105 protein-coding genes, 2 tRNA genes, 1 pseudogene and 1 riboswitch (1 of these 109 running past the window's edge) are annotated in these 113,119 nt (G+C 69.6%); of the genes and pseudogenes, 53 read left to right on the top strand and 55 right to left on the bottom strand.

What is annotated here, in order from left to right; all coding sequences use genetic code 11:
- Positions 1-264: 264 nt before the first annotated feature.
- The 3 genes from ACFYWQ_RS24250 (at position 265) to ACFYWQ_RS24260 (ending at position 4,120) form a co-directional block, all read left to right on the top strand.
- Positions 265-1,377 (top strand): LacI family DNA-binding transcriptional regulator, encoded by a 1,113-nt coding sequence (locus ACFYWQ_RS24250; RefSeq protein WP_389518950.1) that lies wholly within the window; start codon positions 265-267, stop codon positions 1,375-1,377.
- Between the two features lie 582 nt (positions 1,378-1,959).
- Positions 1,960-3,042, top strand: a complete 1,083-nt coding sequence (locus ACFYWQ_RS24255; RefSeq protein WP_389518951.1) for a metallophosphoesterase — start codon at positions 1,960-1,962, stop codon at positions 3,040-3,042.
- A gap of 193 nt (positions 3,043-3,235) precedes the next feature.
- Complete coding sequence (locus ACFYWQ_RS24260) at positions 3,236-4,120, top strand: hypothetical protein (protein ID WP_389518952.1); 885 nt, start codon at positions 3,236-3,238, stop codon at positions 4,118-4,120.
- A gap of 212 nt (positions 4,121-4,332) precedes the next feature.
- Here the strand turns inward: ACFYWQ_RS24260 and thiC are convergent, their stop codons facing one another.
- The gene (gene thiC / locus ACFYWQ_RS24265; RefSeq protein WP_389518953.1) at positions 4,333-6,129 is read right to left on the bottom strand and encodes a phosphomethylpyrimidine synthase ThiC; all 1,797 of its coding nucleotides are present in this window, start codon (positions 6,127-6,129) and stop codon (positions 4,333-4,335) included.
- Positions 6,122-6,311, bottom strand: a riboswitch (TPP riboswitch). It overlaps the preceding gene by 8 nt.
- Positions 6,312-6,383: 72 nt before the next feature.
- Between thiC and ACFYWQ_RS24270 the strand changes: the two genes are divergently transcribed.
- Positions 6,384-8,153, top strand: coding sequence for a YibE/F family protein (locus tag ACFYWQ_RS24270; RefSeq protein ID WP_389518954.1), 1,770 nt, complete (start codon positions 6,384-6,386; stop codon positions 8,151-8,153).
- A gap of 115 nt (positions 8,154-8,268) precedes the next feature.
- On the opposite strand, the gene ACFYWQ_RS24275 is transcribed toward ACFYWQ_RS24270, so the two are convergent.
- From ACFYWQ_RS24275 to ACFYWQ_RS24290, 4 genes are all read right to left on the bottom strand, one after another.
- Positions 8,269-8,715, bottom strand: a complete 447-nt coding sequence (locus ACFYWQ_RS24275) for an SsgA family sporulation/cell division regulator (protein WP_389518955.1) — start codon at positions 8,713-8,715, stop codon at positions 8,269-8,271.
- Positions 8,716-8,813: 98 nt separating this feature from the next.
- Positions 8,814-9,677, bottom strand: coding sequence for an IclR family transcriptional regulator (locus ACFYWQ_RS24280; protein WP_389518956.1), 864 nt, complete (start codon positions 9,675-9,677; stop codon positions 8,814-8,816).
- Positions 9,678-9,874: 197 nt separating this feature from the next.
- The gene (locus ACFYWQ_RS24285) at positions 9,875-10,087 is read right to left on the bottom strand and encodes a DUF5326 family protein (protein ID WP_389518957.1); all 213 of its coding nucleotides are present in this window, start codon (positions 10,085-10,087) and stop codon (positions 9,875-9,877) included.
- Positions 10,088-10,272: 185 nt separating this feature from the next.
- On the bottom strand, positions 10,273-10,590 hold the full coding sequence (locus tag ACFYWQ_RS24290; RefSeq protein WP_389518958.1) for a cupin domain-containing protein: 318 nt from the start codon (positions 10,588-10,590) through the stop codon (positions 10,273-10,275).
- A 48-nt stretch (positions 10,591-10,638) separates the two neighbouring features.
- Here ACFYWQ_RS24290 and ACFYWQ_RS24295 point away from each other — a divergent pair, with 48 nt between their 5' ends.
- From ACFYWQ_RS24295 to ACFYWQ_RS24315, 5 genes are all read left to right on the top strand, one after another.
- Entirely contained in the window at positions 10,639-11,016 is a 378-nt protein-coding gene (locus ACFYWQ_RS24295; protein WP_389518959.1) for a phage holin family protein, read from the top strand.
- A gap of 6 nt (positions 11,017-11,022) precedes the next feature.
- The gene (locus ACFYWQ_RS24300; RefSeq protein ID WP_389518960.1) at positions 11,023-11,514 is read left to right on the top strand and encodes a low molecular weight protein-tyrosine-phosphatase; all 492 of its coding nucleotides are present in this window, start codon (positions 11,023-11,025) and stop codon (positions 11,512-11,514) included.
- The gene (locus tag ACFYWQ_RS24305; RefSeq protein WP_389518961.1) at positions 11,511-12,662 is read left to right on the top strand and encodes a cystathionine gamma-lyase; all 1,152 of its coding nucleotides are present in this window, start codon (positions 11,511-11,513) and stop codon (positions 12,660-12,662) included. Before ACFYWQ_RS24300 ends, ACFYWQ_RS24305 begins: the two co-directional genes overlap by 4 nt.
- Positions 12,663-12,890: 228 nt before the next feature.
- The gene (locus ACFYWQ_RS24310) at positions 12,891-13,796 is read left to right on the top strand and encodes a LysR family transcriptional regulator (RefSeq protein WP_389518962.1); all 906 of its coding nucleotides are present in this window, start codon (positions 12,891-12,893) and stop codon (positions 13,794-13,796) included.
- Positions 13,797-13,884: 88 nt separating this feature from the next.
- Entirely contained in the window at positions 13,885-14,367 is a 483-nt protein-coding gene (locus tag ACFYWQ_RS24315) for an NUDIX domain-containing protein (protein WP_389518963.1), read from the top strand.
- A 36-nt stretch (positions 14,368-14,403) separates the two neighbouring features.
- On the opposite strand, the gene ACFYWQ_RS24320 is transcribed toward ACFYWQ_RS24315, so the two are convergent.
- On the bottom strand, positions 14,404-15,906 hold the full coding sequence (locus ACFYWQ_RS24320; protein ID WP_389518964.1) for a globin domain-containing protein: 1,503 nt from the start codon (positions 15,904-15,906) through the stop codon (positions 14,404-14,406).
- A gap of 694 nt (positions 15,907-16,600) precedes the next feature.
- Here ACFYWQ_RS24320 and ACFYWQ_RS24325 point away from each other — a divergent pair.
- Complete coding sequence (locus ACFYWQ_RS24325) at positions 16,601-17,467, top strand: GNAT family N-acetyltransferase (protein WP_389518965.1); 867 nt, start codon at positions 16,601-16,603, stop codon at positions 17,465-17,467.
- A gap of 84 nt (positions 17,468-17,551) precedes the next feature.
- Here ACFYWQ_RS24325 and ACFYWQ_RS24330 read toward each other — a convergent pair whose 3' ends face one another.
- Together ACFYWQ_RS24330 and ACFYWQ_RS24335 are read right to left on the bottom strand one after the other, a co-directional pair.
- Positions 17,552-17,971, bottom strand: a complete 420-nt coding sequence (locus tag ACFYWQ_RS24330; RefSeq protein WP_389518966.1) for a heme-binding protein — start codon at positions 17,969-17,971, stop codon at positions 17,552-17,554.
- An 82-nt stretch (positions 17,972-18,053) separates the two neighbouring features.
- Entirely contained in the window at positions 18,054-19,262 is a 1,209-nt protein-coding gene (locus tag ACFYWQ_RS24335) for an MFS transporter (RefSeq protein WP_389518967.1), read from the bottom strand.
- 145 nt (positions 19,263-19,407) lie between these two features.
- On the opposite strand from ACFYWQ_RS24335, the gene ACFYWQ_RS24340 reads away from it, so the two are divergent.
- Both ACFYWQ_RS24340 and ACFYWQ_RS24345 read left to right on the top strand, forming a co-directional pair.
- Positions 19,408-19,872, top strand: coding sequence for a MarR family winged helix-turn-helix transcriptional regulator (locus tag ACFYWQ_RS24340; protein ID WP_389518968.1), 465 nt, complete (start codon positions 19,408-19,410; stop codon positions 19,870-19,872).
- 13 nt (positions 19,873-19,885) lie between these two features.
- Positions 19,886-20,338, top strand: a complete 453-nt coding sequence (locus ACFYWQ_RS24345; RefSeq protein ID WP_389518969.1) for a GNAT family N-acetyltransferase — start codon at positions 19,886-19,888, stop codon at positions 20,336-20,338.
- Between the two features lie 119 nt (positions 20,339-20,457).
- On the opposite strand, the gene ACFYWQ_RS24350 is transcribed toward ACFYWQ_RS24345, so the two are convergent.
- The 4 genes from ACFYWQ_RS24350 to ACFYWQ_RS24365 all read right to left on the bottom strand — a co-directional run bounded on the left by ACFYWQ_RS24350 (position 20,458) and on the right by ACFYWQ_RS24365 (position 23,162).
- On the bottom strand, positions 20,458-21,843 hold the full coding sequence (locus ACFYWQ_RS24350) for a serine hydrolase domain-containing protein (protein ID WP_389518970.1): 1,386 nt from the start codon (positions 21,841-21,843) through the stop codon (positions 20,458-20,460).
- A 187-nt stretch (positions 21,844-22,030) separates the two neighbouring features.
- Positions 22,031-22,426 (bottom strand): hypothetical protein, encoded by a 396-nt coding sequence (locus tag ACFYWQ_RS24355; protein ID WP_389518971.1) that lies wholly within the window; start codon positions 22,424-22,426, stop codon positions 22,031-22,033.
- A gap of 39 nt (positions 22,427-22,465) precedes the next feature.
- Complete coding sequence (locus ACFYWQ_RS24360; RefSeq protein ID WP_389519390.1) at positions 22,466-22,768, bottom strand: hypothetical protein; 303 nt, start codon at positions 22,766-22,768, stop codon at positions 22,466-22,468.
- A 58-nt stretch (positions 22,769-22,826) separates the two neighbouring features.
- Positions 22,827-23,162 carry a hypothetical protein gene (locus tag ACFYWQ_RS24365; RefSeq protein WP_389518972.1) on the bottom strand — a complete coding sequence of 112 codons (336 nt, stop codon included), beginning with the start codon at positions 23,160-23,162 and terminating at the stop codon, positions 22,827-22,829.
- 200 nt (positions 23,163-23,362) lie between these two features.
- On the opposite strand from ACFYWQ_RS24365, the gene ACFYWQ_RS24370 reads away from it, so the two are divergent.
- The 3 genes from ACFYWQ_RS24370 to ACFYWQ_RS24380 all read left to right on the top strand — a co-directional run bounded on the left by ACFYWQ_RS24370 (position 23,363) and on the right by ACFYWQ_RS24380 (position 25,735).
- Positions 23,363-24,613, top strand: a complete 1,251-nt coding sequence (locus ACFYWQ_RS24370) for a hypothetical protein (protein ID WP_389518973.1) — start codon at positions 23,363-23,365, stop codon at positions 24,611-24,613.
- A 325-nt stretch (positions 24,614-24,938) separates the two neighbouring features.
- Positions 24,939-25,337 carry a hypothetical protein gene (locus ACFYWQ_RS24375; RefSeq protein ID WP_055592324.1) on the top strand — a complete coding sequence of 133 codons (399 nt, stop codon included), beginning with the start codon at positions 24,939-24,941 and terminating at the stop codon, positions 25,335-25,337.
- A complete protein-coding gene (locus ACFYWQ_RS24380; RefSeq protein ID WP_389518974.1) occupies positions 25,337-25,735 on the top strand; it encodes a hypothetical protein in 399 nt (132 codons plus the stop codon). The genes ACFYWQ_RS24375 and ACFYWQ_RS24380 overlap by 1 nt, the downstream gene beginning before the upstream one ends.
- A 12-nt stretch (positions 25,736-25,747) precedes the next feature.
- On the opposite strand, the gene ACFYWQ_RS24385 is transcribed toward ACFYWQ_RS24380, so the two are convergent.
- The 6 genes and pseudogenes from ACFYWQ_RS24385 to dnaB form a co-directional block, all read right to left on the bottom strand.
- A complete protein-coding gene (locus tag ACFYWQ_RS24385; RefSeq protein ID WP_389518975.1) occupies positions 25,748-26,275 on the bottom strand; it encodes a LysR family transcriptional regulator in 528 nt (175 codons plus the stop codon).
- Positions 26,181-26,573 (bottom strand): annotated as a pseudogene (locus ACFYWQ_RS24390) (TniQ family protein); the annotation flags it as partial. The gene ACFYWQ_RS24385 and the pseudogene ACFYWQ_RS24390, both read right to left, overlap by 95 nt.
- Positions 26,570-27,688 (bottom strand): AAA family ATPase, encoded by a 1,119-nt coding sequence (locus ACFYWQ_RS24395; protein ID WP_389518976.1) that lies wholly within the window; start codon positions 27,686-27,688, stop codon positions 26,570-26,572. The gene ACFYWQ_RS24395 and the pseudogene ACFYWQ_RS24390, both read right to left, overlap by 4 nt.
- Positions 27,685-29,814, bottom strand: a complete 2,130-nt coding sequence (locus ACFYWQ_RS24400; protein WP_389518977.1) for a helix-turn-helix domain-containing protein — start codon at positions 29,812-29,814, stop codon at positions 27,685-27,687. The genes ACFYWQ_RS24395 and ACFYWQ_RS24400 overlap by 4 nt, the downstream gene beginning before the upstream one ends.
- Complete coding sequence (locus ACFYWQ_RS24405) at positions 29,811-30,530, bottom strand: TnsA-like heteromeric transposase endonuclease subunit (RefSeq protein WP_389518978.1); 720 nt, start codon at positions 30,528-30,530, stop codon at positions 29,811-29,813. Before ACFYWQ_RS24405 ends, ACFYWQ_RS24400 begins: the two co-directional genes overlap by 4 nt.
- A 201-nt stretch (positions 30,531-30,731) precedes the next feature.
- Positions 30,732-32,207, bottom strand: coding sequence for a replicative DNA helicase (gene dnaB / locus ACFYWQ_RS24410; RefSeq protein ID WP_389518979.1), 1,476 nt, complete (start codon positions 32,205-32,207; stop codon positions 30,732-30,734).
- Between the two features lie 470 nt (positions 32,208-32,677).
- Here dnaB and ACFYWQ_RS24415 point away from each other — a divergent pair, with 470 nt between their 5' ends.
- Positions 32,678-34,015, top strand: coding sequence for an MATE family efflux transporter (locus ACFYWQ_RS24415; protein WP_389518980.1), 1,338 nt, complete (start codon positions 32,678-32,680; stop codon positions 34,013-34,015).
- Positions 34,016-34,306: 291 nt separating this feature from the next.
- Here the strand turns inward: ACFYWQ_RS24415 and rplI are convergent, their stop codons facing one another.
- From rplI to rpsF, 4 genes are all read right to left on the bottom strand, one after another.
- On the bottom strand, positions 34,307-34,753 hold the full coding sequence (gene rplI, locus ACFYWQ_RS24420) for a 50S ribosomal protein L9 (protein WP_389518981.1): 447 nt from the start codon (positions 34,751-34,753) through the stop codon (positions 34,307-34,309).
- A gap of 18 nt (positions 34,754-34,771) precedes the next feature.
- Complete coding sequence (rpsR, locus tag ACFYWQ_RS24425) at positions 34,772-35,008, bottom strand: 30S ribosomal protein S18 (protein WP_003949403.1); 237 nt, start codon at positions 35,006-35,008, stop codon at positions 34,772-34,774.
- Positions 35,009-35,095: 87 nt separating this feature from the next.
- A complete protein-coding gene (locus ACFYWQ_RS24430; RefSeq protein ID WP_389518982.1) occupies positions 35,096-35,671 on the bottom strand; it encodes a single-stranded DNA-binding protein in 576 nt (191 codons plus the stop codon).
- 79 nt (positions 35,672-35,750) lie between these two features.
- Entirely contained in the window at positions 35,751-36,041 is a 291-nt protein-coding gene (gene rpsF, locus ACFYWQ_RS24435) for a 30S ribosomal protein S6 (protein WP_015034882.1), read from the bottom strand.
- 287 nt (positions 36,042-36,328) lie between these two features.
- Here rpsF and ACFYWQ_RS24440 point away from each other — a divergent pair, with 287 nt between their 5' ends.
- The 3 genes from ACFYWQ_RS24440 to ACFYWQ_RS24450 all read left to right on the top strand — a co-directional run bounded on the left by ACFYWQ_RS24440 (position 36,329) and on the right by ACFYWQ_RS24450 (position 39,125).
- Positions 36,329-36,640: a hypothetical protein gene (locus ACFYWQ_RS24440; RefSeq protein WP_389518983.1), complete on the top strand. Its 312-nt coding sequence runs from the start codon at positions 36,329-36,331 to the stop codon at positions 36,638-36,640.
- A 211-nt stretch (positions 36,641-36,851) separates the two neighbouring features.
- Positions 36,852-37,973, top strand: a complete 1,122-nt coding sequence (gene femX / locus ACFYWQ_RS24445) for a peptidoglycan bridge formation glycyltransferase FemX (RefSeq protein ID WP_389518984.1) — start codon at positions 36,852-36,854, stop codon at positions 37,971-37,973.
- A gap of 120 nt (positions 37,974-38,093) precedes the next feature.
- Positions 38,094-39,125 carry an alanine racemase gene (locus ACFYWQ_RS24450; RefSeq protein ID WP_389518985.1) on the top strand — a complete coding sequence of 344 codons (1,032 nt, stop codon included), beginning with the start codon at positions 38,094-38,096 and terminating at the stop codon, positions 39,123-39,125.
- A 78-nt stretch (positions 39,126-39,203) separates the two neighbouring features.
- Here ACFYWQ_RS24450 and ACFYWQ_RS24455 read toward each other — a convergent pair whose 3' ends face one another.
- Together ACFYWQ_RS24455 and ACFYWQ_RS24460 are read right to left on the bottom strand one after the other, a co-directional pair.
- Positions 39,204-40,703 carry a glycosyltransferase family 87 protein gene (locus ACFYWQ_RS24455; protein ID WP_389518986.1) on the bottom strand — a complete coding sequence of 500 codons (1,500 nt, stop codon included), beginning with the start codon at positions 40,701-40,703 and terminating at the stop codon, positions 39,204-39,206.
- Between the two features lie 131 nt (positions 40,704-40,834).
- A complete protein-coding gene (locus ACFYWQ_RS24460; RefSeq protein WP_389518987.1) occupies positions 40,835-43,486 on the bottom strand; it encodes a transglycosylase domain-containing protein in 2,652 nt (883 codons plus the stop codon).
- 384 nt (positions 43,487-43,870) lie between these two features.
- Between ACFYWQ_RS24460 and ACFYWQ_RS24465 the strand changes: the two genes are divergently transcribed.
- From ACFYWQ_RS24465 to ACFYWQ_RS24480, 4 genes are all read left to right on the top strand, one after another.
- Positions 43,871-44,554, top strand: a complete 684-nt coding sequence (locus ACFYWQ_RS24465; RefSeq protein ID WP_389518988.1) for a helix-turn-helix transcriptional regulator — start codon at positions 43,871-43,873, stop codon at positions 44,552-44,554.
- Between the two features lie 44 nt (positions 44,555-44,598).
- On the top strand, positions 44,599-45,681 hold the full coding sequence (locus ACFYWQ_RS24470) for an inositol-3-phosphate synthase (RefSeq protein ID WP_389518989.1): 1,083 nt from the start codon (positions 44,599-44,601) through the stop codon (positions 45,679-45,681).
- Between the two features lie 90 nt (positions 45,682-45,771).
- On the top strand, positions 45,772-47,034 hold the full coding sequence (locus ACFYWQ_RS24475) for an MFS transporter (RefSeq protein WP_389518990.1): 1,263 nt from the start codon (positions 45,772-45,774) through the stop codon (positions 47,032-47,034).
- A 122-nt stretch (positions 47,035-47,156) separates the two neighbouring features.
- The gene (locus ACFYWQ_RS24480) at positions 47,157-47,648 is read left to right on the top strand and encodes a hypothetical protein (protein ID WP_389518991.1); all 492 of its coding nucleotides are present in this window, start codon (positions 47,157-47,159) and stop codon (positions 47,646-47,648) included.
- 128 nt (positions 47,649-47,776) lie between these two features.
- Here the strand turns inward: ACFYWQ_RS24480 and ACFYWQ_RS24485 are convergent, their stop codons facing one another.
- Positions 47,777-49,243, bottom strand: a complete 1,467-nt coding sequence (locus tag ACFYWQ_RS24485; RefSeq protein WP_389518992.1) for a CCA tRNA nucleotidyltransferase — start codon at positions 49,241-49,243, stop codon at positions 47,777-47,779.
- 255 nt (positions 49,244-49,498) lie between these two features.
- Here ACFYWQ_RS24485 and ACFYWQ_RS24490 point away from each other — a divergent pair, with 255 nt between their 5' ends.
- The 7 genes from ACFYWQ_RS24490 to trxA all read left to right on the top strand — a co-directional run bounded on the left by ACFYWQ_RS24490 (position 49,499) and on the right by trxA (position 59,287).
- Positions 49,499-51,886: a DUF6049 family protein gene (locus tag ACFYWQ_RS24490; RefSeq protein WP_389518993.1), complete on the top strand. Its 2,388-nt coding sequence runs from the start codon at positions 49,499-49,501 to the stop codon at positions 51,884-51,886.
- A gap of 42 nt (positions 51,887-51,928) precedes the next feature.
- Complete coding sequence (murJ, locus tag ACFYWQ_RS24495) at positions 51,929-54,247, top strand: murein biosynthesis integral membrane protein MurJ (RefSeq protein ID WP_389518994.1); 2,319 nt, start codon at positions 51,929-51,931, stop codon at positions 54,245-54,247.
- Positions 54,248-54,385: 138 nt separating this feature from the next.
- Positions 54,386-56,071, top strand: a complete 1,686-nt coding sequence (locus tag ACFYWQ_RS24500) for a protein kinase family protein (RefSeq protein WP_389518995.1) — start codon at positions 54,386-54,388, stop codon at positions 56,069-56,071.
- A 19-nt stretch (positions 56,072-56,090) separates the two neighbouring features.
- On the top strand, positions 56,091-56,816 hold the full coding sequence (sigM, locus tag ACFYWQ_RS24505; protein ID WP_389518996.1) for an RNA polymerase sigma factor SigM: 726 nt from the start codon (positions 56,091-56,093) through the stop codon (positions 56,814-56,816).
- Positions 56,813-57,781: a hypothetical protein gene (locus ACFYWQ_RS24510; protein ID WP_389518997.1), complete on the top strand. Its 969-nt coding sequence runs from the start codon at positions 56,813-56,815 to the stop codon at positions 57,779-57,781. The genes sigM and ACFYWQ_RS24510 overlap by 4 nt, the downstream gene beginning before the upstream one ends.
- Positions 57,782-57,948: 167 nt before the next feature.
- Entirely contained in the window at positions 57,949-58,917 is a 969-nt protein-coding gene (trxB, locus tag ACFYWQ_RS24515) for a thioredoxin-disulfide reductase (protein ID WP_389518998.1), read from the top strand.
- Between the two features lie 40 nt (positions 58,918-58,957).
- Positions 58,958-59,287 (top strand): thioredoxin, encoded by a 330-nt coding sequence (trxA, locus tag ACFYWQ_RS24520; protein ID WP_389518999.1) that lies wholly within the window; start codon positions 58,958-58,960, stop codon positions 59,285-59,287.
- A gap of 167 nt (positions 59,288-59,454) precedes the next feature.
- Here the strand turns inward: trxA and ACFYWQ_RS24525 are convergent, their stop codons facing one another.
- From ACFYWQ_RS24525 to rpmH, 9 genes are all read right to left on the bottom strand, one after another.
- Complete coding sequence (locus tag ACFYWQ_RS24525; RefSeq protein ID WP_389519000.1) at positions 59,455-60,072, bottom strand: GNAT family N-acetyltransferase; 618 nt, start codon at positions 60,070-60,072, stop codon at positions 59,455-59,457.
- A 366-nt stretch (positions 60,073-60,438) separates the two neighbouring features.
- Positions 60,439-61,539, bottom strand: a complete 1,101-nt coding sequence (locus ACFYWQ_RS24530; RefSeq protein WP_389519001.1) for a ParB/RepB/Spo0J family partition protein — start codon at positions 61,537-61,539, stop codon at positions 60,439-60,441.
- The gene (locus ACFYWQ_RS24535; protein WP_389519392.1) at positions 61,536-62,606 is read right to left on the bottom strand and encodes a ParA family protein; all 1,071 of its coding nucleotides are present in this window, start codon (positions 62,604-62,606) and stop codon (positions 61,536-61,538) included. Before ACFYWQ_RS24535 ends, ACFYWQ_RS24530 begins: the two co-directional genes overlap by 4 nt.
- A 263-nt stretch (positions 62,607-62,869) precedes the next feature.
- Positions 62,870-63,586, bottom strand: a complete 717-nt coding sequence (rsmG, locus tag ACFYWQ_RS24540) for a 16S rRNA (guanine(527)-N(7))-methyltransferase RsmG (protein ID WP_389519002.1) — start codon at positions 63,584-63,586, stop codon at positions 62,870-62,872.
- 119 nt (positions 63,587-63,705) lie between these two features.
- Entirely contained in the window at positions 63,706-64,218 is a 513-nt protein-coding gene (locus tag ACFYWQ_RS24545) for a protein jag (protein ID WP_385063500.1), read from the bottom strand.
- Between the two features lie 15 nt (positions 64,219-64,233).
- Positions 64,234-65,514: a membrane protein insertase YidC gene (gene yidC / locus ACFYWQ_RS24550; RefSeq protein WP_389519003.1), complete on the bottom strand. Its 1,281-nt coding sequence runs from the start codon at positions 65,512-65,514 to the stop codon at positions 64,234-64,236.
- A 3-nt stretch (positions 65,515-65,517) separates the two neighbouring features.
- Entirely contained in the window at positions 65,518-65,871 is a 354-nt protein-coding gene (gene yidD / locus ACFYWQ_RS24555; RefSeq protein ID WP_389519004.1) for a membrane protein insertion efficiency factor YidD, read from the bottom strand.
- Positions 65,868-66,239, bottom strand: a complete 372-nt coding sequence (gene rnpA, locus ACFYWQ_RS24560) for a ribonuclease P protein component (RefSeq protein WP_389519005.1) — start codon at positions 66,237-66,239, stop codon at positions 65,868-65,870. The genes yidD and rnpA overlap by 4 nt, the downstream gene beginning before the upstream one ends.
- Positions 66,240-66,260: 21 nt before the next feature.
- Positions 66,261-66,398 carry a 50S ribosomal protein L34 gene (rpmH, locus tag ACFYWQ_RS24565; protein ID WP_003956500.1) on the bottom strand — a complete coding sequence of 46 codons (138 nt, stop codon included), beginning with the start codon at positions 66,396-66,398 and terminating at the stop codon, positions 66,261-66,263.
- A gap of 378 nt (positions 66,399-66,776) precedes the next feature.
- Between rpmH and dnaA the strand changes: the two genes are divergently transcribed.
- From dnaA to ACFYWQ_RS24610, 9 genes are all read left to right on the top strand, one after another.
- Complete coding sequence (dnaA, locus tag ACFYWQ_RS24570) at positions 66,777-68,711, top strand: chromosomal replication initiator protein DnaA (protein ID WP_389519006.1); 1,935 nt, start codon at positions 66,777-66,779, stop codon at positions 68,709-68,711.
- 1,117 nt (positions 68,712-69,828) lie between these two features.
- Positions 69,829-70,959 carry a DNA polymerase III subunit beta gene (gene dnaN / locus ACFYWQ_RS24575; RefSeq protein ID WP_389519007.1) on the top strand — a complete coding sequence of 377 codons (1,131 nt, stop codon included), beginning with the start codon at positions 69,829-69,831 and terminating at the stop codon, positions 70,957-70,959.
- A gap of 189 nt (positions 70,960-71,148) precedes the next feature.
- Positions 71,149-72,024: a phosphogluconate dehydrogenase (NAD(+)-dependent, decarboxylating) gene (gnd, locus tag ACFYWQ_RS24580; protein WP_389519008.1), complete on the top strand. Its 876-nt coding sequence runs from the start codon at positions 71,149-71,151 to the stop codon at positions 72,022-72,024.
- Between the two features lie 52 nt (positions 72,025-72,076).
- Entirely contained in the window at positions 72,077-73,198 is a 1,122-nt protein-coding gene (gene recF / locus ACFYWQ_RS24585; protein WP_389519009.1) for a DNA replication/repair protein RecF, read from the top strand.
- Positions 73,195-73,725 (top strand): DUF721 domain-containing protein, encoded by a 531-nt coding sequence (locus ACFYWQ_RS24590; protein ID WP_389519010.1) that lies wholly within the window; start codon positions 73,195-73,197, stop codon positions 73,723-73,725. Before recF ends, ACFYWQ_RS24590 begins: the two co-directional genes overlap by 4 nt.
- Positions 73,726-74,128: 403 nt before the next feature.
- Positions 74,129-76,213, top strand: coding sequence for a DNA topoisomerase (ATP-hydrolyzing) subunit B (gene gyrB / locus ACFYWQ_RS24595; RefSeq protein WP_389519011.1), 2,085 nt, complete (start codon positions 74,129-74,131; stop codon positions 76,211-76,213).
- A 42-nt stretch (positions 76,214-76,255) separates the two neighbouring features.
- Positions 76,256-78,865: a DNA gyrase subunit A gene (gyrA, locus tag ACFYWQ_RS24600; RefSeq protein WP_389519012.1), complete on the top strand. Its 2,610-nt coding sequence runs from the start codon at positions 76,256-76,258 to the stop codon at positions 78,863-78,865.
- An 18-nt stretch (positions 78,866-78,883) separates the two neighbouring features.
- Positions 78,884-79,696: a DUF3566 domain-containing protein gene (locus ACFYWQ_RS24605; RefSeq protein WP_389519013.1), complete on the top strand. Its 813-nt coding sequence runs from the start codon at positions 78,884-78,886 to the stop codon at positions 79,694-79,696.
- Between the two features lie 89 nt (positions 79,697-79,785).
- Positions 79,786-79,862, top strand: a tRNA-Ile gene (locus tag ACFYWQ_RS24610).
- Positions 79,863-79,965: 103 nt separating this feature from the next.
- Here ACFYWQ_RS24610 and ACFYWQ_RS24615 read toward each other — a convergent pair.
- The 13 genes from ACFYWQ_RS24615 to ACFYWQ_RS24675 all read right to left on the bottom strand — a co-directional run bounded on the left by ACFYWQ_RS24615 (position 79,966) and on the right by ACFYWQ_RS24675 (position 89,835).
- Entirely contained in the window at positions 79,966-81,123 is a 1,158-nt protein-coding gene (locus ACFYWQ_RS24615; RefSeq protein ID WP_389519014.1) for a tyrosine-type recombinase/integrase, read from the bottom strand.
- Positions 81,123-81,311, bottom strand: coding sequence for a helix-turn-helix domain-containing protein (locus ACFYWQ_RS24620; RefSeq protein ID WP_389519015.1), 189 nt, complete (start codon positions 81,309-81,311; stop codon positions 81,123-81,125). Before ACFYWQ_RS24620 ends, ACFYWQ_RS24615 begins: the two co-directional genes overlap by 1 nt.
- Positions 81,308-82,729, bottom strand: coding sequence for a replication initiator protein RepSA (gene repSA / locus ACFYWQ_RS24625; protein WP_389519016.1), 1,422 nt, complete (start codon positions 82,727-82,729; stop codon positions 81,308-81,310). Before repSA ends, ACFYWQ_RS24620 begins: the two co-directional genes overlap by 4 nt.
- The gene (locus tag ACFYWQ_RS24630) at positions 82,726-83,031 is read right to left on the bottom strand and encodes a SpdD protein (protein ID WP_389519017.1); all 306 of its coding nucleotides are present in this window, start codon (positions 83,029-83,031) and stop codon (positions 82,726-82,728) included. The genes repSA and ACFYWQ_RS24630 overlap by 4 nt, the downstream gene beginning before the upstream one ends.
- Positions 83,032-83,052: 21 nt before the next feature.
- A complete protein-coding gene (locus ACFYWQ_RS24635; protein WP_389519018.1) occupies positions 83,053-83,208 on the bottom strand; it encodes a hypothetical protein in 156 nt (51 codons plus the stop codon).
- Positions 83,209-83,223: 15 nt separating this feature from the next.
- Positions 83,224-83,403, bottom strand: coding sequence for a mobile element transfer protein (locus tag ACFYWQ_RS24640; RefSeq protein WP_389519019.1), 180 nt, complete (start codon positions 83,401-83,403; stop codon positions 83,224-83,226).
- A 15-nt stretch (positions 83,404-83,418) separates the two neighbouring features.
- The gene (locus ACFYWQ_RS24645; RefSeq protein WP_389519020.1) at positions 83,419-84,120 is read right to left on the bottom strand and encodes a DUF2637 domain-containing protein; all 702 of its coding nucleotides are present in this window, start codon (positions 84,118-84,120) and stop codon (positions 83,419-83,421) included.
- An 86-nt stretch (positions 84,121-84,206) separates the two neighbouring features.
- On the bottom strand, positions 84,207-85,574 hold the full coding sequence (locus tag ACFYWQ_RS24650) for an FtsK/SpoIIIE domain-containing protein (protein WP_389519021.1): 1,368 nt from the start codon (positions 85,572-85,574) through the stop codon (positions 84,207-84,209).
- A gap of 5 nt (positions 85,575-85,579) precedes the next feature.
- Positions 85,580-85,927, bottom strand: coding sequence for a hypothetical protein (locus tag ACFYWQ_RS24655; RefSeq protein ID WP_389519022.1), 348 nt, complete (start codon positions 85,925-85,927; stop codon positions 85,580-85,582).
- Positions 85,928-86,620: 693 nt separating this feature from the next.
- Complete coding sequence (locus tag ACFYWQ_RS24660; protein ID WP_389519023.1) at positions 86,621-87,463, bottom strand: integrase; 843 nt, start codon at positions 87,461-87,463, stop codon at positions 86,621-86,623.
- Positions 87,460-88,311: a sigma factor-like helix-turn-helix DNA-binding protein gene (locus ACFYWQ_RS24665; protein ID WP_389519024.1), complete on the bottom strand. Its 852-nt coding sequence runs from the start codon at positions 88,309-88,311 to the stop codon at positions 87,460-87,462. The genes ACFYWQ_RS24660 and ACFYWQ_RS24665 overlap by 4 nt, the downstream gene beginning before the upstream one ends.
- Before the next feature lie 175 nt (positions 88,312-88,486).
- Complete coding sequence (locus ACFYWQ_RS24670) at positions 88,487-88,888, bottom strand: ATP-binding protein (RefSeq protein WP_389519025.1); 402 nt, start codon at positions 88,886-88,888, stop codon at positions 88,487-88,489.
- Positions 88,889-88,983: 95 nt separating this feature from the next.
- Positions 88,984-89,835: a helix-turn-helix domain-containing protein gene (locus ACFYWQ_RS24675; protein ID WP_389519026.1), complete on the bottom strand. Its 852-nt coding sequence runs from the start codon at positions 89,833-89,835 to the stop codon at positions 88,984-88,986.
- Positions 89,836-90,258: 423 nt separating this feature from the next.
- Between ACFYWQ_RS24675 and ACFYWQ_RS24680 the strand changes: the two genes are divergently transcribed.
- Entirely contained in the window at positions 90,259-90,927 is a 669-nt protein-coding gene (locus tag ACFYWQ_RS24680; RefSeq protein ID WP_389519027.1) for an RNA polymerase sigma factor, read from the top strand.
- Between the two features lie 529 nt (positions 90,928-91,456).
- Positions 91,457-91,825: a hypothetical protein gene (locus ACFYWQ_RS24685; protein ID WP_389519028.1), complete on the top strand. Its 369-nt coding sequence runs from the start codon at positions 91,457-91,459 to the stop codon at positions 91,823-91,825.
- Positions 91,826-92,660: 835 nt separating this feature from the next.
- Here the strand turns inward: ACFYWQ_RS24685 and ACFYWQ_RS24690 are convergent.
- On the bottom strand, positions 92,661-96,866 hold the full coding sequence (locus tag ACFYWQ_RS24690; RefSeq protein WP_389519029.1) for a hypothetical protein: 4,206 nt from the start codon (positions 96,864-96,866) through the stop codon (positions 92,661-92,663).
- Positions 96,867-97,304: 438 nt separating this feature from the next.
- Positions 97,305-98,069, bottom strand: a complete 765-nt coding sequence (locus ACFYWQ_RS24695; RefSeq protein ID WP_389519030.1) for a glycosyltransferase family 2 protein — start codon at positions 98,067-98,069, stop codon at positions 97,305-97,307.
- 345 nt (positions 98,070-98,414) lie between these two features.
- Here ACFYWQ_RS24695 and ACFYWQ_RS24700 point away from each other — a divergent pair, with 345 nt between their 5' ends.
- Positions 98,415-99,230, top strand: coding sequence for a lipase family protein (locus tag ACFYWQ_RS24700; protein ID WP_389519031.1), 816 nt, complete (start codon positions 98,415-98,417; stop codon positions 99,228-99,230).
- 225 nt (positions 99,231-99,455) lie between these two features.
- Here ACFYWQ_RS24700 and ACFYWQ_RS24705 read toward each other — a convergent pair whose 3' ends face one another.
- A complete protein-coding gene (locus ACFYWQ_RS24705) occupies positions 99,456-99,929 on the bottom strand; it encodes a DUF6344 domain-containing protein (protein WP_389519032.1) in 474 nt (157 codons plus the stop codon).
- Positions 99,930-100,278: 349 nt separating this feature from the next.
- Here ACFYWQ_RS24705 and ACFYWQ_RS24710 point away from each other — a divergent pair, with 349 nt between their 5' ends.
- Positions 100,279-100,407 (top strand): DLW-39 family protein, encoded by a 129-nt coding sequence (locus tag ACFYWQ_RS24710; RefSeq protein ID WP_003999697.1) that lies wholly within the window; start codon positions 100,279-100,281, stop codon positions 100,405-100,407.
- Between the two features lie 258 nt (positions 100,408-100,665).
- On the top strand, positions 100,666-102,066 hold the full coding sequence (locus ACFYWQ_RS24715; protein WP_389519033.1) for a hypothetical protein: 1,401 nt from the start codon (positions 100,666-100,668) through the stop codon (positions 102,064-102,066).
- On the opposite strand, the gene ACFYWQ_RS24720 is transcribed toward ACFYWQ_RS24715, so the two are convergent.
- Positions 102,030-103,634 (bottom strand): serine/threonine-protein kinase, encoded by a 1,605-nt coding sequence (locus ACFYWQ_RS24720; RefSeq protein ID WP_389519034.1) that lies wholly within the window; start codon positions 103,632-103,634, stop codon positions 102,030-102,032. The two genes, ACFYWQ_RS24715 and ACFYWQ_RS24720, sit on opposite strands and share 37 nt — an antisense overlap.
- Before the next feature lie 239 nt (positions 103,635-103,873).
- Entirely contained in the window at positions 103,874-104,422 is a 549-nt protein-coding gene (locus ACFYWQ_RS24725; RefSeq protein WP_389519035.1) for a helix-turn-helix domain-containing protein, read from the bottom strand.
- A gap of 184 nt (positions 104,423-104,606) precedes the next feature.
- Between ACFYWQ_RS24725 and ACFYWQ_RS24730 the strand changes: the two genes are divergently transcribed.
- Positions 104,607-104,679: transfer RNA gene (locus tag ACFYWQ_RS24730), tRNA-Ala, on the top strand.
- Between the two features lie 293 nt (positions 104,680-104,972).
- Here the strand turns inward: ACFYWQ_RS24730 and ACFYWQ_RS24735 are convergent.
- Positions 104,973-105,677, bottom strand: a complete 705-nt coding sequence (locus ACFYWQ_RS24735; RefSeq protein WP_389519036.1) for a DUF5324 family protein — start codon at positions 105,675-105,677, stop codon at positions 104,973-104,975.
- A gap of 360 nt (positions 105,678-106,037) precedes the next feature.
- Between ACFYWQ_RS24735 and ACFYWQ_RS24740 the strand changes: the two genes are divergently transcribed.
- Together ACFYWQ_RS24740 and ACFYWQ_RS24745 are read left to right on the top strand one after the other, a co-directional pair.
- Positions 106,038-106,565, top strand: a complete 528-nt coding sequence (locus ACFYWQ_RS24740; protein WP_389519037.1) for a peptidylprolyl isomerase — start codon at positions 106,038-106,040, stop codon at positions 106,563-106,565.
- Between the two features lie 98 nt (positions 106,566-106,663).
- A complete protein-coding gene (locus tag ACFYWQ_RS24745) occupies positions 106,664-107,557 on the top strand; it encodes a rhomboid family intramembrane serine protease (protein WP_389519038.1) in 894 nt (297 codons plus the stop codon).
- 257 nt (positions 107,558-107,814) lie between these two features.
- On the opposite strand, the gene crgA is transcribed toward ACFYWQ_RS24745, so the two are convergent.
- Positions 107,815-108,069 carry a cell division protein CrgA gene (crgA, locus tag ACFYWQ_RS24750; RefSeq protein WP_389519039.1) on the bottom strand — a complete coding sequence of 85 codons (255 nt, stop codon included), beginning with the start codon at positions 108,067-108,069 and terminating at the stop codon, positions 107,815-107,817.
- A 140-nt stretch (positions 108,070-108,209) separates the two neighbouring features.
- On the opposite strand from crgA, the gene ACFYWQ_RS24755 reads away from it, so the two are divergent.
- From ACFYWQ_RS24755 to ACFYWQ_RS24780, 6 genes are all read left to right on the top strand, one after another.
- Positions 108,210-108,998, top strand: coding sequence for a DUF881 domain-containing protein (locus ACFYWQ_RS24755; RefSeq protein WP_389519040.1), 789 nt, complete (start codon positions 108,210-108,212; stop codon positions 108,996-108,998).
- 72 nt (positions 108,999-109,070) lie between these two features.
- Entirely contained in the window at positions 109,071-109,796 is a 726-nt protein-coding gene (locus tag ACFYWQ_RS24760) for a class E sortase (protein WP_389519041.1), read from the top strand.
- Between the two features lie 16 nt (positions 109,797-109,812).
- Positions 109,813-110,010: a hypothetical protein gene (locus ACFYWQ_RS24765; RefSeq protein ID WP_389519424.1), complete on the top strand. Its 198-nt coding sequence runs from the start codon at positions 109,813-109,815 to the stop codon at positions 110,008-110,010.
- Positions 110,007-110,645, top strand: a complete 639-nt coding sequence (locus ACFYWQ_RS24770; protein ID WP_389519042.1) for an aminodeoxychorismate/anthranilate synthase component II — start codon at positions 110,007-110,009, stop codon at positions 110,643-110,645. The genes ACFYWQ_RS24765 and ACFYWQ_RS24770 overlap by 4 nt, the downstream gene beginning before the upstream one ends.
- Entirely contained in the window at positions 110,564-111,640 is a 1,077-nt protein-coding gene (locus ACFYWQ_RS24775) for a class E sortase (protein ID WP_389519394.1), read from the top strand. Before ACFYWQ_RS24770 ends, ACFYWQ_RS24775 begins: the two co-directional genes overlap by 82 nt.
- A gap of 6 nt (positions 111,641-111,646) precedes the next feature.
- Positions 111,647-112,441: a class E sortase gene (locus ACFYWQ_RS24780; RefSeq protein ID WP_389519043.1), complete on the top strand. Its 795-nt coding sequence runs from the start codon at positions 111,647-111,649 to the stop codon at positions 112,439-112,441.
- Between the two features lie 110 nt (positions 112,442-112,551).
- On the opposite strand, the gene pknB is transcribed toward ACFYWQ_RS24780, so the two are convergent.
- Positions 112,552-113,119, bottom strand: the end of a protein-coding gene (pknB, locus tag ACFYWQ_RS24785) for a Stk1 family PASTA domain-containing Ser/Thr kinase (protein WP_389519044.1). 1,427 nt of this gene lie beyond the right edge of the window; 568 of the gene's 1,995 nt are visible here — the last part of the coding sequence; the start codon falls outside the window, past its right edge; its stop codon occupies positions 112,552-112,554.

Below are 113,119 nucleotides of genomic sequence, written 5' to 3' on the forward strand. Positions count from 1 at the left end.
ACGGGGGCGCGCCCTACATATATCTACGCGCCGGTAGCTCGCTCCGTGGCGCGCGTCCCTCGTGCAGGTGAGTTGAGACCTCTTCGAGACATCGGTGCGTTGGCAGGCTCATCCCTGCCCACACCCCACGTCCTGGCATAGGACCCTTGAAATGGCTTGCTTTCAAAGGCATTTGACCTCTAACGGCCATGCAGAAACGTGCCTGTCAACGCGTGCATATGCGTCCGCCCTACCCCACCGGATGAGCCCTACTATCGGCTCGCCATGACAGCAGCAGGGAAGCACCAGGTGAGCCGCGCGGAAACTTCACGCCGAGGCGGTCGGCCGGGCCGAGCGGGCATCAGGGACGTGGCCGCCGCCGCCGGAGTCTCCATCACGACCGTCTCCGATGCCCTCAACGGCAAGGGCAGGCTCCCCGACGCCACCCGACGCCATGTCCGTGAGGTCGCCGACCGACTGGGCTACCGGCCCTCGGCCGCGGCCCGAACCCTCCGTACCGGCAAATCCGGCCTCATCGGCCTGACCGTGACCACGTACGGGGATGAACCTTTCACCTTCACCGAGTTCGCGTACTTCGCCGAGATGGCGCGTGCCGCGACCTCCGCGGCCCTGGCCCGCGGCTACGCGCTCGTCATCCTGCCCGCGACCTCCCGCCACGACGTGTGGTCGAACGTCGCCCTGGACGGCACGGTCGTCATCGACCCGTCCGACCAGGATCCCGTGGTCAGCGAGCTGGTCCGGCAGGGTTTACCCGTCGTCTCCGACGGCCGGCCGGCCGGCGCTCTCCCGGTCACCGCCTGGGTCGACAACGACCACGAGGCCGCCGTCCTCGACATCCTCGACCACCTCGCCGACGCCGGCGCCCGCCGCATCGGCCTGCTCACCGGCACCACCACCGACACGTACACCCACCTGTCGACCAGCGCCTACCTGCACTGGTGCGAACGGGTCGGCCAGGACCCCGTCTACGAGGCCTACCCCGCCCACGACCCCTGCGCGGGCGCCGTCGCCGCCGACCGGCTGCTGGCCCGCCCCGACCGCCCCGACGCCGTCTACGGCCTGTTCGACCCCAACGGCACCGACCTGCTCGCCGCCGCCCGCCGCTACGGGCTGCGCGTCCCGGAGGACCTGCTGCTGGTGTGCTGCAGCGAGTCCACCGTGTACGCCAGCACCGAACCCCCCATCACCACGCTCTCCCTGAAACCGCGCCGCATCGGCACGGCCGTGGTGCAGCTCCTCATCGACGCCATCGAGGGCGTCGAAGCGGACCAGCCCGTCGAGCAGGTGATACCGACCGAACTGATCGTGCGTACCTCGTCCCAGCGACGCACCCAGCGGACGACGGTCAGTCCACCGCGGGCGCCCGAGGAGACGTAAGGACCGGCGGGCACGTCCCCCGCGGGGACGCCCCCGGGGCCGGCCGGGGCACGGGACGCGCGTCAAGACCCCGTGAGACCGGCGCCCGACCGGGAACGGCGTACGGGCCGGGAACGGCGTACGGGCCGGGAAGGGCGTACGAACCGGAAAGGCCTACGAGCCGGAAAGGCGTACGGCGGCCCGCCGCTGCGGGCGCCGGACGGCCCACGACATCGGCGACAGGAGGCCCGCGAGACCGCGGTAGCCGCCCCGGACACCGGCGACGGGAGCCAGGACACGAGCGACGACCGGGCGCGGATTCGGCCTCGGGGAGCCTTCGTACGTACCCTGGACTCCGATCGTGACGTCAGAGGTGCGTGGGGCGAGGGTGTGGGCACGGTGTGCGCCGGGTGCGCACCGACTGCCGAAGCCCGCCCCAATCGGGGCGAAAGCCGCGGTGAACTGGAGCCTTGCTCCGATTCACCACCCCTGGGTCATCACACGGCACGATCCGCATTCCTATGATGGGCCCACGGCACCGCGGGCCGTTGGGACCAGGCAGTCCGAGGCGGTGCAGATGCGGCGCGATGGTGGAGGGGTCTGATGACTCAGGGGGCCGGTCAGGGACCCGAGGTGGAGCGGACGGCGACGTTGCGCGACTTCCGGGTGCCCGCGTACGTCCACGAGACCGGTCCGTACGCCCACAGCACCCATCCCGGGAACGCCGCGCCGCCCCTCGAGGAGCCACTGGAACACCCCGAGGGCTACACGCCCACCCAGCGCGATCTGCCCGTCATCAACCGGGGCGACACCCTCCAGGTGACCGTGGACCCGGCGGCCGTCCAGGCCCCAGTGCCCGCGAACGGCCCCGGTCCGCTGTTCGTCGTCGGTGACGTGCACGGCTACCTCGACGAGCTGGTCGCCGCCCTGCGGGAGAAGGGCCTGATCGACGCGGCCGGCCACTGGTGCGCGGGCACCGCCCGGCTGTGGTTCCTCGGCGACTTCACCGACCGCGGTCCGGACGGCATCGGCGTCATCGACCTCGTGATGCGGCTGTCCGCCGAGGCCGCCGCGGCCGGCGGCTACTGCAAGGCCCTGATGGGCAACCACGAGCTCCTCCTCCTCGGCGCCAAGCGCTTCGGCGACACCCCGGTCAACTCCGGTGCGGGCACCGCCACCTTCCAGGCGGCCTGGCTGCTCAACGGCGGCCAGAAGTCCGACATGGACCGCCTCCAGGACCACCATCTGCAGTGGATGGCCCGCCTCGACGCCGTCGAGGAGGTCGACGGCCACCTGCTCGTCCACTCCGACACCACCGCGTATCTCGACTACGGCGACTCGATCGAGGCGGTCAACGACACCGTCCGCGAGACGCTCACCCGCAACGACGCGGACGAGGTGTGGGACCTGTTCCGCAAGTTCACCAAGCGCTTCTCCTTCCGCGACGAGGGCGGCGCCGACGCCGTCCGCTCCCTGCTGGATACGTACGGCGGCACCCGTATCGTTCACGGCCACAGCCCGATTCCGTACCTGACGGGCGAGGTCGGTTCCGAGGACGATGACGACGCGTCCGGCCCGGTCGTCGAAGGACCGCACGTCTACGCGGACGGACTGGCCATCGCGATGGACGGCGGCGTGACGATGGCCGGAAAGCTGCTGGTCCAGCAACTGCCGCTCACCGACTGACCGTTCACGCGCCCGCCGTCCCCCGCGTCGGACGCGCCCGGCGACCCCGCAGGCCAGGGGCCAATTTCCGCGAACCCCCTGTTACCCCGGGCCGTCGCCGCTCTACCATCGGCTTATCCGTAGCAGGCTCCCCTCCGTTTCTGCCCGACGGCTCGTTGGCATGCGAGCCCCAAGCCCTACGGAGCATCGGGGGATGCACATGAACAGCGTTCCGCAGCACCTGCACAGCGAGGACCGCCAGGAGTACGAGCGGGTCCTCGACGAGGCGCTGCGCTCCGCACCACACCACCCGGAACTGACCGCTGTCGGACAGCGGCTCAACGCCGAACAACTGCGCACCATGGCGCTCAACGCCACCGCTCTCATCACGGCGGCCGCTGCGACCGAGTACCAGCACTACGTGAAGGTCCGCGAGGAACTGCGGCGTCCGACGCCGTCCACCTCGTCCTCACCCACCCAGGAGTCCGGCCACGGCGAGCCGGACGTGGGCGGGATGGGGCTCGCCGCCACCATGGGCGACGCGGCCCAGGCCGCCGAGGCCGCCGGGGCGGGCGCCGTGGCCATCGCCGCCGTCCTCACCCCCGTCCTCGCCGGCACCGCCGCGGTGATCTTCCTGCTCGTCGGTTACATCCTCAAAATGCTCGACCCCGGACAGTCGTTCGCCCAGGCCATACTCACCACCGGTTGGGCCTTCGGAGCCATCGCCGCGGCCGCGATCCTCGTCGCCACCGTGGGACTCCTCCTCACCGCCCTGCGCAACCGGCCGACCCTGGAGGCCGGTCCGTACGCCGAACTGAGCGAGGAGGTGGCCCGCGCCCGGGAAGCCTGGCGAGAAGCCCTGCTGAAACGGGGCATAATGCCGTTCCTGCGCGAGGCCCTCGTCAACCCGGGCACGGCCGCCGCACTGCATAGCGACCCGGCCCCACAGGCACCCCCCGGCCGTCTGCCGAAGATCGGCTACGACCGTCCGGGCTTCAGCAGCCCGGACGACGGGCGCTCGACCGGCTCCCGTCCGAGCTACACCAGCCCGGACTACACCAGCCCGGACTTCGGAGGGCCCGAACACCAGCCGGAATAGGCCCACGGCTTGCGCCCCCCACCGAAGGGGACGCAAGCCGTACACCCGGCTGGGTACGGGCCAGCCCACCCGGCCCGCACCCTCACCTCAAGAAGCGTCTCGCGCCACCGGCACACCTACGGCCTCCGCCGGCACAGGCCGAGCCACGAGCCAAGCGGTGGGCCTGGCCGCAGGACAGCCTCGCACCGCCCCGGGCCACTGAGCCTTCGGTATCAGTCCGCGAGCGGCAGATAGACCCGGTTGCCCGCCGCCGCGAACTCCTGCGACTTCCGCGCCATCCCTTCCTCGATCTCCGCACGCGATCCCCCGTGTTCACGGCGGATGTCCTGGGAGATCTTCATCGAGCAGAACTTCGGCCCGCACATCGAGCAGAAGTGAGCGGTCTTAGCCGGTTCGGCCGGCAGGGTCTCGTCGTGGAACTCACGGGCCGTGTCCGGGTCGAGGGCAAGATTGAACTGGTCCTCCCAGCGGAACTCGAAGCGGGCGTCGGACAACGCGTCGTCCCACTCCTGCGCACCGGGGTGCCCCTTGGCGAGGTCGGCCGCATGGGCTGCGATCTTGTACGTGATGACGCCGGTCTTGACGTCGTCACGGTTGGGCAGGCCCAGGTGCTCCTTCGGCGTGACGTAACAGAGCATGGCCGTGCCCCACCAGGCGATCATCGCGGCACCGATACCGGAGGTGATGTGGTCGTACGCCGGCGCGACGTCCGTCGTCAGCGGGCCGAGCGTATAGAACGGAGCTTCATCACAGATCTCCTGCTGAAGGTCGATGTTCTCCTTGATCTTGTGCATCGGGACATGTCCCGGGCCCTCGATCATCGTCTGAACATGGAAACGCTTCGCGATCCGGTTGAGTTCCCCCAGGGTGCGCAGTTCCGCGAACTGCGCCTCGTCATTGGCGTCGGCGATCGAACCGGGCCTGAGGCCGTCTCCGAGCGAGTACGTGACGTCGTAGGCGGCGAGGATCTCGCAGAGCTCCTCGAAGTGCTCGTAGAGGAACGATTCCTTGTGGTGGGCCAGGCACCACGCCGCCATGATCGAGCCGCCACGCGAGACGATGCCGGTCTTGCGGTTCGCGGTCAGCGGGACGTACGGCAGACGGACGCCCGCGTGGACGGTCATGTAGTCCACGCCCTGCTCGGCCTGCTCGATGACGGTGTCCTTGTAGATCTCCCAGGTCAGTTCCTCGGCCTTGCCGTCGACCTTCTCCAGTGCCTGGTACAGCGGCACCGTGCCGATGGGAACAGGGGAGTTGCGCAGCACCCACTCACGGGTGGTGTGGATGTTGCGACCGGTGGACAGGTCCATGACCGTGTCCGCACCCCAGCGGGTCGCCCAGGTCATCTTCTCGACCTCCTCCTCGATGGAGGACGTCACCGCCGAGTTGCCGATGTTGGCGTTGACCTTCACCAGGAACCGCTTGCCGATGATCATCGGCTCGATCTCCGGGTGGTTGACGTTCGCGGGCAGGACCGCACGGCCCGCCGCGATCTCCTCGCGCACCACCTCGGGCGCCACGTTCTCCCGGAGGGCCACGTACTCCATCTCGGGTGTGATCTCGCCGCGGCGCGCATACGCGAGCTGGGTGACCGCCTTGCCGTCCCGGCTACGGCGCGGCAGTCGGGGTCGTCCGGGGAAGACCGCGTCCAGGTTCCGCAGGCCGCCGCGCGGCGAGGTGTGCTTGATGCCGTCGTCCTCGGGACGGACGGGGCGGCCCGCGTACTCCTCGGTGTCCCCGCGGGCGATGATCCAGTTCTCCCGCAGCGGCGACAGGCCCCTGCGGACGTCGGTCTCGACGAGCGGATCGGTGTACGGGCCGGACGTGTCGTACAGCGTGACCGACTGCCCGTTGGTGAGATGCACCTGACGGACCGGCACCCGCAGGTCGGGGCGCGCGCCCTCGACATACGCCTTGTGCCAGCCGATGGACTTCCCAGCCTCCCCATTGGCGGAGATCTCGGCAGAGATCTCCGTGGAGGCAGGCGTGCGTGCGTCCTTGATGGTCATGAGACCTACTCCCTACGCCGGCATTACCCGGTAACAGGTTCAGCGGTCGACGCAGCGGCTACCGTCTGCCGACGTTTCATGTGAAACATCACTTGGTTCCAGTGACGTTCCACGTGAAACATCGCGAAGACGGAGGTCAGCGCCCTCTCAGCCCGGTGCTCCGAGCTCCCGCGTGTGCAAAGGTTGCCCCCACGCTAGCGGCAATTCGGGCGCGGTGACCAGGGGGCCCCTGTCGTTCTTGCGATGATCGGTCGGTGACCACGACACACCACCCCCCGTACCCACCACCCGAACCGCATCGCGGACCGGGTGCCGGAAACGGTCCTGATTCCGGTCCGGGTCCAGGGCCACGTCCCGGGCCACGCCCTCACCCAGCTTCAGCTCCGGGTGCCGGTCACGGTCCTGGGACCGTTCCTGGCTCCGGGCCTGAGGCCAGTCCCTCTGCCCAGGGCGGGAGCGCCCCGGGGTCCGGGTACGGAGACGGCCGCCCCGGCTTCGGCGGCGGGCACGGACCGGTCGGTCCCCGCAACGGCGGACACGGACCGGGCAGCTCCCACCACGGCGGGCACGGCCATGGGCATGGGCCGGGTGGCGGACTCGGCGGTGGACACGGTGGCGGTCCGGGCGGCGGACATGGCCCCGGTCCTGGCGGCGGAGGGCACGGCCCGGGCTCCGGCGGAGGGCACGGGCACTCGCACAGCCACGGCCCGGCCGCCCCTGTCTCCCAGCATCTGCGCAAGGTCATCGCGGCCGTTCTCATCCCGTTCGCCGTGGCCGTGCTCGCCGGCCTGGTCGTGCTCTGGCCCGGCGGTGCTCCGCCGCACGAGCGCACCGGGGTGGGTTTCGACCGGCAGACGCAGCATGCGACGGTCACCAAGGTCGTGAGCGTCAGCTGCTCGTCGGTGAACGCCTCGGGCGCCACCGCGACCGGCGACACCTCGACGGCCGAGGGTTCCTCCGCGGAGCAGCAGGAGAACGGCACCTGCAAGCGGGCGACGATCCGGGTGGACACCGGCGACGACAAGGGCCGTACGTTCACGGAGATCGTGCAGCCTGACCAGTCACGGCAGTTGCACGAGGGCCAGAAGGTCGTGGTCGCCTACGAGCCCTCCGCGCCGAAGGACCTGCAGTACTCGGTCACCGACGTGAACCGCCGTGTCCCGTTGGCGGTGCTCGCCGCCATCTTCGCCGTCGCCGTCGTCCTCGTCGGGCGGCTGCGGGGCGTGATGGCACTGGTTGCACTGGCCATCAGTTTTTTGATCCTGAACTTCTTCATCCTGCCCGCGATCCTGCAGGGCTCGAACCCGCTGGTCGTGGCGGTCGTGGGGGCGAGCGCGATCATGCTGATCGCGCTCTACCTGTGTCACGGACTCTCGGCCCGCACCTCGGTCGCGGTGCTCGGGACACTCGTCTCGCTGCTGCTGATCGGTTTCCTGGGCTCGTGGTTCATCGACTGGGCCGCCCTGACCGGCAACACGGACGACAACACCGGCCTGATCCACGGGCTGTATCCGTCGATCGACATGAGCGGTCTGCTGCTCGCCGGCATCATCATCGGTTCGCTCGGTGTCCTGGACGATGTGACGGTCACCCAGACGTCGGCGGTCTGGGAACTGCACGAGGCCAACCCCTCGATGGGCTGGCGCGGGTTGTACCGGGCCGCCATCCGGATCGGCCGCGACCACATCGCGTCGGTGGTCAACACGCTCGTCCTCGCCTACGCCGGCGCCGCGCTGCCTCTGCTGCTGCTCTTCTCGATCGCCCAGAGCAGCGTCGACACGGTCGCCAACAGCGAACTGGTCGCCGAGGAGATCGTGCGCACCCTGGTGGGCTCGATCGGTCTGGTCGCGTCGGTGCCGGTGACCACGGCCCTCGCGGCCCTGGTGGTGTCGGCCGACCGTCCCGGGCCCGGGGCGGCCACCGAGGCGGCACCGGTCGTGGCGGCGGACTCGGCGGCGGCCGGTACGACGGGCGCCGCTCCGCAGCTCTCCCGGGGTGGCAGGGGGAGACGGCGCAAGCGCTGACACGACCAGCGGTCCGAGCCGGCAGCGGCGACCGGCTCGGACCACCGAGAAGAAGCGTTACTGCAATGACTCGGCCCCTGCTGAAGCGTTACGCCAGCGCTTCAGTGCGCACCGCTCAGCCGGCGCTCTGCTCCTCCGCCAGAATCCGGTCCAACGCCTCGTCCAGATGGGCGTCGAAATCGGCCAACGCGCCCTCCTGGCCCAGCGGCACCAGCTTGTCCGTGCGATCGAGGAAGGCTACGAGCGGAGCGGTCGAGGAACGGAAAATGGCCTGATCGCCACCGACCTGAAGCCGGATCAGGATTTCACTCAGGGAATCCGGGTCGACCGGAGAGACCCGTACGTCTCCCTCGCCGCACGGTCTGCCCACCCCGTCGATGAGCAGCTCCCGCCCGAACGCCCATGTCACCGGGGCATCACCGGGAAGGTGGAAAGTGAGCCGGACGGCGTAAGGATCACAGGTGGCGTAGCCCAGCTCCACAGGGATGCGGAACGAGAGCTCCTCCGAGACGAGAAAGCTCATCATGACCTCTGCCTGGACTGCTTGCACGGACTCTCGCATCGCCTTACCCCGTCGTGGCCGTCGGTTGGCTGGGATTGAACCCCTGACTGTCAGGGCATCTTGCTGAAAGTGCACGGCAGATCACAAGGAGTGAGTTTTCAGATACTGATAGAGATCGCAAGCGATCCCAGCATCCGTCCGACCTCGTCCTGCAGCTGCCGCGCCGCCGCCGACAGCCGGTCCGCCTGGTGGGCGGGCAGGGAGATCGCCATCGTGGCCGCGGTCGTGCCCACGGTGATCGGGATCGCGGCGCAGACCGTGCCCAGCGCGTACTCCTGCCGTTCGACGACCGTCTCCATCCGGCGCACACGGGCCAGCCGCCGCATCAGGACGTGCTCGTCGCGGACCGTGTACGGGGTGATGGACTGCACCGGGTAACGGTCCAGGTGGTCGCGGCGGGAGTCCTCGTCGAGCTGGGACAGCAGGCACTGGCCGATGGCGTGCGCATGCCCCGTCTCACGGAAGTCGGCCCATTCCTCGACCGCCGGGTTGCCCGGGGTGTCGGACACGCACATGACCTCGATCTCGCCGTCGCGGTACACGGCGTAGTACACCGGAACACCGATCGAATCGCGCCAGTGGGCGAGGGTGTCGACGACCGTGCTGCGACGTTTCTGCGCCGCCCCGCTGCTGCCCAGTCGCACGGCTGACTCCCCGAGGAAGAACAGCCCCTTGTCGCGGCGCAGATAGCCCTCGTGCACGAGGGTGCGCAGCAGGTGGTACGCCGTGGGGAGCGCGAGGCCGGTCTCGCGGGCCAGCTGCTTGGCCGGAGCGCCGCAGGCGTGCTCGGCGACGGTCTCCAGCAGGCGCATCGCGCGCTGCACGGAACCGATGAGCGTGACCGTGGGATGCGGCTGCTCGGGAACGCGGCCGTTCGGCGGACGCTGGTGCGGGGACGCGGTGGAGCACGGCCGGGTGGGGGTCGCGAACGGATTCGGCGATGCGGTGTCAACCGTGGCCAAGGGTCACTCCCGGAGCGCGAGAGGGCGGACCGTGCGGGAAACACGGGAGGGGGGATACGCCGCTCGCGGGGTCGTCCCCCGCGTCGGGCTCCGGACTTTAACCCTCCGCCACCGCTCGCGGACGGGGCGTGCGGGAAACTTCCCCCGGCCGAGGGAACCGGCGAGTCCCGTTACCGGTCACCCGTCTCCCGCACCGCTCACCAGTCGCCGCGCGAGCTGGAACTCGACGTGAACTTCCTGACGACGTAGATGAGTCCGCCGACCAGCGCCACGAAGACCAGCAGCTTGAAGAGCAGGCCGATCACGAAGCCGACGACACTCGCTATCAGGCCGCCGAACACGACCAGGGCGATGACCGGCACCGCCACCCACTTCACCCACCACGGCAGTCCCGCGAAGATCTCTTGCATCTCCCTCGTCCTCATTCTCGTCCGGGCCGGTGTCCGGCTCCTGTGACGGGCCGGATCCTTATCGATGTCCTGCCGTCGATGCTAGGTCCGAAGGGTGTGCCGGCGGGGGCCTCGCATCCCTTGTCCTCCCCTGACCGGTCCCCTAGGGAACCCCGGGCCGCGCATCGGCTCAAGGGGGGAGACGATCACCCCTCGGGGGGCGAGAACACGACCAGGACGCGCAGGTCCTCGCTGATGTGGTGGAACTTGTGGGCGACCCCGGCCGGCACGTACACGACGCTGCCCCGGGCGACCTGGGTGGTCTCCAGACCGACGGTCAGGGAGGCCCGGCCGCTGACGACGAAGTACACCTCGTCCTGGTGGTGCGGGTTCTGTGGATCGTGATCCCCGGCATCGAGCGCGTACAGCCCCACCGACATGTTCCGTTCCCGCAGGAACTGCAGGTAGGCGCCGTCGTTGGCGGCTCGCTCCGCCTCCAGTTCGTCCAGCCGGAATGCCTTCATCGCCCTCGCCCACGCTCGCAGCCGATCTCTTCTGCCACGATCAGACACATGAAGAATTTCGTAGTCAAGACGATCGCCAACGCGGGTGCCCTGGCAGTCGCCCTCTGGCTGCTCGACAAGATCACCCTGACCGGTGACAGCACCGGCAAGAAGATCGGCACCCTGATACTGGTGGCGCTGCTCTTCGGAGTCGTCAACTCCCTGGTCAAGCCGGTCGTGAAGGTACTCACCTTCCCGCTCTTCATCCTCACGCTCGGCCTGATCACGCTGGTCGTCAACGCGCTGATGCTGCTGCTCACCTCGTGGCTGGCGGAGCAGCTCGACCTGAGTTTCCACGTCGAGGGATTCTGGACCGCGGTCCTCGGCGGCCTGATCATCTCCATCGTCTCCTGGGCGCTCAATGTCGTCCTTCCCGACAAGGACTGAGCCGCGATGACCTACCGCGTCTGTTTCGTCTGCACCGGCAACATCTGCCGCTCCCCGATGGCCGAGTCGGTCTTCCGCGCGCGTGTGGCGGACGCCGGCCTCCACGAGGTGGTCGAGGTCGACAGCGCCGGTACGGGCCACTGGCACGAGGGGGAGGGCGCCGACCCGCGCGCCCTGTCCGTCCTGGAGGAGAACGGCTACGCCCTGGCCCACACGGCGCGGGTGTTCGAGCGCTCCTGGTTCGCCCGCCTCGACCTGGTGATCGCCCTGGACGCCGGCCACCTCAGGGACCTGCGCCGTCTCGCGCCGACCGACGAGGACGCCCGCAAGGTGCGCCTGCTGCGGGCTTACGACCCGGCCGCGGGCGACGATCTCGACGTCCCCGACCCCTACTACGGGAGCCGGGACGGCTTCGAGGAGTGCCTGGAGATGGTGGAGCGGGCGAGCGACGGCCTGCTCGCCTCGGTCCGCAAGGACGTGGAAGGTCGCGTGGCGTGAACGATTCCGCCGAGGACGGCGTCCGCGCCGCGGGCGAGGGCACCCGCGCGGTGCGGGCGGGCCTGCCCGAGCCGGTGAAGTACGAGCCGACCCTGCCAGGTCCCGTCTTCGCCGCCCATTTCCATCTGCCGGGTGAGCCCACGGGCCCGTACACCTACGGCCGTGACGAGAACCCGACCTGGACGCATCTGGAGCGCGCCATCGGCGAGCTCGAGGCACCGGGACGGGACGGCGTCGAGACGCTCGTGTTCGCCTCCGGCATGGCCGCGATCTCGTCGGTGCTGTTCTCCGTGCTGCGCGCCGGGGACGCCGTGGTGCTGCCGAGCGACGGGTACCAGGCGCTGCCCCTGGTCGGCGCCCAGCTGGAGGCGTACGGCATCGAGGTGCGCACCGCCCCGACCGGCGGCGACGCCCAGCTCGGCGTCCTCGACGGCGCCAGGCTCCTGTGGATCGAGTCGCCGTCGAACCCCGGGCTCGACGTGTGCGACATCCGGCGGCTCGTCGAGGCGGCACACGCGCGTGGCGCCCTGGTGGCCGTCGACAACACGCTCGCGACGCCGCTCGGGCAGCGTCCGCTGGAACTCGGCGCGGACTTCTCCGTGGCCAGCGGTACCAAGCAGCTGACCGGACACGGCGATGTCCTCCTCGGGTACGTCACCGGGCACGCCGGGGAGCCGATGACGGCCGTACGGCGCTGGCGCAAGATCGTCGGGGCGATTCCGGGGCCCATGGAGGCCTGGCTCGCGCACCGGTCGATCGCGACGCTGCAGTTGCGTGTGGACCGGCAGAACACCAGTGCCCTGGCCGTCGCCGAGGCGCTGCGGGGGCGGCCCGAGGTGACCGGGCTGCGGTATCCGGGGCTGGCCGGCGATCCGTCGCACCCGGTGGCGTCGCGGCAGATGCGGCGTCACGGGTGCGTGGTCTCCTTCACGCTGCCCACGCGCGCGCGTGCCGAGCGTTTTCTGGAGGCGCTGCGGCTGGTGGACGACGCCACGAGCTTCGGCGGCGTGCGGTCGACGGCCGAGCGGCGCGGGCGCTGGGGCGGGGACGCGGTACCGGAGGGCTTCATCCGGCTCTCGGTCGGCGCCGAGGATCCCGAGGACCTGGTGGCGGATGTGCTGCGAGCGCTGGAGGAGTCGGCGCGGTGAGGGGTGCACCGAGGCCGCGGCGGTGTCCCGCTACGTAGATCGGACGGTCCGAGCCTCCCCCCTCGTGGCTCGGACCGTCCACGGTTCTGCGCGCGAAGAACCGCGCGAACAAGGCTAATTGACTCTGTGTCAGTGTCCAATCACAGTAGCGACAGAGACCTATCGACTTATTTATAGTTGGGCCCTGCCTCAGGGCCGGACGACGGGCAAAGGAAGGGGACGCGTGCCATGGATCTGGCCTTGCTGCGCACCTTCGTGACCGTGCACCGGGCCGGCTCCTTCACCCGCGCCGCCGCCCTGCTGGGCCTGTCCCAGCCTGCCGTGACCTCCCAGATCCGCACACTGGAACGACAGCTGGGACGCCCCCTGTTCCTGCGGCAGGCCCGTGGCGTCACGCCGACGACCATCGGGGACGAACTCGCCCACAAGGCCGCCCCGCATCTCGACGCCCTGGTCGAGATCGCCGAGACCGGTCTCGACGACGAGTCCTCCGTGCGCACGCTCCATCTCGCCGGGCCTCCCGAGTTCACCGCGGAGCGAGCGCTTCCCGCGCTCACCGAGCTGACCGGCGACGACGGGCAGGGGTTCGAGCTGCGCGCCTCCTTCGGAACCGCCGAGGAGGTCCTGGAGGGGCTGGCCTCGGGACACCACGACCTCGCCATCGGCACACTCCGGCCGCGCGGTGCCCTCCTCACGGCCACCCCGCTGTGCGACGAGGAGCACGTCCTCGTCGCCGCTCCGGGCCGGGCCGAGGACATCGGCGCCCGGAACCCGCGCCGTACGGGCGCGTCCGCTCTGGAGAATCTCCCCGTGGTCGAGGTCCACGAGTCGCTGCCCTTCGTCTCCCGCTACTGGGCCTCCGTCTTCGACTCGCGCCCCGCCGCCTCGGGCACCGTCATCGTCCCCGACCTGCGCGCGGTCCTCGCGTGCGCCATCGCGGGCGCCGGCCTGGCAGTGCTGCCCCGCTACCTCTGCGCGGCAGCGCTGGGCCGGGGTGACGTCGTCGCGCTGCATGAGCCCGCGGTGCCGCCGCTGCGGACGTACGTCTTGGTGGTGCGGACCGGCACGCTGGCGATGCCGCACATCGCCCGGGCCCATGACTGGCTGCTCAGGGCGGCGGCCGACTGGTGCTGAGCGGGTGGGGCAGGAACCACACGATCCGAGCTCATCCGGTGACGTTTCGTGATGTTTCACGTGGAACCAGCCGGGCCACATTTCTCCCATGACCGTCCGACCCGTGGTCAAGCGCACCGCCCGTGCCGTTCTGCTGGACGGTGACGATTTGATCCTGATCAAGCGCACCAAGCCCGGTATCGATCCCTACTGGGTCACGCCCGGGGGCGGGGTCGAACCAGAGGACACAACCGTCGTCGACGCCCTGCACCGCGAGGTGTACGAGGAGCTCGGCGCCAAGATCACCGATGTGGTGCCCTGCTTCGTCGACACCGTCGAGCACATCGGCGCGGACGGGGGCGCGACCGGAGTGAAGGTCCAGCACTTCTTCGTCTGCCGTCTGGAATCCATGGACCCGGCCCTGCGGCACGGCCCCGAGATCGACGAGCCCCTCGGCGAGTACGAGATCGTGCGCGTGCCGTTCACCCGGGTCGGCATCGCCTCCGTGCATCTCGTTCCGCTGTCGCTGCGGCACTACCTCGACGGCAATATCGAGGGCGTACGCGCGATGCACGCGCCCGATCTGGGGTGACCGCGGCCGACCTGCGGTGACGCCTGGTCCGCCGGTTCACTGCCCGGCCGCGACGAGCTCCTCCACCGAGTCGTGCCGTATGCGGTCCACCGGGATGCCGACACCGCGCAGGGCGTCCACTCCCTTGCGGATCATGCCGGGCGGGCCGGAGACGTAGGCGTCGTACTCGGTCCAGGGGCCGAAGGTCCGTATGGCGGCGGGGAGCTGGAGCAGGCCGTTCCGGTCGATCACGGTGCGCACCTCCAGCCAGGGGTAGGACTGCTTGAGCCTGAGCATCGTGTTGATGTCGTAGAGGTCGTGATCGCTGCGGGCGCCGTAGAAGACCTCCACCGGGCGGCGGGCGCCGTGCTCGGCGACGTCCTCGACCAAGGCCTTGATGGGGGCTATGCCAGTGCCACCGCCCACACAGAGCAGTCCGCTGTCCCGGGTGTGGTCGACGGTCATCGAGCCGGCCGGCGGACCCAGCCGGACGACGTCCCCGGGCCGGGCGCGGTGGACCAGCGCGTTGGAGACCCAGCCCGCCGGAACCGCCTTCACATGGAACGTCAGCAGCCCGTCGGAGCGGGGCGCCGAGGCGAAGGAGTAGTGCCTCCAGATCCGTGGCCACCACGGTGTCTCCAGGCCCGCGTACTGCCCGGCACGGAAGGGATAGGGCTGGTCGGGTCGCAGGGTGAGGACGGCGACGTCCGGGGTTCTCAGGTCGTGGGAGACGACCTCCGCGTGCCACCAGGCCGGGGCGCGCAGCTCGTCGGCGGCCGCTGCGTCGATCATGACCTGGGAGATCGTCGTGTAGGCCCGCACCCAGGCCGCTTCCGTCTCCCCGTCCCAGACGGATCCTGCGTACTTGCTCAGTGCCCCGATGAGGCATTCGCCGACGGCCGGGTAGTGCTCGGGACGCGTTCCGTACTTGCGGTGGCCTCGGCCGAGGTTCTGCAGGTAGTTCACCAGGACCGGGGTGTTGTCGATGTGCTCGACGGCGGTGAGCAGGGCTGTGAGCAGCCGGTCTCGCTGGGCGTCCATGGCGGGCGGGAAGAGCGGGCGCAGATCGGGATGGCGGACGAAGAGCAACGCGTAGAAGTACGAGGTGACCTTGTCGGCGACGGGGGCCACCTCGTCCATGGTGCGGCGGATGAGGACGGCGTCCGGGGAGGCGTTCCCGGCGGGCGCGGACCGCTGGGTGGGGACGCGGGGTCCTTCGGTGGTCGCGGACGGGACGTGCCCTCGATGCTCGACGGCTTGCTCGGGCCGGACGCCGGCAAACGCCTCGGGCGGGGAAGGAGGTGCGGGTGAGCGGGAATCCGCCGGTCGAGGGTCTTGGACGGGTATGCGGGTGCCCGGCTCGGCAGGCACGCTCTGGAGTGCCTCGTCCGCCGACGCCGCCGTGCCCCTGCTCATGGGGCGGAGCCCGGCCAGACGGCGGCCCTCGGAGGGTGCCTGCTCGCTCTCGGCAGCCGACGCCGGCTGTCTGCGCGGCGTGAACCAGCCGTCCCCGCCGCCGGACGTGCCGTTGTCGGCCGACCTGGTGGTCGGAGCGTCCATGGTGTGCCTCGCCTCGAACATCTCTAGGTCGGTCTACGCACTTGCACGATCGAAAGGTGCCTGTTTCCCCCGCAGACGGCCAACTGTTCCGTTCCGTCCTGCGACCGAGATGGCCGCGGTCCACCCGTGTCCCAGCCGCGTACGGTCGTGAAGGCGAGTGCGGCATGGGCCGCAGTCTCCCCACCGCAGCATCCCACCCCGTACGGACCCCTCGCCCGCACAACCGAGATGGCGGGTCTTCGATCTCTCCGTCCCCTCGGGCTTTCTTGCCTCGTTCTCGGCTCGTACGGAAGGGGTGTAGCGCATCTCGCCCACACCTTCGGACACGAACCGGAGTCGACCATACCGGGCGCGGCCGCGCACACAAGTCCCCCCTTGCCTCCCTTCGAAGACAGCCGGGGAACGAACCGTCAATTCCCTCAATTACCGGGCACCACAGGCCTATTCATAGGCATTCCACAGATCTTTCCTCACGGGGGAAGTCGCGGTCGGGCCGATGCATGCCGCCGGTCGACCCCCTGCAAACGGTCACTCCACGAGCGAGTCCCTGTCCGAGATCTGTGGAGCGGCGTTTCACGTGAAACGCCTACTGGTCCGACGTCGCCGGGGAGCGGGTCACGACATGGCCAAAAGCACGGCTTCCACCGACGAAAGAGGTGGACGCCGAGGGCACCGGTCGGACAGCCTGACCTGCGTGTCGACACCTCTTCCCCCCTCTCTTCCCGTCCGCCGTCTGACGCACCGCGACCTCACCGCCTGCGCCGACTTGTCAGAGGACCGGGGGTGGCCGCGCGAGGAACACAAGTGGGGCCTCCTCCTCAGCGCCGGGAAGGGATACGGCGTCGACGACCCCGGCGGAGGCCTCCTCAGTGCCTGCGTCGTCACGGAGTACGGCCCGCACGGACGTCCTGCTCTCGGCGCCATCGGCATGGTGCTGGTCGCCGAGCGGTACGCCCGTCAGGGCGTCGGACGACGCCTGATGCGGCACGTCGTCTCCGAGATGGGCGCCACCCCGCTGACCCTACACGCCACCCCGAACGGCCGTCCGCTCTACGAGGAGCTGGGGTTCAAAGCCACCGGACGTGCCGAGATGGTGCTCGGGCACTTCACACCCGAGGGTCAGGAGCCCGGTGTCCTCACCCGTGCGGCCACGGCCGAGGACCTCACCACCATCCTCCGGCTCGACGAGGAGGTGTTCGGCGCCGACCGCACTCTCGTGATCGCGCGGCTGCCCGCCTTCGCCGACCAGATGCGGGTCGCCGAGGACAACGGCCGGATCATCGGCTACGCGGCCGCCTGGCCCAACATGGACACCCATGTGGTGGGACCGCTCATCGCGCGGGACACGAAGACGGCCAAGGCGCTCGTCACCTCGCTCGCCGCTCACACGGACCGGCCCCTGCGCACGGACATCGACGTGCGGCACACGGATCTGCTGGCCTGGCTGAAGGAGCGGGGTCTGCGGTCGGTCGCCTTCAACACCGTCATGACCTACGGGACCACGGAGTTGCCGGGTGACTGGAGTCGACGGTTCGCCCCGCTGACGGTGGCGGCCGGATAGCACCCCCGCGCACACGAAGAACGCCGGCTTCCCGTCGCGGTGGGAAGCCGGCGTTCTCCGTGTGCGCCGCGCGGAACAGGGCCGTCAGGCGAGGGCCTCCACGGCAGCGGCGGCAAAGCCGTGATCCTGCTCGGGTGCGCCGCCGCCGACCCCGATCGCGCCGACGAGTCGGCCGTCTCGGTGGACCGGTACGCCGCCGGCGATGAACAGCAGCGGCCGGTCGAGTGCGGTGGGCAGGGTGTGGAAGAGGCCACCGGGCTGCACGGCGTCGACGAGGTCGGCGGTCGCCGTGTCCAACTGGAGCGCCGTGTAGGCCTTGCGGGTGCTCGTTTCACCGGAGATCAGCACGGCGCGGTCGTCGCGGCGGAAGGCCAGCAGATGGCCGCCCGCGTCCAGGACGGTCACGCTGACGGTGGCCCCGGCGGCCTCGGCGGCGCGGCGGGCGGCCTCGACGAGGACCTCGGCGTCGCGGATGGTCAAGGGGGCGACGGTGGTGGTGCTCACGGAAAGGTTCTCCTTGCGGGGGTTTCCCGGGACGGGACGGACCGGGGGCGCGGCAGCGGCCTCGGCCCGCACGCCGGGCGGTTCAGTGATGGACGGCGGCCGGCCTCTCGGCGGGGGCGGAACCCGTGACGACGGCGCTCGGGGCGTCGTCACGGCGCTCCAGCGCGGCCGAGACGACGGCGAGGAGCAGGGCGGCCGTGGCGAGGGCGGCACCGACCCAGTTGGGGGCGGTGTAGCCCAGACCGGCGGTGATGACCAGGCCGCCCAGCCAGGCGGACAGGGCGTTGCCCAGGTTGAAGGCACCGATGTTGACCGCCGAGGCGAGTGTCGGAGCGCCGTGCGCCTGGTCGAGGACCCGCTTCTGCAGCGGCGGGACGGTCGCGAAGCCCAGGGCGCCGATCAGAGCGATCGTGACGGCCGCGAGGGCCTGATGATGGGCGGTGAGGGTGAAGAGGGCCAGGACGACCGCCAAGGCGCCCAGGGAGACGTACAGCAGAGGCATCAGGGCGCGGTCGGCGTACCTGCCGCCGACGAGGTTGCCGCCGACCATGCCGAGGCCGAAGAGGACCAGCAGCCAGGTGACGGAGCCGTCGGAAAAGCCGGCCACGTGGGTCATCATCGGCGCGATGTAGGTGATGGCCGCGAAGACCCCACCGAATCCCAGGACGGTCATCGCCATGGCGAGCAGGACCTGGGCGTTCTTGAACGCGGCCAGTTCGTGGCGCAGGTGCACACCCTCGGGCCGGGGCATCTCGGGGACCAGCCTGGCGATGCCGACGAGGCCGATCACGCCGAGGGCGGCGACGATGCCGAAGGTGACGCGCCAGCCGACGCTCTGCCCGACGAGGGTGCCCAGCGGGACGCCCACGACGTTGGCGACGGTGAGGCCGGTGAACATCATGGCGATGGCGCCGGCCTTCTTGTCCGGCGCGACCAGGTCGGCCGCGACGACGGAGCCGATGCCGAAGAAGGCGCCGTGCGCGAGCGAGGCGACCATGCGGCCGATCAGCATGACGGAGAAGGACGGGGCGACGGCGGACAGCAGGTTGCCGACGACGAACAGTCCCATGAGGACCATCAGCATCCGCTTGCGGGACATCTTGGTGCCAAGAACGGTCATCAGCGGGGCGCCGAACATGACACCGAGCGCGTAGCCGGTCACGAGGAAGCCCGCCGTGGGGATGGAGACCCCGAAGTCGCCCGCGACCTCGGGCAGCAAGCCCATGATCACGAACTCGGTGGTGCCGATGCCGAAGGCCCCGATCGCGAGGGCCAGGAGCGCGAGAGGCATGGTGGGGTACACCCTCCAGAAGGTTGCAGGTGCGCTTTGCGTGCGTCCACAATAGTTGCATGCGCTGGCTACATGCAATCGCCGACAATTGCGGAGGTGCTCTATCCTGGGAGTCAAGTCGCTCCGGGACGGAGGAAGAGGACCCATGACCGCGACGGACCCCGCCCTCACCGCCCTCGCCCAGGGCTGGTGCGCCCTCTCCCTGCTGCACGGGAGGATCGAGGCCCACATCGAACGCGCGCTGCAGGCCCGGCACGACCTGAGCGTGCGCGAGTACTCCCTGCTCGACGTGCTCAGCCGCCAGCACGACGGGGACGGCGGCCACCTCCAGATGAAGCAGGTCGCCGACGCGGTGGTCCTGAGCCAGAGCGCCACCACCCGGCTGGTCTCCCGGCTCGAGGACAGGGGGCTGCTCGAGCGCTATCTGTGCCCCACCGACCGCCGTGGCATCTACACCAATGTCACCGAGGCCGGTCTGAAGCTGCTCGGGGAGGCCCGCCCGACCAACGACGCGGCACTGCGTGAGGCCCTCGACGAAGCGGCGAAGACCCCGGAGCTGGCTCCGCTGGTACGGGTCGTGGAATCACTGAAGGCTCCCGCCGCCCTCTAGCCAAGGTTCAGCCATGGAAGATCTTGAGATACGCGCCGTGGTCGCCGACGACCTCCCCGCGATCGTCGGCATGCTCGCGGACGACCCGCTGGGTGCGCTGCGGGAGTCTCCGGACGACCTCGCGCCGTATCTGGTGGCTCTCGAACGGCTCAGCGCCGACCCGAACCAGCGGCTGGTCGTCGCCGTCCGCGACGGACGCGTCGTCGGCACCCTCCAGCTGACGATCGTGCCCGGCCTGTCCCGGCGCGGGGCGACCAGGTCGATCATCGAAGGCGTGCGCGTCCACGCCGACGAGCGGGGCAGCGGTCTCGGCACGCGTCTCATCGAATGGGCCATCGAGGAGTCCCGGCGCGCGCAATGCCAGTTGGTGCAGTTGACCTCCGACAACACGCGCACCGAGGCCCACCGCTTCTACGAGAGGCTGGGGTTCCAGGCCTCGCACGCGGGGTTCAAGCTTCAGCTCTGACAGACCTTCCCGTGGCGGTCCACGGCTCCGCAGGGAACGCGGCTCTGTTTCACGTGGAACAGAGCCGCGGATCCTCAGTCCCGAAGAGTCACGGAGCCGCAGAGCCCGCTCAGTGGCGGCTAGCCGATTCCCCGCCAGCCGTCCGGGTCCACGCCACCGGGCACATCGGTCCGGTCGTCGTAGGGCCGGCGCGTGAAGACGAAGGACCCGAGGTCCAGATGGTCCACCGTGCCGTCCGGGCGCCGCACGGCCCGAAGGGTCTCCCCGGCGAAGTACCCTTCCAGCCCCTTCCAGGTCCCCTCACCGTCCTGTCGGAACCGTGAACGCCGTCCCCCGCCCGTGAGCGGCCCCAGGGAGAGGAGTCCGTCGGCCGTGAGGCGCAGGGCGAAGGGCGTGGTACCCCAGTACCACTGGCCCGCCAGTTCGAGGACGGAAGGATCGACCTCCCGCAGCGGCCGCCAGGGCTCGGGAATCCTCGGCTCGGCCTCCGACACGATGCGTACGAGATCCGAGGCGACCGAGGACACCGCCGGGCCGGAGGTGCAGTTGGTGAGCACCACCGCTGCGACGTCGTCCGCCACGCTCAGCATGAGGCTCGCCAGGAATCCCGGCACCGATCCCGAGTGGCCGACGAGGAGCCGCCCGTCCTGGTTCTCGATCCGCAGCCCCAGCCCGTAGCCGCTGCCGTCCACTTGGTCCGTGAGCTCTGCCGGCGCCGCGGGCGTCCGCATCTCCCGAAGGCTCTCGGCACCCAGGACCCGGTCGTCCCCGCGGACGAGGAAAGCGGCGAAACGCGCCAGATCGCCGGTCGTCGACCAGAGTTGACCGGCCGCGGCCATCCGCCCGAAGTCCTCCAGCGGCTCGGGCAGCATCGCATCGGCCCACGGGTGCACCGCCCAGCCACCCGCATGCGGATGCTCGGGCCGAATGCCGGTACGGCTCAGGCCCAGGGGTTCGAGCACTTCCCGCCGCAGCACCTCGTGCCAGGGCGCTGTGCGGATCTGCTCGACGAGGGCGCCCAGCAGGCCGTAGCCGGGGTTGGAGTAGTGGAACCGGCGACCCGCCGGATGCAGGAGAGGCTGATCGACGAGGACATCGGCGAGTTCCGGACGCAGCGTGCCCGGCGTCCGCTCCCACCACGGCCCGGGCGTCTCGGCCGCCAGTCCCCCGGTGTGTGCGAGGAGTTGCGCGATGGTGGCCTCCCCCGCGCCGGTGCCCGGCAGGTGTTTCTCCAGCGGATCCTCGAGGTCGAGCGCTCCCTCGTCACGCAGCCGCAGCACGAGAACGGCCGTGAAGGTCTTGGTGATCGAACCGATCCGGTACTGCACGGTCTCGTCGGGTCCGTGTCCGTCGATCGAGGTCCGCGCCCCGTGCCAGACCGCCCGCCCGTCCCGGACGACGGCGGCGACGAGCGACGGTGTCCGCCCCTCGGCCTGGGCCACGGCGATGCGGTGCGCCAGCGCACGCCGGGTGCCGGGGAGCAGCTCCTCCTGAAATGTGGTCATGGCCCCAGTGCACCCGGACGGGACGCGGACGTCGAGTTCATTTCGTCCCCGGTGTAGGTTCTCACTTTCGGTGTCAGGCGCCGACGCTATGACCTGGACGTTCCCCTCCAGTCTCACGACGTGTCGGCAGGCGGCCGTCTCAGATCGGTGTCATTTCCTCAGACTGTCCAGCCGGCTGCGCCGGACCTCATGAACCTGCATCGGCGGCCGTCCGTTCCATCCACTCCCGCACCTTCACTGCTTGCTCGATGCGGTTGACGATGTCCTTCTTGGACGCCGTGTCCAAGGTCTCCGGGATCTTGTCGAAGGTGTCGGGAAGAACGTCGAGCAGACCCCAGATCTGTTCGCCGGTGTTGACGGTCAGCAGTTTCTGGCACCTCCACTGCAGCGGCATCTCGGGACGGTGCGTGAGCCGCTGCACGAGCGTCGGGAACAGGTAATGCGTCGCTTCTGCTGCGAGGTGCTCTCGTAGCCAGTCGACCGGGAGCCGCTGGCTGAAGCCATGCATGGCGGCCTCCTGGGCCAGGCACAGGAGCTGAGCGGTGTCGACGGCTCGGACGGTACGGGGAAGGGTCGGGGTCATGTCGCGATGATGCCAAGAAGCCAGTGCTGCGCCGAGAGGTCAGCTGGGCCGTGATGCGATCTGCTGACGGGCAGGGCCCCAGACGTCCTCAAACTCCTCGAAGGTGAGTTGTTCGGGGTCGTGGCCTTCCCATTCCAAGACGGGCAGCTCGGCGGTGATCCCGAATCTGCTGTCGTAATCACCGAGGCGGCCTGCGTCGCGGGCCCGCTGCCACTCGGCGAGGGAAGCAGCCGCGATCGGGATCAGCTCTGGCCCTTCGAGTTCGACCTGCCGGATCACCCAGCCTTCGGCGTCGACCTCGAAGTAGAACCAGGTGTCTTCCTCGTCCCAGTAGCAGCGCATCCAGGTGGTCACCGGGCCATGATGCCGGGCCAGATGCGCCGCCGTACTCCGCTCTACCTCATGACTGGGCGATGAATCCTGCCGATCGGTCGAGCTGGAAAGGAGAGCCGACCCGGGTTGGATCCCAGCCTTGATCCCGTGCCTCTCGAATGCTGGCAGCAACGTGAGCCGGACGAATGGGATCCGTCTCGACGCCCACCCAGTTGCTGGGATGGGCCTGACCGCTGGTGACGATCAACGTCGTGCCCGGCTCTCTGCCGCTGGCCGCCTCAACCGCATAGGTCATCGGTGACCAGCAGAGGCCCTGCATGTAGGAGGGCTTCCTGCGGATCCGCCAGCGGTACTCGATCCCGTCAACGGTTATGCGCCGGGAACCCTTCTTGTTCAGCGCCATCTTCGCCTCCTGCGCCGTTGGACTCTGATGTGTCGCCGCGGTCGCGAAAAGCAGGTTGCACGCGAACGTACCGAACGTTATCGCCGACAAGCACCTTCGGGACTACGGATGGGTTGATCAGCCCATAAGTTGGTGTCAGTGCCGAGCGACCCGGCGCATCGCACCCGCCCCGGGCGCACTCACCGCGATCGGAGAGCACCGTGAAGAACAGGGCATTGTGGCGTGTAGTTGACAACGAGAGTGGTAGCCAGTCCATCGTCAGCACGCCCTCCGAGGCGGTCGCGTTCGTCAACAGCCGGTTCGACACCGATGACGACGACGAGCCGTTCAGCATCACCGAGGTCGGTCCTCTCCTTCCGAAGCCGCTCGGGGTCATCACCGCATGGGCCGCCGAGAAGGACGGCGAGCGAACCGACGGGCGTACTGCCCCGATCACCATCAGGCCGGTTGTGACGGACAACGCCAGCGAGTGCGATGACGTCGTGCTCTGGGGCGACGTGTACGTCTCCTGGGACCACGACATGTACACCGTCGAGGAGCCGGACAGCTCCGAGTACAGCGAGGCTTACAGCGCAGCCGAGTTGAGTGCGATCCTCGACGAGTACGCCGACGACTATGAGTACGCGCCTGAAGGGCCTGAAGGGCCCGACAGCCACAGGTGGCCGAAACCGGAAGAGTTGATCACCTACGGCGCCCAGGAGTGTGCCAAGCGGTTCGGGCACCTCGACGACGACGCCCTGCTGTGGCTCGCTGCCACCCGCATCACGCTCGCCGTGTGGCGCAACACACCCGTCGAGAACTGGCATGCCGGGAAGAGTCCGCTCCACGACGGCACAATGATGCGGATCAACACGGCAACCACCCGACTCGTGCGCTCGATGCTGTCGTTCGACCATGTCGACTGGATCGGTCTCGGTCTCGCGATCGTCAACCCGTCCCGGGTTCTACCGACAGGGCAGTCCGTACTCGAGCTCGGGCTGGCCTGCCACAACCCTGACGACCCGGCGCACGAGGTTGATCCGCGAGAAGAACTCGCGGAGATGGCGCAGGTCGCAATCTCATGGGGGCGAAGGTACTGCCTTCACGAGAAGGAGTTCGGCCTGCGAACGCTGATCGAATCCTTCTGTGCGTCCGACAACGGCTGGTTCGGAGGACCGAGTTGGGGGCGCATCGTCGATCGGTTCCTTACGGCTGTCGACGACCGGGAGAATGCGCACTGGCACATATACCAGGACAAGCCTTTGTTCAACGAGTGGTTCACCAACCGGCCGGCCGACATTGCGGACACCACGGAATTTCGTCGGCTGCTCCTTGCCGGGCCCGACCTGCTTTCCGAGGAGGCCGCCGAATGGTGCGTGGATGGTGCCATCGGCTACGTCTGCCAGGACGACCACGCGAACGACTGCTGGCGGTGCGGTATCCCACTGGCAACGGAGTCCCCCAACGAGTGAATGTGTGCACCAGCATAGAAAAGCAGCAATCCACTGACCGCACTCTCTCCCGCCTACTCGGCGGCCTCCCCTGCTTGGGGAGCCAGTCGCGGCTCCACTGACTGGAGATGTGCGGGTGCTTCTGACGGATCTGTGGCAGCAACGATGGCCCGGCTGCCCGCCGGTCGGCCACAAGCTCCGTGAGCCCTACAGGAATGTCTGGGTCCGCTTCCACAGTCCGTCGGGTCTTTGACATCACTATCACCGGCCTGCCGGTTTCTTGATAACCACGGCTTCCACGACACGGAGGTCGAGCAGGTCGCCGGACCTCCGGGATCATGACGCCATGCAACTCCGATACTTCAATCAGACCGGATGGACCGCCATCTTCAATGGCACTGAGACCGAGATCGGTCGCATGGTGCGCGTGGAGGGATGGGATCCCGCAACCGGGACAGCCTTGGTGGTCGACCCGCAACGAGGGGCACTGCGCCAGGTCACGGACTACGTCGACTTCTCCCACTTGGAGCGGGCCGATCAGGTGGTCGCCGCGATACCCGGTGGGGGATGGCGGGCACACTGGACGGATGAAGGGCCGGGTGGATCACCTCTCACGGAGCAGGTGCTGGCCTGGTTGATCACTTCGCAGGGCCGGGCGACTGCCATCACAGTCGATGCTCAGGGGCATGTGGAGGACGCCGACAGCGCCGACGCCTTCATACCGCCGGGTGAGGAGCTTCAGTGATGGCGTCGATGCCGCAACAGGCGGGCCCGGCGTCCGAGGGTCGGGCTTCTGATGCCGACTGGGAGGCTCCCTACTACCGGGTTCGGGCCGCCGGCTTCCAGGTGCTCTTCCTCGTGGAACCGGACGAGGCGATCGAAGAGGTCTGCAACGTCGATGCCGAGGTTCATCTTGCCGACGGATCGCGCTGGAGTTCCACGATCTTCACTCTCGCCGAGGTGGATCGGCTCATGCGGAGCTGGGAGGCGAGCGGAGAGGCGGTCTCCGGGCAGTGCTTCTTCTGCGCGGACGGGCTGATCGTGCGGAATCCCGGCATCGGCAGCATGGTGCGCGTGATTGCCGGACTCGTGGCATCCGGCGAGTTCGACGGGGTGTTCCGACGCATTGCCGACCCGGAATGATCACGCCGCGTCTCAGGGCATCGTGTTGTCCTGCATCTTTCGAATGGCCTTGAGCACCTTCTTCCCCAGGGGAGTGAGCGTCATGGACCTACCTCGTTCCGCCCGGACCAGGAGTGGTCCACCGAGTTCTCGTTCGATCCGGTTGATCTGTGCGACGAGGGTGAACGTGTTGAGGCCGAGGCCGCTCGCTGCGGCACCGAGGCTGGGGTAGGGAGATGCAGCCGCGAATCGGCTCAACCGTTCGCTGGAGATAGGTGCCGCAGCCAGCCGAAATCGGGCGGGTTGGGCGGGTCGGCGGATTGCCGCAGAGTTCAGGCCGGGGGACGGACCGGCCGGAACGGGGCCGCTGCCGCGGCACCCTCCCGCAGTGCGGGCAGCAGTCCGCCAGCAACATGCGGTGCTGGGTGCAGGCGAAGGAGAAACCGAGCCTCCAGGACAATTGCCATCGCCCACCAGTGGCAAGAAGGCACTCCGGGCAGAAACGCGATCCCCCTCCGCGGCCCCAAAGGACGTGGCGTGACACGGCCCGGCCTCCGGCACTCATGTGGAGGGCCCGTCCGTCGTAGTGCGCCAGGGTCAGGGCAGCGACCGTCTCCGGGGACATCCCGGTGGCGTGCGCGACGGCGTTGGCCTGCTGCTCGTCGAGGACGATCGTCCAATCTGCCGGGATGCCCCGGAACTGGTTTCCGGCCCGGTGACGGACCGGGAAGCCGAGGTGCAGCAGGACATCACCGAGTGCGGTGTCCATCCGTCTGGCCATCGCCTCCAGCCATGAGTCCAGGGCCTCGCCAGGCAGTGGAGGCAGCCGGATCGGCAGGGTGCGGACCGGCGTTCTCATGCGGGTCGTCGCATCCGGGGCCGCGGGCGGCTGGTCAGCCGTTTCTTCTCCAGCGCGGCCTGAAGTTCGAGGCGGGCAGCCTCGGACGCCTCGTCGTTCTTCACCCGGTCCATGAGCTCCTGGTCGAGACGTTCGGCGCCGGTGCGGACCGCCCGCTGGCAGCTGCGGTTGATCAGCGTCATCAGCGAGCCGATGTGTCCGGTGCTGCGGGCGAAGAGGTAGTCCGACAGATCGTCCGCGAGCATGCCAGGGTGCTTGTCGGTGAGAACAACGCGCTGTTCGAGGGCCAGCAGCATCTGCCGCCATTCCCGACGGCCGGCCTCCGTATCGATGGTGAACGGCCGCAGCCCGAGGCGGGTGGTGCGGCGGCCGGTCTGGGCCAGAGCGGTGTCGCGCCCGTTCGATCCTTCACCGAACAGGCCCTTCTTCGCGAGCTCGACCCCCACCATCAGCAACGTCACCGGGAACTCGTTGGCGATCCACTTCAGGTGGTTGCTCACCTCGATGCCGCTCTTCTGTCCCCATTTCAAAAAGTGCAGATCGTCCAGAACCACCAGGCGGACATCACAGGACAGCACGCAGTCCAGCACACGCCGTCCGAACTGGGCGGTGGTCCCCCGCATCTGTCCGGGGTGGCCGAAGAACTCCAGCATGGCCCGGTTGAGATCCTTCATTCCGGTATTCCCGGTCAGCCCGACCCGGCAGACCGGGATCCGCTCGTGCCCCTGGCTCGTGAACGAGCCCGACTCCTCGATCTCCCGCTGGTGGAAGTCGCGGGCGAACGCCAGCACCGAGGTCGTCTTGCCCAGACCCGGGAACGCGTCGACGGCCACTGCCCCCTTGGCCTTGTCGCCGTCCTGCTCGTTGCTATCGACGATGTCCCACAGGTCTTCATGGAGCTCTGTCAGTTGCGGCGTCTTGACCGGGCCGATATTCGCGTGCCACTGCCGCCGCTGACGGTCGTAGTCCGCCCGCGCCTGTGTGGGCAGGGACTTCAGCTGTTTTCGAGTCAGCAGATCGGGCCGGCTGCGGCGAGGGCTCTCGGCGAACGCCTTGAAGTCCTCCTTCCGCGACAAGGCAAGACTGCCCGGCTGCGGAACGCTGCCGGCGTTCACACGTCCTCCAGGGCATCGGCGTAGAAGTCGCTCTCCCCGGCGAGGTCCTCCAGATCGACCTCGTCGTCATCCCCCATCTCCGTCACCACGTCGGGCTCCCGCAGTTCCGCGGTCTGCTCGTCCTGCCCCAGGGCCTTGCGTACGGACGGAAGCGAGACGACCGTCTCCGCCTCACTCTCCGGAAGTTCGATGGCGGCCTGCTCGCGCGAGAGCCGCAGGGCCATGCGCCGCTCGGCGATCGTGGTGCCCAGGCCGAGATTCCACCGCTCCAACAAGTCAGCGACGGCAAGCCGGTCGTCGGGAAAGCGATACTTCGAGGCAGCCAGTTGGCGGGCGAACGTCAACGCGTCCTCGCTCAGCGGCATCTCGGCCGACGGCGCGTGCTCCCAGACCAGCGTGCGCCAGGCCCGGGTAGCCGGATCTCGGAAGTAGATCCGGGTAATGTCGTCGGGGTCCACCTGGAAGGGCCAGCCGTTCTTGACCGGGCTGTCGTAGGGGCTGCGGACTCCCGGCTCGGGCAGGCCGGGGCCGCTGTAGCGGCGGCGGCCGATCTCGACCCCGTAGTGCTGGACCGTGCGCCACTTCGTCTGCAGGAACTCGAACGCGAGATCGCGATCCCGGGGAACCTCGATGTAGCCGGCGCGGGCCATGCCGTGCTCGAACATCGTCGCCGGGGACATCCTCAGACCCGGCAGGCCGGGATCGACCAGGCTGGAGTGTGGCCTGCAGTGATAGACCGCCGCGGTCCATTCCCGGATGATCGCCTCAAGCTCGTCAAGGAAGAAGAACGCGTCGTCCTCCGGGCGCTCGCCCCGCGAGTGGATGTCGGGTCCCTTGTAGCCGGGCAGCACCTGCAGCAGTCCCTCCCGCAGGGTCCGGAAATAACGCTCGACCGGCCCCTTGTCACGGCCCGTCCGCAGCCGGGCCGGCTGGATGGAGATGCCCATCCGTCGGCAGACGCTGGTCAGATGCTCCGAGACATAGACCTTGCCGTGGTCGACTACCAGCGTCTCGGGGACCAGAGGCGGCGAGGCCAGCCCCGGCCCGGTGGCGCTCTCGACATCGACCAGGACGGTGCGGGGGATGCCGTGCTCGGGCCAGACCGCGTGCCGCGGCCAGTCCTGCCCCGCCGGCCGCGGCCGAAACGACTGGAACAGCACCGCGCTGACATCCACCGCCTTCGTCGAGACCGGCGTGAGCCGGATCCCCGTGATGCAGCGGGAGTACCAGTCCATCCCGACACTCAACTCGGCCTGCACCCACTTCAGGGTCAGCGGGTCGAACGCGAAGACGTCCAAGCGGGTGGAGTCCATCAGCAGATACTCGCCCGGCCGCGTCGGCCGCAGCTTCCCGTACGGACCCTCCGGCCGACCAGCGATATCCCGGTTCCGCTTCGTACTCAGCCGGAACAACGGATGGCGTCGCTCCAACTCCTCCAACAGCCGAAACGCCGTCGCCCGACTCGGCTGCGGCACCACTCCCTCGCCGAACCGCGCGATCACCCGAGCCCGGGTCCGCTCGATCACCACCGTCCTCGATGGCCGCGACTGGTCAGCGTGCTCGACCATCACCTCCACCGCGGTCTCCACCCACCGTTCGTCGACCGCGACCTGCGACTTCCGGGTCGATCCCTGGCTCGGCGCGAGCCCCACTTCGCCCTGTTCCCGAAACGCGGTGACCCATCTCCTCACCGAACGCGAGGAGACCCCCAGCTCCGCAGCCTTCGCCGTGTACCTGGCTTCCAGCGATGTCGACGGTGCGTACTCATCACGGGGTTCGCCTTCACGCGCAAGTTCCGGACTCCCGGAGCGATACCCCGTCAGAAGTTCACGGACATGCTCAACCCGTTCCAGAATCTCCCGTCTCTCCGCCTCACCAAGCTGACCCAGCACCACGGAGGCGATCTCGCCCTCGTCGTCTGCCGATGGTCCCGGACCATCAGGATTGATGGCAGCCCGGTCGGAGAACAGCAACTCCTTGAGCGACAGCCGAAGGAGACGCCCTCGCCCGTCCTTCAAGACCACTTCGTTGCCCGCAGTGGTTGCGGCCATCTCCACCACTTCGACGGTCTCACCGTCGTAGCGGAAGGACGTACCGACTCCGACTCGGACTCCCGCCTTGCTCATGCCACCCTCCTCAACACGTGCGAAGGGCCGAGCGGTCGGTCGAGATCCGTGACGAAGGTCTGCGTCCAGAGCAGATGATGGACAGCGGATCGGACTTGGAGCTCCGGACTGCCTGGCAGGCAGCCCGGCACCTGCCCCAAGACGACCCCGTCGAGGTCCACGTCCTGGAGCTCCTCCAAGACTTCAGGGCTGAACAGCCAGTCCCTGCGGTAACCCGCCAAGAACCGGATGTTCTCCAGTTCCACGGCCGGAGGCTCGCTCCAGATCTCGTACTTCCATCCCCGCGACTCCACCGCCTGCCGGGTCCAGTCGAAGGTGAACTCCACCTCTGGCTTGGACAATCGGCTCAACGGCTTGACGTCGACAACCACCGGAACCTGCCCAGTGAGCAGGAGATAGTCCGGGATGTGACGGCGCACTTTCCCTTCCAGCACCGCCTTCAGCAGAAAGGGCTGAGCCACGATGCCACGTACGGACGGATCGAAGTCGGCGAAGAGCAAGCGGGACAGTTCCAGGCGGGATTCGTAGATCACGTGATCGCGCATCGTCGCCGACCAATAGGTCCCCGAGTAGTGCTTCTGGCCCTTGTACCAACGGAACGTCCGCCACGGACAAGCCGACCGCAGAAGATCAACAGGTGCCGTACCCCAATCCCGATCTTCGACAACAGCACCGCGTTGCCGCCGAACGCTCACCGTCGCGGCGATCTCCCCCACCGCACACCCCCAAGCCCACGAGCGATACCCCGTGGGCCCACGGTGTCAGCGAGCTTCCACCGGGGGCACCAGCATCAAAGCCCAATCACCCATACGAGTGAGCGACTTGACCTGCCAGTCTCAGATTCGTGTCAGATATGCCATCGGTTGGCCATCGCTCGTGAGATTTGGCCACGAAATCTGAGACCCTACACGGCTCGATCAGGTCTGCGCCATGTCCACGAAGCGCGAGTAGTGGCCCTGGAACGCCACGGTGATCGTGGCCGTCGGACCGTTACGGTGCTTGCCCACGATGATGTCCGCCTCGCCCGCGCGCGGCGACTCCTTCTCGTAGGCGTCCTCGCGGTGCAGCAGGATCACCATGTCGGCGTCCTGCTCGATGGAGCCGGACTCACGCAGGTCGGACACCATCGGCTTCTTGTCGGTGCGCTGCTCGGGGCCTCGGTTGAGCTGCGAGAGTGCGATCACGGGCACTTCCAGCTCCTTGGCCAGGAGCTTGAGGTTCCGGGACATGTCCGAGACCTCCTGCTGACGGCTCTCGGAGCGCTTGGCACCGCCGGCCTGCATCAGCTGCAGATAGTCGATGATCACGAGCTTGATGTCGTTGCGCTGCTTGAGCCGACGGCACTTCGCCCGGATCTCCATCATCGACAGGTTGGGGGAGTCGTCGATGTAGAGCGGCGCGGACGACACCTCGGGCATCCGGCGGGCCAGCCGGGTCCAGTCCTCGTCCGTCATGGTGCCGGAGCGCATGTGGTGCAGGGCGACGCGGGCCTCGGCGGACAGCAGACGCATCGCGATCTCGTTGCGGCCCATTTCGAGGGAGAAGATGACGCTCGGCAGGTTGTGCTTGATCGACGCGGCCCGGGCGAAGTCCAGGGCGAGCGTGGACTTACCCATGGCGGGACGGGCGGCGATGACGATCATCTGACCGGGGTGCAGGCCGTTGGTGAGGGAGTCGAGGTCCGTGAAACCCGTGGGAACACCGGTCATCTCACCGCTGCGTGAGCCGATCGCCTCGATCTCGTCGAGGGCGCCCTCCATGATGTCGCCGAGCGGAAGGTAGTCCTCGCTGGTGCGCTGTTCGGTGACGGCGTAGATCTCCGCCTGCGCCCGGTTGACGATCTCGTCGACGTCGTCGTCGCCCGCGTATCCCATCTGGGTGATGCGGGTCCCGGCCTCGACCAGGCGGCGCAGGACCGCGCGCTCGTGCACGATCTCCGCGTAGTACTCGGCGTTCGCCGCCGTCGGCACCGTCTGGACGAGGGTGTGCAGATACGATGCGCCGCCGACCTTGTTGATCTCGCCGCGTTTGGTGAGCTCGGCCGCGATGGTGATGGGGTCGGCCGGCTCGCCCTTCGCGTAGACGTCGAGGATCGCCTGGAAGATCGTTTCATGGGCCGGCTTGTAGAAGTCGTGGCCCTTGAGGATCTCGACGACGTCGGCGATGGCCTCCTTGGACAGGAGCATGCCGCCCAGAACGGACTGCTCGGCGTCGAGGTCCTGCGGGGGCACCCGCTCGAAGGCCGCGCCACCGTCCCATGCGCCGCTGTCCCGACCGCGGTCGTGCTGCTCGTCCCGGCCGCGGCCGCCGTCACCGCGCCGTCTGGCAGGGGGCAGACGATCACTGGGACCACTGTCGGCCCACGGATCGTCCAAGGGCTCGGAAATGCTCACCGAGCCACCTCCTCCCGTCCGCGGTGCGGACCTCGCCGTGCCTCTCATTCCTACGGCACGGCACTGACAACTGAGTGACCCAACTCCGGTTACTGCGAAGGGTTCTGCGGGTCGGATTTGCGAGTTTTCACAGCCGACGAGCGGAGCGGGCGCCGGACAACCGTAGGCCCGCGGGCACCGTCAGCCAATCTGGTTATCCACAGCCCCTGTGGATAACGACCCAGATGCTGTGGAGAACTTCGCCAAACCTGTGCACGACCCGGTGGACAGCGCTGTGAACAAGCCCTCTACCAGCCCCACCCGACTTTCCTGACCTGCACTTTTACCGTCCACCGGCTGTGCGGAAGAAAAACTTGCCCAGTCGGCGCAAGATCGCTTCGAACGGTGCCCGAAAGGACACGCGCCGAGACGGCCCGTAAGGGACACCAGGGGTTTGCGTCTCTTACCTGTGGACGATTAGATTGGTGCCCATGACATCGGCTCCCGCGACGCCCCGGACCACCCGGCGTCGGCACGATCGAGAAATCGTCGCACTGGCCGTACCCGCCTTCGGCGCACTCGTCGCGGAGCCCCTCTTCGTCATGGCCGACAGCGCCATCGTGGGCCACCTCGGCACCGCGCAGCTCGCCGGTCTGGGAGTCGCCTCCGCGCTGCTGACCACGGCCGTCAGCATCTTCGTCTTCCTCGCCTACGCCACCACCGCCGGCGTCGCCCGCCGCGTCGGCGCCGACGACCTCCCTGCCGCCATTCGCCAGGGCATGGACGGCATCTGGCTGGCTCTGCTGCTCGGTGCCGCCGTGATCGCGGCCGTGCTCCCCACGGCACCGGCACTCGTGGAGCTCTTCGGCGCCTCCGACACGGCCGCCCCCTACGCCACCATCTATCTGCGCATCTCGGCCCTGGGCATACCGGCCATGCTCGTCGTCCTCGCCGCGACCGGCGTCCTGCGCGGCCTCCAGGACACAAGGACACCCCTCTACGTCGCCATAGCGGGCTTCGTCGCGAACGCCGCCCTGAACGTGGGCCTGGTGTACGGCGCCGGCCTGGGCATCGCCGGCTCCGCCTGGGGAACCGTCATCGCCCAGTGCGGCATGGCAGCGGCCTACCTCACGGTCGTCATCCGCGGTGCCCGGCGCCACGGCGCCTCGCTACGACCCGACGCCGCCGGCATACGGGCCTCTGCCCAGGCCGGCGTCCCGCTGCTCGTACGCACCCTGTCCCTGCGGGCCGTCCTGATGATCGCCACCGCAGTCGCCGCTCGTCTGGGAGACGCCGACATCGCGGCGCACCAGATCATCATCTCCCTGTGGAGCCTGCTCGCCTTCGCCCTCGACGCCATCGCCATCGCCGGGCAGGCCATCATCGGACGCTGCCTCGGCGCGGGCGACGCCCAGGGCGCCCGGGCCGCCTGCCGCCGCATGGTGCAGTGGGGCATCGCCGTGGGTGTCGTGCTCGGCCTGCTGGTGATCGTCAGCAGGCCGCTGTTCCTGCCCCTGTTCACAGGCGATCAGATCGTCAAGGACGCAGCGTTCCCCGCCCTCCTGGTGGTGGCGCTGTCCCAGCCGATCTGCGGCATCGTCTTCGTCCTGGACGGTGTGCTGATGGGCGCGGGCGACGGCCCCTATCTCGCCTGGGCGATGGTCCTCACCCTGGCCGTCTTCGCCCCGGTGGCCCTTCTGATACCGGTTCTCGGCGGTGGCCTCACCGCCTTGTGGGCAGCGATGACGTTGATGATGGCGGTCCGGATGCTGACGCTCTGGCTGCGCGCCCGCTCCGGGCGCTGGGTGGTCGTCGGCGCGACTCGCTGAACCATCCCCCTGAAGTCGCCGGACGATCCCCCATAGTCGGGTGTTTCACGTGAAACACCCGATGCGAATACCCAGTGCGGCCGCCGGACGGCAGGTCGGACACCCGGACGTCCCGGGCCGGCCGGCAGACCACCAGGAACCGCACCGCAGCCGAGGCGGAAGGCACCACGCCTGAGGCAGGGCGCCGCCGCACCCGCAATTGGACCCCGCGCACACCGAAGGGGCCGCACCCTTGCGGATGCGGCCCCTTCCCAGCTGTTCAGCCGAGGCTGTCCAAGCCGAGTACGGCGATCAGGCCGCGACGACCTCGATGTTGACCTTGGCGGCAACCTCGGGGTGCAGACGCACGGACGTCTCGTGGGCGCCCAGGGTCTTGATCGGCGCACCGAGCTCGATGCGGCGCTTGTCGACGTCGGGACCACCGGCGGCCTTGATCGCCGAGGCGACGTCGGCCGGGGTGACGGAACCGAAGAGACGACCGGCGTCGCCGGAGCGGACGGCCAGACGGACCTTCACGCCCTCGAGCTGGGCCTTGACCTGGTTGGCCTGCTCGATGGTCTGGATCTCGTGGATCTTGCGAGCGCGACGGATCTGCTCGACGTCCTTCTCGCCACCCTTGGTCCAGCGGATCGCGAAGTTCCGCGGGATCAGGTAGTTGCGAGCGTAACCGTCCTTGACGTCGACGACGTCGCCCGCGGCACCGAGGCCGGAGACCTCGTGGGTGAGGATGATCTTCATGTGTCGGTCACCCTTCCCTTAGCGCGCGGTGGAGGTGTAGGGCAGCAGCGCCATCTCACGGCTGTTCTTGACGGCCGTGGCGACGTCACGCTGGTGCTGCGTGCAGTTGCCGGTCACGCGACGGGCACGGATCTTGCCGCGGTCGGAAATGAACTTCCGCAGCATGTTCGTGTCCTTGTAGTCCACGTACGTGACCTTGTCCTTGCAGAAAGCGCAGACCTTCTTCTTCGGCTTGCGCACAGGCGGCTTCGCCATGGTGTTTCTCCTGTGTGATCAAGAAGTTGGGATACGACCCGCCTTCGACCTGGGCCCGGCCGGTCCGCTGACCGCGGGCCCGTGGGCTCAGAAGGGGGGTTCGTCCGAGTAGCCGCCACCGCTGCCGCCGGAGTTTCCACCCCAGCCGCCCTGGCCGCCACCGGCGGGAGCGCCGGTCGCCCACGGGTCGTCGGCGGGAGCGCCGCCGCCCTGCTGGCCGCCACCGGGGCCGCCGCCCCAGCCGCCGCCCTGCTGGCCGCCGCCACCGCCGCCGCCGTAACCGCCCTGGCCACCGCGGCCACTGGTCTTGGTGACCTTGGCCGTGGCGTTGCGCAGGCTGGGGCCGACTTCCTCGACGTCCAGCTCGAAGACCGTGCGCTTGACGCCCTCGCGGTCCTCGTAGGACCGCTGCTTCAGCCGGCCCTGCACGACTACGCGCATGCCTCGCTGGAGCGACTCGGCGACGTTCTCCGCCGCCTGACGCCAGACCGAGCAGGTGAGGAAAAGGCTCTCGCCGTCCTTCCACTCGTTCGTCTGGCGGTCGAAGGTGCGGGGAGTGGACGCGACACGGAACTTCGCGACCGCCGCACCGGAGGGGGTGAAGCGCAGCTCGGGGTCGTCGACAAGATTGCCGATGACCGTGATGACGGTCTCGCCTGCCATGGGGAACCTCTCGGCGGGTTTGCTGCTGCTGGCTGCTTGTGCTGCTACTCGAATCCCGAGATCAGCTGAGCGGAAGAGCTCAGTGGGTCTCGGGACGGAGGACCTTGGTCCGGAGGACCGACTCGTTCAGGTTCAGCTGGCGGTCGAGCTCCTTGACGACCGCAGGCTCGGCCTGCAGGTCGATGACCGAGTAGATGCCCTCGGGCTTCTTCTTGATCTCGTACGCGAGACGACGACGGCCCCAGGTGTCGACCTTCTCCACCTTTCCGTTGCCCTCACGGACGACGGAGAGGAAGTTCTCGATCAGCGGGGAGACAGCGCGCTCCTCGAGATCGGGGTCGAGGATGACCATCACCTCGTAGTGACGCATGTAGAACCCACCTCCTTTGGACTCAGCGGCCACGGTCGTTCCGTGGCAGGAGGGTTGTGATGCGTACGCAACGGTATCGGTCGCCACTGACAATCGGGGTCGGCTTGCGACGTCCCCGCTGCAAGCTGGGCGGAGTCCCTGGCTGTGCCTGGGCAGACACCGGTGCAGACGCTACAGACTACCTGCACAGCGGCTTCCGGTTGAAATCCGGCCGGGGTGACCGCCAATCTGTACACATCGGGTGTGTATGGCGCTACGATGCGCCGTTTTTCCGCAGGAGGTGCCCCATGGCACAGGCATTGCGACCCAACACCGCCGGATCCCTCTTCGCCACCGACGACCGGCCCCACCCCGTCCAGGACGCCCTGATGGCGGTGACCCTGGTGCTCGGAGTGGCCTCCTTCGTGACGGCGATGTTCGACCACCTCCATCTGATCAGCTCGTGGACCGGTCTGGTGGGGCTCTTCACCGGCGCCTACGGACAGTGGATCTCCGAGACCACCCGTGAGCGCTTCGGTCTGATCCTGGGCCTCGGTGCCTCCGGCATCGGCTTCTTCCTCGGCATGGCGCACGGCGGCCTCTTCGGCGGACTGTGGTGACCTGACCGGCGCCGGCCGCACCGGCGTACAACCGTCCTTGATCACGGCGCGCAGGACCCCTGCGCGCCGTGCGGACCGCCGCGACCGCCCATGAGGCCGGGGCGAAGCTGCCGTACGCCCGGACCCGCCGCTCGTACGGCGCAGTAGGCTTCGGCGCGAGAGCCGGAGCCCCTGTACCCATGGGGACACACCAGCCCGAGGAGCGCCCCGAATGAGCCTGACCCTGAGGACGATCAGCCGCGAGCAGCATCTGGCGTACATCCAGAGCCTGCCGTCGGCGAGCCACATGCAGGTTCCGGCCTGGGCCGACGTCAAGGCCGAGTGGCGCTCCGAGAGCCTCGGCTGGTTCGACGACAGGACCGGAGAGCTCGTCGGTGCCGGTCTGGTGCTCTACCGCCAGCTGCCGAAGATCAAGCGCTACCTCGCCTATCTGCCCGAGGGTCCGGTCATCAACTGGTACGCGCCCAATCTGACCGAGTGGCTGGAACCCATGCTCGCGCACCTCAAGCAGCAGGGCGCCTTCTCCGTGAAGATGGGCCCGCCAGTGATCATCCGGCGCTGGGAGGCCACGTCCATCAAGGCGGGCATCCAGAACCCGGACGTGAAGCGGCTGCGTGACATCGAGGCCGACTTCATCGAGCCGCGCGCCTTCGAGGTGGCCGACAAGCTGCGCCGGATGGGCTGGCAGCAGGGCGAGGACGGCGGCGCCGGCTTCGGCGACGTCCAGCCCCGCTACGTCTACCAGGTGCCGCTGGCGAACCGTTCCCTTGAAGAGGTCCACAAGAACTTCAACCAGCTGTGGCGCCGCAACATCAAGAAGGCGGAGAAGGCCGGCGTCGAGGTCGTCCAGGGCGGTTACCACGACCTCGAGGAATGGCAGCGGCTGTACGAGATCACAGCCGTGCGCGACCACTTCCGGCCCCGCCCGCTGTCGTACTTCCAGCGCATGTGGACGGCCCTCAACACCGAGGACCCCAACCGCATGCGGCTGTACTTCGCGCGCCACAACGGCGTGAACCTGTCGGCGGCCACGATGCTGATCGTCGGCGGGCACGTGTGGTACTCCTACGGCGCCTCCGACAACATCGGCCGCGAGTTCCGGCCCTCGAACGCCATGCAGTGGCGGATGCTGCGCGATGCCTACGCGCTCGGCGCGACCGTCTACGACCTGCGCGGCATCTCCGACTCGCTGGACGAGTCGGACCACCTGTTCGGCCTGATCCAGTTCAAGGTCGGCACGGGCGGGCAGGCCGCCGAGTACCTCGGCGAGTGGGACTTCCCGCTGAACAAGCTGCTCCACAAGGCGCTCGACATCTACATGTCGCGCCGCTGAGCTCCCGTTCTCCCCGCAGACGGCTCCCACGGCTCCGATCACTTCCACGGTGTCCGTCGGGCCCCACAGCTTCCCCACCTCTGACACACCGCAGCCACGAGAAAGGTTCCAGGTCCGGCCATGGCGCTCACCCTCTACGTCGACACCGCGCGCTGGCGGGCGCACCACAAGCACGTGCAGGAGCAGTTCCCGGGGCTCGTCCCGGTCTGCAAGGGCAACGGCTACGGCTTCGGGCACGAGCGGCTGGCGGAGGAGGCCACCCGGCTGGGCTCGGACATCCTCGCCGTCGGCACGACGTACGAGGCCGCGCGCATCAAGGACTTCTTCGGCGGTGACCTGCTGGTGCTGACGCCGTACCGACGCGGCGAGGAGCCCGTGCCGCTGCCCGACCGGGTCGTGCGCTCGGTGTCGTCGATCGACGGCGTCTACGGGCTCGTGGGCGCCCGCGTGGTGATCGAGGTGATGTCCTCGATGAAGCGGCACGGCATCAGCGAGCAGGACCTGCCCCAGCTGCACTCCGCCATCGAGAACGTCCGGCTGGAGGGCTTCGCCATCCACCTGCCCCTGGACCGCACCGACGGCTCCGACGCCGTCGAGGAGGTCATCGGCTGGATGGACCGGCTGCGTGCGGCCCGCCTCCCGTTGCACACCATGTTCGTCAGCCACCTCAAGGCCGAGGAACTCGCCCGGCTGCAGCAGCAGTTCCCCCAGACGCGCTTCCGGGCCCGGATCGGCACGCGGCTGTGGCTGGGGGACCACGAGGCCACCGAGTACCGCGGGGCCGTCCTGGACGTCACGCGCGTCGCCAAGGGCGACCGCTTCGGCTACCGCCAGCAGAAGGCGGCCTCGGACGGCTTCCTGGTGGTCGTGGCGGGCGGTACGTCGCACGGGGTGGGTCTGGAGGCTCCGAAGGCCCTGCACGGGGTCATGCCGCGGGCCAAGGGCGTCGCCCGAGCCGGCCTCGCGACGGTGAACCGGAACCTCTCGCCGTTCGTCTGGGGCGGCAAGCAGCGCTGGTTCGCCGAGCCGCCGCACATGCAGGTGTCCATCCTCTTCGTCCCGGCGGACGCCCCGGAGCCGACGGTCGGCGACGAGTTGGTGGCCCATCTGCGGCACACCACCACGCAGTTCGACCGGATCATGGACCGCTGAGCCCCTGAACAACGCGAAAGGCCGTACCCGGGGCTCCCGGGTACGGCCTTCCTCATGGGCCGGGGGCACCCTGTTCGCTCAGGGCGAACCGTCGGCCGTGCTCCCCTTGCCCCACTCCACCTGCGGCCCGTCGGAGTACGCCGCGTGCCGGTGCGCCCGGGCCGCCGCGCCGAGGGCGAAGACGTCGTCCGCGCCGTCCAGCACACCGCCCGAGGGATCGTCGTCCCCGGCCTGCCGCACCACGTCCCGCTCGGGCATCAGGATGTCCCGCACGACCACGACGCACAGGTACAGCGTCCCCAGCAGGTGGACGCCGATGGCCCAGTGGTAGCCGTCGGTGGGCAGGCCCTTGTGCGCCTCTCCGCTGGTCGTGTACGCGAGGTACATCCAGATCCCCAGGAAGTACGCCACCTCGCAGGCCTGCCAGATGAGGAAGTCCCGCCACTTCGGCCGGGCCAGTGCCGCCAGCGGCACCAGCCACAGGACGTACTGCGGCGAGTAGACCTTGTTGGTGAGGATGAACGCGGCCACCATCAGGAACACGAGCTGGGCGAAGCGGGGGCGACGCGGAGCGGTGAGCGCGAGTCCGGCGATGCCCAGGGCGCACACCAGGACCAGGAGCGTCGCCAGGGTGTTGACGCTGTCCGTGGTGAGCGGGTCGCTGGAGTTCTGGGCGAGGATCAGCCAGAACGAGCCGAAGTCCACCCCCCGCTCCTGGCTGAACGTGTAGAACTTCGACCATCCCTCGAAGGCGAAGAGCATGACCGGCAGGTTCACCACCAGCCAGGCGACGATCGCGCCCCCCAGGGCGCTGCCGAACTGCCGCCACTTCCCCGCCCGCCAGCACAGCACGAACAGGGGGCCGAGGAGGAAGACGGGATAGAGCTTGGCGGCCGTGGCGAGCCCCAGCAGGACGCCGAATGCCAGTGCCCGGCCCCGCGACCACATCAGCATCGCCGCGGCCGTCAGAGCGACGGCCAGCAGGTCCCAGTTGATGGTGGCGGTCAGCGCGAAGGCGGGCGCCAGGGCGACCAGCAGGCCGTCCCAGGGCCGTCGGCCGTGCGTACGGGCCACACAGACGGCGATGACGGCCGCGCACGCCATCAGCATCCCGGCGTTGACCATCCAGTACCACTGTTCCTGGTCCTGGATGCTGCCGCTGCCCGGGGTCAGCCAGCCGGCCACCTCCATGAACACTCCGGTCAGCACGGGGTATTCGAGGTACTCCATGTCGCCGGTGAGCTTGTCGAAGTACGGCACCAGCCCATCGGCGAACCCGCGTCCCTGGTAGAGGTGCGGGATGTCCGAGTAGCAGGCGTGGGTGTACTGGGAGCTGGCACCGAAGAACCACGCACCGTTGTAGCAGGGCGCCTTCTGGACCATTCCTAGGGCGAACATCCCGATCGCCACGAGCGCGACGACCCGCACGGGGGTCAGCCATGACGTCCCGGTCAGGGCTCGCCGCCCCAGAGGGCCGCCGATCAGCTCGCTGCCGGCCGCAGCGATCTCGTCGTCCCTGGTCGGCCGTACCGGGTCCGGCTCGTGCACGCGCGCTGGCGTCGATTCTGCACTGGGCATGCGCCACATCCTGCCGTACGGACCTAGGAAAAAGCCGAGGGCCGCCCCACCTGGTGCGGTGGGACGGCCCTCGTTTCACGTGAAACATGCGCATGTTTCACGTGAAACGCCCGACTCGGACGACAGGGCGGCTAACTCTCGGGTCCTCCGAAGATTTGCCCGTTCTGATTGCCTCTGCTGCTGTCCTCACTCTCCGATTCGGACGGTGACGCACTCGTCTCACCCGTCCCACCGTCCTGACCCTCGCTGCTCGTGCCTCCTGTGGAGTCGTCGCAGCCGAAGAAGGTGGTGCACGTCTCGCTCGGACTCGGCGACGGCTCGGGCTCTGTCTCGGAGGGGGTCGGCGACGGAGACGGGCTCTCCTCTTCCTCCTCGGTCTCGGTGACCGACGGGCTGGGAGACGGCTCCGGGTCCTCGTTGAGGACCTCTCCGATGGACTCGGGGGTCGGGAACTTCTTCACGGGGAGGCCGTCCATGGCCTCCTCCATGTAGTCGTGCCAGATCTGCGCCGGGAACGAGGCACCGTGGATCTTCTCCTCGCCACCCGTTCCGAACATCTCCAGGAACTCGCGGTCCTTGTTCGTCTCGTCGTCGTCGTACCGGAACATGGTGATCGCGGTCGACAGCTGCGGGGTGTAGCCGACGAACCAGGCCGACTTGTTGCCGTCGGTGGTACCGGTCTTGCCGGCCACCTCACGCCCGGTCAGCTGGGCGTTGGTGCCGGTGCCCTCCTCCACCACGGTCTTGAGGACGTCCGTGACGTTGTCGGCGACCTTCGAGGTGAACGCCTGCTCCGTCTCGGTCTTGTGGGTGTAGATCACGCCGTCCTTGCTCGTGACCTTCTGGACCGAGTAGGGGTCGCGCTGCTTGCCGCTGGCCGCGAAGGTGGCGTAGGCGCCCGCCATCCGGATCGCGCTCGGGTCGGAGATACCGATCGAGAACGACGGGAAGGTGGTGCCCGCGAGGCTGCTCTCCTTCACGCCGGCGCTGACGGCGGCGTCCTTCACCTTGTCCAGGCCGACGTCCATGCCCAGCTGCACGAAGGCGGAGTTCACCGACTCGCGCATCGCCTCCCGCAGGTCGATCTTGTAGTCGGGCGCGGTGCCGTAGGAGACCTGGCCGTCATTGGTCTGCAGCCACTCCTCACCGTCCTCGTTCTTCCAGACCGTCCCGTCATAGTTCTTGATCTTGAGCTTGTTCTGTCCGCTGAACAGGCTCTTGGGGGAGACGATGGTGCGCTCGTCCTGGGCCTGCGACGAGCCCAGCTCGGGGTCGCGTACGCCCCACGTCATCGCGGCCGCGAGGACGAACGGCTTGAACGTCGAACCCACCTGGGCACCCGTCTGGTCGGCGTTGTTGGTGAAGTGCTTGGTCGCGTCCTCACCGCCGTAGATCGCCTCGATGGCGCCGGTCTCCGGGTTCACGGACGCCCCGCCGAACTGGACGTGCGTGTCGGTGTCCGGCCGCTTCTCGGGGTCGATCTTGGCCTTGTAGACCTTGGTGACGGCCGCGGTGAGCTCGTTGACCTTCTTCTTGTCGAAGGTCGTGTAGATCGAGAAGCCACCCTGCTGGAGCTTGTCCTGGGTGATCCCCGTCTCGTCGCTGTGGGTCACCACGTAGCTGTTGGCGAGGTCGACGAGGTAGCCGATCTGGCCGCTCAGCTGGGTGTTCGAGCGCGGGTTCTTCACGTCGGGGAGCTTGGTGTACTTGGCCCGCACCGAGGAGCTGAGGTGCTTGTACTCGACCATCTTGTCGAGCGTGTCCTGCATCTGGATCAACGCCCGCTTGCTGTTGGCCTGCGGCGTCGCGGACGAGTCGATGGACACCGCGCCGGCGGGGTCGTAGTAGGTGGCGCCCTTCAGCACGGCGGCCAGGAAGGCGCACTCGCCCTCGTTCAGCTTGATGGCGTCCTTGTCGAAGTACGCACGGGCGGCGGCCTGGATCCCGTAGGCGTTGCGCCCGTAGTACGCCGAGTTCAGGTAGCCGGCCATGATCTCGTCCTTGTCGACCTCGGCTCCCACCTTGATCGACACGAAGATCTCCTTGAACTTGCGGGAGATCGTCTGGGACTGGTCGTTCAGCATGGCGTTCTTGACGTACTGCTGGGTGATCGTCGAACCACCCTGTGTCTGACCGCCCCGGGCCATGTTGAGGACGGCGCGCGCGATGCCCTTGGGGTCGATGCCGTTGTCGTCGTAGAAGGTCTTGTTCTCCTGCGAGATCACCGCCCAGCGCATCGCTTCGGGGATCTGCGAGAGATCGATGATCTGGCGGTTCGTCTCCCCACCGGTGGCAACCATCTGGCTGCCGTCCTTCCAGTAGTAGACGTTGTTCTCCGCCGTCGCCGTCTCGTCGACCTTCGGAATGCCCACCATGGCGTACCCGATGCCGGCCACGGCCACCAGGCTGCCGACGAAGCCGATGAACAGGCCGGCGACGAGCTTCCAGGACGGCATCCAGCGCTGCCAGCCGTCCTTGCCGGCGCGCGGATAGTCGATCAGGCGCTTCTTCCCGGGCGCGGCGCGGCCGCGGCCCGGTGGTCCGGGCGGCCCTCCTCGGCGGCCGGTGCCTCTCTGTGCCGCGCGCCGGGCCTCGGCGCGGCCACCGTACGACCGCTCCTCACCTCCCGAGCCGTAGGCATCCGACTCGTACGAGTCGGACGGAGACCCGGTGGCGCCTCGCGGTGCCGCACGGCGGCCGGAGGACGGGCCGGACTGGCCGCGTCGGGCCGCGGCACGTCCGCCTCCCTGCGGCTGCGGCGGTTTGCGACGGTGCTCGCTCATCGAACGATTACTCCTCGGGCAGGCGCACCCGCGCGCGCCTGGAAACGGCGGCTGGATTCCTGTCCCCCCGAAGTACGGATGCGGTCGGTCGCGCATTCACCCGTACGGCACCGGGGACATCGACGCCCCCCGGCGTCACGTGAGTCCCGGTGGTGTGCATGGCGCACAGACTACGCACCGTCAAAACCCGCCTAGGGCCGAGGTTCGCATCAAATGGGGCAACTCTCCTCCGATGAATCACTGATGTGATCCCGTTCACCATCCCCCCTCTTGTCGCTTCCGGAAGGCCGTTCTATCGTCGTGATGTATCGAGTCGATACATCAGCGCGACATAAAGGCATCGGGCACCCGTCGTCACGGGTGGCGGCAGAGAGGAGGCGACGTATGAGCCGGCGGTCCGGCATCCTCGAGTTCGCCGTCCTCGGTCTGCTCCGTGAGTCCCCGATGCACGGCTATGAGCTGCGCAAACGACTCAATACGTCGCTGGGTGTGTTCCGCGCGTTCAGCTACGGGACGCTCTACCCCTGCCTCAAGACGCTGGTCGCCAACGGCTGGTTGATCGAGGAGGCGGGGAACACCCCGGAGGACGCCCTCACGGCTCCCCTCACGGGCCGCCGCGCCAAGATCGTCTACCGGTTGACGGCGGAAGGTAAGGAGCACTTCGAGGAGCTCCTCTCGCAGACGGGCCCGGACGCGTACGAGGACGAGACCTTCGCCGCTCGCTTCGCGTTCTTCGGGCAGACGTCCCGCGATGTGCGCATGCGCGTGCTGGAGGGCCGCCGCAGCCGCCTGGAGGAGCGTCTGGAGAAGATGCGCGCCTCCCTGGCGCGCACCCGGGAGCGCCTCGACGACTACACGCTCGAGCTCCAGCGCCACGGAATGGAGTCCGTGGAGCGCGAAGTGCGCTGGCTGAACGAGCTCATCGAGAGCGAGCGGGCCGGACGGGACCTGAGGGGTTCCGTCTCCGGGGAGACCGCTCAGCAGGACACCACATCTGGAGCGACGGGCGGCCTGCCCCGTCCCGGGAAGATCCCCGGGACGGATACGCCCGACGACACCGCCACGTGAGCGCCCACTCAGGGCCTCACTCGTACACACAGGGAGCAACCGGAATGGGTTCGGTTCGCGTAGCCATCGTCGGCGTGGGAAACTGCGCCGCATCGCTGGTGCAGGGCGTGGAGTACTACAAGGACGCCGACCCGGCGTCCAAGGTCCCGGGCCTGATGCACGTCCAGTTCGGCGACTACCACGTCCGTGACGTCGAGTTCGTCGCCGCGTTCGACGTGGACGCGAAGAAGGTCGGCCTGGACCTCTCGGACGCCATCGGCGCGTCCGAGAACAACACCATCAAGATCTGCGACGTGCCCACCACCGGTGTCACGGTCCAGCGCGGCCACACCCTCGACGGTCTCGGCAAGTACTACCGCCAGACCATCGAGGAGTCCGCCGAGGAGCCGGTCGACGTCGTCCAGGTCCTCAAGGACAAGCAGGTCGACGTCCTCGTCTGCTACCTGCCCGTCGGCTCCGAGGACGCGGCGAAGTTCTACGCCCAGGCCGCCATCGACGCCAAGGTCGCCTTCGTCAACGCCCTCCCGGTCTTCATCGCCGGCACCAAGGAGTGGGCGGACAAGTTCACCGAGGCGGGCGTCCCGATCGTCGGTGACGACATCAAGTCCCAGGTCGGCGCCACCATCACGCACCGCGTCATGGCGAAGCTGTTCGAGGACCGCGGTGTCGTCCTGGACCGCACGATGCAGCTGAACGTCGGCGGCAACATGGACTTCAAGAACATGCTCGAGCGCGAGCGCCTGGAGTCCAAGAAGATCTCCAAGACGCAGGCCGTCACCTCGCAGATCCCCGACCGGGAGCTCGGCGAGAAGAACGTCCACATCGGTCCGTCCGACTACGTCGCCTGGCTCGACGACCGCAAGTGGGCGTACGTCCGTCTCGAGGGCCGTGCCTTCGGTGACGTCCCGCTGAACCTGGAGTACAAGCTCGAGGTCTGGGACTCCCCGAACTCCGCGGGTGTCATCATCGACGCGCTGCGCGCCGCGAAGATCGCCAAGGACCGCGGCATCGGCGGCCCGATCCTGTCGGCCTCCAGCTACTTCATGAAGTCCCCGCCGGTCCAGTACTTCGACGACGAGGCCCGCCAGAACGTCGAGAAGTTCATCGCGGGTGAGGTCGAGCGCTAGAGCTCGTCGCTGAGTCGCTCCTGCCAGGGCTGAAGAGGGTCTCCGGGTCACATGACCCGGGGGCCCTCTCCGTATGTGAGGCTGTGCCCCATGGCCGTCGTCCGTGATCTGCGCGTCCTGCTGCGCTGGGGCACCTTCCGGCGCCTGCTCGCCGTACGGCTGCTCTCGCAGTGCGCCGACGGCGTCTACCAGGTCGCGCTCGCCACGTACGTCGTCTTCTCCCCGGAGAAACAGACCTCGGCCACCGCGATCGCCTCCGCGATGGCGGTGCTGCTGCTGCCCTACTCGCTGGTCGGACCCTTCGCCGGCGTCCTGCTGGACCGCTGGCGCCGCCGCCAGGTCTTCGTGCACGGAAACCTCCTGCGCGCCGTTCTGGCGTCGATGACCGCCGTCCTGATGGTCAGCCAGGTCCCGGACTGGCTCTTCTACGTCTCCGCGCTGTGCGTCACGGCGGTCAACCGCTTCGTCCTCGCAGGCCTGTCCGCCGCCCTGCCGCGTGTGGTCGACGCCGAGCGTCTCGTGCTGGCCAACTCCCTCTCCCCGACGGCCGGGACACTGGCCGCGACGGCGGGCGGCGGCCTCGCCTTCGTCGTACGGCTGTCGGGCGCGGACTCTGACGCCGTCGTCGTCCTGCTGGCCGCCGCGCTGTACCTGTGCGGGGCGCTGGCGGCGCTGCGCATCGGGCGTGAGCTGCTGGGGCCCGACCGCGCGCTCGTCCAGCCCCGGCTCGCGACGGCGCTCGCCGGGACCTCGCGCGATCTGGTGGCGGGCGTACGGCATCTCGCCGAGCCGCCCCGCAGGGCAGCCGCCCGGGCGCTGGGCGCGATGACCCTGATGCGGTTCTGCTACGGCGCCCTGCTGGTCATGCTGCTGATGCTGTGCCGGTACGCCCTGACGTCCGACACCGAGGACGGCCTCGCCCTGCTGGGAGTGGCGCTGGGCGTCTCCGGCGCCGGGTTCTTCACCGCGGCCGTCGTGACGCCTTCAGCGGCGGGACGGCTCGGGCCGGCCCGCTGGATCGTCGTCTGCGCGGGGGCCGCCGCGGTCCTGGAGCCGGCTCTCGGCCTCCCCTTCGCCACGGTTCCGCTGCTGGTCGCGACGTTCGTGCTGGGGCTGGCCACCCAGGGCGCGAAGATCGCCACGGACACGATCGTGCAGTCGTCGGTCGATGACGGGTTCCGCGGCCGGATCTTCTCCGTCTACGACGTGCTCTTCAACGTCGCCTTCGTCGGCGCGGCGGCACTGGCCGCCCTGATGCTCCCGCCGGACGGCCGATCGGTGGCCCTGGTCGTCGTGGTCGCCCTCATCTACGGGGGAGTTGCCGTAGGTATGTCCCGATTCCCAGTCCGGTAAGTGTCACATAAATGCCACAGCCGGCTCCTGGGCTACAAGGTTGTCAGTGGCGGCCTGTACTTTACGGGAGTCTTATTTCGCGCCACGCGCCACGCGCATGCATGTTCTAGGGGGACCCCCAGATGACCACTCCGCCGCCCCAGGGCCAGAACCCGTACGCCCAGACGCCCACCGGACCCGCGGGGCAGCAGCCCGGCCAGCCGGGAGTCCCGCCGCAGCAGCCGTACGCGCCGTTCCCGAACCAGGGCGCCCCTGTGCCCCCGCCGCCCGCGCCGGCAGGCCGGGGCGGCGGCAAGAAGGTACTGCGCGTCCTGGGCGTCATCGTGGTCGTCATACTCGGCCTGGGCGTGAAGTTCGGCATCGGCTGGTGGGCCGACCGGACGGACGCCGAGACCACCTCGGTGGGGTCCTGCATGCACAACGACGGCACGGAGACCAGCCCGGACCTCAACGAGGTCGACTGCTCGTCGGGCGACGCCGAGTTCGAGGTCGTCGAGAAGTTCGACGACACCAGCGACGACACCAAGTGCGAGACCGTCGAAGAGGCCACGATCTCCTACTACCAGGTGGGCAGCGGCCACAACGTCGTCCTCTGCCTCAAGGAAGTCGCGTAGTCGTAGCGCACCCATACGCCGAGGGGCGATGTTTCACGTGAAACATCGCCCCTCGGCGTATGCGCCGACCGTCCGCGGCTCGGATGCGGGGTCATGTTTCACGTGAAACATGACCCCGTTTCACGGTGTCAGCTCTGCTCAGCCCACCACTCCTTGAGTGCCGCCACCGCCGCGTCGTACTCCTGCGGACCGTTCTCCAGGCGCAGTTCGAGCAGGTACTTGTAGGCCTTGCCGACGGCAGGGCCGGGACCGACGCCGAGGATCTCCATGATCTGGTTCCCGTCGAGGTCCGGACGGATCGCGTCGAGTTCCTCCTGATCCTTCAGCTGGGCGATGCGCTCCTCCAGCCCGTCGTACGCACGTGAGAGCGCGGCCGCCTTGCGCTTGTTCCGCGTGGTGCAGTCCGAGCGGGTCAGCTTGTGGAGACGTTCGAGCAGCGGACCCGCGTCCCGCACATAACGGCGGACGGCGGAGTCGGTCCACTCGCCGGTGCCGTACCCGTGGAAGCGGAGGTGGAGTTCGACCAGCCGGGAGACGTCCTTCACCAGGTCGTTGGAGTACTTCAGGGCCGTCATGCGCTTCTTGGTCATCTTCGCGCCGACCACCTCGTGGTGGTGGAACGAGACCCGGCCGTCCTTCTCGAAGCGACGGGTGCGCGGCTTGCCGATGTCGTGCAGCAGCGCGGCCAGACGCAGCGCGAGGTCGGGACCCTCCTCCTCCAGCGCCATCGCCTGCTCCAGAACGATCAGCGTGTGCTCGTAGACGTCCTTGTGCCGGTGGTGCTCATCGCTCTCCAGCCGCAGCGCGGGCAGCTCCGGCAGGACGTGCTCGGCGAGCCCCGTCTCCACGAGCAGCCTCAGTCCCTTGCGCGGATACGCGGAGAGGACCAGCTTGTTCAGCTCGTCCCGGATGCGCTCGGCGGAGACGATGTCCAGGCGGCCGGCCATCTCCGTCATCGCCGTCACGACCTCCGGGGCGACCTCGAAGTCGAGCTGGGCGGCGAAACGGGCGGCCCGCATCATCCGCAGCGGATCGTCGGAGAAGGACTCCTCCGGCGTGCCGGGCGTACGCAGCACACGGGCCGCGAGGTCCTCCAGGCCGCCGTGCGGGTCGATGAACTTCTTCTCCGGGAGCGCCACGGCCATCGCGTTCACGGTGAAGTCGCGTCGGACGAGATCCTGCTCGATGGAGTCGCCGTAGGACACTTCGGGCTTGCGGGACGTCCGGTCGTAGGCCTCCGACCGATAGGTGGTGACCTCGATCTGGAAGCGACGGTCCGCGTCACCGACGCGGGCGTCCTTCTGCACACCGACGGTGCCGAAGGCGATCCCGACCTCCCACACGGCGTCCGCCCACGGGCGGACGATCTTCAGAACGTCCTCGGGGCGGGCGTCCGTCGTGAAGTCGAGGTCGTTGCCGAGCCGGCCGAGCAGCGCGTCCCGGACCGAGCCGCCGACCAGGGCGAGTGAGAACCCGGCTTCCTGGAAACGGCGGGCGAGGTCGTCGGCGACGGGAGCGACCCGCAGCAGCTCACTCACCGCGCGGTGCTGCACCTGGGTCAGGGCACTGAGGTTGTCTTCGTTGGCGTTCGGCACAACAGAAGAGGGTACGTGCCTCGGCGTGCCATGGGCGCCCCGATGACAGCGGGGACACCTCACCCGATAGCCGCCCAAGACTTGCGATCGTGACGTAGTCGACCGCTCCTCTTTATACGTGCACATAGAGGGTGCCCGGTCCACCTCCGCCGATCTTGTGGAGCGGTCCGCGGCACTTACCCTCGGCGCGCATCGTTACCATGCGTGGACGCACTTTCCGACGACCACTGACGACGACGAGGGACGGACGAACGCGTGGCCGAGGCGGCAGACTTCCCGGGGATGGCTCCCTCACCTGCCCGCCGGTGGCTGCGGCGCACCGGAGCGCTGCTCGCGGGGGCGCCCCTGCTGGCCGGTCTGCTGCAGCTGCCCGCCTCCTCGGCGCACGCCGAAGGCCGGGCCTCCGCCGCAGAGACCTCCGACACGGGTACGGTGGCCGTCGCCGTCGACTCGCTCAGCCCCGGCGTCCCGACCGACGGGGACACGCTGACGGTGTCCGGCACGGTGACCAACAACGGCAAGCAGGCGGTCACCGACGCCCAGGTGGACCTACGCGTGGGGTCCGAGCTGACCACCCGCTCGGCGATCGAGACCATGGCCGAGAAGGCCGACGACCTCTCGGGCGCCACCGGGACCGAGGTCGGCGGCAAGTACGTCGCCACGTTCGCCGAGCTCACCCCGGGCGTCCCCCAGCGCTTCAGCATCTCCGTACCGGTCGGCGAGCTCGACCTGGGGGACGACGGGGTCTATCCCCTCGGTGTCTCCCTCTCGGGCGAGACCGCCTCGAAGCCGTGGGAGCAGCTGCTGGGCATCCAGCGGACCTTCCTGCCGTGGCACCCCGAGAAGGCGAAGACCGCCACGAGGACCACCGTGCTGTGGCCGCTGATGTCGACCGTCCACATGACGGCGGAGACGGGCTCCAACGAGCAGCAGACGCCCATCTTCCTCAATGACGACCTCGCCGAGGAGATCTCGCCCGGTGGCCGCCTCGACCAGATGGTGAGCCTGGGCAAGGACCTCGACGTGACCTGGGTGATCGACCCGGACCTCCTCGCGTCCGTCGACGCCATGGCCGGCCGCTACGACGTCCGCGGCGACGGCGCCACCACCACCGCCGGCACCCACCAGGCCCTCGCCAAGCAGTGGCTCGCACAGTTGCAGAAGGCGGTCGAGGGCAAGGAGGTCGTCGCCCTCCCCTTCGCCGACCCGGACCTGGCCTCCCTGGCCCACACCGGCACGGGGGTCACCGGTTCGCTGAGCCAGCTCAAGGCAGCCACCGACGTCGCCGCCACCACGGTGGAGACCGTGCTGCACGTCACCCCGAGCACCGACTTCGCCTGGCCGGTGGAGGGCGCCGTCGACCCGTCGATCGTCAAGGTCGCCACCTCGGCGGGCGCGGACAAGGTGATCGCGCGCAGCGACAGCCTCAAGGAGACGGGCAGCCTGTCGTACACGCCGTCCGCGGCCCGCCCCATCGGCGGTGGCACCACGGCGGTGGTGGCGGACGCGGAGCTGTCGACGGTGTTCGAGGGCGATCTGACGAGGGCCTCCACGTCCACGCTCGCCGTGCAGGAGTTCCTCGCGCAGAGCCTCGCGCTGAACCTGCAGACGGGCAAGGAGCGCAGCATCGTCGTCGCCCCGCAGCGCATGCCGACCGCGAGCCAGGCCCAGACGATGGCGGCGGCGGTCACCGCACTGCAGGACGGCACCTGGTCACAGTCCCAGCAGCTCACGGCGGCGGCCGCGGCCAAGCCCGACGCCGCGGCCACCACGAAGGTGCCGTCGCGGACGAAGTACCGCGCCACGCTGCGCAAGCAGGAACTGCCCCGGACCGCCTTCGAGGAGATCGCGGCGACCCAGGACAAGCTCGACAACTTCAAGGTCATCCTCACGGACGAGTCCCGGGTGGTGACTCCGTTCGGCCGGGCCGTCAACCGTGAGATGTCCACGTCGTGGCGGGGCCGGAGCACCACGGCGAGCTCCTTCCGCCAGGGCGTGCAGAACTACCTCGACACGCTCGCCGACCAGGTGAAGCTGATCCAGAAGTCGGAGACCAAGCTCTCCGGACGCAGCGCCACGATCCCGGTCACCGTGCAGAACAACCTGGTGCAGGGCGTCGAGCACTTGGTGCTGCGGCTCACCTCGACCAACCCGACCCGGCTCGAGATCGGCGACGAGGCCTACGCGGAGCAGCGCATCGCGGTCTCCGGCGGGCACAGCACGACGGTGAAGTTCACCACCTCCGCCAACGTCAACGGCCAGACGTCGGTGGTCGCCCAGCTCTACACCGAGGACGGCCGGGAGTACGGCGCTCCAGTCACCTTCGACGTGAAGGTCACCGAGATCACGGCCACCGTGATGCTGGTCATCGGCGGCGGTGTCCTGCTGCTCGTGCTCGCCGGCTTCCGCATGTACACGCAGCGCAAGCGGGCCGCGGCCCGCGAGGCCGAGGAGGACGTCCCCGGCGAGGCGATCGGGGCCGAGGACACCGGCGCACTCCTTCGGGAGACCGAGGTCCGTCCCGCCGAAGAATCCACTGTCCGGCACGGGGCAGAGGACCCGGTGCAGCCGAGTGACGGGACTCCGGACACCGCAGCGGAAAGCACCGACCCGCCCCGGACGGGTGAGAGAGTGGACCGTTGAATGTCGTGGCCGGTGGGCCCGGAACGATGAGGTGGGGTAACCATGAACGCGCCGTACGACGGTGACCGCGGCCAGGCCGCGGGCAGCTCGGGCCACCCCGAGGGCCCGCCGCCCGAGCACGGCCAGGTACCGCCGCAGCTCCCCGCGGACATGTACCTCCAGGACGCCTACGACCAGGACCCCTACCGCGCCCAGGACCTCACCGCTCAGGACCCGGTCGCCGAGGCGCTCTACGACCGTGCCTCGCACCCCCCGCCGCCACCGGGGACGCACCAGCCGCAGCAGCCGCTGTACGCCCAGCCTCAGCAGTCACCGTTCGCTCCCGACCCGCGGGTGTGGGCCCAGACGCCGGCGCCGGAGCCGGACGGCCCGAACCAGTACCTGCCGTACGGCGACGACCCCCGCACGACCCAGTTCGTGGGCGTGGACGACCTGGTCTCGCACTCCGGCGAGGAGCAGCACCAGCCCGACGCCTTCGCGCACCTCTTCCGGGACCAGCAGGCCGGCAGTCGTCCGCTGACGGAGCACCCGGCGGTACCCGGCCCGACCGCCGCCCCGGGCGCCCCGGGACGTGCACCGCAGTACGGGGCTCCGTCCGCCGCCGGGGCGCCGGTGCCGGGGAACCCCTCGTCCGGCGCCGACGTGACCATGAACCTGACCGCGACTCCTCCTGCCGCCGCTGCCACTGCCGCGGCTGCCCCGGCGGCCGCTGCCCCCGCCGCGAAGAAGGGCGGCCGCGCCGCGGGCCTGCTGAAGTCCAGCGCCGTGATGGCGGCGGGCACGATGGTCTCGCGCCTCACCGGGTTCGTCCGCTCCGCGCTGATCGTCTCCGCGCTGGGCGTCGGTCTGCTCGGTGACACCTTCCAGGTCGCCTACCAGCTGCCGACGATGATCTACATCCTCACCGTCGGCGGCGGCCTCAACTCGGTCTTCGTGCCCCAGCTCGTCCGCGCCATGAAGGAGGACGAGGACGGCGGCGAGGCATTCGCCAACCGCCTGCTGACGCTGGTCGTCGTGGCGCTCGGCCTGCTGACGGTCGCCTCGGTCGCCGCCGCCCCCCTCCTGATCCGGCTCCTGTCCGACCCGGTGGCCAGCGACCCCGCCGCCAACGCGGTCGGCGTCACGTTCGTCCGCTACTTCCTGCCCTCGATCTTCTTCATGGGCGTCCACGTCGTCATGGGGCAGATCCTCAACGCGCGGGGCAGGTTCGGCGCGATGATGTGGACGCCGGTCCTGAACAACATCGTCATCATCGTCACGCTGTCCACGTTCATCTGGGTCTACGGCACCGCCGCCGACTCGGGCATGGAGGTCACGACGATCCCGCCGGAGGGCCAGCGGCTCCTCGGTGTGGGCGTCCTGCTCGGCCTGGTCGTCCAGGCACTGGCGATGATCCCGTACCTGCGGGAGACCGGCTTCCGGCTGCGGCTGCGCTTCGACTGGAGGGGCCACGGCCTCGGCAAGGCCGTCACCCTCGCCAAGTGGACCTTCCTGTTCGTCCTCGCCAACCAGGCCGGCGCCATCGTCGTCTCCCAGCTGTCCACGGCGGCGGGCAAGGACTCGCCCGTCGACGGCACCGGCTTCGCCGCCTACGCCAACGCCCAGCTGATCTGGGGCCTGCCGCAGGCCATCATCACGGTCTCCCTGATGGCCGCGCTGCTGCCGCGGCTGTCCCGCTCGGCGGCCGAGGGCGACAGCGGCGCGGTCCGCGACGACATCTCGCAGGGGCTGCGCACCACGGCCGTCGCCATCGTGCCGATCGCCTTCGGCTTCCTCGCGCTCGGCATCCCGATGTGCACCCTGATCTTCGGCTCCTCCGGCACCAGCGAGGCGACGAACATGGGCTTCATGCTGATGGCCTTCGGCCTCGGCCTGATCCCCTACTCCGTGCAGTACGTGGTCCTGCGCGCCTTCTACGCCTACGAGGACACCCGCACCCCCTTCTACAACACGGTCATCGTGGCGGCGGTCAACGCCGGCGCCTCGGCGGTCTGCTACTTCGTGCTCGCCCCTCGCTGGGCTGTGGTCGGCATGTCCGCTTCCTACGGGCTGGCCTACGCGATCGGCGTCGGCGTCGCCTGGAACCGGCTGCGCAAGCGGCTCGGCGGCGATCTGGACGGCTCCCGTGTCCTGCGGACGTACGCGCGACTGTGCATCGCCTCCGTCCCGGCGGCGTTGCTCAGTGGCGCCGCCTGCTACGGCATCGGCCACAGCCTCGGCCAGGGCGTCCTCGGCTCCTTCGCCGCGCTGCTGGCCGGTGGGGCCGTTCTGCTCGGCATCTTCTACGTCGCCGCCCGCCGCATGCGCATCGAGGAGCTCAATTCGCTCGTCGGCATGGTCCGCGGACGCCTGGGTCGCTGACGCAGGGGGTAGGCGCACAACCATCGTCCGCCGCCGCGTGTCGTGCATAGCGGCGGACTGTGGGCACAATTGGTTTCGGCGTCGGACGGCGCGCACGAGGTCGGACGGCGCGCAACGGATGGGGAGGCAGGGACGACGGTGGCGGAACGGAGTACGGCTGCCGTCGACGTGGCAGACAACAGCGGTGACAAGCCGCTGACCGCGGAGGCGGACCAGTCCACGGCCGACGGGGTGGCCAAGAACCGGGAGCGGGACACGGACAGCGACGAGGCACAGGGGAGCGGCGGGACGGAACGTCCCGGGAAGGCCTCGGCGCCTGAACTGCACAGCGGTCACAAACTGGCCAGACGCTACCGCCTCGAGGACTGTGTCACCCGTCTGGACGGTTTCAGCAGTTGGCGTGCGGTCGACGAGAAACTCCGTCGTGCCGTCGGCGTCCATGTCCTGCCCGCGGACCACGTCCGGGCCCGTTCGGTGCTGGCCGCGGCCCGCTCCTCCGCGCTGCTCGGCGACCCCCGCTTCGTCCAGGTGCTGGACGCCGTCGAGGAGAACGACCTCGTCTACGTCGTCCACGAATGGCTGCCGGACGCCACCGAGCTGACCACGCTCCTGGCCGCCGGACCGCTGGAACCGCACGACGCCTACCAGATGGTCAGCCAGATCGCCTCCGCCATGGCGGCCGCCCACCGTGAGGGGCTCGCGCACCTGCGGCTGAACCCCAACGCCGTGCTGCGGACCTCCACGGGCCAGTGGCGCATCCGCGGCCTCGCCGTGAACGCCGCGCTGCGCGGCATCTCCTCCGACACCCCCCAGCGCACCGACACGGAGGCGATCGGCGCCCTCCTGTACGCGGTGCTCACCCAGCGCTGGCCGTACGAGAGCGACGCCCACGGCCTGTCCGGGTTGCCGAAGGACATCGGGCTGATCGCTCCCGACCAGGTGCGCGCCGGCGTCCACCGGGGACTGTCGGAGCTGGCGATGCGCGCGCTCGTCAACGACGGGGCGACCGCGTCCCGGCACGAGGCCGCGTGCACCACGCCGGAGGAGCTGGTGAAGGCGATCGGCGAGATGCCCCGCATCCGCCCGCCGGAGCCCGCCTTCACGGCGCCCCCGGAGTACCAGCGCACGACGTACCAGCAGGGCACCTACGGGCGCCCCGCTGCGCCGGGCGTCACCCAGCCGGTGCCGACCCCGCCGCCCCCGCTCCAGAGCCGCACCGGCAAGGCCCTGAAGTGGGCGGTGTCCGCCTTGCTCATCGCCGCCCTCGGCCTCGGCAGCTGGCAGCTCGCGGATGCCCTGATGGACCAGGGCGAGTCCGACGACACCAACCAGACCCAGACGACGGAGAGCAACGAGAAGACGCCGTCGAAGCCGGCCAGTGCCCCGATCGCCATCAGCGGGGCCCAGGACTTCGACCCGTTCGGAGACGGTTCCGAGAAGCCGTCCGACATAGGGAAGGCGTACGACGACAGCACCTCGACGTACTGGCAGACGGACTACTACCAGGGTGCCGCCTTCGGGAACCTGAAGGAGGGTCTCGGCATCATCCTCGACCTCGGCAAGGCCCAGCGGGTCGAGAAGGTGACCGTCGCCTTCGTGGGGGAGACGTCGGTCCAGCTGCTCACCGCCCCGGAGGATGCGGACTCCGCCCCCACGGACTTCCGCGACTACACGAAGGTCGCCCAGGGAACCGGTACGACGGTGACGCTTCAGCCCACGCAAGCGGTCCAGAGCCGTTACCTTCTGGTCTGGCTGACCAAGCTGCCGCTGACCGAAGAGGGCACCTACCGTGGCCGGGTGGCGGACATCAAGGTGGCCGGCTGACGCTGAGGGGAGGGGGCCGATGGCTGAAGGCACCGCGTACGGCGACGCAAGCGACCAGGACCTCCTCGCCCGTCATGTGGACGGCGACCCCGAGGCCTTCGGGGAGCTCGTACGGCGCCATCGCGACCGACTGTGGGCGGTGGCGCTGCGGACCCTGGGAGATCGCGAGGAAGCCGCTGACGCGGTCCAGGACGCCCTCGTCTCCGCCTACCGGGCCGCCCACACCTTCCGTGGCCAGTCGGCCGTCACGACCTGGCTGCACCGCATCACGGTGAACGCCTGCCTGGACCGGGCCCGCAAGGTGGCCTCCCGCAAGACCTCTCCGGTCGACGACACCGAACGCCTGGAGCAGTTGCTGGAGCCGCACGAGGCGGCCTCGGCCCCTGCGGAGCGCAACGACCTGCACCGCCAGCTCCTGGAAGCCCTCGGCACGCTCCCGCCCGACCAACGCGCCGCGCTCGTCCTCGTCGACATGCAGGGCTACCCGGTCGCCGAGGCCGCCCGCGTGCTCGACGTCCCGCCCGGAACGGTGAAGAGCCGCTGTGCCCGGGGAAGAGCCAAGCTGCTTCCCCTGCTCGCCCATCTCAGGTCGGGGAACACCGACGACGAGGGGGACGGCGCGGCGGGACGGAACCGGGCGCAGGGGACATCCGTCCCACCCGCAGCGGAACCTCGCGGGGAGGGACCGGACGGCGCCGGGACGGGCGACTCAGCTGTGGTGAAGGGCGGAGGTGGGCGAGCGTGACATCGATGACGGACACGACCGGGCACCCGGACGTCGAGGAGATCTCCGATCTCACCGAGGGCCTGCTGCCGCCGTCCCGCAGTGCCGACGTCCGGCGGCATCTGGACGCGTGCGTCCTCTGCGCGGACGTCCACGCGTCGCTGGAGGAGATCCGTGGTCTCCTGGGCACCCTGCCCGGAGCACCGCACATGCCGGACGACGTGGCCCACCGCATCGACGCCGCACTCGCCGCGGAAGCCCTGCTCGACGCCACCACACCCGACGCCACGGTCACGGGCCGGACCTCCTCTGCGGACCAGGCCGCTTCTACGGATCGGGCAGTCGCTTCCACGGATCGGGCCCCCCTCACCGAATCGGCTCCCGGCCCGGAGCCCGATCCCGCTGCACATGTTTCACGTGAAACATCGGCAGCCGCGTCCCGCCCCGCAGGGCATGCCCGCGACTCCGCCACAGGTCCGGGCCGCAAGGCGCGTACGAAGAGGGGGCGTCGTAAGGTCGCCGCGCTGGGCACCGTCCTCGCCGTGGCCGCCCTGGGGCTCGGCTCGGTCCTGGTGTCATCGCTGATCGAGGATGACGGCTCCGGAAATCCGGCAGGGCCCTCGTCCACTGCCGCCGACACCTTCGCCGCGAGCAGTCTGGAACAGCACGTCACGGACCTCCTCGCCGAGGCCACAGGACCCCGGAACCCGGATGAGATGGGGGCGCAGACCGAGCCCGAGGTCAAGGGGCCCACGCTCCTGCAACAGCCGACGGTCCCTCCGTGCGTCCAGAAGGGCATCGGCCGGAGTGAAGCGGCGCTCGCCACCGAGCCCGGCACGTACCGGGGCAAGGACGCTCTCCTCGTCGTCCTGCCCACGTCCGACAGCACCAAGGTCACCGCCTACCTCATGGACGCGGCCTGTGTGGAGCAGCGGTCGGCCGGACCGGCCGAGGTGTTCCTCCAAGGCACCTACACCCGTCGCTGACGGCTCAGGCATCGACTCACTCCCGCGTGGTATCCCGTACGGTGTCAGACCTTCGTGTGCCCGGCCACACCGGGAATGCGCGCCCCTTAGGATCCGTTGGGTGGGGTGAGAGTTCAGTCAGGCTCCCACCGGTCGAACGACGTTGACCAGAGACGAGGAATCAAGCCGTGAGCGACGTCCGTAACGTGATCATCATCGGCTCCGGGCCCGCCGGCTATACCGCGGCGCTGTACACCGCGCGCGCATCGCTGAAGCCGCTGGTCTTCGAAGGTGCCGTCACCGCGGGCGGTGCACTGATGAACACCACCGAGGTGGAGAACTTCCCCGGCTTCCGCGACGGCATCATGGGCCCTGAGCTCATGGACAACATGCGCGCCCAGGCCGAGCGGTTCGGTGCCGAGCTCATTCCCGATGACGTCGTCTCCGTCGACCTGACCGGTGAGATCAAGACCGTCACGGACACCGCCGGTACCGTCCACCGCGCCAAGGCCGTGATCGTCACCACGGGCTCGCAGCACCGCAAGCTCGGCCTGCCGAACGAGGACGCTCTTTCCGGCCGTGGTGTCTCGTGGTGCGCCACCTGCGACGGGTTCTTCTTCAAGGACCAGGACATCGCCGTGATCGGCGGCGGCGACACCGCGATGGAGGAGGCCACCTTCCTCTCCCGCTTCGCCAAGTCGGTGACGATCGTCCACCGCCGCGACACCCTGCGTGCCTCCAAGGCGATGCAGGAGCGTGCCTTCGCCGACCCGAAGATCAAGTTCGTCTGGGACAGCGAGGTCGCCGAGATCCAGGGCGACCAGAAGCTGGCGAGTCTGAAGCTGCGCAACCTCAAGACCGGTGAACTCTCCGACCTGCCGGCGACCGGCCTGTTCATCGCGATCGGCCACGACCCGCGCACTGAGCTCTTCAAGGGGCAGCTCGACCTGGACGAGGAGGGCTACCTGAAGGTGGCCTCGCCCTCCACCCGGACGAACCTGACCGGTGTCTTCGGCGCAGGTGACGTGGTCGACCACACCTACCGCCAGGCGATCACCGCAGCCGGGACCGGCTGCTCCGCCGCTCTCGACGCCGAGCGCTTCCTCGCCGCCCTCGCCGACGAGGAGCAGGCGGAGCCCGAGAAGACCGCCGTCTGACCTCCTCCCGCCCCACCGCACACAGTTAAAGGAGCCCGCCGTGGCCAACCTGAAGAACGTGACCGACGACTCCTTCGAGCAGGACGTCCTCAAGAGCGACAAGCCCGTCCTGGTGGACTTCTGGGCCGCTTGGTGCGGCCCGTGCCGCCAGATCGCTCCGTCCCTCGAGGCGATCGCCAACGAGTACGGCGACAAGATCGAGGTCGTCAAGCTCAACATCGACGAGAACCCGGGTACGGCCGCCAAGTACGGCGTCATGTCGATCCCGACCCTGAACGTCTACCAGAACGGCGAGGTCGCCAAGACCATCGTCGGCGCCAAGCCGAAGGCCGCGATCGTCCGCGACCTCGAGGACTTCATCGCCGAGTGACGTTCTGGAGCCGGCACCTCGTCGGCCGATGTTTCACGTGAAACACGAATGGGCCAGCCCCGACGGGCTGGCCCATTCGTCTGTCCATGCTGTGTATCCCGGACGGTCTCAGCGACCGCCCCACCCGCCGGCTGTAGTGAGCACTCGTGCCACCGGCCGCAGCTCCGTCACAGCGGCCGCAGCGCCGGCTCCTTCTGAACCGCTCCCAGCAGACGGTCGAGTGCCATCTCCACGTCTTCCTTCCAGGAGAGCGTGGTCCGCAACTCCAGCCTCAGCCGCGGGTGAGCGGGGTGCGGACGGACCGTCTTGAAGCCCACCGCCAGCAGATGGTCGGCGGGAAGAAGACAAGCGGGTTCTTTCCACCGGGCATCGCCGAACGCCTCGATCGCCTTGAATCCCCGGCGCAGCAGATCCTTCGCCACTGTCTGCACCATCACCCGGCCAAGCCCCTGGCCCTGGTAGCCCGGCATGATGAACGCCGTCATCAGCTGCACGGCGTCCGGGGACACCGGGCTCGTCGGGAACGCCGTCGAACGGGGCACGTACGCGGGCGGCGCGTAGAGCACGAAGCCGACAGGGACGTCATCGACGTAGACGACCCGGCCGCAGGAGCCCCAGTCCAGCAGGACGGCGGAGATCCAGGCCTCCTTCTCCTCGACGGCCGTGCCCTCGCTCAGCGCGGCCTTTCCGCTGACGGGGTCCAGTTCCCAGAAGACACACGAGCGGCAGCGCTGGGGGAGGTCCTTGAGGTTGTCCAGCGTGAGCGGTACGAGCCGACGCCCCATGAAGGCTGTTCCTCGCTTCCTTCGCCCGCGGCATCGCGGGCGGCTGTCAGAGCGCTCCGTTCCCTGAGCAGGCCGCCGACGAAGCCTCCGACCGCGCCCAGTCCCAGTCCCGCACTCATCAGTCCGGTCCGGCTCATCGTTCGCATGGCCTCCGCCTCCCCCTCAGAGGTGCTGCTCGGTGGATGCGCCATACCCCCAACGCATCGTATCCACGAAGCGATTGCCTAGACACTGCATGAAAGCAAAGAGCGAGCCGTGTCCGGCACACACCGGACACGGCTCGCTCGTACGGCCCTCACGGGACGCTCGCCCCGGCCGCTGGACGGTTACCCGACCGCGGGAGGTGAGGTCCGCCCGCAGGACGGCTCAGTCCTCCGTCGCCTCGGGCTCGCCCTCGACGACTCCCTTCTGCAGGACGGGTCCCTCTCCCGGAGCGAGGCTGTCGAGGATGCGCTCCAGGTCCTCCATGGAGGCGAACTCGACGGTGATCTTGCCCTTCTTCTGTCCCAGGTCGACCTTCACCCGAGTCTCGAAGCGGTCCGAGAGCCGGGTGGCGAGATCGGACAGCGCCGGGGAGACCCGGCCGCCGGCACGGGGGCCCTTGGAACGTTGAGGGCTCTGAGGCCGCGATCCCATGAGGGTCACGATCTCCTCGACGGCCCGCACCGACAGCCCCTCGGCCACGATCCGGTGCGCCAGTCGGTCCTGCTCCTCGGAGTCCTCGACGGAGAGCAGCGCCCGGGCATGACCGGCGGAGAGCACCCCGGCCCCGACCCGGCGCTGGACCGCGGGAGAAAGCTTCAGCAGACGCAAGGTGTTGGAGACCTGGGGACGGGACCGGCCGATGCGGTCCGCCAGCTGGTCGTGGGTGCAGTTGAAGTCCTTGAGGAGCTGGTCGTAGGCGGCTGCCTCCTCCAGTGGGTTCAACTGCGCCCGGTGGAGGTTCTCCAAGAGGGCGTCCAGAAGGAGCTTCTCGTCCTCCGTGGCCCGCACGATCGCGGGGATCGCTTCCAGGCCCGCTTCACGGCAGGCCCGCCAGCGCCGCTCACCCATGATGAGTTCGTAGCGCCCGGGGCCCAGCTGCCGTACGACGACGGGCTGGAGGAGACCGACCTCCTTGATGGAGGTGATCAGTTCGTGCAGCGCGTCCTCGTCGAAGACCTCACGCGGCTGGCGCGGGTTCGGCGTGATGGCGTCGAGCGGGATCTCGGCGAAGTGAGCCCCCAGGGGAGGGGCAGGTGTCTCCCCCACGGCATGCAACGCCGGTTCCTCGGTTTCACGTGAAACAGACGGCAGTGTCGCTACTCGTGCCGCGGCCACCCCACGGTCACCCGTCAGCAGGGGGACCGCTGCGGGGGACGCCGAGGGGCCGCCTCCCAGCCCGGACGAAGCCGGCGTCTTCTCGGTCGGGGCAGCGGGGATCAGTGCGCCAAGACCACGACCCAACCCCCTCCGTCGCTCACTCACTGGATCCCCTCCATGCTCGGATTGTTCTGTGCCCCGATGTGGGCTTGGGTGGCGTCGTAGCTCACGCCGACACCCCTCAGCGCGATCTCACGGGCCGCCTCAAGGTAGGAGAGGGCGCCGCTCGATCCAGGATCGTACGTCAGCACCGTCTGCCCATAGCTCGGTGCTTCGGAGATGCGGACCGAGCGGGGAATGCTCGTCCGCAGCACCTCGTCGCCGAAGTGGGTGCGCACCTCCTCCGCGACCTGCGACGCAAGACGCGTTCGGCCGTCGTACATGGTGAGCAGGATGGTCGACACATGCAGAGTGGGGTTGAGGTGCCCCCGCACCAGGTCGACGTTGCGGAGCAACTGGCCGAGGCCCTCCAGCGCGTAGTACTCGCACTGGATCGGGATGAGGACCTCTTGGCCCGCCACCATCGCGTTGACGGTCAGCAGGCCGAGCGAGGGCGGGCAGTCGATGAGGACATAGTCCAGCGGCTGCTCGTACGCCTGGATCGCTCGCTGCAGTCGGCTCTCGCGTGCCACCAGGGACACCAGCTCGATCTCCGCACCGGCGAGATCGATGGTGGCCGGAGCACAGAAGAGGCCCTCGACATCGGGGACCGGCTGAACGACTTCCGAGAGAGGACGGCTCTCGACCAACACGTCGTAGATGGACGGGACCTCGGCATGGTGATCGATGCCCAGGGCGGTGGACGCATTGCCCTGCGGGTCCAGGTCGATCACCAGCACACGGTTCCCGTGCAGGGCCAGGGAAGCGGCAAGGTTGACGGTCGTCGTCGTCTTGCCCACACCGCCCTTCTGGTTGGCCACCACGACGATGCGCGTCTGCTCGGGCCGTGGCAGGCCCTCGCCGGCACGGCCCAGAGCTTCCACCGCCAGTTGGGCCGCGCGACCGATGGGAGTGTCGTCCATCGGGGGCGGTGTTTCACGTGAAACATCCTCCCCCATCGACTCGGTACGGGGACCGGGGACCGGATCGGTCATCGGTCCCGCGATGTTGGCGTCGGACCGCAAGGATTCACTCTCCTCGACTTCAGGCTCGCAATGAACAGAGCCTCCCATGTCTCCGGGGTCGTGAACCAGTGAGCCCTGGTCTTCTGTGGAGAAATCCACCTCTGTGGACAACTCCGTACCCTTGTCGAGCGAGCCGAGAGGCCTGCGGTCGCGAGGTTCGGCCGCGGCGCGGCCCCGGCTGATGATGCCCTGCAGCAGTGAGCGACGTTTCACGTGAAACACGATGCACAGCGCCCGCGGCCGAACTGTCGCGACACTCCGTCTTGCGCAGGTTGCGCAGCTTGTGTGGAGTACCGCCGGTCGCGGCCGGATCAGCGACGGCGACGGGTGCGGCTGGTCCGGGCCGCCTTGGCCCGCTTGGCCGCGAAGCGCACCCCGCCAGGGCTCTCCCCGACCTCGACCCGGACCACTGTGGAGAGCGGGTCGACGACGCCCTCGCCGACGTGCAGGATCGACGTGCTGACCGCGCCCAGCTTGCTCAGTGCGGTCGCCGCGCTCTTCAGCTCGTCCTCGGCGGTGTCCCCCTTGAGGGCCAGCATCTCGCCGTAGGGGCGCAGCAGGGGGATGCCCCAGGTGGCAAGACGGTCCAGTGGTGCCACTGCTCGGGCGGTGACCACATGGACCGGAGGCAGCTTGCCCATGACCTCTTCGGCGCGCCCGCGCACGACGGTGACATGGTCCAGGCCGAGGAGTTCGACGACCTCGGTGAGGAAGTTGGTGCGCCGCAGGAGCGGCTCCAGCAGGGTGATCTTCAGGTCCTCGCGGACGAGTGCCAGAGGGATCCCCGGCAGGCCCGCGCCCGAGCCGACGTCGCACACCGTCACGTCTTCGGGTACGGCCTCGGAGAGCACCGCGCAGTTCAGCAGGTGCCGCTCCCAGAGGCGGGGCACCTCACGGGGCCCGATGAGCCCGCGCTGTACTCCTGCCTCGGCCAGGAGCTCGGCGTACCGAACCGCATCCGCGAAGCGCTCACCGAATACCTCGCGTGCCTGCTCGGGCGCAGGGGGAAGCTCCGCTGCCTCCGTCACGGGGACCGTCCTTCCGTACCGCATCGGCGCACTCGGCGCCGATCACCAGAACTACCAGGCTGACAAAGACCGGCCCCGCCTGCACAACAGACGGGGCCGGGGGGAAACGTGGAACCGAATCAGTTGGGAAGCACGACGACGAAGCGCTGCGGCTCCTCGCCCTCGGACTCGCTGCGCAGACCGGCCGCCTTGACGGCGTCGTGGACGACCTTGCGCTCGAAGGGCGTCATCGGCTTCAGCTTCACCGGCTCGCCGCTGTTCTTCGCGTCGGACGCGGCCTTGGCGCCCAGCTCGGAGAGCTCGGTGCGCTTCTTGGCCCGGTAGCCCGCGATGTCCAGCATCAGCCGGCTGCGGTCGCCGGTCTCCCGGTGCACGGCCAGGCGCGTCAGCTCCTGCAGCGCCTCCAGCACCTCGCCGTCCCGGCCGACCAGCTTCTGCAGGTCACGGGTGCCCGTGTCGCTGATGATCGACACAGAGGCCCGGTCGGCCTCGACGTCCATGTCGATGTCGCCGTCGAGATCGGCGATGTCCAGCAGACCCTCGAGGTAGTCCGCCGCGATCTCGCCCTCCTGCTCCAGGCGGGTCAGGGTGTCTGCACCTTCGGCGGCGGCGGAGGTGGTGCCTTCCGTCACGGGATGGGCTCCTTCTTACTTCTTGGACGGGGACTTGGGGCGCTGCGGGCCGCCCTTGCGCTGCCCGGACTGGGCCTTGCTGCGGGTACCGCCGGCGGGCTTCGCGGGACCGGCGGGCTTCGCGACGTCGACGGGCTTGGCGTCCTCCGGAGCGTCGGACTTGGTCAGCGAGGTCGTCGTCTCACCGGCCGCCTTGGGGCCTCCGGACTGGCGCTGTGCCTTGGACTGGCGCTTGGGCTGCTGGCGCTTGGCCGCGGCGGCCGCCGTCAGGGGCGTGCCGTCCTCGGTCAGGGTGTCGATCTGGGTCTCGCCCTTCGCCACGGTGCCGTCGACCTGTGCCGCGAGGCCTGCCTTGCTGAGACCGTTGATGAACTTGCGCTCGAACTCGTTGCGGTCCCGGCCCTTGGCCACGATTGCCTTGACGATGGCCTTCTCGCCGCGGCCACGGGTCTTGCCGTGCTGCGTGACGCGCTTGTGCAGGCGCTCCAGGTAGGCGGCCTGCGCCTTGGAACCCGGGGTCGGGTTGTTGTGGATGACGTACATCTGCTGGCCCATGGTCCACACGTTGGTGGTCAGCCAGTAGACGAGGACACCGACCGGGAAGTTGATGCCGAAGACGGCGAACATGATGGGGAAGACGTACATCAGCATCTTCTGCTGCTGCATGAACGGCGTCTTCACCGTGGTGTCGACGTTCTTCGTCATCAGCTGGCGCTGCGTGAAGAACTGCGAGGCCGACATCATGACGATCATGATCGCGGTGACGATGCGGACACTGGTCAGCGAGGCGTCGAGTGCGGCCACGTCCGAGGCGCTGTCGGTGAACTTCGCCGCCAGCGGGGCGCCGAAGATGTGCGCCTTCTGCGCGCTCTCCAGCAGGCTCTGGTTGATCACACCGATGGTGTCACCGTTGGCGATGCCGTTGAGCACGTGGTAGAGGGCGAAGAAGAACGGGGACTGCGCCAGGATGGGAAGGCACGAGGAGAGCGGGTTGGTGCCCGTCTCCTTGTACAGCTTCATCATCTCTTCGGACTGGCGCTGCTTGTCGTTCTTGTAGCGCTCCTGGATCTTCTTCATCTCGGGCTGCAGCGTCTGCATCGCCCGCGTCGCCTTGATCTGCTTCACGAAGAGCGGGATCAGGCAGATCCGGATGAGGATCACCAGGGACACGATGGACAGGCCCCAGGCCCATCCCGTGTCCGGGCCGAAGAGGGAGCCGTACACCGTGTGGAACTGGACGATGACCCAGGAGACGGGTGTGGTGATGAAACTGAAGAGGCTTGCGATCGTGTCCACTAATCATGCTCCTTGGGCATGGGACGGGGTCTCTGCGGCCGGGCTCGAAGAGCGATTGTCTTCGGTGGCCGTTTCGGCGGCGGAGGGCCCGCCCTTGCGTGCGCGCCAGGCATCGCGCAGCGCCTCGTGCCACCGCGGGCGCTTGCGCGGCGGGACGTGATCCACGCCTCCGAGCGACCAGGGGTTGCACCGCAGGATGCGCCAGGCGGTGAGGGCTGTTCCCTTGATCGCGCCGTGCCGGTCGATGGCCGTGTAGCCGTAATGGGAGCACGACGGGTAGTACTTGCACACCGGCCCGAGCAGCGGACTGATCGTCCACTGGTAGAGCTTGATCAGGGCCAGCAGCGGGTACTTCATCGCGCGCCCCCTCCCAGTAGCCGTTGAAGGGCGGCATCAAGGTCTTGGGCCAGCTGTGCGTGGTCGGCGTCACCCGCCCCGGGCAGCGCCCGTACGACTACCAGGCTACCGGGGGGCAAGAGGGCGACTCGGTCGCGCATCAGATGGCGGAGTCGGCGCTTCACCGCGTTGCGGACGACCGCTCCTCCCACGGCCTTGCTCACGACGAAACCCGCACGCGTCGGGGGAGCGCTCTCCCCAGGCGCGTGCGGGTCCGTGGCACCGCTACGAAGATGGACGACGAGAGTCGGGCGTCCGGCCCGACGGCCCCGTCGTACCGCGGTCGCGAAGTCCTCGCGCCGCCTCAGCCGGTTCTCGGTGGGCAGCACGACGGCATGACCTGACCGGGATCAGGCGGACAGACGGGCGCGACCCTTGCTACGGCGGGACGCGAGGATCGCGCGGCCGGCACGGGTGCGCATACGCAGCCGGAAGCCGTGGGTCTTCGCGCGACGACGGTTGTTCGGCTGGAAGGTGCGCTTGCTCACTCGGGGGCTCCAGAAATCAATCGGTAGTGGCGGGGTGCCGTCCTGGCTGTCACCGTGCGCCCACGAGTAGCTCGCGTTCAGCGCCCGAGTGCACCGCTTCCCGATCACCTTTGACGCGATCTGTGCCCATCGGAGGCAGGCGGCAGCAGCCATCGACAACTCGACCTGGTTACGGTACGCGCGGCTACGCCATCCGGTCAAACCGACGGTCACCGGGAGACACTATCCACAGCCTGGGGACAACAACTTGAACCGTACCCGCCGCGCTGACTACCGTGGCTGGACTCCGATTCGTTCCCTTGTCCCTGACCCGCCCCGATGTGAAACCGACCCGTCCCACCGTCACACGTTCGTGGGACCTGTGAGAGAGCGTGCCCTGTGGCTGACGTACCTGCTGATCTTGCCGCAGTGTGGCCACGCGTACTGGAGCAACTGCTCGGGGAGGGGCGCGGCCAGGGCGTCGAGACGAAGGACGAGCACTGGATCCGGCGCTGCCAGCCGCTGGCGCTGGTCGCCGACACCGCCCTGCTCGCCGTACCCAACGAATTCGCGAAGGGCGTGCTGGAGGGCCGTCTGGCCCCGATCGTCAGCGAGACCCTGAGCCGCGAGTGCGGCCGCCCGATCCGTATCGCGATCACCGTCGACGACTCCGCGGGCGAGCCGCCGACGCCGCCCGCGCCCCCCGCACCGCCGCGCTACGAGGAGCCCGAACGGCCCTCCGGCCCCTACGACGGCTCCTACGACCGGCCGCCCTACGACAGCCAGTACGAGGGGTACGGCCGGCACCGCGGCGACCAGCCGCCGGCGCACTCCGGGGACCAGGGCCCCCGCCAGGACCAGCTGCCGACCGCCCGGCCGGCGTACCCCTCGGAGTACCAGCGGCCGGAGCCCGGCGCCTGGCCGCGCCCCGGCCAGGACGACTACGGCTGGCAGCAGCAGCGGCTCGGCTTCCCCGAGCGCGACCCCTACGCCTCCCGGTCGCAGGACGCCTACGGCGGCCCGTCCGGTCAGGACTCCTACGGGTCCCCGCCGCAGGACTACCGCCCCCAGCCGATGGACCGCCCGTCCTACGAGCCGTCCCCGTACGAGCAGCAGCGCTCCGAGTACGAGTCCTCGCGTCCCGACTACGACCAGCGGGACCCGGTCCGGCGGGAGCTGCCCGATCCGTCGGCCGGCGGGCACCCGCACCGCGGGGGCCAGCCCGGTCCCGGTCAGCCTGGTGCCGGCGGGCCCGGCGCGACGGGCGCACAGCCCGCGGCGGCCGGCGGCCCCGGTGAGCCGACGGCCCGGCTGAACCCGAAGTACCTCTTCGACACGTTCGTCATCGGCGCGTCCAACCGCTTCGCGCACGCGGCCGCGGTCGCCGTCGCCGAGGCTCCCGCGAAGGCGTACAACCCCCTGTTCATCTACGGGGAGTCGGGCCTCGGCAAGACGCACCTCCTGCACGCGATCGGCCACTACGCGCGCAGCCTCTACCCGGGCACGCGCGTGCGGTACGTGAGCTCGGAGGAGTTCACCAACGAGTTCATCAACTCCATCCGCGACGGCAAGGGCGACAGTTTCCGCAAGCGCTACCGCGAGATGGACATCCTGCTCGTCGACGACATCCAGTTCCTCGCGGACAAGGAGTCGACGCAGGAGGAGTTCTTCCACACCTTCAACACCCTCCACAACGCCAACAAGCAGATCGTGCTCTCCAGTGACCGGCCGCCCAAGCAGCTGGTGACGCTGGAGGACCGGCTGCGGAACCGTTTCGAGTGGGGTCTGATCACCGATGTGCAGCCGCCGGAGCTGGAGACGCGCATCGCGATCCTCCGCAAGAAGGCGGTGCAGGAGCAGCTGAACGCCCCGCCGGAGGTGCTGGAGTTCATCGCCTCGCGGATCTCGCGCAACATCCGCGAGCTGGAGGGCGCCCTGATCCGGGTGACGGCGTTCGCCTCGCTCAACCGGCAGCCGGTGGACCTGGGGCTGACCGAGATCGTCCTGAAGGACCTGATGCCCGGGGGCGAGGACTCGTCCCCCGAGATCACCTCGACGGCCATCATGAGCGCCACGGCGGACTACTTCGGGCTGACCGTCGAGGACCTGTGCGGCACCTCGCGGGGCCGTGCCCTGGTGACCGCCCGGCAGATCGCCATGTACCTGTGCCGCGAGCTGACCGATCTGTCGCTGCCGAAGATCGGCGCCCTGTTCGGCGGCCGCGACCACACGACGGTGATGCACGCCGATCGCAAGATCCGCAATCTGATGGCCGAGCGGCGCTCCATCTACAACCAGGTGACCGAGCTGACCAACCGCATCAAGGCCGGCTGAACGCGCCGCACGGACCCGTCGAGGGCGTCTCGGGAGTGGTCCCGGGGCGCCCTTCGTCGTCCCCAGGAGCGCTTGCGGGACGCCCGACGCCCCGCTGCCCCTTCCGCGTGCTTCGGCAGCGCATCCGGCGTGCCCGCCGCCCCGCCCCGCCTTGCGTCGGCGGCGACACCGCACGCCCTCCGCCCCGCCTCGGCAGCGACACCGCACGCTCTCCGCCCCGTCTCCGGGCCGTGTCCCGGCGGGCGCCTGTGCCGTGGGAGAGGCGTCGGCGGGGTGTCCGGGGACGCTCGCCGGGCCGTTCCCGGGAGAAGCGTGCCGCTCCAGGAGGCCACCCGCTGTTCGATTACCTGCCGGGTTACGGCCACCCTCCACAGATTCGGTGACTTTTTCCCCTCCACAGGCTGGGGACTGCGGAGTTGTCCAGATCCTGTCCACAGGCGACCCTGTTGAGGGACCATCGGGCCAGGTCATCCGGTTGTGGATTCGTGGATGAAAGATCTCCACAGGCTGTGGACAGAGCAGGGATCCACACCCTGTGCACGAAGTTGTCCACCGGTAACCCACAGGCTCGAGCCGGTTGTCCCCAGCGATCGTCGGCTTCTCCACATGCCTGTCCACTGTTCGGCAAGCCCGGAGGCCTCCTCACCGTCTTGAGTGAAAGGCGTCACACGAAGCAGTCGGGTTGGGCTGTGGGAAAGACGGGTAAACCTGGGGACGTGTCTGGGGAGAAGTCCCCTCTGCCTGTGTACGGGGTGTGCAGAACTTTCCGTTCTCCACAGATGACCCCGGTTGTCCACCGCCTCCGCCCACAGGGCCCGTGGACAAAATCTCGCCTCTGAGCTGCGAAGACGGGGTTATCCACGGTATCCACAGGCCCTACTACTACTCCCGACTAGAGAGAGCTCGGAATCCGTTTCGAAGCGGGCCCTGTGCACAACTGGCTCCCGGAGCTCCGGCTGTCCCTCGTCACGACTTGACCCCGACGGGCACCTACTGTCAGTGCGGTGCGTCAGACTGGTCCCCGGTGGTCCTTCCCCTCACAGGGGCCGACGACACCGAGACAGACGACGAAGCCAGGCAGGGCGAGAAGCGCCGGCAACAGCAGGAGGCGGCAAGAGTGAAGATCCGGGTGGAACGCGACGTACTCGCGGAGGCAGTGGCCTGGGCGGCGCGCAGCCTCCCGGCCCGTCCGCCGGCGCCTGTCCTCGCCGGCCTCCTGCTGAAGGCCGACGACGGTGCCCTCAGCCTCTCCAGCTTCGACTACGAGGTCTCCGCACGCGTGTCGGTGGAAGCGGAGGTCGAGGAGGAGGGCACGGTCCTCGTCTCCGGCCGGCTGCTGGCCGACATCTGCCGCGCCCTCCCCAACCGCCCGGTGGAGATCTCCACAGACGGTGTACGGGCGACGGTGGTCTGCGGCTCCTCCCGCTTCACCCTCCACACACTGCCTGTGGAGGAGTACCCGGCGCTGCCGCAGATGCCGAACGCCACGGGCACGGTGCCCGGTGAGGTCTTCGCCTCCGCGGCCGCCCAGGTCGCCATCGCCGCGGGCCGTGACGACACGCTGCCCGTCCTGACCGGTGTGCGCATCGAGATCGAGGGCGACACCGTCACGCTGGCCTCCACCGACCGCTACCGCTTCGCGGTCCGCGAGTTCCTGTGGAAGCCGGAGAACCCGGACGCCTCCGCGGTCGCCCTGGTGCCCGCCAAGACGCTCCTGGACACCGCGAAGGCGCTGACCAGCGGTGACAGCGTCACGCTGGCGCTGTCCGGCTCCGGCTCGGGCGAGGGCCTGATCGGTTTCGAGGGCGCCGGCCGCCGTACGACGACCCGGCTGCTGGAGGGCGACCTCCCGAAGTACCGCACGCTGTTCCCGACCGAGTTCAACAGCATCGCCGTCATCGAGACCGCGCCGTTCGTGGAGGCCGTCAAGCGCGTGGCCCTGGTCGCCGAGCGCAACACCCCGGTGCGGCTCAGCTTCGAGCAGGGCGTGCTCATCCTGGAGGCCGGCTCCAGCGACGACGCACAGGCTGTGGAAAGGGTCGACGCCCAGCTGGAGGGCGACGACATCTCGATCGCCTTCAACCCGACCTTCCTGCTGGACGGCCTGAGCGCCATCGACTCCCCGGTGGCCCAGCTCTCCTTCACGACGTCCACCAAGCCCGCGCTGCTCAGCGGCAAGCCGGCCGTGGACGCCGAGGCGGACGAGGCCTACAAGTACCTGATCATGCCGGTGCGCCTGAGCGGCTGAGACCGGATCCCCGGGTCCGGCCGGCTGTCCACAGCCTGGTGGAAAACCGGCCGGACCACGGGAGAAGCCGCAGGTGGGACCGTACGTCTGAGCGCGTATGCCCACAGGTGTGCGTGACGGTCCGGGTTTAGGCTCGGACAGGGGTACGAAGGTGCCTCACACGCCACACAGCGACCTAAGGAACAACTGATGGAGCTCGGTCTCGTCGGCCTCGGCAAGATGGGCGGCAACATGCGCGAGCGGATTCGCCGCGCAGGCCACACCGTCATCGGATACGACCGCAATCCGGACCTCGCCGATGTCCACAGCCTGCAAGAGCTTGTGGGCAAGCTCGAGGGCCCGCGCGTCGTCTGGGTGATGGTCCCGGCCGGCCCCGCCACCCAGTCGACCGTCGACGAGCTCGCCGAGCTGCTGGAGCCCGGTGACATCGTCGTGGACGGCGGCAACTCCCGCTGGACCGACGACGAGAAGCACGCCGAGGAGCTGGCCGCCAAGGGCATCGGCTTCGTCGACTGCGGAGTCTCCGGCGGCGTCTGGGGCCTGGAGAACGGCTACGCCCTGATGTACGGCGGCGACGCCGAGAACGTCGCCAAGGTGCAGCCGATCTTCGACGCGCTCAAGCCCGAGGGCGACTTCGGCTCCGTGCACGCCGGCAAGGTCGGCGCGGGCCACTTCGCGAAGATGGTCCACAACGGCATCGAGTACGCCATGATGCAGGCCTACGCCGAGGGCTGGGAGCTGCTGGAGAAGGTCGACTCGGTCACCGACGTGCGCGAGGTGTTCCGCTCCTGGCAGGAGGGCACGGTCATCCGTTCCTGGCTGCTGGACCTGGCGGTCAACGCCCTCGACGAGGACGAGCACCTGGACAAGCTCCGCGGCTTCGCCCAGGACTCCGGCGAGGGCCGCTGGACCGTCGAGGCCGCCATCGACAACGCCGTACCGCTCCCGGCGATCACGGCCTCGCTGTTCGCGCGGTTCGCCTCCCGCCAGGAGGACTCGCCGCAGATGAAGATGATCGCCGCGCTGCGCAACCAGTTCGGCGGCCACGCGGTCGAGAAGAAGTAGTCCACAGGGCCGCCCGGCGGTCCACAACCCCCGGGGAGGTCGGCGAACGACCATGCACGTCACGCATCTGTCGCTGGCCGACTTCCGCTCCTACGCCCGGGTCGAGGTCCCGCTCGACCCGGGCGTCACGGCGTTCGTCGGCCCCAACGGGCAGGGCAAGACGAACCTCGTCGAGGCGGTCGGCTACCTCGCCACCCTCGGCAGCCACCGCGTCGCCTCCGACGCGCCCCTGGTGCGCATGGGCGCCGACCGCGCCGTCATCCGGGCGCAGGTGCGCCAGGGCGAGCGGCAGCAACTGGTCGAGCTGGAGCTGAACCCGGGCCGGGCCAACCGCGCCCGCATCAACCGGTCCTCGCAGGTCAAGCCCCGTGACGTGCTGGGCATCGTACGGACCGTGCTGTTCGCGCCCGAGGATCTCGCGCTGGTGAAGGGCGACCCCGGTGAGCGGCGCCGCTTCCTCGACGAGCTGATCACCGCCCGTTCCCCGCGCATGGCGGGCGTGCGTTCCGACTACGAGCGCGTGCTGAAGCAGCGCAACACCCTGCTGAAGTCGGCCGCGCTGGCCCGCCGCCACGGCGGCCGCACCATGGACCTGTCCACGCTCGACGTGTGGGACCAGCATCTCGCGCGCGTGGGCGCCGAGCTGCTCGCCCAGCGGCTCGACCTGGTGGCCGCGGTCCAGCCGCTCGCCGACAAGGCCTACGAGCAGCTCGCCCCGGGCGGCGGACCGGTCACCCTGGAGTACCGGCCGTCGGCGCCGGGCGAGGCGCACACGCGCGAGCACCTCTACGAACAGCTGATGGCCGCGCTGGCCGACGTGCGCAAGCAGGAGATCGAGCGGGGCGTCACCCTCGTCGGTCCCCATCGGGACGACCTGGTCCTGAAGCTCGGTGAGCTGCCGGCCAAGGGGTACGCCTCCCACGGGGAGTCGTGGTCCTACGCGCTCGCGCTGCGGCTGGCCTCCTACGACCTGCTGCGCGCGGAGGGCAACGAGCCGGTGCTGGTGCTCGACGACGTCTTCGCCGAGCTGGACGCCCGCCGCCGTGAGCGGCTCGCGGAACTCGTCGCTCCCGGTGAGCAGGTCCTCGTGACGGCCGCCGTCGACGACGACGTGCCGCACGTCCTCGCGGGGGCCCGGTACGCCGTGTCGAACGGGACGGTGGAACGCGTATGAGCGACGAGGAACCGCAGAAGACCCCGCAGCCCTCCGGGGTCGACCTGGCGCGGGTGGCACTCCGGGCGGCGCGCGAGCAGGCACGCGCGCGGGGAGACGCGGCGCAGCAGAAGAAACAGGCGCGGCGCGGGGGCGGCCTGCGCTCCGGCGCGCGGGCGGACGGCCGCGATCCGATGGCGCTCGGCGCCGCGATCAACCGGCTGCTCACCGAACGCGGCTGGGAGGCGCCGGCCGCGGTGGGCGGCGTGATGGGCCGCTGGCCGCAGATCGTCGGCGAGGACGTGGCCAACCACTGTGTGCCGGAGCGGTACGACGAGGACGAGCGCGTCCTGGTCGTGCGGTGCGACTCCACGGCGTGGGCGACGAACCTGCGGCTGCTCGCGCCGACGCTGGTCGCGCGCCTCAACGAGGACCTGGGGCACGGCAGGGTGCGGCAGATCAGGGTGCAGGGCCCCGGCGGCCCCGCCCGTCGGTACGGCCCGCTGCGGGCCCCGGGCAGCACGGGTCCCGGCGACACCTACGGGTGATGTACCTCACTTATTTCGCGGCCGGGGCGGTCCGTTCGTACCGTCCCGGCCGCCGTTGCGTCCGGGCGCGCACGGCTCGCACGCGGTTGCGAATACGGACGTGACTGTGCGGTAGCCAAGGGTTGACACCCGGAAGCGCTGAGTGCCTCCGTGAGCCTCTTGGAGCCCCCATCCGTATATCGGGAGTCGGGCGAGACCGATTGAGGGCGGCACATGCGGACCCAGGTACCGGCAAACCCCCATCACTGTCGGCGCTACCGGTAGACTGGAAGCCAATCCCGCCCCCAACCGTGGGGACCGTCCGGGACATGCTGAGCAACGCTGATCAAGGCTTACCCACGCAACATGCCGCAGCCGCTCCGGCGACCCTCCACCAGCGGGGGGACCCCCCAGAGCTCGGCTCGTGCTGTGCCAGAAAGGGCGCTTCGTGGCCGATTCCGGCAACCCCAACGAGAACATCCCGTCCACCGACGCCGGCGCCAACGCCGAGGCCGTGACCTCGAACGGCGAGGTCACGGCCTCGTACGACGCCAGCGCCATCACCGTCCTCGAGGGTCTGGACGCGGTCCGCAAGCGACCCGGTATGTACATCGGCTCCACCGGTGAGCGCGGTCTGCACCACCTCGTGCAGGAGGTCGTCGACAACTCCGTCGACGAGGCGCTGGCCGGCCACGCGGACACGATCGACGTGACGATCCTGGCCGACGGCGGAGTGCGCGTCGTCGACAACGGCCGTGGCATCCCGGTGGGCATCGTCCCCTCCGAGGGCAAGCCGGCCGTCGAGGTCGTGCTGACCGTGCTGCACGCGGGCGGCAAGTTCGGCGGCGGCGGCTACGCGGTCTCCGGCGGTCTGCACGGCGTCGGTGTCTCCGTCGTGAACGCCCTGTCGACCAAGGTCTCCGTCGAGGTCCGGACCGACGGCCACCGCTGGACGCAGGACTACAAGATGGGCGTCCCCACCGCGCCCCTCGCCCAGCACGAGGCCACCGAGGAGACCGGCACCTCGGTCACCTTCTGGGCCGACCCGGACATCTTCGAGACCACCGAGTACTCCTTCGAGACGCTCTCGCGGCGCTTCCAGGAGATGGCGTTCCTCAACAAGGGTCTGAAGATCAGACTCACCGACGAGCGCGAGTCGGCGAAGGCCGTGGCCGGCGCGGACGAGGCGGGCGCCGACGAGAAGGACGAAGTCAAGACCGTCACGTACCACTACGAGGGCGGCATCGTCGACTTCGTGAAGTACCTCAACTCCCGCAAGGGCGACGTGGTGCACCCCTCCGTTATCGACCTCGAGGCCGAGGACAAGGACAGGCAGCTGTCCGTCGAGGTCGCGATGCAGTGGAACAGCAGCTACTCCGAGGGCGTCTACTCGTTCGCGAACATCATCCACACGCACGAGGGCGGCACCCACGAGGAGGGCTTCCGCTCCGCGCTGACGAACCTGATCAACAAGTACGCGCGCGACAAGAAGCTGCTGCGGGAGAAGGACGACAACCTCACGGGTGACGACATCCGCGAGGGTCTGACCGCGATCATCTCGGTCAAGCTGAGCGAACCCCAGTTCGAGGGTCAGACCAAGACCAAGCTGGGCAACACCGAGGCCAAGACCTTCGTCCAGAAGGCGGTCTACGAGCACCTCAACGACTGGCTGGACCGCAACCCGAACGAGGCGGCGGACATCATCCGCAAGGGCATCCAGGCGGCCACCGCGCGCGTGGCGGCCCGCAAGGCCCGTGACCTCACCCGCCGCAAGGGCCTGCTGGAGTCGGCGTCCCTGCCGGGCAAGCTGTCCGACTGCCAGTCGAACGACCCCACCAAGTGCGAGATCTTCATCGTCGAGGGTGACTCCGCCGGCGGCTCGGCCAAGTCCGGCCGCAACCCGCAGTACCAGGCGATCCTCCCCATCCGCGGCAAGATTCTCAACGTCGAGAAGGCCCGGATCGACAAGATCCTTCAGAACCAGGAGATCCAGGCGCTGATCTCCGCCTTCGGCACCGGCGTGCACGAGGACTTCGACATCGAGAAGCTCCGGTACCACAAGATCATCCTGATGGCGGACGCCGACGTCGACGGCCAGCACATCAACACCCTGCTGCTGACCTTCCTCTTCCGCTTCATGCGGCCGCTGGTCGAGGCCGGTCACGTGTTCCTGTCCCGCCCGCCGCTCTACAAGATCAAGTGGGGCCGGGAGGACGTGGAGTACGCGTACTCCGACCGTGAGCGCGACGCCCTGATCGAGATGGGCCGCCAGCGCGGCAAGCGCATCCGCGAGGACTCGATCCAGCGCTTCAAGGGTCTCGGCGAGATGAACGCCGAGGAGCTGCGCATCACGACCATGGACCAGGAGCACCGTGTCCTCGGCCAGGTCACCCTCGACGACGCCGCCCAGGCCGACGACCTGTTCTCGGTCCTCATGGGCGAGGACGTCGAAGCCCGCCGCGCCTTCATCCAGCGCAACGCCAAGGACGTCCGCTTCCTCGACATCTGAGTCGGTCTCAGCTGACCGCACCAGGAAGGATCCTCACCAGCAATGGCCGACGAGACCCCGAATCTTCCCACCGACCCCGTCCCCGGCGACGAGGGCGGTGACACCGCCATGCGCATCGAGCCCGTCGGGCTCGAGACGGAGATGCAGCGCTCGTACCTCGACTACGCGATGTCCGTCATCGTCTCGCGCGCGCTGCCGGACGTCCGGGACGGCCTCAAGCCCGTCCACCGCCGCGTGCTGTACGCCATGTACGACGGCGGCTACCGCCCCGAGCGCGGCTTCTACAAGTGCGCCCGCGTCGTCGGCGACGTCATGGGCAACTACCACCCCCACGGCGACTCCTCGATCTACGACGCGCTGGTCCGCCTCGCGCAGCCGTGGGCGATGCGCATGCCGCTCGTCGACTCCAACGGCAACTTCGGCTCGCCGGGCAACGACCCGGCCGCGGCCATGCGGTACACCGAGTGCAAGATGGCGCCGCTGTCGATGGAGATGGTCCGCGACATCGACGAGGAGACCGTCGACTTCACGGACAACTACGACGGCCGCTCCCAGGAGCCGACCGTCCTGCCCGCCCGCTTCCCGAACCTGCTGATCAACGGCTCAGCGGGCATCGCGGTCGGCATGGCGACCAACATCCCCTCGCACAACCTGCGCGAGGTCGCGGCCGGCGCCCAGTGGTACCTGGAGAACCCCGAGGCCTCCCACGAGGAGCTGCTGGACGCGCTGATCGAGCGCATCAAGGGCCCCGACTTCCCGACCGGCGCCCTGGTGGTGGGCCGCAAGGGCATCGAGGAGGCCTACCGCACGGGCCGCGGCTCGATCACCATGCGCGCGGTCGTCGAGGTCGAGGAGATCCAGAACCGCCAGTGCCTGGTGGTCACGGAGCTGCCCTACCAGGTCAACCCCGACAACCTCGCGCAGAAGATCGCAGACCTGGTCAAGGACGGCAAGATCGGCGGCATCGCCGACGTCCGTGACGAGACCTCCTCGCGCACCGGCCAGCGGCTGGTGATCGTGCTCAAGCGGGACGCCGTCGCCAAGGTCGTCCTGAACAACCTGTACAAGCACACCGACCTCCAGACCAACTTCGGCGCCAACATGCTGGCGCTGGTCGACGGTGTGCCGCGGACGCTCTCGCTGGACGCGTTCATCCGCCACTGGGTGACGCACCAGATCGAGGTCATCGTCCGCCGGACGCGTTTCCGCCTGCGCAAGGCGGAGGAGCGCGCCCACATCCTGCGCGGCCTGCTGAAGGCCCTGGACGCCATCGACGAGGTCATCGCGCTGATCCGGCGCAGCGACACCGTCGAGATCGCCCGCACGGGCCTGATGGACCTCCTGGAGATCGACGAGATCCAGGCCAACGCCATCCTCGAGATGCAGCTGCGCCGGCTGGCCGCCCTGGAGCGCCGGAAGATCGTCCAGGAGCACGACGAACTCCAGGCGAAGATCAACGAGTACAACCAGATCCTCGCCTCCCCGGTCCGCCAGCGCGGCATCGTCAGCGAGGAGCTGGCGGCGATCGTCGAGAAGTACGGCGACGACCGCAAGACCAAGCTGGTGCCCTACGACGGTGACATGTCCATCGAGGACCTGATCGCCGAGGAGGACATCGTCGTCACCGTCTCGCGCGGCGGCTACGTCAAGCGCACCAAGACGGACGACTACCGCGCCCAGAAGCGCGGCGGCAAGGGCGTCCGCGGCACGAAGCTCAAGGAAGACGACATCGTCGACCACTTCTTCGTGTCGACCACGCACCACTGGCTGCTGTTCTTCACCAACAAGGGCCGCGTCTACCGCGCCAAGGCCTACGAGCTGCCCGACGCCGGCCGGGACGCGCGGGGCCAGCACGTCGCGAACCTGCTGGCGTTCCAGCCGGACGAGGCGATCGCCGAGATCCTCGCCATCCGCGACTACGAGGCCGCGCCGTACCTGGTCCTGGCCACCAAGGCGGGCTTGGTCAAGAAGACGCCGCTGAAGGATTACGATTCGCCCCGCTCCGGCGGCGTGATCGCGATCAACCTGCGGGAGCGGGAGGACGGCTCCGACGACGAGCTGATCGGCGCCGAGCTCGTCTCCGCCGACGACGACCTGCTGCTGATCAGCAGGAAGGCGCAGTCCATCAGGTTCACCGCGACGGACGACACCCTGCGCCCGATGGGCCGTGCCACCTCGGGCGTCAAGGGCATGAGCTTCCGTGAGGGCGACGAGCTGCTCTCGATGAATGTCGTTCGACCCGGTACGTTCGTGTTCACTGCGACGGACGGCGGGTACGCGAAGCGGACCGCCGTCGACGAGTACCGCGTCCAGGGTCGCGGCGGCCTCGGCATCAAGGCTGCCAAGATCGTCGAGGACCGCGGTTCGCTCGTCGGCGCGCTGGTGGTCGAGGAGACCGACGAGATCCTCGCCATCACGCTCGGTGGCGGTGTGATTCGTACGCGAGTCAACGAGGTCAGGGAGACGGGCCGTGACACCATGGGCGTCCAACTGATCAACCTGGGCAAGCGCGATGCCGTCGTCGGCATCGCACGTAACGCCGAGGCGGGGCGCGAGGCGGAGGAGGTCGACGGCGACATCGTCGTCGACGAGACCGCCGAGGACGCCGCGACCAGCGGCACGGACGAGGGTGAGGCGCCCTCGGCCGAGTAGCACGAGGAGTGAGTCATCGTGAGCGGAGCCACGGGCGCCGGTTCGGTCGGTACGCCGGCCGGCACCTCTGAGGGCCCTTCCACCGGAACGTCTGCCGGCAAGGCGACGGACGACGGCGGCCGTGGCTCCGCCGCGCCGGCGGGGGACGCGCATCCCACCGATGCGCGGGGCGCCGACGGGCGGGGGGCGGACACGCACACCACCCAGCTGAAGCCGGTCAAGGCGTCCCCGGCCGACTCGCCCTCGTCCGACGGACAGGGAGCGCAGTCATCCCAGGGATCCCAGGGGGGAACCGTGACGGACACCCGAGGCCCGCAGACCCAGAAGGGGGCCTCCCCGTTGCCCGGTGAGCGGCAGCAGAAGCAGCCCACCGGGCCGTACCACCCACCGCAGGCGTACCAGACGCCGGCCCCGGCCGGCGCGGTACGCCGTCCGCGGACCGGCGCCCGCACCACGCCCCGGGTCCGCAAGGCCCGGCTGCGGGTGGCCAAGGCCGACCCCTGGTCGGTCATGAAGGTGAGCTTCCTGCTCTCCATCGCGCTCGGCATCTGCACCATCGTCGCGGCCGCCGTCCTGTGGATGGTCATGGACGCGATGGGCGTCTTCTCGACGGTCGGCGGCACGATCTCCCAGGCGACCGGCTCCAACGAGTCGAACGGCTTTGATCTCCAGGCGTTCCTCTCGCTCCCCCACGTCCTGATGTTCACGTCGATCATCGCGGTCATCGACGTCGTCCTCGCGACGGCCCTCGCGACCCTCGGCGCCTTCATCTACAACCTCGCCGCGGGCTTCGTGGGCGGCGTCGAGCTGACGCTGGCCGAGGACGAGTGACCTGCCCCGACCACCGATTTTGGGACTGCCCCGGTCGTGCGCTAATCTTCAGGAGTCAGCGCGCGGGACACACACCGCAGAAGCGCGGCGGGGCTATAGCTCAGTTGGTTAGAGCGCATCCCTGATAAGGATGAGGCCACAGGTTCAAATCCTGTTAGCCCCACCAGCCAAAAGACCCCCGGACCATCGGTCCGGGGGTCTTTTGACACCAGTGATTGACACCAACGGCGGCGGACGGCGGCGAACGCCCGCGGCCGGCCGACCGGCGGTCAGCCGATGAGCGGGTCTTCCAGCAGCTCGGCCAGCATCGCCACGGCCTCCCGCTCGCTGTCGCCCACCACGTGTGTGTAGACGTCCATGGTCATGCTGATCTGGCTGTGCCGCAGGATCGCCTGAGCGACCTTCGGATGCACCTTCAGGAAGGCCAGCAGGGTGCCGCAGGTGTGCCGGGCCAGCCGGACCGTGATGCGGCGCACACGGGCCCGCTTCACGAGGCGGTCGAAGGTCCTGGAGAAGCCCGTGGGGTCGATCATGCCGCCGTGCTCGGCGGAGAAGATCAGGTCATGCCCGTCCGCCTGCGACCAGTGGTCCCCGGCGATCTTCTGCTCCAGCTCCTGGAGCTCCCGCCGCTCCTCCAGGACACGGGCGCAGAACTCGGGGAGGGGAAGTACCGCCTGTGAGGACTCGGTCTTGAGGTCCTTGAGGACCAGGCCGACGCCCTTCTCCCGCTGCACCTGCTTGACCGGGGTGAACTGGCCGGCCTCGAAGTCGACGTCCTGCCAGCGCAGGCCCAGAACCTCACTGCGGCGGAGGCCGAGCACCAGGACCAGGACGCAGGCCGCGTAAAGGCGGTGCGCCCGGACGGAGCGGAGGAACGCGATGGCTTCCCGCGCACTCCATGCCGTGCCCTTGTCCTTGGCGACCTTGGGCATGTCGACCAGGAGCGCCACGTTGCGGGTGAGCAGCTCTTCGCGCATGGCCCGGTTGAGGGCGTTGCGGAGGACGCGCAGCACCTCGAAGCGGGTGGCCGCGCCCACCTTCTCCTGCCTCAGCGTCGCCATGAAGACGCGGAGCTGCGCCGGCGTCAGCTTGATGAGCGGCTTCTTGCCGAGGTGGGGCACCAGGTAGAGCCGTGCCTTCGACTCGTACTTGACGTACGTGTTGTGCTCGCGTTCCGGCCTGACGATGTGCTCCAGCCAGTAATCCAGCCACTCACCGAGTGTCCAGCTGCGGGAAGGCACCGGGACGCCGTTGCGCTCCTGGTCCTGGAGCTTGCCGAGCTTCTCGTTGGCGTCGTCCCACGTGGCGCCGTAGACCGTCTTACGGACGCGAAGGCCGTCCGTGTCGGTGACGTACGCGCGTCCCATGTAACGGCCGTCCGCCCGCTTGGAGATGGTGCCCCCTCCGTTGGGCCGCCTCTTGGCCATCAGGCGGCCTCCCCGATCTCCCGGCGGACGAAGTCGCGTACGGCGTCGTCCGGGATACGGCGGCATCCGTCGACCTTGAGGGAGGCCAGGCGGCGGGTGCGGATGAGGTCGTACACCTTGGTGCGGCCGACCTTGAGCCGCGTCATGACCTCCGGCACGGTGAGCAGCTCGGGGGCGGCGGTGGTCATGCGGCGGCTCCTTCCGGGGCGGATCGACGGGCGTCGAGGGCGTGTTGGGCGCGTTCGTCTCGCAGGGCTTCGCGGGCGGTCTCGCGGTTGAGGTGGATGTCGCGGCGGATGGTGGCGGCGAGCCAGGATTCGCCCGCGGTGTGGCCGTGGCCGACGTAGGACCAGTGGGCGAGGGTCAGGGTGGTTGCCTCCGGGGTGTCGGGGTCGGGCAGGCCGAGGGCTTCGCGCTGCTGGGCGGCCCGGTAGTCGGCGCGGGTCTGGCGGAGGGCGCCGAGGGTGGTGGAGTAGCGGCGGGACTTGGTGGAGAAGTGGCCGCGGAAGCCGAGCATGTGGGCCCAGTAGCGGAGTTTGCGGTCCGGGTAGAGCGGGTGGAGGTCGAGGCAGGCCGAGATGAGCCGGCGGGGGTGCTCGGGGACGTCGAGCAGGACGAGAGCTTCCTTGTTGCCGATGCGGTGGTCGACGGTGCCGGTGGTCTCGGCCGCTTTGGTGGCGTACTTGGCGACGTAGGAGGCGACCGCTTGTTCGGTGATCTCCTCGCCGTCGCCGAAGGCGCCGATGGGCTGGACGTCGAGCTGGGTGCCCCAGCGCAGGACGCGGGCGGGTTCGTCTCCGGCCGGGGGGACGTCGACCGCGACGCGGGCGGCAGCAGCGCGGATGGCGTCGGTGAGGAGGTCGAGGGTGGCCCAGGCCGGGGGCGGGGAGTCCGGCCCGTCGGGGCCGTCGAAGCGAATCACGGCGTGAAAGTGGACGGCGCCGCGCTTCTGGTACTCGGCGACCTTGCCGAAGGAGACGCCGGACTGCGCGTGTGCGTCCTTCTGGGTGAGGTCGGCGCGGCGGGCGATCTCTCGGCGCAGGTAGATCGTGAAGTACCGCCACAGGTCGGAGGCGTGGTTGTTCCACAGCACCGCGCCCGCGTAGTCGTACGCGTCCGGGTCGAGGGGGGTGCCGAGTTGGGGTGCGTCCTCGGCGTGGTGGGTGCCGCAGCGGCACGGCCGGTTGCCGGGGCGGTTGTGGACCGGGCCGAAGGAGGGTGCGGTGAGGGTGGCGAAGACGCGGGGGTGGTCCCGGATCGTCTCCGGAGTCCCCTTGGCGGGGTCGCCGACCAGGCCCGCGCGGATCAGGTGGTACGTGTCGCCCGCGTAGGTCCAGGCGCAGGAGGGGCACCGGGAGGCGCGGCGGTTGCCGCAGGCGATCCGGAGCCGGCCGCCCGGCTCGTTGTCGGTGCTGTAGGTGTGCAGAACCTGTCCGGTGGCCCGGTCACGGGTGACCGTGGAGCCCTGGAGGTGGATGGGGTCGGAGCAGCCTCCCGTGCGGTGGATCTGTTCCTGCACACGTTCGAAGCCGGGGGACCCGGCCAGCCTCAGCACGTCGTCGAGGGTGGCCGAGTCCAGGCCCGCCATGGAGGCGGAGTCGGTCACGCCTTGTTCTCCTTGAGGATCGAGCGGACGGCGACGGCGCAGACGGCCACGGAGGCGGCCGTGATGGCGACGGCGAGGAGCATCGAGACCAGGACCGCGCCGACGACGAGGACCAGGGCGCCGCCGCCGGCGGCGAGGGTGAGCGTGCTGCCCGCGGTGAGCTGGACGGTCGGGCGGTTGGAGACCGGAGCGGACGGAAACGGGGTGGTGGCCGGGACGTAGGGCACCGGGCTGTAGACGGTCGGAGCCGTGGGAGCGGGTGCCGGAGCGGTGTCCTGCGGCGGGTATTTCGGGGTGAACACGTGGGTGATCCCTTCTGCGGGTCAGTCGAGGAGGGCGGCGACGGCGGGGGCGAGGACGCTGTTGGCGACGAGGTAGCCGCCGAGGAGGAGCAGGGCGACCAGCCACCACGGCGGGCGGGCGAGCTGGACGCCGAGGACGGCGACGACGAGCACGGCGAACCACAGCGGGACGTCCATGGCGGGATCTCCTTCTCAGGCCTTGCAGCGGTGGGTGCGGGCGGCGAGTTCGGCGGCGGCGCGGCTGTCGTACTCGGCGGAGAAGTCGCAGCGGGGCGCGGTGCAGGCGGCGAGGTGCCGGTTGCGGCCGCGGGCGAGGTACGAGGCGACCTGGACGGGACCGATGCGGCGGACGTTGCGGAAGCGCGGGGTCACTGGGGCGGTCCTTTCTCAGAGATGGGCGGCGACGGACGGCGTCATGGAGGGCGGGAGGCCGAGCCGGGTGCGTACGGCGTCGGGGTCGGCGGGGTGGCCGGTGGCGGCGTGGTGCTCCTCGGCGAGGGCCCGGACGCGGTCGACGAGGGCGGGCGGCAGAGTGACGGCGGGAACGGGAGCCGGGGCGTCGGTGAGACCGGTAGGGGGCTCCTCGGGGGCCGGGTCGGTGGACGGTGCCGGGAGCGCGTCACGGTGGGGTGCGTCGACCGGGGCCGGGGACGGGGCCGAGGGCGGTTCAGGAGCCGCCTCCGGCACCGGCGGGTGCGCGGGCTCCTCCTGCGTGCGGGGCGCGTGCGCCAGGAGCGTTCCGCCGAAGAAGGCGACGGCGGGCCAGCCGGCGACGACGACGCGGAGCGACGCGGGGACGTCGTCCAGGTCGAGGAGGCCGGCGGTGGCGACGTTGGCGCCGAGGGAGGCGGCCAGGGCGATCAGGAACCACAGCCGCGGGCCCCCGGCCGGTTGTCCGGCACGCTGCTGTGCGCGCATCCGGCGCCAGGCGGCGACCAACAGCAGGTCTACGGAGACGGGGTAGGCCCACGCCTTCCAGCCGCCTTGTCCGGCCGCCGCCGCGAGGTCGTGCAGGTGGGAGAAGGACAGGGCGCCCGCTATGACGGCCTGGATGATCACCGCGTCCACGCGGGCGAGGTGGGCACGCATCGTCTCGTCTTCCTTCCGGTTCGAGGCATGGGAGGGGTAGGGACCTGGCGCGAGGCGGTCACGCCGACCGTGGGAGAGGGGTGCGGTTACTCGGTCACCGGGCGGGCGGTGGGCACGGCCGCGGGGGCAGTGGCCACCCCGGCGGGCTCGGCGGCGGCCACGGGTCGGAAGGCGTCGAGGCGGGGCAGCTCGGGCACGAGGGCGGAGGTGGCGCGGCAGACGGCCGCAGCCTCGTCGAGGGTCAGGTGCGGGGAGCGGGCGCGGGACCAGCCGCCGGAGGAGTCGCCGACGATCGCGACGCCGGGACGTTCGGCCGGGATCGAGGTGGCGGCCAGCGCCGCCTCAGGAGAGATGTCGGCCAGCGCCATGTTCGCCGAGGACTCGTCGTTGACGCGGTGGCAGACACGGCCGGTGAGCTGGGCGCGGAGCATGGTGGCGCCCTTGCCGAGTTCGGAGCCGAAGCGCTGCCCGCACACCTCCAGGTAGATGCCGGCCGCCCGGCCGAGCTGGGCGATACGGATCAGCTTGGTGACCATGGCGTCACGTCGCTTCTCGTCGTCCCGGCTCGCGGCGAGGAAGAGTTCCGCCACCTCGTCGACGACGACCACGACCGGCACCGGCCGCACCTTCTCCGGCAGGCCCCACACGTCCGAGGTGAGGACGGCGTCCGGACCGGCGCCGGAGGCGAGACCGATCAGGCGGAACCGTGCCTCCATCTCCTCCAGCAGGGCATCGAGCAGTTCGTTCGCCCGGTCCGGGGTGTCGGCGAGGGCCGACAAGCGGGGCGCGAAGGGAACGAGTTCGACGCCCCACTTGCAGTCGATGCCGACGAGGACGACCGGTTGCCGGGCCAGGCCGCACAGGAGGTTGCGCAGGTATACGGACTTGCCGGACTGCGTGGCGCCGAGGATGAGTTCGTGCGGCACGGCGCGGAAGTCCCGCATGTGCCAGTGCCCGTCATCCCGGAGCGCCAGCGGCAGGGACAGCAGGCCGCGGCTCTGCCACCGCCGTCGGCGCCGTACGTCCGCGAGCACGTCCCAGCCGATCAGCCGCAGTTCGAGCCATCCCGGTTTGGTCGGGCGGATGTGGACGGCGTGAGCGGCCCAGGCGTGCCGCAGCCGGTCAGCCGAGGCCATGAAGTCCTCGGGCGCCTGCCCGGTTGCCATGCGCAGCCGCATCACGAGTCCGGACCCGGTCGGCAGCGGCAGGGACCGGCGAGGCGGTACGGGCGCCGCCTCCCGTCCGATCATCCGGACCGTGGCCCGGCGCATGGCGGACGCCGGGACCGTCAGGCCGCAGGCGTCCATCGTGGCCCGGTAGGTGGTGAGCACGCGCAGCGCAACGAGCGGATAGCCCACGAGCCACCAGAATGCGACCGGCACACGCCGGCGCAGCACCAGCAGCGCGACGAGCACCACGAGGCACAGCGCCAGCGTCCACACGGTGTCGGCCATGGCCGTCAGCCCTTCACCGGGGCGGGAGCGGCGACCATGACGGCGTCCGCGCGGTAGGCGATGCCGTGACGCATCCGCCCGCCGAACTCGCTCTCCCACGGCCGGGCGACGAGCCCGGACAGGATGACCGGGACGCCCATCATCAGGCCGTCACCGATGCCCGGCTCCGGAACGGTCACCTTGATCATGTCGGAACCGCCCTGCGCGATGAATACCAGCTCCAGCACCATGAGCCGCTCGTTGGTCACCGGGTCCACGGCGACCTCACCGGACTGACGGTCCTTCACCTTGACCTCGGGCAGCTTGGTGACGAGTAGCGTCGCGGCCGAGGTGTCGACGGGGATGGTTCGCATTCTCTGAGCCTCACTGGGTTGGCGGCGCCAAGTAGTCGGCACCGCGTCTACTGAATACCCCCCTAGACAGTGCAGGGGGGGACCCGCCGCCCTAACTGTCTAGGGGGGTCGACAGAGACGGTAGACCACTGAGCTGCAACTGTCTAGGGGGGTATACGGATGAACTCTCGGCCTCTGATCAGGCGCCCTGGCGCCCGTGCCCAGCGAGGTCACGGCTCCCGCCTCACCAGGACGCCAGCGGCCCAGCAACATGAGTCACTGACAGGACAGTTGAATCCGGTAGCCAAGTCGTGTTGCGCTCGGTCATCTCATGGGCATGGGCCTACACGGACGCCACGATGACAGGTAGTGCGGCCGAACGGGGGCGGATCACCGATGTCGTACGGCTGGTGCAGATGTGGACGGGACGGCTTCTGGAACGGAGAATCATGGGACCACGATTGCGCGTGTAAGTACGAGAAGCCCAGGGAGCGAGAAAAGCTACGGAGGCAGCGCGACGAGCCATCGGATGATGCTGGCTCGTCCACAAAGGCCGACACATCAGGGCCTGGCGGCTGCCTGGGCTGCATCGTGGTGCTTGTGGTGATCGCCGTCGTCTGGGGCGCTGACGGATTCGCCTACCTCCTGAAGGTGCCGATCGCCCTTCTGGTGATGGCGTTCCGCGCACTAACCGGTTGAAAAGGCTCTACTGGTTCACTCGGGGGAGCCGATGCCTTGTGACAGCCCCCAGTGCAGGGCGGTGGCGTCATCGTGCGCCTTGCCCCGTGGCCAGCGTCGCCCGTCGAGATCGCCGGCCTCTGCTTCCCGCACGCGGCGGATCAACTTGGCGGGCCCGGACGTACCGAGAACGGCCAACGTGTCTTGCCACGTGGTGATCCCGAAGCGGTCGACGAGTCGGGTAGCGCCGTCGCTCAGCAACGTCACCGACGCCAGCGCTTCCAGCGGCACCGCCCCGGTAAGGGCATGTTCGGCCGCGAGCGGATCCGGTCCGGCGATCCAGAAGCCGCCCGGCCGGTTGCGGAGCCCTGTCAGGGCGTCGCGGTACTCGGCCAAGGCGGCGGCATGTTCGGGTGAGCCGGTGGGCAACGAGTCGACCGGCCCGCGCAGCCGTTTGCCGACGTCGTCCAGGCGCCGGTCCGTGACGGCGGTCGGCTTCCCGTCCCTGTCGGCGAGCAGGAGTGTCGAGTCGCCGAGGACGAGGTACTCCAGGGCCCCCGCGGAAGCCCGCACGGCAAGGACCGTGCTGGTCGGACTGGCCCGATAGGTCAGGTCACAGGTGCCCTCATGCAGGGAGCGGACAGTCCGGATCGAGTCGGCCAAGCAGTCGGTGAGCGGTCGGGCGGGTTGCGCGGCGATGGAGCCCAGCAGCAGCCCGCCCAGCGTCGTGGAGAACCATGCGATGCCATGAACGCATCCGGTCTCCGCCCCAGCCACGCCGGCACCGTCGAGGAGGACGGCCGCGCCGACAGCAGCAGCGGCGAAGTCCTCGTTCTCCCGGCCCGGTTCCGCGGGCTCAGAGTCGACGACCACGTTCACGCCGTCGTCTCCTCGTCGTGCAGGTAGAGCGGGGTGAGCAGTTCAACGGATTGCGGTTCGTCGGTCTCGGGGGCGTAGTCGACGCTCACCAGGGTGGAGAAGTGACGCTCACCCACCTGCCCCCAGAGCGTGTTGAGGTCTGAGGCGAGCAGCTGGACGACGCCGAGGGAGCCCGCGGTGTGAATGCCAGCGATGGCGAGCACCGAGCCGTTGCCGTCCGGCCGGGGCAGCCGGCCGAGGTATCCGACGTCGTGCGGGCGGGACGGTTCGGTGTCCGCTCCCGCGCGGTACGTCGAGCCGGTACGCCGGTCTACCAGGGCCCACGGCTCGCCCTCCGGGTGCTCCCAGCCGAGCACCGGGTCCTGCGCGTACAGGTCGCTCATGGCCTGAGACATGCCCGGCCCGCAGACGACGACCAGGCCGTCACGGTTGAGGTCGACCTCACCGCCCACCTGCACATGGCCGGAGCTGACGTCGAGCCCGTAGGACTTGGCCAGCTCCTCGAGCCGCTTCCCGGAGTTCATGTCGGCCATGGCGACGACCGGGCGCTTCTTCTCACGGTCCCACCGCAGCGGGGTGACAACGGTGACGGCGCCCGCGCCGAGGAAGGCACCTTCGGGTGCCGGTCCGGTGTGCCGGATCTGATGAATCCGCCCGCGGCTCAGGCCGGCCTTCTCGGCGATCTGCGCGTACGACAGCCCTTGCGCGTGGAGGTCCTGGACCACACGGCGACGCAGCCGGGCGAGTTCGGTCACCTCCTGCTGCGCTTCGGCCAACCGCGTTGTGACCTCACGCAGGAGCAGGTACGGATCACCGATCGCCGTGATCCGCTGCAACTCGTCCGACATGACCACACCTCCTAGAAGTACCCAGGAGTCTAGGGCCCTAGACAGAACAGGCGCGAGACGGCGTCCCGATCGAACCCCGATCACGTAGAACGCGGCCCGCCGCCGAGGTACACCCTTGGGGCTCACTCCCCACCGCCCAGAGGACGAGTACGGCCCGCCGTCGCACCACGCGCCATCACTCGCCCACCCGTACCAGGTCTGCCCAGATGCAGCGTCCGCCGGAAGGCCGGTCCTTCACGCCCCAGTCCTTCGCGCAGGCCGCGACCATCATCAGCCCGCGGCCTCCCTGCTCGGCCGGGCTGGTCACACTCCGCACCACGGGTTCACAGTCGCCGCCCTGGTCGACCACCTGAATCCGCACGAAGTCATCAGCGAAGCCGACGATCACGAGGAACCATCCTCGGTACCAGCCGCTCCGCGTGTGCCGGACGGCGTTCGCCGCCAGCTCGCCGACGATGAGGACGGCGTCATCGACGAGGCCCGAAGCCTCGTCTTCCAACAGGCCGGCGACGAAGTGGCGGGCTTCGGCCACCTGCCACGCCTGGCCGGGAAAGATGCGGGACCACTCTGCGGGCATGGGAACACTCCTCTACGTCTAGGGGGCTAGACATGCAGTGAGCAGAGTATTCCTGGGTGCAACAGATGAGCCAGGCATCAAGAGGAATTATTCCTCTAACGAGTGGCGGAGCTGTCCAGGTCCCGGAAGTCCGCCATCACCCGGAGCAGGAGTTCCCGCACCTCAGACCCGTAGACCGCGGCCGCTTCGAACTGACGGAACGTCTCCTCGTAGGCGACCACTTCGGCAGAGTCGTCCGAAGCCCGCTCATTCCGGAAGGTCTCGACGACGACCGCCGCTCGATCGCACAAGGTGAACCCGTGACGAGGCATGACGGGTACGGCGCGACGCCAGGGCAGTACACCGAGGCGTACCGTGCTCAGACTCTCGACAGCCAGCAGCCGGTCGAGCTGGGCAAGCATCAGCGCAGGACTCCCCGGCCAAGTCCGCAACACGGCCTCCGTCAGCACGAACGCCGACTCCCGCCCCGGTTCGTACAAGAGGCTCTGCCGCTCCACACGGGCGGCGACCGCACGGCCGACAGCTTCCGGAGTCGCGTCCGGCGCACTGCCGAAGACGTGCCGGGCATACTCCGCGCTCTGAAGCATGGCCGGCAGAACGACGCACCCGAACGAGCGGACCAGCCGAGCAGACCGCACCGCTTCATCAAGAGCCCCCACGACGGAGGCCTGAGGCTCCGGAGCTTCAACAGCGTCCGATGCGGTCTCCACCGCGACCAGGAGGTCACGCACTTCCTGCCTCGTCGACTCGTCGAGGTCAAGGGCGCGAGCCAGGCGGTCCAGGACGTCAGCGCTGGGGACCATTCGCCCGTTCTCCACCTTGGACACGGTCGGTTGACCCACCCCGGCTCGATGCGCCAGCACGGCCCCCGTCAGACCAGCCTCAGTACGAAGTCCGCGAAGACGCACCCCAAGCGCCTTCATCCGCTCCTGCCGCTCACTCCCCATAACCAGGGTTGTACACCACAGCCCAGCAGGGCCCGTAAGCCCAAGCGGTGATGGCCACCAGCCCAACGCCCCACCACGAGCACCTGTTACAGGTTTCTCTACCTCATCAAGGCGGCTCGCTCCGCTCCCCGCGCGCGGCCCGGCCCCCGGCCGGGCCTGCGCTCCTGCCTCCGTCCCGCTCCAGCCCGGCCGGTGTCCGTGCCGCGCTCAGCAGTTAGCCGCCAGACAAGAAGCGCCGTGGCTGAGAAGGCTGACTGCTGCCCCCGCCACGATCACGACCTCAGTCGCAGGCGCCCCTTGTGGGAGTTCGTGAATTTTTCTGGAAACGATCTTCATGTTGGGGTTTGCCGTGCGTCGTAGCGGATGGGACAGCCTGTGCGGTGCTGGTGAGCCGTCAGGCAAGGTTCGAATAGAGGAGCACGGATGGCCAGCAGGGCTGACCGGTCTCCCGGCGACGAGGGCGTGCGTCGGGATCGGGGCCGAAGTAGCGAGCGGGCGGAGCGTCAGCAGACGCAGCCCATGACAGGCGGCCGGCCGGAGGAGGTGTTGTCGCCGGAGGCCGCCGCGACGTGGCAGGCGGCGCTGGAGCGCCAGCGGCAGATGACGTGGACGCTGTCCCGTAGCGTGCCGTTGCCGCATGCCGAGGACATTGCTCAGCAGGCGATGATGAAGGCGTGGGTCTACCTCACGGACGATGAGGCCCGGCCGGTGGAGAACGTGGGCGCGTGGCTGCGCACGATCAGCACGAATCTGCTGATCGACCACAAGCGCCGACTGATGCGGCTCGTCGAGGTCTTCGTCGAGGATCATGAGGACGTCCTTGATGAAGGAGATGGCGATACGCCTCAGAGCATGCGGGAGCTCCACGAGAAGGCGTTCGAGATGGCCAAGCAGCTCGACGGGCTGGTCACGCCGTGGGAGGCCAAGGTCGTCGTGCTGCACAAGGCGTACATGCTGCCCACCAAGGATGTCGCGGAGATGCTGCAGACCACGACGGCCTCGGTGCGGTCGACGTCCCACACGGCGGTGCGCAAGCTGCGTGCTCCCGATCGGAAACGGCAGGTGTTGTACCGGTTCGGCTTGACCGACTGAGGCCGGTCAGCTCCTTCGCGAGCCCGTGAGTCGCGCGTTCCGTTCGCGTGGTTCACGGGTTCGAGTGGGAAGCTCATCGGCTTCTCAAACCAACACCACCCGTTCCAATGAGATCCGCGCGACACGGGGCGCGCGGGTGTAAAGGGGACCAGCATGCACAGTCGCTTTACACATCACTGGGCGACATTGATCGCCCTCATCATGGTCGCCGTCGGGATCACCGCCCGGGCGTGGGACCGTCTGCTGACCGTCGTGTTGCCGCGGCTGCCCTTCGGGGAGGCTTCGTTGCGCAAGAGCGAGCAGCAGGCAACTCGGCGTGCCGGGTCTGCTACGCCTCGGTCTTTGGGGGAGGCGCGCAGTTGATGACGACGGACTTAACGTGACGTAGGCCACAGGCAGAGCCGGGCTCCGATGTTTCGGAGCCCGGCTCAGTCATTCCCGGTGTCGGAACAAACCACCGTCGCCCGCTGCACGTCGGGGTAGGGCCCAACGAGCGGCAGAAGGGCGGCCCCCAGAAGGAGCCTGGCCGATGACCAGCTTGCCTCAGCCGTACGGAGATGACCAGGGCAATCAGCTCGATGCCCTCCTCATCGCCGCCAAGGACGAGTTCGACCGTCGCGCGGAGGGGAAGAGGGAAGCCCGACGTGAGGTGCGACGCCTGCACCGCGCTCGCCGGGCGCACCTGCGCTGTCTTCGTCGCGTCCGCCGTGCCGAAATGGGCCGCCGCGCAGCGGCGGTGGCGCGGTCCTTGTCTCCGGTCGGTCTCGCCGGTCTTGGCACCGTCGCCTTCGTGGCGTCGATCGTGATGTTTGTACAGGGTGACGTCCAGGCGGCCGACATGCTCAGCGCGGCCATCGGCTTCTGGGCGCTGGCCGTGGCCCTGAAGCGCGCGAAGTAGCGGGTGCCTCTGGAGGACGCAAGAGTGGCCTCGACCGGTCCCCGGGTCGGGGCCACCCGTCGTTCCATCAGCGCATACCGAGGTCGGCGCGGCCTGCTGGGCTGGGCAGTGTGGAGTGTCGTTGGTCGCTGGGCAGCCGCTCGTTTGACCCAGCGCGGTCCCCATGTGGGAGGCGATGACCACCGAGTCGTGGTTACGACCCGGCCGGCGCGGCCTACCCTGGTCGACGACACCGGCAGCGTGGCTAAGGCGAGTGAGAGTGCAGCGAGGCACACGCGTGCGTGGTCGGTCGACGCACCCGCCATCGTGGCTGACTGTCGTCGGCTGAGGTCCAGACGTGCCCCGTGTAGGCCTGGAGTGATCACCGTGCGGCGGATTTAGTGGGTGAGTAGGGGACTTGTCAAGTCCACCTCTGGCAGCTGACACCATCGCCTGACACCAACAGCCCCGGACGCCAGCGATCAGCGCCGAACCTCGGCGAACCCTCCCCAAGCGCCACGGCCAGTTGACCAAGGTTGCCGCCCCCCTGTGACCGACCTGATAAGGATGAGGCCACAGGTTCAAATCCTGTTAGCCCCACCAGCGAGAAGACCCCCAACCGATCATGGTTGGGGGTCTTCTGCGTCTGTGGCTGACACCAACGGTCTCGCGGGGGTGAGCGCCGGTGGGCGGAGGGCGGTGGGGTGCCTGGTGGGTTCCGGGCATGCGAAGGCCCGGTCGCTGGCGACGGGGGATGCACCAGCGACCGGGCTATGGCCAAGGCTAACAAGGGTGGTTGCCTGGGGGGAGGAACTCTCCTCTACGGCCGGACGTTGTGACGGGTATCACTTCGCTGTCAGGAGTCGTCGCAGGGAGGTTCGTAGGAGAGGCGGGGGAGGTACTCCTGCCACTTGTCCTCGGTCAGGACGCCGCGGGTGGTCGCGCAGATGTGGCTGATGGCGTCGTCGACGTCGAGGTTCCACAGCCGCACGGTGTCCGTGCCGCTCGAGACGCCGAGCATGGGGCTCTGGGGGCTGAAGGAGAGGAAGTTGCCCGTCTTGGCGTTGGGGCTCATCGACTGGCCGATGGGGGCCGCCGCGGAGGGGTCGGCGACGTTCCAGAGGCGGACGGTGTTGTCGTTGCCGCCGCTCGCCAGGGTGTGGCCGTCCGGGCTGAAGGTCAGGGACACGACCGCTTCCGTGTGCCCGGTGAGGGGGGCTTCCAGCCGGGAGGCCCGGCGGGGGTCGGTGACGTCCCACAGGCGGACCGTGTCGTCGTCGCTGCCGCTGGCCAGCGTGTGGCCGTCGGGGCTGTACGCGAGGGTGTTGACCGGGCCGTGGTGCCCGGTCAGGGGCGTGCCGAGGAGAGCGGCGCGGCGGGGGGCGGTCACGTCCCACAGGCGGATCGTGCCGTCCGCGCTGGCGCTCGCCAGGGTCCGGCCGTCCGGGCTGAAGGTGAGGGCGTTGACGTAGCCCTTGTGGCCGGTGAGGGGGGCGCCGTAGGGGGTGGGGCGGGACAGGTCGGTGATGTCCCAGAGGCGGAGGGTGCGGTCGTCGTAGGCGGTGGCGAGGGTGCGGCCGTCGGGGCTGAACGCCAGTGCCTCGGGGCCCATGAAGCGGGTGAGCAGGGTGAGGGGAGCGCCGTAGGAGACCGGTCGGGCCGGGTCGGTGACGTTCCACAGGTACACCGAGCGGCTGCCGGTGAGCACGGCGAGGGTGCGGCCGTCGGGGGAGAAGAGCAGGGAGCGCTGGCCGCCGTTGCCGGGCAGGAAGGGTTCGTTGAGGAGGACGGGCCGGTCCGGTCTCTCCACGTTCCACAGCCGGACGCTGCCGTCGCGCGCGGCCGTGGCGAGCACCCGCCCGTCCGGGCGGAACGCCCCGCTGCGGCCGATCATGTCGGACGTCGGGATCGACCACAGACGGACCTTGCTGTCGCCGCTCCCGGTGGCGAGGGTGCGGCCGTCGGGGCTGAAGCCCAGGGCGTACATCTCGCCGCTGCTCCCGGCCAGGGGTTCACCGACCTGGGAGGGGTACGCCGGGTCGCTGACGTTCCACAGGCTCGCCGTGCTGTCGGCGCTGGCCGCCGCGAGCATGGTGCCGTCGGGGTTGAACGCCACCGACCAGATCGGCGCCGTGTGGCCGGTGAGCGGCGGCCCGAGCTGGCCGGCCCGGCGGGGGACGGAGACGTCCCAGAGGCGGATGGTGTCGTCCGCGCCGCCGCTGGCGAGGACGCGCCCGTCGGGGCTGAACGCCACGGAGTGCACGAGGTCCGTGTGGCCGGTCAGCGTCCGGAGCGCCTCGGGCCGGTCCGGCTCGGCCACGTCCCACAGCCGGACCGTGTCGTCGTCACCGCCGGACGCCAGCGTCCGTCCGTCCGGACTGAACGCCACCGACCGCACCGCGGCGGTGTGGCCGGTCAGCGCGCCCAGCGCCTTCGGCCGTGCCGGGTCGGCCATGTTCCACAGCCGTACGGTGCGGTCCTCGCCGGCGGAGGCCAGGGTCCGCCCGTCCGGGCTGAAGGCGAGCAGGTAGATCGTGCCCTTGTGGCCGGTCAGGGGAGCGCCGAGCGGCTTCGGACGGCTGGGGGCGGTGACGTCCCACAGCCGGATCGTGCCGTCGTCGCCGGCGCTGGCGAGGGTGTGGCCGTCCGGGCTGAAGACGGCGCTGCTCACCCAACTGGTGTGACCGGTGAGGGGTTCGCCGAGCGGTTCGGGGCGCTCGGGGTCGTGCACGTCCCACAGCCGTACGGTCCGGTCGTAGCTGGCGGTCGCCAGGAGCCGTCCGTCCGGGCTGAACGAGGTGAGGTAGACGGCGCCGGTGTGGCCGAGGAGGGGGGTGGCGAGCGGGGCGTTGACGATGGAGATCAGCCGGTTGACGGTGCCCTCGTCGTCCGGGCGCAGGCGGTGCGCGACCAGGTCGAGCTGCGCGGACAGCGAGGGGTCCGTGTACTGGACGCGGTCGGCCTCGGCGACGACCTGCTCGAACACGGCGTCGTTGCGCTGCTGCCAGGCGACGACCGCCGCGCCGACGGCCAGGACCGCGAGGACGACCAGGGTCGACACCGCGGCACGGCTGAGCAGGACGATCCGTCTGCGCAGCCTGACCGAGGCGGCCAGGAACTCCACCGCGCCGCGGGTCAGGTAGGTGTCGCCGGCGGACCGGGCCCATGCGCGGGCCTGTTCCAGACGGGATCCCCGGTAGAGCAGCGACGCGTCGCGCCGGGACTCCTCCCAGGCCCTGCCGTCCTCCTCCAGGCGCTGGCGGAGGAGGTTGCCGTTGCGGTCCTCGTCGATCCAGTCGCGCAGTCGCGGCCAGGCGTGCAGCAGTGCCTCGTGGGTGATCTCCACGGTCTCCGCGTCGAGCGTCACCAGCCGGGCCCGTACCAGCGCCTCCAGGGACTCCTCGGTCTTGCCGGGGTCCGTCGACTCGGCCGCCAGCTGGCGCCGGGTCCCGCGCCGGCGGGTGGCCTGGGTGTCCTCGCTCAGCCGGACCAGCCGGAGCAGGAGCAGCCGGGCCGCCGTACGGGCCGCCGGGTCGAGTCCGGACCACGCGCGTTCTGCGGTCGCCGCCACCGCTCCCTGGATGCCGCCGGCCGCGCGGTAGCCCGCCAGCGTCAGCCTGCCCGCCTTCCGCCGCTGCCAGGTGGCGAGCAGCGCGTGGGAGAGGAGCGGCAGCACGCCCGCGTCGTGCGCGCCGCGCGGACCGTCGGCGCTGACCTCACGGACGATCAGCTCGGCGAGACCGGGTTCGAGTTCCAGTCCCACGGCTTTGGCGGGACCGGTGACCGCTTCGCGCAGCTCCGCGGTGGTCAGCGGGCCGAGCACCATGTGCCGGTGCTGGAGGGCGTCGGCCAGTTCGGGATAGCCCAGGCACTGCTCGTAGAAGTCGGCGCGGATGCCGAGGATGACGAGGACGGGGGCCCGTTCGCCCGGGGCGTCGGGGGTGCAGGCGGCGTGGAGGAGCTGGATGAAGGTCCGCCGGGCCGTCTCGTCGGGGCAGAGGGTGAAGGTCTCCTCGAACTGGTCGACGATGAGGACCGGGCGGGGGGAGGGGGTGCGGGACGGGGTGGGGGACGGGGTGAGGGGTGTGGGAGAGGTCGGTGCGGGGGCGGGCGGTGTGCGGACGGACGGCGGGGCAGCGGACGGCGGCGGATCGGATGGTGTGGGGCCGGGGGGCGTCGTCGTCGCCCAGGCCGTGATGGCGGCCCGTACCGTCCGGGCGAAGTGCGGGGTGCCGGGTTCGTTCGCCGCCGGCTCCGGTGTGTCCCGTACGGGCGGGGCGGTCCGGGCCGGGTGGGGAGGGGGCTGGGTGAGGCCGGGGAGGGCCCGGGTGAGTTCCGGCAGGGAGCGGGTCAGCTCCGCGAGGGGATCGGCGCCCGGTACGAGGTGGAGGACCTTTCTGCTCCGGCTGTCCTCGTCGCCCGGCGCGCCGTCGCGCAGCGCGGGCACCAGGCCGGCGCTCAGCAGGGAGGACTTGCCCGCCCCCGAGGCGCCCACGAGCATCACGAGGCCACCGGTCTCCTCGGCCGCGCGGAGCTGGGCGACCAGGGCCTCCGTGCTCCGCTCCCGGCCGAAGAACCAGCGGGCGTCCTCCTGGCGGTACGAGGCCAGCCCCCGGTACGGGCAGACGCCGCCGGGCACGGGCGGGGGGTCGCCGCCCGGGGGCTGCTCCTCCTCGGCCGCCTCGGGACCGTCGGCGACCGGGTCGGCCACCGCGCGTTCCCACAGGCGCTGCCACTGGGTCAGGTCGTAGAGTCCCGTGGACACCGGTACGGGACGCAGGCGGCGCGCCTCGGGGATGAGCACGTGCAGGACCGCCGCCAGGGCGGCGAACTGTGCGGGCACGTTGCGGGCCCGCCGCCAGTCGCTGATCCGCTGGGCGGACACCCGTACGGGCCGCCCGCGTTCGTCGACCCGCTGAAGGCGGGCGACCGCTTCGGACACGCGCTTGAGCGGCGGGTTGCCGGCCTCCCTGTACAGCAGCGCGAGACGTTCCGCGAAGGCCGTGCGCGCCCCTGAGCCGGAACCCAAGTCTCCACCCCTTACTCCCCCCGCAGCCGGCATCCGGTCCGGAAAACTCACTGTATACGGCTGACCTGCGGTTAAGCCGAGGACCGGACGCCGGAACCTCCCTTCGTACGGGCCGAAAATGGCAGGATCGCATCGCAGTGGCGCATCAACCGGACGACGCCCGCACAGGCCACCAGCTCAGCGGTCGCGGGCAGCTCGGGGCACCGCATGTTCCCGGCCAACTTTCGCCAGAGTTCTCATACGATCGCGACCCCCGTCGCCTGAGCGCGCGGGGACCCGAGAAGCAGTCCCCCGACCGGACTGCTGCCCCACCCGGGCCACGGGTTCCCGGCTTACCTCGGTCCACGCCTCCACGGCGCGGGCCGACGTCACCCGCACCGTTCGGCAGCGGTCCGCACGAGGGGAGGGACCGGTGCCGAACGGTGCGGCGTGTGGATGCGGCGTGGGGCGCCGTCACGTAGGGGTAGCCCCTCAGGGGCCGTGCCACCGCAGTGACGCCAGCGCTCGGGCCCGGGCCGCCACGACGGCCATACGGGCCGCCCGTTCGGCCGGATCGACGTGCGCCGCCTGCCCCGTGGCCTGGCCGTGCCACTTCCGGTACAGGAGCCCCACCTCAGCCGAGAACCACCCACGGCTCACCGAGTCGAGCGCCAGCAGCAGCCCGGTGTCCTCCGACGCCGGCAGCGCCATCCAGCCGCCCAGCGCGAGCAGCAGATCACGCCGTACGCACAGGGTCGCCGGATGCACCTGCGCCCGGAAGCCGTTCGCCGTCCAGTGGGCGAGTACCTCCCCGCGCTCGATCGGCCCGTCGGGCGGATCGTCCGGGAAGCCGGCCGTCGTGCCGTCCGGCAGCAGGTCCAGGGCGCACGACGTCGCCCATCCGATCGTCGGGTCGCCTTCGAGGGCGGCCAGGTCGCGGGCCAGGGCGCCCGGGGCGAGCCGGTCGTCGGCGTCCAGGACCTTCACGTACTCGCCCTCGGCGTGGGCGAGCGCGACGGTGCGGGCGACACCCGGTCCGCCCCGGCGCCCCTGACGGAAGGTCACGCGCGGGTCGGCGTCCGGCAGGTGCGGGGCGACCTCGTCCGTGGTGCCGTCCTCCTGGACCACCCAGTGCCACTCCCAGCCGTCGGGCAGCTCCTGGTCGCACAGCGACGCGTAGGCCTCCGGCAGGTACGGGGCGGACGGGGCGTGCACCGCGGTGACGACGACGATGCGCCGGATCACGGCAGGACTCACCGCACTCACCACCTTTCCGGGAGCGTGGTCACGGGCGACTCCGTCATGGTCGATCAGCCTATGGGCCGTCAGAAGGTGTCATGGAGGCGGGGTTTGTGCCGGACGGACACGTCATGGGCCCGTACGGGACCTGTCCGCGTGCCCGTACGGGGAACCGTGGGCGTGCCCGTACGGGGACCCGTACGCGCATTCGCAAGTGTGCCCGTACGTGGACCCGTGCGCCCCTGATCTGCTTCGCGCGCCGTGCGTGGGGCCGGATGTCGCGCACGGACCGGCACACGCGGCCCTGCCAGCATCACGGACCGTTCCTCTCCCCTCCCCCACGCCGTCGAAAGGCAGACGCCCGTGTCCGTCGCGCCCCTGGACCACTCCGCCTCCGGCTACTCGCCGACGCACGCCTACTGGCTTGCGCACGCCGCCCGTGCCGCGTACCAGCCCCCGGAGAAGGCCGAACAGCTCGCCCGCGAGTGGAAGTTCGAACGGTTCCGCCACTTCTCGGCCCCCCACACCATGCCTTTCCCGATCGAGGACACCCAGGCCTACGTCGCCGCCAGCGAGCACATGGTCCTCGTCGCGTTCCGCGGCACCGAGCCGGAGCAGATCCGCGACTGGCTCACCGACACCGCCACCCCGCCCGTCCCCGGACCGGGTGGCAAGGGGTACGTGCACGTCGGATTCCACCGTGCGCTCGACGTCGTGCACCCGCAGATCCGCGAGACGGTGGGGGAGTTCAAGGACAACGGACAGTCGGTGTGGTTCACCGGGCACAGTCTCGGCGGAGCCCTGGCGATGCTGTCCGGCGCGCGCATGTACTTCGAGGCGCCCAACCTGACCCCGCACGGCGTCTACACCTACGGCCAGCCGCGTACCTGCGACGCCACCCTGGCCACCGCCTACGACACCGCGCTCAAGGGACGCACGTTCCGGTTCGTCAACAACAACGACATCGTGCCCCAGGTCCCGCCGACGCCGTTCCGCCACGTCGAGGCCCTCCGCTACTTCGACGCCGACGGCAGGCTGCACGACCGCATTCCCGCTGTCGGCCTGCTCGCCGACAAGGTGCGGGGCGCCACCGCGGATCCGTTCGCGCCGGCCGGCGACGGCATCCGCGACCACTTCATCGACCGGTACGTCGCCCTGCTGGAGAAGAACCTGCGCTGACCTGCGCAGACCCGCGCTGGCCCGCCCTGACCCGCGTTGCACCGGGCCGGCCTGTGCTGACCGGGGCGCGCCGCCCCGGCCGGCCGCCGTACGAGGGGTCCGCCCGACGTCCGGCGGGCACGGCGAAGGCCCGGTGGCTCCTGGGAGCCGCCGGGCCTGCTTCGTGCGCGCTGTAAGGCTGTACGCAAGTCGCCGTTACATCGTGTCGGTGGGGGTGCCGCGTCCTCAGCGCTGGAGCGGGATCGGCGCCTTGGCGCCGCGCGGGAGGACTTCGGGCTCGCAGGGCGTCGTGCGGGGCTCGGCCGGTTCGCCGAGGCCGGCGGCCGGGGCGGCTTCCGGGCCGGGGGCGGCTTCTACGGCTGGTTCGGCGGCTGGTTCGGCGGCCGGATCGGCGGCCTGTTCGGCCGGGTCCGCCTCCGGGAGGGGGCGGGTGCGGCAGCTGGGCGACTTGCCGTGGGCCTCCGCGCGGATGCGCTGTTTCATCGTGGGGGGCAGTGACCGTGCGTGGAGCCAGGCCCAGGGGGACACCGCCGGCACGGCCGGGTGGACGGTGCGTCCTCCGTTGTCGCTGTTGCGCGCCGGCTCGGTCTGTGCCACCGCCGTCGTGGCGGTCGTCGTGATGAATCCGAGCGCGGCGCACACGGCGAAGAAGGCGGTGACGATGGCGGTCCACAGCTTCATGACCCGGTTCTCGGTCATGTCCCTCACTTTCGGGTCGAGCGATTTGCGTACTTTCCTCATGATGTGTATGTGGGGTGCGAAGTGGTGGAGCAACGCTCGCGCCGCCGCGATGTTCGGATGAACACCACTCGGATGGCCTCATAAAGGAAGAAAAGTATGGAAGGCGGGCGTAGGTGGGGCGAAATCACCCTCCGTGGAGAGGTGATCACCCTCCGGTTCTATGGGGTGATCCGGTCTCGCCGGGCCCGGCTACTGCGCCGTCGGGGGCGGTAGTTGAGGGGCCGACGCAGGTCACCGATCGATATCGGTCGGTGTGTATAGTCGGGCGCCAGAGGTCCCCAACGTCAACGAAAGACGAGGTCGCGCGGTGAAGAAGCTTCTCCTGGTCGCACTGGCCGCCATTGGCGGGCTCCTCGTGTACCGCCAGATCCAGGCGGATCGCGCCGAGCAGGATCTGTGGACGGAGGCGACCGACTCCGTGCCCACGGGTTCGTGAACACAGACACCGAGAACTGAGCAGACCCCGGCCGCCTCAGCGGTCGGGGTTTCGTGTTGCACGGGATCTCGGCCCCGTGTAGGGGCGAACGTTTCGGACGCCCGTACGGAATGCGCGGGTGGCGCCCGGGCCGACGGGGCAGGATGGCCCACGGCCGGGTCCGGGCGGACCCGGTGCCGGCGAGGGCGAGGGGGCGTGCGGATGGGCCGGCGTACGGGGCGGCGGACCGCCCGGGGGCGAGCAGCCACGATGACCGGGATGACCGGGATGTCCGCCGTGATGGTCATGGCGCGCATGGCCGCTGTGACCGCAGTGACGGCGGTGACCTTCGTGACGTCGGTGCTGCTCCCCGGGACCGCTGCCGTGGCGACCGCCCTCTCCCACCCCTACGACCGTGACGACGACGACCCCGACTCCGCATACGGCTACGGCTTCGACGGCGACGCCCGGAGCGCCGAGCCCGCGAAGGGCACCGCCGACGCCGTACGTCTGCACCCCGGTACCACCTACCGGAGCTCCCTCACCGGCCGCGGCAAGGCCTACTACCGCCTCGAACTCGACGCCACCTCGACCACGTACGTCTCCGTCACGGCCGTCCCCCGCCCCGGCGCCGCGCCGGCGAGCGGCGACGGGATCAGCGTCTCCGTGCAGAACGCCGACGGCGTCGGCTGCTCCTACGACTCCGTGACCACCGGCGCCTCCCGCAGCCCGCAACCGATCACCGCCTGGGCCGCCCGGGAGATCCAGCCGGGCCTCGGCCTGTGCCAGGAAGCGGGCACCTACTACGTCGTCGTCGAGCGCACCGGCACCGGCACCGGAACCGGCACCGGCACCGAGTCCGACCGGCCCTGGGACCTGGAGCTGGTGCCCGTCTCCGAGCCGCCCCTGGAGAAGGCCGGCGCCACGGGCGTGCCCGAGACGTGGAACTCCGCCACCCCCGCCCCGCTCGTCGCCGAGCCGGTACCCCGCCGGGGCGGATCGGGCTTCGCCGGGGCGACCGCGCTGTCACAGGGCGTCTGGAGCGACGACCTCGCCCCCGGCCAGACCCTCTTCTACAAGGTGCCCGTCGGCTGGGGGCAGCAGGTGTACGCCACCGTCGACCTGGACAGCGCCGACCAGGACACCGGGTTCGTGGTGCCCGCGCTCGACATGACGCTCTACAACCCGGTGCGCGCCGAGGTCGTGCACACGAGCGCCGGCTACGGCGGCCGGCAGACGTCGACCTCCCTCGCCCCGGTGCCGCCGGTCCGCTACACCAACCGGTACGCCCCCACCGACCCCGCCGACAGCCTGCGGTTCGCCGGCTCCTACTACCTCGTACTGCATCTGTCGGCGCAGGTCGCCGAGAGTTTCGGCGACGGGCCGTACGGCCTGCGGCTGCGCGTCCGCGTCGACGGAGCGGCAGGCAGGGCCGGGCCGGGGTACGCCGGGCAGCCGGTGCCGCGTGACGTCTTCGACGCCGGTGCGCGGGAACCGGCCCGCGCGCCGGGCGGCACCGTGGCCGCGGGCGAGGGTGGTGGCACCGCCATGCGGGCGGTCGCCGTGGGCGGTATCGGCACCGGCAGCGCGCTGCTGCTGGTGCTCGGCGTGTGGACGGTCACGGCCCGGCGCCGGACCTCCGCTCAGATCCGCGCCAACGCCCAGAACCCCACGGCGTAACAGGCCAGCGCGAGCAGCAGCAGCGGCAGCGCCACCTTGGCGGGTGGGCCGGGCCGACGCGGCGCACGGGCGCGGCGGTGCCCCCGGCGGGTACCCGCTGCCCTTCCGGAGGGAGCGGGGGCAGCGGGGACAGCGGGGGAAACAGGGGCCGCGGCGGAAGCGAGGGCCTCGGGGAGAACGGGGGCCTCGGAGGAAGCGGGAGCTTCCTGGGCCGTGTACGCAGCCGTGGTGGAGGCGCCGGTGCGTCGGCCGCCCGAGTGCAGCGCGTACGTGGAGTCGTACATGGAGTCGTACGGGGATCCGTGGGGGGAGAGGTGCGGGGAGCCCGTGACGTGATGCGGTTGCGGAGGGAGAGCGGGAGGGGGCTCGGGGGCGGAAGCCGGCGTGGGGGTGGGTGTGGGCGTGGGGGCCTGGGTGGGCTGAGGGGGCGGCAGGTGGAAGCTGCCGGTGTCCGACATGGAGGGGACGGGAGCGCCGGGCACGGGCACGGGCGCGGAGGCCGGCGGGCGTCCGGGCTGACGCGGATCGCTCGCTGTGGAGGACGTGCCGGAGCCGGAGCCGGTGCTGGCGATGGAGCCGGTGCCGGTGCCGGTATCCCGGCCGTATGCCACGGAGCCCGTGCCCGGGCCGTGCTGCGGCGAGGTCCGCTCGAAGGCCGACGGCGCCACGGTGATGCCCGAGGCGCGCTTCAGCGGGCCCTCGGGGCCGAATCCCGGGGGCAGCGGCCCGAGTTGGTCGAAGATCTCGATCTGCTCGTCGTCCGGGCCGGGCTCGGGCAGCAGCTCCGCGGCCGCCGCCAGTGCCTTGCGCACCCCGGTGGCCGTACGGAAGCGGGCCTGCGGATCCGGTTGCAGCAGCGTGGCCACCACCTGCCACAGCGGCTCGGGGATGTTCTGGGGCGCGCCGGGTGTGCCGTGTTCCGCGAAGTAATGGACGAGCGCCTTGGCGTCGGGCTTGGCGCCCTCCAGCAGATAGAGCGCCACCAGGCCGACGGCGAACAGGTCGGCGGGGAAGTCGGGGTCGGAGCCCAGCATCTGCTCGGGCGCGAGGTAACCGGGCGTACCCACCACGAGATTGGTCTCGGTCAGGCGGGGCTCGCCCAGGCGCATCGCGATGCCGAAGTCGGACAGCCGCAGCCGCGGCCGGGCCGTGCCGGTGGCCTCCAGGAGCACGTTGGCGGGCTTGACGTCACGGTGCACGACGCCCTCCGCGTGGACCGCGGCGAGCCCGGACAGGAGCTGGTCGAGGAGCGTGCAGACGAACGCGGGAGGCAGCGGACCGTAGTCGCCGACGAGGTGGACCAGCGACCCGCCACCGACCAGGTCCATGGTGAACAGGACCTTGTCGTCGTCGGCGGCCCAGCTGGCGGGGGCGAGCACATGGGGGTGGTCGATGCGCAGCGCCTGCTCGCGGACGAAACGCAGCAGGGCGTGGGCGTCGCGCTGCTGGAGCACCTTGGCGGCCACGTAGCGCCGGCGCCGGTGGTCCCAGGCGCGCCAGACGGCGCCCACCCCTCCACGGCCGATCGGGTCGGCGAGTTCGTACCGTCCGGCGAAGACCTCACCCATGGCAGTGCGTCGCTCCTCCCCCTGCGGTTTCCCTCTGCTGTCCCTCGTTACCCCCGTGACGAGCGACAGGACCCCCTCCGTGACGAGTGACTCGAACCCCTCCGTGACGAGTGAACCGACCCCTTGGACGCGTGGCGCGTCCCTTCCCGAGCGGCAGGACCCCCGTGACGGGCGATGACGCCCTCCCGCCTGTCTCCGGCCCGGTCGCCGAACCCCCTTCGGTCTCCCCGGCCGTCGGATCAGCTCTGGTGGGACTGGTAGTGCGCGACCGCGTCGGAGGTGCGGCCGGCGCCGTACACCCGGAGGAACTCTGCCAGCTCCGGGTGGGTCGGGGCGAGGGTGTCGGCGGCCTCGATGATGTCGCCGGCGGCGGCGACCGAGCGCAGCAGCGACTGGATCTCGCGGACCACGCGCTTGACCGTCGGTGCCCCCGAACCGCTGGTGGTCTGCGTGGTGTTGTTGAGCACCGAGCCTCCCTGCGACCTCTTGATCTCGTCCATGCGCTCGGTCGCCTCGGCGGCGCTGACGCTGCCGTCGGCGGCCTGGGCCGCCAGCTCCTGAAGCAGCTGCACCCGCTGCACCACCGCCGGATTGCCGATCTTCGCCCGCTGACCGCTCATCAGCTGCGACAGCATCGGCGCCGACAGTCCCAGTACCCCCGCGAGACGAGCCTGGTTGAGACCGAGATCGTCGATGAGCTTGCGGAAGAGCGCCCCCAGCGGCTCTCCGTACCAGTTCCGCTGCAGTTCCCGCGCTCTCGCGGTGGCTTCCTGCTGTGCGGCGTCCATGTGCGTCTCCCCATCGCTTCCCCAGAAACCGTGGTTCGCTGCCGCGAACCACGCCGAGCATCTTACGGAGCGTGGTCATGCGCGGGGACCCCCAATCTTTTTGCGGGATCAGGGGGGTGACCCGGTACTCTGGTCTGCGGCGCCCACCGGTAGGGGGTTTCTCCGGCTGGTCGTTTCTCTTCCAGGGGCCTTAGCTCAGTTGGTAGAGCGCTGTCTTTGCATGGCAGATGTCAGGGGTTCGACTCCCCTAGGCTCCACCTGGAGATGCCCTCCGAACTGCGAGAACGCAGCTCGGAGGGCATTTTTGCGCCCTGCGCGGAGGCAGTGCCCGTGTGCGGCCCCGATCCACCCCCTCCGCCACGGACACGCAACGGGTACACCCTGAGCGCGCTACGTGACCGCCCGGCACGAGGAACACCCCTCCGGCCACGTAAACGCGGTCAAAGGGGTGTTTCACGTGAAACGTCGTTGTGGTCCGCCGTGATCGCCGTACGTCGTCGGCCCCACGTGGTAGGCGCCACGTCCTCGATACGTCGTAGAAGTCGAAGCCTCAGCTGCGGTCCTCGCGGTTCGCGGCCTCCTCCTCGGCCTCCTTGGCCTGGACCTCGGGGTCGAGAGCGGACGCCTCACCGGTACCGCCCACCGGGTTCAGGCCGCCCCCGGCGGGAACCTCCGTGGCGGCGGGCGGCTCGACCAGCCAGTCCGGGTTGGCCTGCTTGTCCCACCACTTCCACGCCGCGTAAGCGCCCGTGCCGACGAGACCCACCACGGCCAGGGCCTTGGCGAGCTTGCCCGCCCGTGCCCGCCGCCGGTGCTTGCGGACCAGTTTCTCGATCTCCTTGGGCGTCACCTGGCCGCGGAGCGCGGCCAGCGCGGCGATGCCCCGGGCGGCGGCCTCGTCCTTCACGGGCCCGGCCGCGGCCTTCGCCTGCTCGATCTTCGGCCGGGAGTATTCGGCGGCCTGCCGTGCGGCCTGACGCGTCCGAACGGCCGCCTCATGAGCGGCGTGGTCGACCTTCGGCGGCACATGCGCCCGTGCCTGCTCCAGGCGGGGCGCGACATGGGCGCCGTACTGCACGCGGGCCTGTACGGCGGCCTGGGACACCTTGGGCGCGAGCCGTACGCGGGCCTCCTGCGCATAGAGCGCGGCCCTCTCCTTGGCCGTGTCGGCGTAGGGCGCCACCACTTCCGCGGCGTGCAGCACGCTGTCCTTCGCCGAACCGGTCGCGGCGCGCACGCTGTCGATGCGGGTCACGGGTTCCTCCTCCTCGGTGGCGTACGGTATTTCGACTTTCCACCCTTTTACGGATCATGCCTGCCGGCGGCCGCCTCGGCATGCGCGGACGGGCATACGGGTGCCGAACGTCCCGAGTGGTAGTGATCGGATGCAAGAGGGGGTGAATACGGGGAACGGGGGCTTGTCGTCGACAATGCCACGGATCGGCTCCGCCCGCTCCCGCCCCGGACGGCCCGGGCGCTTTTCCGTGTCCGTACCCCGGACGGCCCGAGCGCCTTTCGTGTCCGGAGCGACCCCTTCCGTCGCGGGTGCCGGGCGACGTACCGTCCCGGGCGTGCGAGGATCGGGGCGTTACAGGAAGACAACGGAAGGCAGATCGTGGCCGAGCAGCTGTACGCCACCCTGAAGACCAACCACGGCGACATCGAGGTCCGGCTCTTCCCGGACCACGCCCCCAAGACGGTCAAGAACTTCGTCGAGCTCGCCACCGGCGAGCGCGAGTGGACCCACCCCGCCACCGGCGAGAAGTCCTCGGCGAAGCTCTACGACGGCACGGTCTTCCACCGGGTGATCAGCGGATTCATGATCCAGGGCGGTGACCCGCTGGGCAACGGAACCGGCGGTCCCGGCTACCAGTTCGAGGACGAGTTCCACCCGGACCTGCGTTTCGACAAGCCCTACCTGCTGGCCATGGCCAACGCCGGTCCGGGCACCAACGGCTCGCAGTTCTTCATCACCGTCTCCCCGACGGCCTGGCTGACCCGCAAGCACACCATCTTCGGCGAGGTCACCGACCCGGCCGGCCAGAAGATCGTCGACGCCATCGCGGGCACGCAGACCAACCCGCGCACCGACCGCCCGCTCAACGACGTCGTCATCGAGTCGGTCGTCGTCGAGAAGCGCTGACGGCAGGACGCACCGGTTCCGGTCGGGAACCATTTGCCCCGCTCGTCCGTAGTGACGAGCGGGGCACAGCCTTGCAGACGACGACGTTGGGGGACCCCATGGACCAGGCGCCGGGCAGCCGCCAGGACGACGCCCACAGCGGCCTGCCCGCTTGCTACCGGCACGCCGACCGTGAGACGGGCGTGCGCTGCACCCGGTGCGAGCGCCCCATCTGCCCCGAGTGCATGGTCAGCGCCTCCGTCGGCTTCCAGTGCCCGGACTGCGTCCGCACCGGCTCCGGCACGGGACACGCGCCCTCCGCGTCGCAGCCGCGGACCCTCGCGGGCGGCACCGTCGCCGCCGACCCCCGCCTCGTCACCAAGATCCTGATGGGCCTCTGCCTCGCCGCGTTCCTGGTGCAGCTCTCGGTCGGGGACCGCTTCACCGACCGGTTCGACCTGATCGGACAGGCCTACGTGCCGGCCCTCCAGGATGTCGAGGGCGTCGCGCGGGGGCAGTGGTACCGGCTGCTGACCTCGATGTTCCTGCACAGCACCTATATGCACATCCTGTTCAACATGCTCAGCCTGTGGTGGCTCGGCGGCCCTCTCGAACAGGCACTCGGCCGGGTTCGCTACCTGGCGCTCTACGTCGTCTCGGGTCTCGCGGGCAGCGCCCTGACCTACCTCCTCGCGGCCCCGAACCAGGCCTCGCTCGGTGCCTCCGGCGCGATCTTCGGCCTGTTCGGCGCCACCGCCGTCCTGATGCGCCGTATGCGCTACGACATGCGGCCGATCATCGCCCTGCTGGTGATCAACGGGATCATCACCTTCGGGTGGGGCAGCATCGCCTGGCAGGCCCATGTCGGCGGTTTCGTGGCCGGCGTCGCCATCGGCTACGCCATGGTCCACGCCCCGCGTGAGCGGCGTGCCCTGGTGCAGTTCGGCACCTGTGCACTGGTGCTCGTGGCAGCCGTGGTGATGACCCTCTTGAGGACCGGCCAGCTCAGTTGAGCGCAGGTTGTCCACAGCGTGTGCCCGATCTTGTGCACACTGTGGGGGAACAGCTGTGCCCCCTGTCACCGACCGATGTTCTCGCAGGTCAGGCAGGGGGCGAACAGGTTTTCGAGGGGGTGGGGGTTCGTCACACCGGTGTCAACCTCGGGCCGGTTATCCACAGATCGTCGTTCTTTTTCCCCACTGTGGAAAACGGCTGTGGATAACTCGGTGGATACCCCTGGGCAGAGGTGGACGGAGGAGTGGTCCGCCTGCTACTTCCACTGGGTGGAGACGCCGAATCCGGCGGCGATGAAGCCGAAGCCCACCACGATGTTCCAGTTGCCGAGCTGGTCGAGGGGCAGGGAGCCGTCGGTCACGTAGAACACGACGATCCAGGCGAGCCCGATGAGGAACATGGCCAGCATCACCGGCGCGACCCAGGCCCGGTTGTTCAGCTTGATCGCGGTCGTCTGCTTCACCGGCGGCGGCGTGTAATCGGCCTTCTTGCGGATACGTGACTTCGGCACGAGGGTCTCTCCTGTCGATGCGCTGCGTGGCCGCGCAGGGAACTGGGTCGGGCTCGGGGCAGCGTACAAGGGGACACTGAGGCTCCCCCGGGCGTCCGTTAGCGTAGTGCTTCTACGGCGCCGAAGGAGATAAGGGTACGTTGAGCAATTCTGCCGACTCCCCCGGGACGGGTTCAACGGGTTCCGCTTCCGTCCGCCGGCCCCGTCTCCGCCCGGTGCGGGTACTCACCATGGGTGTCTTCGCCCTCGCGGGACTCCTCTTCGTCACCAGCTTCAACACGGCCAAGGGCACCAACATCCGCACGGACGCGTCCTTGCTGCAGCTCTCCGACCTGATCCAGGAGCGCAGCCGTGAGAACGGCGCACTGGACGAGTCCAACGCGGCCCTGCGCGACGACGTGGAGTCGTTGGCCGAGGCCGACGACGGCAGCACCCAGGCCGAGGACGAGAAACTCGCCGGGTTGGAGGCGCAGGCGGGCACGCAGGAGCTCAAGGGCGAGGCGATCACGGTCACGCTCAACGACGCCCCGCCCGACGCCACCGCCAAGCTCCCCGGCTACCCCGAGCCGCAGCCCGACTACCTGGTGATCCACCAGCAGGACCTCCAGGCCGTGGTGAACGCCCTCTGGCAGGGCGGCGCCCAGGGCATCAAGGTCATGGACCAGCGGCTGATCTCCACCAGCGCCGTGCGCTGCGTGGGCAACACCCTGATCCTCCAGGGCCGTGTCTACTCACCGCCGTACAAGATCCAGGCGGTCGGGGACCCGGAGAAGCTCCAGCAGGCGCTCGCGGACTCGCAGGCGATCCAGAACTACATGGTCTACGTCAACGTCTACGGCCTCGGCTGGAACGTCACCGAGGACGGGACGGTGACGCTGCCGGGTTACTCGGGCACAGTGGACCTGCACTACGCCGAGCCGGTGGAGTAGCCGCGGGCAGCCGGGACCACCCGGAAGAAGCGGAGCAGCCGGAACAGCCGTTCGTTCCACGGGGAGCCGCCGGTGCGCCTGATCGTCCGGACCCTCAGCGAGCTCTGCGTCACCCTGGGCACCGTGATCGTGCTCTTCGTCGTCTACGTGCTGTTCTGGACGGGCGTGCGGGCCGACCACGTGATGGACGAGCAGGTCGACCACCTCCGCGACCAGTGGGCGCGGCACCCGGCGCAGGGCTCCTCCCCGGCCCCGCAGTCCCCACAGCCCTCACCGGCCCCGCAGTCCCCGAGTGCCTCCTCCAGTCCCGCGCCGCCCGCCGCGTACCGGCCGGGCAGCGCTTTCGCGATCATGTACATCCCGCGGCTCGGTTTCACGTGGAACAAGCCCGTGCTCGAAGGCACGGACACCGGCACCCTGAAGAAGGGGCTCGGCCACTACACGGGCACGGCCGCGCTCGGGCAGACCGGGAACTTCTCCGTCGCCGGGCACCGCCGCACCTACGGCGACCCCTTCAAGGACTTCCCGAAGCTGCGGCCCGGGGACGCGGTGGTGCTGACGGACGGGACGACCTGGTTCACGTACCGGATCGACCGGGGGCCCTACCGGACCGTGCCGGCGGACGTCGAGGTGATCGACGCGGTGCCCCGCGCGTCGGGGTACACGCGTCCAGGGCGCTATCTGACGCTGACCACGTGCGACCCCGAGTGGGGTCACAGCCACCGGCTGATCGTCTGGGCGCACCTGGACTCCACCCAGCCCGCGGAGGCAGGCGAACCGGCGGCCCTACGCCGTTAGTCTGGTGGTGTACGGCGTGAGTCTGGTGCCGTGGTGCGACGGAAGGGACGGCATGTACGGCTGGATCTGGCGGCATCTGCCGGGAAACGCCTTGGTGAAGGCGCTGATCTCGATCGTGCTGGTTCTGGCTGTGGTGTACGTCCTGTTCCAGTACGTCTTCCCGTGGGCCGAACCGCTGCTTCCCTTCAACGATGTGACGGTGGACAACCAGTGAGCGCGCGCATTCTCGTCGTCGACAACTACGACAGCTTCGTCTTCAACCTGGTCCAGTACCTCTACCAGCTGGGTGCCGAGTGCGAGGTCCTGCGCAACGACGAGGTCTCCACGGCCCATGCGCAGGACGGCTTCGACGGCGTCCTGCTCTCCCCGGGACCGGGCACGCCGGAGCAGGCCGGCGTCTGCGTCGACATGGTCCGCCACTGTGCGACGACCGGCGTCCCCGTCTTCGGCGTCTGCCTGGGCATGCAGTCGATGCAGGTGGCGTACGGCGGCGTGGTGGACAGGGCGCCGGAGCTGCTGCACGGCAAGACGTCGCCGGTCGAGCACGAGGGCGAGGGCGTCTTCGCCGGGCTGCCCTCGCCCTTCACGGCGACCCGCTACCACTCCCTGGCGGCCGAGCCGGCGACGGTGCCCGACGAGCTGAAGGTCACGGCCCGCACCCACGACGGCATCATCATGGGCCTGCGCCACCGGGAACTGCCGGTCGAGGGCGTGCAGTTCCATCCGGAGTCGGTGCTGACCGAGCACGGCCACCGGATGCTCGCCAACTGGCTGGTGGAGTGCGGCGACGAGAGTGCGGTGGCGAGGTCGGCGGGCCTGGCGCCGGTGGTGGGCAGGGCCACGGCGTGACCGCGCTGCGCCCCGAGCGCGAGGACCTCTACGGCGGCCTGCCGTACGAGCCTCCCCTGGACGACGAGACGGTGGCCCTGCGGATACCGCAGCCACCGGAGTCCGCGTTCGGCGGCGAGCCCCTGGCCGGTTCTGGAGCCCCGGCCCCCTCTCCCGCTCCTGGAACCCCCGCCGGTGGCCGAGCGGCCCGCAGAAAGGCCGCCAAGCGCCGTCACGGGCGTCGTGGCGGCGACGGCGCGGTCCCCGCGCCCGCCCGGACCGAGGAGTCGCCGTCGCGGCCGCTCTCCCGGGTGGAGGCCCGGCGGCAGGCGCGGGCGCGCAAGCCCGGCGCGGCCGTGATCGCCAGCCGCGCCGTCGGCGAGGTGTTCATCACCACGGGCGTGCTGATGCTGCTGTTCGTCACCTACCAGCTGTGGTGGACGAACGTCCGGGCGCACGCGCAGGCGGACCAGGAGGCGAGCAGCCTCCAGGACGACTGGGCGAACGGCAAACGCAACCCGGGGACCTTCTCGCCGGGGCAGGGATTCGCCCTCCTGCACATCCCCAAGCTGGACGTGGTGGTGCCGATCGCCGAGGGCACCAGCAACAAGAAGGTGCTCGACAAGGGCATGGTCGGGCACTACGGCGAGGGCGCCCTGGAGACGGCCATGCCCGACGCGAAGACCGGCAACTTCGGGCTCGCGGGCCACCGCAACACGCACGGCGAGCCGTTCCGGTACATCAACAAGCTCCAGCCCGGCGACGCGATCGTCGTCGAGACGCAGGACGAGTACTACGTCTACAAGATGGCGTCGATGCTGCCGGTGACCTCGCCGAGCAACGTGAGCGTCCTCGAACCCGTGCCGGTGGGCTCCGGATTCACCGGGCCGGGCCGGTACATCACCCTGACGACGTGCACGCCGGAGTTCACCAGCAAGTACCGGTTGATCGTCTGGGGCAAGATGGTCGAGGAACGGCCGCGCAGCAAGGGCAAGCCGGATGCGCTCGTCGAGTAGGGGCAGATGACCGTGGCAGCGACCACCGACGACACTGAGCACGCAGAACCCGCGGAACCCGCGGATCGCGCGGATCGCGCGGATCGCGCGGAGCACACCGACCTGTCCCCGCCCGCGCCGCGGTGCCGCGGCCGGATCGCCCTGGCGGTGAGCGTCTTCGGCGAACTCCTCATCACGGCCGGGCTGGTGCTCGGCCTGTTCGTCGTCTACTCCCTGTGGTGGACCAACGTCATAGCCGACCGCAGGGCGGACCAGCAGGGCGACAAGGTGCGGGACACCTGGGCCGCCGAGGACACCGGCCCCGGTGCGCTCGACACCAAGAACGGCATCGGCTTCCTGCACGTGCCCGCCATGAACAACGGTGAGGTCCTGGTCGAGAAGGGCACCTCCTCGAAGATCCTCAACGACGGCGTCGCCGGCTACTACACCGACCCCGTCAAGGCCACGCTCCCCACCAGCGGCAAGGACGGCAACTTCTCGCTGGCCGCCCACCGCGACGGCCACGGCGCGAAGTTCCACAACATCGACAAGCTGAAGAAGGGCGACCCGATCGTCTTCGAGACGCGGGACAACTGGTACGTCTACACGGTGTACGCCGTCCTTGCGGAGACGTCGAAGTACAACGTCGAGGTCCTCGGCGCCGTCCCGAAGGAGTCGGGCCGGAAGAAGGCCGGCAAGTACATCACGCTGACCACCTGCACGCCGGTCTACACGAGCCGGTACCGGTACGTGGTCTGGGGCGAGCTGGAGCGCGTGGAGAAGGTGGACGCGGACCGGACGCCGCCGAAGGAACTGCGCTGACCTCGCGAGAGCGCCGCCCGCGCGGGAACGCCGGGGACAGCGGCTGACCACGAACGACACGGGCCCTGCCGGATCGACCGGCAGGGCCCGACGCGTCGGTGGGGGCGGGGTCAGTCCTCCCCGTCGCCTCCGCCGAAGAAGTTCGTCCCGCCGTTGTCGCCGTTACCGCCGTCGTTGTTGCCGTTGTTGCCGCCGGCGGCGACCAGGTTGACCGTCTGCCCCTTGCTCACCGTGGTGCCCGGCTGCGGATCGGAGCTGATGACGACGGCGTTGTCGTCGCTGGAGCCGGTGACGTTGCCGACGGTGAGGCCCGCGTCCTCGATGGCCTTCTTGGCGTCCTTCAGGCTCAGGCCCTGGAGGTTGCCCGGGACCTGGGTCTGGGTGCTGCGGCCGATCTGGATCTGGACCGTGGAGCCCTTGTCGGCCTGGGAGTTGGCCGACGGCGTGGTCTGGATGACCTTGCCGACCTGGTTCTGGTCCTGGGTGTCGACCTCGGTGCAGCTGCCGACGAGGTTGTTGGCCTCCATCTGGGCCTTGGCCTCGTCACAGGTCTTGCCGGAGACGTCGGGGACGGTGGCCTTCTCCTCGGCCTTGGCGATGGTGAGGGTGATCGTGGACCCCTTCTCCACCTCGTTGCCCAGCTCCGGGTCCTGCCCGATGACCGTGCCCGCCTCCTCC

Source organism: Streptomyces sp. NPDC003247 (assembly GCF_042888135.1).
GTDB lineage: Bacteria > Actinomycetota > Actinomycetes > Streptomycetales > Streptomycetaceae > Streptomyces.

What these genes read in the sequence shown, in the direction of transcription:
- murJ (WP_389518994.1), top strand. Translation starts at nt 51,929, where the DNA reads ATGAACGCGCCGTACGACGGTGACCGCGGCCAGGCCGCGGGCAGCTCG.
- ACFYWQ_RS24615 (WP_389519014.1), bottom strand. Translation starts at nt 81,123, where the DNA reads ATGGCCAAGAGGCGGCCCAACGGAGGGGGCACCATCTCCAAGCGGGCG.
- ACFYWQ_RS24295 (WP_389518959.1), top strand. Translation starts at nt 10,639, where the DNA reads ATGAAGAATTTCGTAGTCAAGACGATCGCCAACGCGGGTGCCCTGGCA.
- ACFYWQ_RS24380 (WP_389518974.1), top strand. Translation starts at nt 25,337, where the DNA reads ATGGCGTCGATGCCGCAACAGGCGGGCCCGGCGTCCGAGGGTCGGGCT.
- ACFYWQ_RS24440 (WP_389518983.1), top strand. Translation starts at nt 36,329, where the DNA reads ATGGCACAGGCATTGCGACCCAACACCGCCGGATCCCTCTTCGCCACC.
- ACFYWQ_RS24315 (WP_389518963.1), top strand. Translation starts at nt 13,885, where the DNA reads ATGACCGTCCGACCCGTGGTCAAGCGCACCGCCCGTGCCGTTCTGCTG.
- rplI (WP_389518981.1), bottom strand. Translation starts at nt 34,753, where the DNA reads ATGAAGATCATCCTCACCCACGAGGTCTCCGGCCTCGGTGCCGCGGGC.
- ACFYWQ_RS24745 (WP_389519038.1), top strand. Translation starts at nt 106,664, where the DNA reads ATGGACCAGGCGCCGGGCAGCCGCCAGGACGACGCCCACAGCGGCCTG.
- ACFYWQ_RS24455 (WP_389518986.1), bottom strand. Translation starts at nt 40,703, where the DNA reads ATGCCCAGTGCAGAATCGACGCCAGCGCGCGTGCACGAGCCGGACCCG.
- gyrA (WP_389519012.1), top strand. Translation starts at nt 76,256, where the DNA reads ATGGCCGACGAGACCCCGAATCTTCCCACCGACCCCGTCCCCGGCGAC.
- ACFYWQ_RS24590 (WP_389519010.1), top strand. Translation starts at nt 73,195, where the DNA reads ATGAGCGACGAGGAACCGCAGAAGACCCCGCAGCCCTCCGGGGTCGAC.
- ACFYWQ_RS24470 (WP_389518989.1), top strand. Translation starts at nt 44,599, where the DNA reads ATGGGTTCGGTTCGCGTAGCCATCGTCGGCGTGGGAAACTGCGCCGCA.
- ACFYWQ_RS24685 (WP_389519028.1), top strand. Translation starts at nt 91,457, where the DNA reads ATGACCAGCTTGCCTCAGCCGTACGGAGATGACCAGGGCAATCAGCTC.
- ACFYWQ_RS24365 (WP_389518972.1), bottom strand. Translation starts at nt 23,162, where the DNA reads ATGGCGCTGAACAAGAAGGGTTCCCGGCGCATAACCGTTGACGGGATC.
- rpsR (WP_003949403.1), bottom strand. Translation starts at nt 35,008, where the DNA reads ATGGCGAAGCCGCCTGTGCGCAAGCCGAAGAAGAAGGTCTGCGCTTTC.
- gnd (WP_389519008.1), top strand. Translation starts at nt 71,149, where the DNA reads ATGGAGCTCGGTCTCGTCGGCCTCGGCAAGATGGGCGGCAACATGCGC.
- ACFYWQ_RS24355 (WP_389518971.1), bottom strand. Translation starts at nt 22,426, where the DNA reads ATGACCCCGACCCTTCCCCGTACCGTCCGAGCCGTCGACACCGCTCAG.
- ACFYWQ_RS24650 (WP_389519021.1), bottom strand. Translation starts at nt 85,574, where the DNA reads ATGGCCGACACCGTGTGGACGCTGGCGCTGTGCCTCGTGGTGCTCGTC.
- ACFYWQ_RS24720 (WP_389519034.1), bottom strand. Translation starts at nt 103,634, where the DNA reads ATGGGTGAGGTCTTCGCCGGACGGTACGAACTCGCCGACCCGATCGGC.
- yidD (WP_389519004.1), bottom strand. Translation starts at nt 65,871, where the DNA reads ATGAAGTACCCGCTGCTGGCCCTGATCAAGCTCTACCAGTGGACGATC.
- ACFYWQ_RS24675 (WP_389519026.1), bottom strand. Translation starts at nt 89,835, where the DNA reads ATGGGGAGTGAGCGGCAGGAGCGGATGAAGGCGCTTGGGGTGCGTCTT.
- ACFYWQ_RS24255 (WP_389518951.1), top strand. Translation starts at nt 1,960, where the DNA reads ATGACTCAGGGGGCCGGTCAGGGACCCGAGGTGGAGCGGACGGCGACG.
- ACFYWQ_RS24400 (WP_389518977.1), bottom strand. Translation starts at nt 29,814, where the DNA reads ATGAGCAAGGCGGGAGTCCGAGTCGGAGTCGGTACGTCCTTCCGCTAC.
- ACFYWQ_RS24655 (WP_389519022.1), bottom strand. Translation starts at nt 85,927, where the DNA reads ATGCGAACCATCCCCGTCGACACCTCGGCCGCGACGCTACTCGTCACC.
- ACFYWQ_RS24340 (WP_389518968.1), top strand. Translation starts at nt 19,408, where the DNA reads ATGACCGCGACGGACCCCGCCCTCACCGCCCTCGCCCAGGGCTGGTGC.
- femX (WP_389518984.1), top strand. Translation starts at nt 36,852, where the DNA reads ATGAGCCTGACCCTGAGGACGATCAGCCGCGAGCAGCATCTGGCGTAC.
- ACFYWQ_RS24670 (WP_389519025.1), bottom strand. Translation starts at nt 88,888, where the DNA reads ATGCCCGCAGAGTGGTCCCGCATCTTTCCCGGCCAGGCGTGGCAGGTG.
- ACFYWQ_RS24320 (WP_389518964.1), bottom strand. Translation starts at nt 15,906, where the DNA reads ATGGACGCTCCGACCACCAGGTCGGCCGACAACGGCACGTCCGGCGGC.
- ACFYWQ_RS24465 (WP_389518988.1), top strand. Translation starts at nt 43,871, where the DNA reads ATGAGCCGGCGGTCCGGCATCCTCGAGTTCGCCGTCCTCGGTCTGCTC.
- ACFYWQ_RS24620 (WP_389519015.1), bottom strand. Translation starts at nt 81,311, where the DNA reads ATGACCACCGCCGCCCCCGAGCTGCTCACCGTGCCGGAGGTCATGACG.
- ACFYWQ_RS24335 (WP_389518967.1), bottom strand. Translation starts at nt 19,262, where the DNA reads ATGCCTCTCGCGCTCCTGGCCCTCGCGATCGGGGCCTTCGGCATCGGC.
- ACFYWQ_RS24450 (WP_389518985.1), top strand. Translation starts at nt 38,094, where the DNA reads ATGGCGCTCACCCTCTACGTCGACACCGCGCGCTGGCGGGCGCACCAC.
- ACFYWQ_RS24690 (WP_389519029.1), bottom strand. Translation starts at nt 96,866, where the DNA reads ATGCCGGCTGCGGGGGGAGTAAGGGGTGGAGACTTGGGTTCCGGCTCA.
- ACFYWQ_RS24780 (WP_389519043.1), top strand. Translation starts at nt 111,647, where the DNA reads ATGACCGTGGCAGCGACCACCGACGACACTGAGCACGCAGAACCCGCG.
- thiC (WP_389518953.1), bottom strand. Translation starts at nt 6,129, where the DNA reads ATGACCATCAAGGACGCACGCACGCCTGCCTCCACGGAGATCTCTGCC.
- ACFYWQ_RS24375 (WP_055592324.1), top strand. Translation starts at nt 24,939, where the DNA reads ATGCAACTCCGATACTTCAATCAGACCGGATGGACCGCCATCTTCAAT.
- ACFYWQ_RS24535 (WP_389519392.1), bottom strand. Translation starts at nt 62,606, where the DNA reads ATGGGAGGCTCTGTTCATTGCGAGCCTGAAGTCGAGGAGAGTGAATCC.
- ACFYWQ_RS24350 (WP_389518970.1), bottom strand. Translation starts at nt 21,843, where the DNA reads ATGACCACATTTCAGGAGGAGCTGCTCCCCGGCACCCGGCGTGCGCTG.
- ACFYWQ_RS24480 (WP_389518991.1), top strand. Translation starts at nt 47,157, where the DNA reads ATGACCACTCCGCCGCCCCAGGGCCAGAACCCGTACGCCCAGACGCCC.
- ACFYWQ_RS24300 (WP_389518960.1), top strand. Translation starts at nt 11,023, where the DNA reads ATGACCTACCGCGTCTGTTTCGTCTGCACCGGCAACATCTGCCGCTCC.
- ACFYWQ_RS24525 (WP_389519000.1), bottom strand. Translation starts at nt 60,072, where the DNA reads ATGGGGCGTCGGCTCGTACCGCTCACGCTGGACAACCTCAAGGACCTC.
- ACFYWQ_RS24250 (WP_389518950.1), top strand. Translation starts at nt 265, where the DNA reads ATGACAGCAGCAGGGAAGCACCAGGTGAGCCGCGCGGAAACTTCACGC.
- ACFYWQ_RS24725 (WP_389519035.1), bottom strand. Translation starts at nt 104,422, where the DNA reads ATGGACGCCGCACAGCAGGAAGCCACCGCGAGAGCGCGGGAACTGCAG.
- ACFYWQ_RS24680 (WP_389519027.1), top strand. Translation starts at nt 90,259, where the DNA reads ATGGCCAGCAGGGCTGACCGGTCTCCCGGCGACGAGGGCGTGCGTCGG.
- ACFYWQ_RS24285 (WP_389518957.1), bottom strand. Translation starts at nt 10,087, where the DNA reads ATGCAAGAGATCTTCGCGGGACTGCCGTGGTGGGTGAAGTGGGTGGCG.
- ACFYWQ_RS24460 (WP_389518987.1), bottom strand. Translation starts at nt 43,486, where the DNA reads ATGAGCGAGCACCGTCGCAAACCGCCGCAGCCGCAGGGAGGCGGACGT.
- ACFYWQ_RS24475 (WP_389518990.1), top strand. Translation starts at nt 45,772, where the DNA reads ATGGCCGTCGTCCGTGATCTGCGCGTCCTGCTGCGCTGGGGCACCTTC.
- ACFYWQ_RS24415 (WP_389518980.1), top strand. Translation starts at nt 32,678, where the DNA reads ATGACATCGGCTCCCGCGACGCCCCGGACCACCCGGCGTCGGCACGAT.
- recF (WP_389519009.1), top strand. Translation starts at nt 72,077, where the DNA reads ATGCACGTCACGCATCTGTCGCTGGCCGACTTCCGCTCCTACGCCCGG.
- ACFYWQ_RS24360 (WP_389519390.1), bottom strand. Translation starts at nt 22,768, where the DNA reads ATGCGCTGCTACTGGGACGAGGAAGACACCTGGTTCTACTTCGAGGTC.
- ACFYWQ_RS24290 (WP_389518958.1), bottom strand. Translation starts at nt 10,590, where the DNA reads ATGAAGGCATTCCGGCTGGACGAACTGGAGGCGGAGCGAGCCGCCAAC.
- ACFYWQ_RS24260 (WP_389518952.1), top strand. Translation starts at nt 3,236, where the DNA reads ATGCACATGAACAGCGTTCCGCAGCACCTGCACAGCGAGGACCGCCAG.
- ACFYWQ_RS24715 (WP_389519033.1), top strand. Translation starts at nt 100,666, where the DNA reads ATGACCGGGATGTCCGCCGTGATGGTCATGGCGCGCATGGCCGCTGTG.
- ACFYWQ_RS24430 (WP_389518982.1), bottom strand. Translation starts at nt 35,671, where the DNA reads ATGGCAGGCGAGACCGTCATCACGGTCATCGGCAATCTTGTCGACGAC.
- ACFYWQ_RS24665 (WP_389519024.1), bottom strand. Translation starts at nt 88,311, where the DNA reads ATGTCGGACGAGTTGCAGCGGATCACGGCGATCGGTGATCCGTACCTG.
- ACFYWQ_RS24705 (WP_389519032.1), bottom strand. Translation starts at nt 99,929, where the DNA reads ATGACCGAGAACCGGGTCATGAAGCTGTGGACCGCCATCGTCACCGCC.
- sigM (WP_389518996.1), top strand. Translation starts at nt 56,091, where the DNA reads ATGGCTGAAGGCACCGCGTACGGCGACGCAAGCGACCAGGACCTCCTC.
- ACFYWQ_RS24275 (WP_389518955.1), bottom strand. Translation starts at nt 8,715, where the DNA reads ATGCGAGAGTCCGTGCAAGCAGTCCAGGCAGAGGTCATGATGAGCTTT.
- ACFYWQ_RS24635 (WP_389519018.1), bottom strand. Translation starts at nt 83,208, where the DNA reads ATGGACGTCCCGCTGTGGTTCGCCGTGCTCGTCGTCGCCGTCCTCGGC.
- ACFYWQ_RS24645 (WP_389519020.1), bottom strand. Translation starts at nt 84,120, where the DNA reads ATGCGTGCCCACCTCGCCCGCGTGGACGCGGTGATCATCCAGGCCGTC.
- rpsF (WP_015034882.1), bottom strand. Translation starts at nt 36,041, where the DNA reads ATGCGTCACTACGAGGTGATGGTCATCCTCGACCCCGATCTCGAGGAG.
- ACFYWQ_RS24345 (WP_389518969.1), top strand. Translation starts at nt 19,886, where the DNA reads ATGGAAGATCTTGAGATACGCGCCGTGGTCGCCGACGACCTCCCCGCG.
- ACFYWQ_RS24310 (WP_389518962.1), top strand. Translation starts at nt 12,891, where the DNA reads ATGGATCTGGCCTTGCTGCGCACCTTCGTGACCGTGCACCGGGCCGGC.